111 protein-coding genes and 1 tRNA gene (2 of these 112 running past the window's edge) are annotated in these 112,677 nt (G+C 61.9%); 36 read left to right on the top strand and 76 right to left on the bottom strand.

Annotated features, from left to right (window positions below):
- On the bottom strand, positions 1-235 hold the beginning of the coding sequence (locus NHF53_RS19260; protein ID WP_252835635.1) for a class I SAM-dependent methyltransferase. Its footprint begins 515 nt before the window's first position; the window shows 235 of its 750 coding nt (coding positions 1-235); the start codon lies at positions 233-235; its stop codon lies off the left edge, out of view.
- An 83-nt stretch (positions 236-318) separates the two neighbouring features.
- Here NHF53_RS19260 and gloB point away from each other — a divergent pair, with 83 nt between their 5' ends.
- Positions 319-1,089, top strand: coding sequence for a hydroxyacylglutathione hydrolase (gene gloB / locus NHF53_RS19265; RefSeq protein ID WP_252835636.1), 771 nt, complete (start codon positions 319-321; stop codon positions 1,087-1,089).
- Positions 1,089-1,514: a cupin domain-containing protein gene (locus tag NHF53_RS19270; protein WP_252835637.1), complete on the top strand. Its 426-nt coding sequence runs from the start codon at positions 1,089-1,091 to the stop codon at positions 1,512-1,514. Before gloB ends, NHF53_RS19270 begins: the two co-directional genes overlap by 1 nt.
- Here the strand turns inward: NHF53_RS19270 and NHF53_RS19275 are convergent.
- From NHF53_RS19275 to NHF53_RS19285, 3 genes are read right to left on the bottom strand one after another with little or no spacing between them, the layout of a single operon-like run.
- The gene (locus tag NHF53_RS19275) at positions 1,511-2,167 is read right to left on the bottom strand and encodes a lysoplasmalogenase (RefSeq protein WP_252835638.1); all 657 of its coding nucleotides are present in this window, start codon (positions 2,165-2,167) and stop codon (positions 1,511-1,513) included. The genes NHF53_RS19270 and NHF53_RS19275 overlap by 4 nt on opposite strands.
- Positions 2,168-2,183: 16 nt before the next feature.
- A complete protein-coding gene (locus tag NHF53_RS19280) occupies positions 2,184-3,065 on the bottom strand; it encodes a DMT family transporter (RefSeq protein WP_252835639.1) in 882 nt (293 codons plus the stop codon).
- A gap of 40 nt (positions 3,066-3,105) precedes the next feature.
- Positions 3,106-3,882 (bottom strand): DUF3108 domain-containing protein, encoded by a 777-nt coding sequence (locus tag NHF53_RS19285; protein ID WP_252835640.1) that lies wholly within the window; start codon positions 3,880-3,882, stop codon positions 3,106-3,108.
- A 242-nt stretch (positions 3,883-4,124) separates the two neighbouring features.
- Between NHF53_RS19285 and rpmB the strand changes: the two genes are divergently transcribed.
- Positions 4,125-4,415: a 50S ribosomal protein L28 gene (gene rpmB / locus NHF53_RS19290; protein ID WP_112686577.1), complete on the top strand. Its 291-nt coding sequence runs from the start codon at positions 4,125-4,127 to the stop codon at positions 4,413-4,415.
- 110 nt (positions 4,416-4,525) lie between these two features.
- Positions 4,526-5,161 (top strand): queuosine precursor transporter, encoded by a 636-nt coding sequence (locus NHF53_RS19295; RefSeq protein ID WP_252835641.1) that lies wholly within the window; start codon positions 4,526-4,528, stop codon positions 5,159-5,161.
- 52 nt (positions 5,162-5,213) lie between these two features.
- Here NHF53_RS19295 and NHF53_RS19300 read toward each other — a convergent pair whose 3' ends face one another.
- The 4 genes from NHF53_RS19300 to NHF53_RS19315 all read right to left on the bottom strand — a co-directional run bounded on the left by NHF53_RS19300 (position 5,214) and on the right by NHF53_RS19315 (position 9,818).
- Positions 5,214-6,167 carry an esterase-like activity of phytase family protein gene (locus NHF53_RS19300; protein WP_374591279.1) on the bottom strand — a complete coding sequence of 318 codons (954 nt, stop codon included), beginning with the start codon at positions 6,165-6,167 and terminating at the stop codon, positions 5,214-5,216.
- A 52-nt stretch (positions 6,168-6,219) separates the two neighbouring features.
- Positions 6,220-8,118 (bottom strand): cobaltochelatase subunit CobT, encoded by a 1,899-nt coding sequence (gene cobT, locus NHF53_RS19305; RefSeq protein ID WP_252835643.1) that lies wholly within the window; start codon positions 8,116-8,118, stop codon positions 6,220-6,222.
- Between the two features lie 15 nt (positions 8,119-8,133).
- The gene (gene cobS / locus NHF53_RS19310; protein WP_112686745.1) at positions 8,134-9,126 is read right to left on the bottom strand and encodes a cobaltochelatase subunit CobS; all 993 of its coding nucleotides are present in this window, start codon (positions 9,124-9,126) and stop codon (positions 8,134-8,136) included.
- Positions 9,127-9,191: 65 nt separating this feature from the next.
- Positions 9,192-9,818 (bottom strand): DnaJ domain-containing protein, encoded by a 627-nt coding sequence (locus NHF53_RS19315; protein ID WP_112686743.1) that lies wholly within the window; start codon positions 9,816-9,818, stop codon positions 9,192-9,194.
- 108 nt (positions 9,819-9,926) lie between these two features.
- Here NHF53_RS19315 and NHF53_RS19320 point away from each other — a divergent pair, with 108 nt between their 5' ends.
- Positions 9,927-10,208: a BolA family transcriptional regulator gene (locus tag NHF53_RS19320; RefSeq protein WP_252835644.1), complete on the top strand. Its 282-nt coding sequence runs from the start codon at positions 9,927-9,929 to the stop codon at positions 10,206-10,208.
- 121 nt (positions 10,209-10,329) lie between these two features.
- Here NHF53_RS19320 and aroB read toward each other — a convergent pair whose 3' ends face one another.
- Positions 10,330-11,457, bottom strand: a complete 1,128-nt coding sequence (gene aroB, locus NHF53_RS19325) for a 3-dehydroquinate synthase (protein WP_254007979.1) — start codon at positions 11,455-11,457, stop codon at positions 10,330-10,332.
- Positions 11,450-12,043 (bottom strand): shikimate kinase, encoded by a 594-nt coding sequence (locus NHF53_RS19330; RefSeq protein ID WP_252835645.1) that lies wholly within the window; start codon positions 12,041-12,043, stop codon positions 11,450-11,452. Before NHF53_RS19330 ends, aroB begins: the two co-directional genes overlap by 8 nt.
- 150 nt (positions 12,044-12,193) lie before the next feature.
- Between NHF53_RS19330 and NHF53_RS24195 the strand changes: the two genes are divergently transcribed.
- The 5 genes from NHF53_RS24195 to NHF53_RS19355 all read left to right on the top strand — a co-directional run bounded on the left by NHF53_RS24195 (position 12,194) and on the right by NHF53_RS19355 (position 15,935).
- On the top strand, positions 12,194-12,346 hold the full coding sequence (locus NHF53_RS24195; protein ID WP_114362927.1) for a hypothetical protein: 153 nt from the start codon (positions 12,194-12,196) through the stop codon (positions 12,344-12,346).
- 29 nt (positions 12,347-12,375) lie between these two features.
- Positions 12,376-13,323, top strand: coding sequence for a site-specific tyrosine recombinase XerD (gene xerD / locus NHF53_RS19340; RefSeq protein ID WP_114362926.1), 948 nt, complete (start codon positions 12,376-12,378; stop codon positions 13,321-13,323).
- Positions 13,324-13,384: 61 nt separating this feature from the next.
- On the top strand, positions 13,385-14,338 hold the full coding sequence (locus NHF53_RS19345; RefSeq protein WP_114362925.1) for an acetyl-CoA carboxylase carboxyltransferase subunit alpha: 954 nt from the start codon (positions 13,385-13,387) through the stop codon (positions 14,336-14,338).
- 161 nt (positions 14,339-14,499) lie between these two features.
- Positions 14,500-15,708, top strand: a complete 1,209-nt coding sequence (locus NHF53_RS19350; protein WP_252835646.1) for a murein L,D-transpeptidase family protein — start codon at positions 14,500-14,502, stop codon at positions 15,706-15,708.
- Positions 15,705-15,935, top strand: coding sequence for a sulfurtransferase TusA family protein (locus NHF53_RS19355; protein WP_114362923.1), 231 nt, complete (start codon positions 15,705-15,707; stop codon positions 15,933-15,935). The genes NHF53_RS19350 and NHF53_RS19355 overlap by 4 nt, the downstream gene beginning before the upstream one ends.
- A 7-nt stretch (positions 15,936-15,942) precedes the next feature.
- Here NHF53_RS19355 and NHF53_RS19360 read toward each other — a convergent pair whose 3' ends face one another.
- On the bottom strand, positions 15,943-17,094 hold the full coding sequence (locus NHF53_RS19360) for a GTP-binding protein (protein WP_252835647.1): 1,152 nt from the start codon (positions 17,092-17,094) through the stop codon (positions 15,943-15,945).
- A gap of 17 nt (positions 17,095-17,111) precedes the next feature.
- Complete coding sequence (locus NHF53_RS19365; RefSeq protein ID WP_252836010.1) at positions 17,112-18,164, bottom strand: D-alanyl-D-alanine carboxypeptidase family protein; 1,053 nt, start codon at positions 18,162-18,164, stop codon at positions 17,112-17,114.
- 214 nt (positions 18,165-18,378) lie between these two features.
- Here NHF53_RS19365 and NHF53_RS19370 point away from each other — a divergent pair, with 214 nt between their 5' ends.
- From NHF53_RS19370 to NHF53_RS19380, 3 genes are all read left to right on the top strand, one after another.
- Positions 18,379-19,539: a M20 aminoacylase family protein gene (locus tag NHF53_RS19370; RefSeq protein ID WP_252835648.1), complete on the top strand. Its 1,161-nt coding sequence runs from the start codon at positions 18,379-18,381 to the stop codon at positions 19,537-19,539.
- Positions 19,540-19,614: 75 nt separating this feature from the next.
- Positions 19,615-19,691: transfer RNA gene (locus NHF53_RS19375), tRNA-Arg, on the top strand.
- Positions 19,692-19,815: 124 nt separating this feature from the next.
- Positions 19,816-20,019 (top strand): hypothetical protein, encoded by a 204-nt coding sequence (locus NHF53_RS19380; RefSeq protein ID WP_252835649.1) that lies wholly within the window; start codon positions 19,816-19,818, stop codon positions 20,017-20,019.
- 310 nt (positions 20,020-20,329) lie between these two features.
- On the opposite strand, the gene NHF53_RS19385 is transcribed toward NHF53_RS19380, so the two are convergent.
- The 10 genes from NHF53_RS19385 to NHF53_RS19430 form a co-directional block, all read right to left on the bottom strand.
- Positions 20,330-21,196 (bottom strand): hypothetical protein, encoded by an 867-nt coding sequence (locus NHF53_RS19385; protein WP_252835650.1) that lies wholly within the window; start codon positions 21,194-21,196, stop codon positions 20,330-20,332.
- Positions 21,197-21,207: 11 nt separating this feature from the next.
- The gene (locus NHF53_RS19390) at positions 21,208-22,827 is read right to left on the bottom strand and encodes a hypothetical protein (RefSeq protein ID WP_252835651.1); all 1,620 of its coding nucleotides are present in this window, start codon (positions 22,825-22,827) and stop codon (positions 21,208-21,210) included.
- A 127-nt stretch (positions 22,828-22,954) separates the two neighbouring features.
- Entirely contained in the window at positions 22,955-23,290 is a 336-nt protein-coding gene (locus NHF53_RS19395) for a hypothetical protein (protein ID WP_252835652.1), read from the bottom strand.
- 27 nt (positions 23,291-23,317) lie between these two features.
- On the bottom strand, positions 23,318-24,544 hold the full coding sequence (locus tag NHF53_RS19400) for a phage major capsid protein (RefSeq protein WP_252835653.1): 1,227 nt from the start codon (positions 24,542-24,544) through the stop codon (positions 23,318-23,320).
- A 5-nt stretch (positions 24,545-24,549) separates the two neighbouring features.
- A complete protein-coding gene (locus NHF53_RS19405) occupies positions 24,550-25,230 on the bottom strand; it encodes an HK97 family phage prohead protease (RefSeq protein WP_252835654.1) in 681 nt (226 codons plus the stop codon).
- Between the two features lie 304 nt (positions 25,231-25,534).
- Complete coding sequence (locus NHF53_RS19410; protein ID WP_252835655.1) at positions 25,535-25,861, bottom strand: DUF6074 family protein; 327 nt, start codon at positions 25,859-25,861, stop codon at positions 25,535-25,537.
- Complete coding sequence (locus NHF53_RS19415) at positions 25,851-26,720, bottom strand: helix-turn-helix domain-containing protein (RefSeq protein ID WP_252835656.1); 870 nt, start codon at positions 26,718-26,720, stop codon at positions 25,851-25,853. The genes NHF53_RS19410 and NHF53_RS19415 overlap by 11 nt, the downstream gene beginning before the upstream one ends.
- 95 nt (positions 26,721-26,815) lie before the next feature.
- On the bottom strand, positions 26,816-27,358 hold the full coding sequence (locus NHF53_RS19420) for a hypothetical protein (RefSeq protein ID WP_252835657.1): 543 nt from the start codon (positions 27,356-27,358) through the stop codon (positions 26,816-26,818).
- Positions 27,355-27,648: a hypothetical protein gene (locus NHF53_RS19425; RefSeq protein ID WP_252835658.1), complete on the bottom strand. Its 294-nt coding sequence runs from the start codon at positions 27,646-27,648 to the stop codon at positions 27,355-27,357. Before NHF53_RS19425 ends, NHF53_RS19420 begins: the two co-directional genes overlap by 4 nt.
- The gene (locus tag NHF53_RS19430; RefSeq protein WP_252835659.1) at positions 27,645-27,836 is read right to left on the bottom strand and encodes a DNA-binding protein; all 192 of its coding nucleotides are present in this window, start codon (positions 27,834-27,836) and stop codon (positions 27,645-27,647) included. The genes NHF53_RS19425 and NHF53_RS19430 overlap by 4 nt, the downstream gene beginning before the upstream one ends.
- 121 nt (positions 27,837-27,957) lie before the next feature.
- Here NHF53_RS19430 and NHF53_RS19435 point away from each other — a divergent pair, with 121 nt between their 5' ends.
- The 3 genes from NHF53_RS19435 to NHF53_RS19445 all read left to right on the top strand — a co-directional run bounded on the left by NHF53_RS19435 (position 27,958) and on the right by NHF53_RS19445 (position 30,131).
- Positions 27,958-28,326, top strand: coding sequence for an Arc family DNA-binding protein (locus tag NHF53_RS19435; RefSeq protein ID WP_252835660.1), 369 nt, complete (start codon positions 27,958-27,960; stop codon positions 28,324-28,326).
- Positions 28,323-29,558: a site-specific integrase gene (locus tag NHF53_RS19440; protein WP_252835661.1), complete on the top strand. Its 1,236-nt coding sequence runs from the start codon at positions 28,323-28,325 to the stop codon at positions 29,556-29,558. Before NHF53_RS19435 ends, NHF53_RS19440 begins: the two co-directional genes overlap by 4 nt.
- Before the next feature lie 402 nt (positions 29,559-29,960).
- A complete protein-coding gene (locus NHF53_RS19445; protein ID WP_252835662.1) occupies positions 29,961-30,131 on the top strand; it encodes a DUF1508 domain-containing protein in 171 nt (56 codons plus the stop codon).
- Positions 30,132-31,117: 986 nt separating this feature from the next.
- Here the strand turns inward: NHF53_RS19445 and NHF53_RS19450 are convergent.
- Entirely contained in the window at positions 31,118-32,965 is a 1,848-nt protein-coding gene (locus NHF53_RS19450) for a heavy metal translocating P-type ATPase (protein ID WP_252835663.1), read from the bottom strand.
- A 115-nt stretch (positions 32,966-33,080) separates the two neighbouring features.
- Here NHF53_RS19450 and dxr point away from each other — a divergent pair, with 115 nt between their 5' ends.
- Positions 33,081-34,271, top strand: coding sequence for a 1-deoxy-D-xylulose-5-phosphate reductoisomerase (gene dxr, locus NHF53_RS19455; protein ID WP_252835664.1), 1,191 nt, complete (start codon positions 33,081-33,083; stop codon positions 34,269-34,271).
- A 17-nt stretch (positions 34,272-34,288) separates the two neighbouring features.
- On the opposite strand, the gene NHF53_RS19460 is transcribed toward dxr, so the two are convergent.
- The 5 genes from NHF53_RS19460 to NHF53_RS19480 form a co-directional block, all read right to left on the bottom strand.
- Entirely contained in the window at positions 34,289-35,410 is a 1,122-nt protein-coding gene (locus NHF53_RS19460) for a serine hydrolase (protein WP_252835665.1), read from the bottom strand.
- A 75-nt stretch (positions 35,411-35,485) separates the two neighbouring features.
- Entirely contained in the window at positions 35,486-36,700 is a 1,215-nt protein-coding gene (hemA, locus tag NHF53_RS19465) for a 5-aminolevulinate synthase (RefSeq protein ID WP_252835666.1), read from the bottom strand.
- A gap of 218 nt (positions 36,701-36,918) precedes the next feature.
- Positions 36,919-37,713, bottom strand: coding sequence for a xanthine dehydrogenase family protein subunit M (locus tag NHF53_RS19470; RefSeq protein WP_252835667.1), 795 nt, complete (start codon positions 37,711-37,713; stop codon positions 36,919-36,921).
- Positions 37,714-37,728: 15 nt separating this feature from the next.
- Entirely contained in the window at positions 37,729-40,077 is a 2,349-nt protein-coding gene (locus NHF53_RS19475) for a xanthine dehydrogenase family protein molybdopterin-binding subunit (RefSeq protein ID WP_252835668.1), read from the bottom strand.
- Positions 40,078-40,156: 79 nt separating this feature from the next.
- On the bottom strand, positions 40,157-40,645 hold the full coding sequence (locus NHF53_RS19480; protein WP_252835669.1) for a (2Fe-2S)-binding protein: 489 nt from the start codon (positions 40,643-40,645) through the stop codon (positions 40,157-40,159).
- 311 nt (positions 40,646-40,956) lie between these two features.
- Between NHF53_RS19480 and NHF53_RS19485 the strand changes: the two genes are divergently transcribed.
- From NHF53_RS19485 to NHF53_RS19495, 3 genes are all read left to right on the top strand, one after another.
- Positions 40,957-41,208, top strand: coding sequence for a YMGG-like glycine zipper-containing protein (locus tag NHF53_RS19485; protein ID WP_252835670.1), 252 nt, complete (start codon positions 40,957-40,959; stop codon positions 41,206-41,208).
- 235 nt (positions 41,209-41,443) lie between these two features.
- The gene (locus NHF53_RS19490) at positions 41,444-43,309 is read left to right on the top strand and encodes an autotransporter assembly complex family protein (protein WP_252835671.1); all 1,866 of its coding nucleotides are present in this window, start codon (positions 41,444-41,446) and stop codon (positions 43,307-43,309) included.
- 42 nt (positions 43,310-43,351) lie between these two features.
- Positions 43,352-47,515 (top strand): translocation/assembly module TamB domain-containing protein, encoded by a 4,164-nt coding sequence (locus tag NHF53_RS19495; RefSeq protein WP_252835672.1) that lies wholly within the window; start codon positions 43,352-43,354, stop codon positions 47,513-47,515.
- A gap of 53 nt (positions 47,516-47,568) precedes the next feature.
- Here NHF53_RS19495 and NHF53_RS19500 read toward each other — a convergent pair whose 3' ends face one another.
- Positions 47,569-47,997: an Lrp/AsnC family transcriptional regulator gene (locus tag NHF53_RS19500; RefSeq protein WP_112686517.1), complete on the bottom strand. Its 429-nt coding sequence runs from the start codon at positions 47,995-47,997 to the stop codon at positions 47,569-47,571.
- 123 nt (positions 47,998-48,120) lie between these two features.
- Between NHF53_RS19500 and rocF the strand changes: the two genes are divergently transcribed.
- The 4 genes from rocF to NHF53_RS19520 all read left to right on the top strand — a co-directional run bounded on the left by rocF (position 48,121) and on the right by NHF53_RS19520 (position 51,977).
- A complete protein-coding gene (gene rocF, locus NHF53_RS19505; RefSeq protein ID WP_252835673.1) occupies positions 48,121-49,056 on the top strand; it encodes an arginase in 936 nt (311 codons plus the stop codon).
- Positions 49,057-49,074: 18 nt separating this feature from the next.
- A complete protein-coding gene (gene rocD / locus NHF53_RS19510) occupies positions 49,075-50,283 on the top strand; it encodes an ornithine--oxo-acid transaminase (RefSeq protein WP_252835674.1) in 1,209 nt (402 codons plus the stop codon).
- 215 nt (positions 50,284-50,498) lie between these two features.
- On the top strand, positions 50,499-50,978 hold the full coding sequence (locus NHF53_RS19515) for a chemotaxis protein CheW (protein WP_112686511.1): 480 nt from the start codon (positions 50,499-50,501) through the stop codon (positions 50,976-50,978).
- Between the two features lie 153 nt (positions 50,979-51,131).
- The gene (locus tag NHF53_RS19520; RefSeq protein ID WP_252835675.1) at positions 51,132-51,977 is read left to right on the top strand and encodes an asparaginase domain-containing protein; all 846 of its coding nucleotides are present in this window, start codon (positions 51,132-51,134) and stop codon (positions 51,975-51,977) included.
- Positions 51,978-52,042: 65 nt separating this feature from the next.
- Here NHF53_RS19520 and NHF53_RS19525 read toward each other — a convergent pair whose 3' ends face one another.
- From NHF53_RS19525 to NHF53_RS19620, 20 genes are all read right to left on the bottom strand, one after another.
- Positions 52,043-53,695, bottom strand: a complete 1,653-nt coding sequence (locus tag NHF53_RS19525; protein WP_252835676.1) for an OFA family MFS transporter — start codon at positions 53,693-53,695, stop codon at positions 52,043-52,045.
- A gap of 297 nt (positions 53,696-53,992) precedes the next feature.
- Positions 53,993-56,017, bottom strand: coding sequence for a HAMP domain-containing sensor histidine kinase (locus NHF53_RS19530; protein WP_252835677.1), 2,025 nt, complete (start codon positions 56,015-56,017; stop codon positions 53,993-53,995).
- Positions 56,010-57,398, bottom strand: a complete 1,389-nt coding sequence (locus NHF53_RS19535) for a sigma-54 dependent transcriptional regulator (RefSeq protein WP_252835678.1) — start codon at positions 57,396-57,398, stop codon at positions 56,010-56,012. Before NHF53_RS19535 ends, NHF53_RS19530 begins: the two co-directional genes overlap by 8 nt.
- Before the next feature lie 97 nt (positions 57,399-57,495).
- Complete coding sequence (locus tag NHF53_RS19540) at positions 57,496-57,729, bottom strand: formate dehydrogenase subunit delta (protein WP_252835679.1); 234 nt, start codon at positions 57,727-57,729, stop codon at positions 57,496-57,498.
- Positions 57,719-58,552: a formate dehydrogenase accessory sulfurtransferase FdhD gene (gene fdhD / locus NHF53_RS19545; protein WP_252835680.1), complete on the bottom strand. Its 834-nt coding sequence runs from the start codon at positions 58,550-58,552 to the stop codon at positions 57,719-57,721. Before fdhD ends, NHF53_RS19540 begins: the two co-directional genes overlap by 11 nt.
- Positions 58,549-61,431 (bottom strand): formate dehydrogenase subunit alpha, encoded by a 2,883-nt coding sequence (gene fdhF / locus NHF53_RS19550; protein WP_252835681.1) that lies wholly within the window; start codon positions 61,429-61,431, stop codon positions 58,549-58,551. The genes fdhD and fdhF overlap by 4 nt, the downstream gene beginning before the upstream one ends.
- Before the next feature lie 60 nt (positions 61,432-61,491).
- A complete protein-coding gene (locus NHF53_RS19555) occupies positions 61,492-63,048 on the bottom strand; it encodes an NADH-quinone oxidoreductase subunit NuoF (protein WP_252835682.1) in 1,557 nt (518 codons plus the stop codon).
- Positions 63,045-63,524, bottom strand: a complete 480-nt coding sequence (locus NHF53_RS19560; protein WP_252835683.1) for a formate dehydrogenase subunit gamma — start codon at positions 63,522-63,524, stop codon at positions 63,045-63,047. The genes NHF53_RS19555 and NHF53_RS19560 overlap by 4 nt, the downstream gene beginning before the upstream one ends.
- A gap of 203 nt (positions 63,525-63,727) precedes the next feature.
- Positions 63,728-64,621, bottom strand: a complete 894-nt coding sequence (locus NHF53_RS19565) for a LysR family transcriptional regulator (protein WP_252835684.1) — start codon at positions 64,619-64,621, stop codon at positions 63,728-63,730.
- Between the two features lie 66 nt (positions 64,622-64,687).
- Positions 64,688-65,062: a helix-turn-helix transcriptional regulator gene (locus tag NHF53_RS19570; RefSeq protein ID WP_252835685.1), complete on the bottom strand. Its 375-nt coding sequence runs from the start codon at positions 65,060-65,062 to the stop codon at positions 64,688-64,690.
- Positions 65,063-65,131: 69 nt separating this feature from the next.
- Positions 65,132-66,064 carry an L-lactate dehydrogenase gene (locus tag NHF53_RS19575; RefSeq protein WP_252835686.1) on the bottom strand — a complete coding sequence of 311 codons (933 nt, stop codon included), beginning with the start codon at positions 66,062-66,064 and terminating at the stop codon, positions 65,132-65,134.
- Between the two features lie 68 nt (positions 66,065-66,132).
- Positions 66,133-66,270 carry a hypothetical protein gene (locus NHF53_RS19580; RefSeq protein WP_252835687.1) on the bottom strand — a complete coding sequence of 46 codons (138 nt, stop codon included), beginning with the start codon at positions 66,268-66,270 and terminating at the stop codon, positions 66,133-66,135.
- A gap of 251 nt (positions 66,271-66,521) precedes the next feature.
- Positions 66,522-66,929, bottom strand: coding sequence for a F0F1 ATP synthase subunit epsilon (locus tag NHF53_RS19585; RefSeq protein WP_252835688.1), 408 nt, complete (start codon positions 66,927-66,929; stop codon positions 66,522-66,524).
- A 62-nt stretch (positions 66,930-66,991) separates the two neighbouring features.
- Positions 66,992-68,455, bottom strand: a complete 1,464-nt coding sequence (gene atpD, locus NHF53_RS19590) for a F0F1 ATP synthase subunit beta (RefSeq protein WP_252835689.1) — start codon at positions 68,453-68,455, stop codon at positions 66,992-66,994.
- A 24-nt stretch (positions 68,456-68,479) separates the two neighbouring features.
- Positions 68,480-69,358: a F0F1 ATP synthase subunit gamma gene (locus tag NHF53_RS19595; protein ID WP_114362894.1), complete on the bottom strand. Its 879-nt coding sequence runs from the start codon at positions 69,356-69,358 to the stop codon at positions 68,480-68,482.
- A gap of 29 nt (positions 69,359-69,387) precedes the next feature.
- On the bottom strand, positions 69,388-70,917 hold the full coding sequence (atpA, locus tag NHF53_RS19600; protein WP_252835690.1) for a F0F1 ATP synthase subunit alpha: 1,530 nt from the start codon (positions 70,915-70,917) through the stop codon (positions 69,388-69,390).
- Complete coding sequence (locus NHF53_RS19605) at positions 70,917-71,483, bottom strand: F0F1 ATP synthase subunit delta (RefSeq protein ID WP_252835691.1); 567 nt, start codon at positions 71,481-71,483, stop codon at positions 70,917-70,919. The genes atpA and NHF53_RS19605 overlap by 1 nt, the downstream gene beginning before the upstream one ends.
- 259 nt (positions 71,484-71,742) lie before the next feature.
- Positions 71,743-72,126, bottom strand: coding sequence for a DUF4345 domain-containing protein (locus NHF53_RS19610; RefSeq protein ID WP_114362892.1), 384 nt, complete (start codon positions 72,124-72,126; stop codon positions 71,743-71,745).
- A gap of 111 nt (positions 72,127-72,237) precedes the next feature.
- Positions 72,238-74,439 carry a primosomal protein N' gene (locus NHF53_RS19615; protein WP_252835692.1) on the bottom strand — a complete coding sequence of 734 codons (2,202 nt, stop codon included), beginning with the start codon at positions 74,437-74,439 and terminating at the stop codon, positions 72,238-72,240.
- 74 nt (positions 74,440-74,513) lie between these two features.
- The gene (locus NHF53_RS19620) at positions 74,514-75,413 is read right to left on the bottom strand and encodes a GNAT family N-acetyltransferase (RefSeq protein ID WP_252835693.1); all 900 of its coding nucleotides are present in this window, start codon (positions 75,411-75,413) and stop codon (positions 74,514-74,516) included.
- Positions 75,414-75,550: 137 nt separating this feature from the next.
- On the opposite strand from NHF53_RS19620, the gene NHF53_RS19625 reads away from it, so the two are divergent.
- Both NHF53_RS19625 and NHF53_RS19630 read left to right on the top strand, forming a co-directional pair.
- Positions 75,551-76,486, top strand: a complete 936-nt coding sequence (locus tag NHF53_RS19625) for a tyrosine recombinase XerC (RefSeq protein ID WP_252835694.1) — start codon at positions 75,551-75,553, stop codon at positions 76,484-76,486.
- 81 nt (positions 76,487-76,567) lie between these two features.
- On the top strand, positions 76,568-77,662 hold the full coding sequence (locus tag NHF53_RS19630; RefSeq protein WP_252835695.1) for a TraB/GumN family protein: 1,095 nt from the start codon (positions 76,568-76,570) through the stop codon (positions 77,660-77,662).
- On the opposite strand, the gene NHF53_RS19635 is transcribed toward NHF53_RS19630, so the two are convergent.
- The 17 genes from NHF53_RS19635 to sdhC all read right to left on the bottom strand — a co-directional run bounded on the left by NHF53_RS19635 (position 77,652) and on the right by sdhC (position 95,424).
- Positions 77,652-78,143 (bottom strand): DUF2867 domain-containing protein, encoded by a 492-nt coding sequence (locus tag NHF53_RS19635; protein ID WP_252835696.1) that lies wholly within the window; start codon positions 78,141-78,143, stop codon positions 77,652-77,654. The two genes, NHF53_RS19630 and NHF53_RS19635, sit on opposite strands and share 11 nt — an antisense overlap.
- Before the next feature lie 44 nt (positions 78,144-78,187).
- A complete protein-coding gene (locus NHF53_RS19640; RefSeq protein ID WP_252835697.1) occupies positions 78,188-78,688 on the bottom strand; it encodes a cytochrome b in 501 nt (166 codons plus the stop codon).
- Positions 78,689-78,802: 114 nt separating this feature from the next.
- Positions 78,803-80,209, bottom strand: coding sequence for a dihydrolipoyl dehydrogenase (lpdA, locus tag NHF53_RS19645; protein WP_252835698.1), 1,407 nt, complete (start codon positions 80,207-80,209; stop codon positions 78,803-78,805).
- A 24-nt stretch (positions 80,210-80,233) separates the two neighbouring features.
- Positions 80,234-80,986, bottom strand: coding sequence for an SDR family oxidoreductase (locus NHF53_RS19650; RefSeq protein ID WP_252835699.1), 753 nt, complete (start codon positions 80,984-80,986; stop codon positions 80,234-80,236).
- Positions 80,983-81,477, bottom strand: coding sequence for a hypothetical protein (locus NHF53_RS19655; RefSeq protein ID WP_252835700.1), 495 nt, complete (start codon positions 81,475-81,477; stop codon positions 80,983-80,985). Before NHF53_RS19655 ends, NHF53_RS19650 begins: the two co-directional genes overlap by 4 nt.
- A gap of 1 nt (position 81,478) precedes the next feature.
- Entirely contained in the window at positions 81,479-82,120 is a 642-nt protein-coding gene (locus NHF53_RS19660) for a LysE family transporter (RefSeq protein WP_114363008.1), read from the bottom strand.
- A 210-nt stretch (positions 82,121-82,330) separates the two neighbouring features.
- Positions 82,331-83,545, bottom strand: coding sequence for a 2-oxoglutarate dehydrogenase complex dihydrolipoyllysine-residue succinyltransferase (odhB, locus tag NHF53_RS19665; protein ID WP_252835701.1), 1,215 nt, complete (start codon positions 83,543-83,545; stop codon positions 82,331-82,333).
- 62 nt (positions 83,546-83,607) lie between these two features.
- The gene (locus tag NHF53_RS19670; RefSeq protein WP_252835702.1) at positions 83,608-86,592 is read right to left on the bottom strand and encodes a 2-oxoglutarate dehydrogenase E1 component; all 2,985 of its coding nucleotides are present in this window, start codon (positions 86,590-86,592) and stop codon (positions 83,608-83,610) included.
- Positions 86,593-86,759: 167 nt separating this feature from the next.
- Positions 86,760-87,662, bottom strand: coding sequence for a succinate--CoA ligase subunit alpha (gene sucD / locus NHF53_RS19675; RefSeq protein ID WP_252835703.1), 903 nt, complete (start codon positions 87,660-87,662; stop codon positions 86,760-86,762).
- Between the two features lie 17 nt (positions 87,663-87,679).
- Positions 87,680-88,873 (bottom strand): ADP-forming succinate--CoA ligase subunit beta, encoded by a 1,194-nt coding sequence (gene sucC, locus NHF53_RS19680; protein ID WP_114362880.1) that lies wholly within the window; start codon positions 88,871-88,873, stop codon positions 87,680-87,682.
- 31 nt (positions 88,874-88,904) lie between these two features.
- Complete coding sequence (gene mdh / locus NHF53_RS19685) at positions 88,905-89,867, bottom strand: malate dehydrogenase (protein WP_252835704.1); 963 nt, start codon at positions 89,865-89,867, stop codon at positions 88,905-88,907.
- Between the two features lie 178 nt (positions 89,868-90,045).
- Positions 90,046-91,209: a cell division protein ZapE gene (gene zapE / locus NHF53_RS19690; protein WP_252835705.1), complete on the bottom strand. Its 1,164-nt coding sequence runs from the start codon at positions 91,207-91,209 to the stop codon at positions 90,046-90,048.
- A gap of 51 nt (positions 91,210-91,260) precedes the next feature.
- Positions 91,261-91,785 carry a protease inhibitor Inh/omp19 family protein gene (locus NHF53_RS19695; protein WP_252835706.1) on the bottom strand — a complete coding sequence of 175 codons (525 nt, stop codon included), beginning with the start codon at positions 91,783-91,785 and terminating at the stop codon, positions 91,261-91,263.
- A gap of 204 nt (positions 91,786-91,989) precedes the next feature.
- Entirely contained in the window at positions 91,990-92,769 is a 780-nt protein-coding gene (locus tag NHF53_RS19700) for a succinate dehydrogenase iron-sulfur subunit (RefSeq protein WP_114362876.1), read from the bottom strand.
- Positions 92,770-92,786: 17 nt separating this feature from the next.
- Positions 92,787-94,631 (bottom strand): succinate dehydrogenase flavoprotein subunit, encoded by a 1,845-nt coding sequence (gene sdhA, locus NHF53_RS19705; protein WP_252835707.1) that lies wholly within the window; start codon positions 94,629-94,631, stop codon positions 92,787-92,789.
- 6 nt (positions 94,632-94,637) lie between these two features.
- Complete coding sequence (sdhD, locus tag NHF53_RS19710) at positions 94,638-95,018, bottom strand: succinate dehydrogenase, hydrophobic membrane anchor protein (protein ID WP_252835708.1); 381 nt, start codon at positions 95,016-95,018, stop codon at positions 94,638-94,640.
- Between the two features lie 10 nt (positions 95,019-95,028).
- Positions 95,029-95,424 (bottom strand): succinate dehydrogenase, cytochrome b556 subunit, encoded by a 396-nt coding sequence (gene sdhC, locus NHF53_RS19715; RefSeq protein WP_252835709.1) that lies wholly within the window; start codon positions 95,422-95,424, stop codon positions 95,029-95,031.
- Between the two features lie 298 nt (positions 95,425-95,722).
- Here sdhC and NHF53_RS19720 point away from each other — a divergent pair, with 298 nt between their 5' ends.
- On the top strand, positions 95,723-96,076 hold the full coding sequence (locus tag NHF53_RS19720; protein WP_252835710.1) for a hypothetical protein: 354 nt from the start codon (positions 95,723-95,725) through the stop codon (positions 96,074-96,076).
- A 4-nt stretch (positions 96,077-96,080) separates the two neighbouring features.
- Here the strand turns inward: NHF53_RS19720 and NHF53_RS19725 are convergent, their stop codons facing one another.
- From NHF53_RS19725 to tsaD, 5 genes are read right to left on the bottom strand one after another with little or no spacing between them, the layout of a single operon-like run.
- Entirely contained in the window at positions 96,081-96,740 is a 660-nt protein-coding gene (locus NHF53_RS19725; protein WP_252835711.1) for a methyltransferase, read from the bottom strand.
- An 8-nt stretch (positions 96,741-96,748) separates the two neighbouring features.
- Positions 96,749-97,180, bottom strand: coding sequence for an EVE domain-containing protein (locus NHF53_RS19730; RefSeq protein WP_252835712.1), 432 nt, complete (start codon positions 97,178-97,180; stop codon positions 96,749-96,751).
- A gap of 6 nt (positions 97,181-97,186) precedes the next feature.
- Positions 97,187-97,480 carry a YciI-like protein gene (locus tag NHF53_RS19735; protein WP_114362869.1) on the bottom strand — a complete coding sequence of 98 codons (294 nt, stop codon included), beginning with the start codon at positions 97,478-97,480 and terminating at the stop codon, positions 97,187-97,189.
- A 27-nt stretch (positions 97,481-97,507) separates the two neighbouring features.
- Positions 97,508-98,497: an NAD(P)H-dependent glycerol-3-phosphate dehydrogenase gene (locus NHF53_RS19740; protein WP_252835713.1), complete on the bottom strand. Its 990-nt coding sequence runs from the start codon at positions 98,495-98,497 to the stop codon at positions 97,508-97,510.
- Entirely contained in the window at positions 98,494-99,591 is a 1,098-nt protein-coding gene (gene tsaD, locus NHF53_RS19745) for a tRNA (adenosine(37)-N6)-threonylcarbamoyltransferase complex transferase subunit TsaD (RefSeq protein ID WP_252835714.1), read from the bottom strand. The genes NHF53_RS19740 and tsaD overlap by 4 nt, the downstream gene beginning before the upstream one ends.
- Before the next feature lie 72 nt (positions 99,592-99,663).
- Here tsaD and hemC point away from each other — a divergent pair, with 72 nt between their 5' ends.
- The 6 genes from hemC to NHF53_RS19775 all read left to right on the top strand — a co-directional run bounded on the left by hemC (position 99,664) and on the right by NHF53_RS19775 (position 105,446).
- Positions 99,664-100,593, top strand: a complete 930-nt coding sequence (gene hemC, locus NHF53_RS19750) for a hydroxymethylbilane synthase (protein WP_252835715.1) — start codon at positions 99,664-99,666, stop codon at positions 100,591-100,593.
- 4 nt (positions 100,594-100,597) lie between these two features.
- On the top strand, positions 100,598-101,332 hold the full coding sequence (locus NHF53_RS19755) for a uroporphyrinogen-III synthase (protein WP_252835716.1): 735 nt from the start codon (positions 100,598-100,600) through the stop codon (positions 101,330-101,332).
- Positions 101,333-101,411: 79 nt separating this feature from the next.
- Positions 101,412-102,647, top strand: a complete 1,236-nt coding sequence (locus tag NHF53_RS19760) for a COG4223 family protein (protein ID WP_252835717.1) — start codon at positions 101,412-101,414, stop codon at positions 102,645-102,647.
- Between the two features lie 10 nt (positions 102,648-102,657).
- The gene (locus tag NHF53_RS19765; RefSeq protein WP_252835718.1) at positions 102,658-104,232 is read left to right on the top strand and encodes a heme biosynthesis protein HemY; all 1,575 of its coding nucleotides are present in this window, start codon (positions 102,658-102,660) and stop codon (positions 104,230-104,232) included.
- Between the two features lie 10 nt (positions 104,233-104,242).
- Positions 104,243-104,722: a TerB family tellurite resistance protein gene (locus tag NHF53_RS19770; protein ID WP_252835719.1), complete on the top strand. Its 480-nt coding sequence runs from the start codon at positions 104,243-104,245 to the stop codon at positions 104,720-104,722.
- Entirely contained in the window at positions 104,709-105,446 is a 738-nt protein-coding gene (locus tag NHF53_RS19775) for a glutamine amidotransferase (RefSeq protein WP_252835720.1), read from the top strand. Before NHF53_RS19770 ends, NHF53_RS19775 begins: the two co-directional genes overlap by 14 nt.
- On the opposite strand, the gene NHF53_RS19780 is transcribed toward NHF53_RS19775, so the two are convergent.
- Complete coding sequence (locus NHF53_RS19780) at positions 105,431-106,678, bottom strand: MFS transporter (protein ID WP_252835721.1); 1,248 nt, start codon at positions 106,676-106,678, stop codon at positions 105,431-105,433. The two genes, NHF53_RS19775 and NHF53_RS19780, sit on opposite strands and share 16 nt — an antisense overlap.
- Before the next feature lie 117 nt (positions 106,679-106,795).
- Between NHF53_RS19780 and NHF53_RS19785 the strand changes: the two genes are divergently transcribed.
- Entirely contained in the window at positions 106,796-107,116 is a 321-nt protein-coding gene (locus tag NHF53_RS19785; protein WP_114362859.1) for a YggT family protein, read from the top strand.
- Positions 107,113-107,427 (top strand): DUF167 domain-containing protein, encoded by a 315-nt coding sequence (locus tag NHF53_RS19790; protein ID WP_114362858.1) that lies wholly within the window; start codon positions 107,113-107,115, stop codon positions 107,425-107,427. The genes NHF53_RS19785 and NHF53_RS19790 overlap by 4 nt, the downstream gene beginning before the upstream one ends.
- Before the next feature lie 6 nt (positions 107,428-107,433).
- Here the strand turns inward: NHF53_RS19790 and ppa are convergent, their stop codons facing one another.
- The gene (ppa, locus tag NHF53_RS19795; protein WP_112686408.1) at positions 107,434-107,967 is read right to left on the bottom strand and encodes an inorganic diphosphatase; all 534 of its coding nucleotides are present in this window, start codon (positions 107,965-107,967) and stop codon (positions 107,434-107,436) included.
- A gap of 229 nt (positions 107,968-108,196) precedes the next feature.
- On the opposite strand from ppa, the gene NHF53_RS19800 reads away from it, so the two are divergent.
- Positions 108,197-108,778: a hypothetical protein gene (locus NHF53_RS19800; protein WP_252835722.1), complete on the top strand. Its 582-nt coding sequence runs from the start codon at positions 108,197-108,199 to the stop codon at positions 108,776-108,778.
- Between the two features lie 19 nt (positions 108,779-108,797).
- Here NHF53_RS19800 and NHF53_RS19805 read toward each other — a convergent pair whose 3' ends face one another.
- The 3 genes from NHF53_RS19805 to NHF53_RS19815 form a co-directional block, all read right to left on the bottom strand.
- Entirely contained in the window at positions 108,798-109,304 is a 507-nt protein-coding gene (locus NHF53_RS19805) for a GNAT family N-acetyltransferase (protein ID WP_114362856.1), read from the bottom strand.
- A gap of 202 nt (positions 109,305-109,506) precedes the next feature.
- A complete protein-coding gene (typA, locus tag NHF53_RS19810) occupies positions 109,507-111,339 on the bottom strand; it encodes a translational GTPase TypA (RefSeq protein ID WP_112686404.1) in 1,833 nt (610 codons plus the stop codon).
- 189 nt (positions 111,340-111,528) lie between these two features.
- Positions 111,529-112,677, bottom strand: partial view of an alkaline phosphatase gene (locus NHF53_RS19815; RefSeq protein WP_252835723.1) — the 3' portion only. Its footprint extends 432 nt past the window's final position; only the last 1,149 of its 1,581 coding nucleotides appear in the window; its start codon lies off the right edge, out of view; its stop codon occupies positions 111,529-111,531.

Genomic DNA, 112,677 nt, shown 5'->3' on the forward strand with positions numbered 1-112,677 from the left:
AGGGCTCCCCGACGGGCCAGTTCACCGCGCCTTGTCCAGCCGGCATGAAGGCGAAGGTTCTCTCGGTATCGGTCCGGAAGCGATCCAGGAACGGAACGCAATAACCGAGCCCCACGAGCCGCTCCTGCGGTAGCCGACTCCAAAGCGACGCGAGCGCCATCGCGATCGAGTGCTCGGCCATCCGCCCGAGCCGCGAATGGTAGAACTGGCGGAGATCGACGATATCGACGTGCATGAGCAATTGATATCAGGCGCGGATTGGACTTCAAGGCCAAAGACGTTACATTCCGCGCGACGAAGCAGAGACGGACCGACCTCATGAAAGCTCTGGAACTCGAAATCTTCCTGTGCCGCAGCGACAATTTCGGAGTCCTTCTCCACTGCCACGAGAGCAATCTCACGGCCTCGATCGACGCGCCGGAATACGCTCCGATCGTTGCCATGGCGGAGCGACGGGGGTGGAATATCACCCACATCCTGACGACACATCACCACGGCGATCACGTCGAGGCCAATCTTGCCCTCAAGGATCGCTATGGCTGCGAGATCATCGGGCCTCGCAACGAGGCCGTTGCGATTCCCGGGATCGACCGGGCGGTGGGTGACGGAGATACCTTCGATTTCGGAGGCCATGTCGTTCAGGTAATCGAGACCCCCGGTCACACCGCCGGGCACGTCTGCTATCATTTCCCGGACAGCAAGCTGCTGTTCGCCGCAGACACGCTCTTCGCCCTCGGCTGCGGCCGACTGTTCGAGCGCCCGGCGGCCGACATGTGGCACTCGCTGCAGAAGCTTGCAGCCCTGCCGGACGAGACAGCAGTCTATTTCGGCCATGAATACACGCTGACGAATGCGCGCTTCGCCCTGACCATCGACCCGGACAACGAGCGCCTGAAAGTGCGCGCCGGCGAGATCGAGAGGCTGCGGGCGGAAGGCAAGTTCACGATCCCGACGACGATCGGGCTCGAGAAGGAAACCAATCCTTTCCTCCGCGCGGCCGACCCGGAAATCCGCCGGAATCTCTTGATGGAAGGCCGGACCAACGAGGAGGTCTTTGCGGAGATCCGCCGGCGCAAGGATCACTTCTGATGCGCGCCGAGGACATCGTCGCAGCCCTTGGAATGCAGCCGCATCCCGAAGGCGGTTGGTATGCGGAAACCTTTCGCGATGCGGCTGACGTAGGCCGGGGCCATTCCACCGCGATCTATTATCTGCTGACGGCCGGCCAGCGGTCGCACTGGCATCGCGTCAGGGATGCGGCGGAGGTCTGGCACTACTATGCCGGAGCGCCGCTCGCGCTCCGCCACGCCCCCGACGGAATGACCGTGGAGACGATCCGCCTCGGCCCTGCCGTGTTGACCGGAGAACGCCCTCAGGCAGTGATCCCGGCCAACTGCTGGCAAGCCGCCGAAAGTCTCGGCACCTATACGCTTGTCGGCTGCACCGTTGCACCGGGCTTTCAGTTCTCCGCCTTCGAGATGGCGCCGCCCGGATGGTCGCCGGGGCAGGGCTAGAGGCCCGCGGCGACACTTGCAAGCGCCCAGGTCAGAATACACTGGGCTGCGAAATAGCTGATCCAGACATAGTAGGAGGCTGCCCGGCGCAAGGCGCCGTCTGACTTCAGCACGAACCTGCGCCAGGCGAGCACGGCATCCGAGCTCATGAAGACGGCAGCCCCGACAAAGACGGTCGGCGCCGGAACGAGCAAGGCGAGCAGCGCCATCCCGAGGATAATGATGCCGTAGACGGATACGGCCATGCGATGCGGGCCTGCGTACCTCCTGACCAAGGGAAGAACGATTGCAATCGCCACCGCCGACACGGCGCCGGCGGGTATTCGCCAGGCTTCACTCAACACGATGGACGGAGCCGCCACGGAAACGAAGAGTGCACCATACATCAGGTGGGCGAGCAGGAAGGCGGCGAGTCCGCCGACGAAAGCCCTCTCCCCGTCGTGCGCGAGAAAGGCATCGCCTGCCGCGCTGAGCAACAGTGCGGCGAGAAGAAGCTTCGGCGCTTCGGCCGACCAGGCAAAACCTGCGAGCAACAGCACCGGCAAGGTCTTCACAACCGTTCGAAGGGTGCTTGTCGGATCGTTGAGAAGGCGGAGATAGGACAGCCCGAAGACTACCGACAACAACAGCCAGGCACCAGTCGCGATATCCACACTCCCACCCCGTCGATCAGCCGGCGACCGGAGCCGGTCGCCGCCGGAACATTTCGCGCGCGGCAAGAACAGCGCCGCCGGTAATCAGGAGGCAGGCAAGCACAATGCGCAGGTTCGGCTCTGCGAACCCGAAAAGAGCGAGGATCAGTGTCGAGAGCAGCGGTGCCGCGTAGCTCGATGCACCGAGAATCTGGATGTCGCCATTCTTGACGCCGTAGTCCCACGCATAGAAGGCTGCTCCGACAGGGAAGAGCCCCAGCCCGACCACCGCCAGCCATTCCCAAGCGTCGGTTGGCCATGCAGTGGTCTCCAGCAGCAGATGACAGACGAGGGAAAGAACCGACGTCGCGAGGCAGAACCCCGTGACCACGTCCGTCGAGACGGCATCGAAACGACGAGTCAGCAGCGAATATCCCGACCAGGTGAAGGCGCAGAGGAAGGCCGCCGAGTAGCCGAGAAGATAGGCGGGATCGAAGTCGACGCCATCCTTGCCGACGATCAGGACGGTGCCCGAAAGACCGGCAAGAGCACCGACCACATGGTACCAGCGCAACCGTTCTCCCGGCAGCAGCGCCGATCCCACGACGATCAGCAACGGCCAGAGATAGGCGATCAGTCCGGCTTCGACGACCGGCGCGTTCCGCAACGCCGTGAAGTAGAGGAAGTGATAGCCGAAGAGACCGGCGACGCCGGTCACCCAAACCTTCAGAGGCTGTCTTAGCGACCTCAGACGTTCCGGCCTGACGGCGAAGGCCACGATGCTCGGCAAGCTGCCGATGGCGAAAGCGATTGCCGACAACTGAAATGGCGGCATCTTGCCCGATGCGGCAGTAAAGAAAGCCAGGAACGACCACATGAGAATGGCCGTAAACCCGATCAGCGTTGCCCTAGTTCTCACCTTCCCCCCTTTGCGGGGCGTTGGCGATCCCGCGGTGACGTCAACCGTCGAACTTTACGGCCCTGATATAGAGCGGCCCCATGCGCGTCGGCACACGGGCGTAGACCGGAGCGTATACCTTGAGTAGTGCCGTCTTGGCAAACCAGATTTCCATGTCGGTCGCCTGACGCAGATACTCGATGTCCTTGCGCCCCTTACGGAAACCGGATTTCGGAATGTAACGAATGGCGCAGACGATCGCCTCCCCCTCGACATCACCGATCGAAAAGCGCGAGCTCCCTTTTGGTGAAAGGACAAGATCCATCCGGCTCTCGCCGTCGAAAATCGGCAGCGTCCTGCGACAAACGTCCTGACCATCCGGCACGATCATACCGCTGATCGGATCCAGCACCGACTTGAGGTCGCGGTCGGTGACCTCGATCCAGTTGCGCGGCTTTCGCTTCGGTGTCGGGGTGATCTCAGCCTTGACGACGTCTCCGTTCCGGTAGCGCACATCGTAGGTCTGAACCTTGTTGTTGGATTTGTAGACGAGCGAGTAGCGCGACGCCTGCATCCGGTCCTTCATCAGAACGCCGGAGACGCTGGTCTGAGCCGAGATTTTCGCGATGACGTCGACGATTCCGGCCGACCTCACATCGCCGGAAATGGTGTAACCGCTGCTGAGGACCTTCGTAACGAACGAGGCATGGGCGATCGGCAGGATGCCGAGCGATACGTTGTATTCGGTCTCGTATCGAATGTCGCTGTCAGCCCCGGCAGGCGCAGCAAAGGTCATCGCTGCGAGTGCGACCGTCAGAACGTCGAGATAACGCTTCATGCAGTTTGGTCCGGCCCCTAGACTGAGCTTTGAGGGTTGAATTCCCTTCCGTGCAGGCTACCTTTGAACCAGAACATGGCAAGAAAATAGCGTGTCGGCTACGCAATTGCGGGAATCTCCGCTGTCAGGCTTGACGTGCGCAGCCAGTCTGACTATAGAACCGCAACTTTCCAATCATGCCTAGTTGGATTGCGCACCGGTTTTCCGGCACCGATCCGATGGCCAAGAAGAATAGGTGTATCATGTCCCGCAGTTGCGAATTGACCGGCAAGGGCGTCCAGTCGGGCCACAATGTGAGCCACGCGAACAACAAGACCAAGCGTAGGTTCCTGCCGAACCTGTGCGACGTCACCCTGATCTCCGACGCTCTCGGCCAGCGTTTCCGGCTGCGCGTTTCGGCGGCTGCCCTGCGCTCGGTCGAGCATCGCGGGGGTCTCGACGCCTTCCTGCTGAAGGCCGACGAGAAGGAACTGAGCATGCGCGCCCGCCTACTGCGCCGCCAGATCGTCAAGAAGACCGCCGAAGCCGCGTAAGCGTCTTCGAGTCCAAAGGAATGTGAGGCTTGTGCGGCTTGCGCCGCCCAGGCCTTTTCCTTTTGCAAGAAAACAGTCCTCCAACTGGTGGCATCACCCAGGATAAAAAAATGCAGATGACGCGCTATATTCTCGTCTACAGCCTGTTGATGACGGCCGTCGTGGTCGCATCGAACATCCTCGTCCAGTATCCCCTCTCCGGCGAGCTTGCCGGCATCAAGCTCGGGGATATTCTCACCTACGGCGCATTCACCTATCCGGTGGCGTTCCTGGTCACCGACCTGACGAACCGCCAGTTCGGCCCTTCGATCGCCCGCAAGGTCGTCTTCGTCGGCTTCCTGGTCGGCGTAGGGCTCTCCTTTGCCACGTCGCAGCCTCGTATCGCGATTGCTTCCGGGTCGGCCTATCTCGTCGGCCAGTTGCTCGATATTTCCGTGTTCAACAGACTGCGCCGGATGACCTGGTGGAAGGCACCACTGTTCGGATCGATCTTCGGCTCTGTGATGGATACGGTGATTTTCTTCTCGCTGTCCTTCGCCGTGGTCTTCAGCATCATCGGCCCGAACGACGATTTCGCGATCGACTGGGCTCCGATCTTAGGCATCTTCGCCATGGAAGCCCCGCGCTGGGTTTCCTGGGCCATCGGCGATTTCGCCGTCAAGATGCTTGTCGGGCTCGTCATGTTGCTGCCCTATGGGGCGCTGATGAATACCGTCCGCCCGACGACGCCGCTGAAAAGCATCTGATCGGGATCCTCGATCAGGATATGGCCGCCGGCGCGAACCGTGCGGCCATTTTTCATTCGGGAAGGCGGAACTCCAGAAGCAACGTCCGCTGCAGGATCGAATGGTTATCGTCCGACACCACAAAGAGATGCACGGAGCCATCTTCCGCCCGAACCGCGTCCAGCCCTTCCATATTGTCGATCTGATAGCCGAGATCAGCTTCGAGAATCGTCCGTCCCTCGACGACGGCTCCCGGCCTTAGCATGTCGCCAGGGATCCTGACGATACGCATCCCGACCCCGTCGGCGAGATTGAAGCGGCGTTGAAGCAGAAGCAGATCACCGCCGGGCAGGAAGGCCCCGTCGGTAATATCGAAGTCGTCACTCGTTCTTACGCGGAAGGCGCCACGCAACGGCCCGTCGAGAATGCCGGCGATGCGATACTCATCGCGGTTGCGGCTCTTCTCGGCAACAGCGACCAGTGCGCCTCCGAGAGGGCTCGCTGCGGGCGACAGTGCAAGCGTCTCCAATCCACCATTGTTGCGCAGCTCGTCGGTCGGGAACGGCAGGGGTAGCGACTCGCCCGGCAGTGCCGTCTCAAAGCTGGAAAGCGGGGAAAAGACGGTGACACGGTGGCGCTGCTCGTAACCGACGATCACATCGTCACCGCGAAGCGCGAGACTCTCGGCGTCCACCGACCACTTGTTCTGATTGTAGCTGCCATCGACGTCCCGCATCGACGTCAGCCATACATCATCGAGACCGGAGAGACGCCCCTCGGCGTCACGCCGGATTTCGCCCTTCAGCCAGTGCCCGGTATCGAGAACGCCGATGAAATGCCGCCCATCGGGCAGGAAGCGGATCGAGGACCACGCGCCGAACGCCATCTCTGCGGAGGACAATTCCAGTCCACCGAGAAATTCGAGCGACCCGAAACGAGTGGCTTGCGAAGCGCGGTCGAAGAAATGGATCGGCGCACTTGCGACGGCGATACGCTCGGGCTCCTCGGCGACCCCGTCATGCACCATGAGGGCCGCACCGACAAAGAGGGCTGCACCGATCTGGACGAAGATGGAGGGGTTAGCCCGCACGGCGCAAGCGATCGCCCCGCGGCGCCCGTGCCTTGTCTTCGAAAAGCGCGGCGAGTTGTTCCGTCATCGCGCCCGCGAGCTCGTCTGCATCGACGATGGTGACGGCCCTGCTGTAGTAGCGGGTCACGTCGTGGCCGATGCCGATCGCGAGCAGCTCGACCGGCGAGCGGGTTTCAATCTGATCAATGACCGCGCGCAGATGCCGCTCCAGATAGTTGCCCGGGTTGACCGACAGCGTCGAGTCGTCGACGGGCGCGCCATCGGAGATCATCATGAGGATCTTTCGCTGTTCACGACGACCGAGCAAACGGCTATGCGCCCACATCAGCGCCTCGCCGTCGATATTTTCCTTGAGCAAGCCTTCGCGCATCATCAGGCCGAGATTGCGACGCGAACGGCGCCACGGGGCATCGGCCGACTTGTAGACGATGTGTCGAAGATCGTTGAGGCGGCCCGGCGTCGGCGGCTTGCCGTTGGCGAGCCATTTCTCGCGGGACTGCCCGCCCTTCCAGGCTTTGGTCGTGAAGCCGAGAATCTCGACCTTGACGCCGCAGCGTTCGAGCGTGCGCGCCAGGATATCGGCGCAGGTCGCAGCCACGGTGATGGGACGCCCGCGCATTGAACCGGAATTGTCGATGACCAGCGTCACCACCGTGTCGCGGAACTGCGTATCGCGCTCCATCTTGAAGGAAAGCGGCTGCATGGGGTCGATCACCATGCGCGTCAGGCGAGCTGTGTCGAGATAGCCCTCCTCGAGATCGAAGTCCCAGGAGCGGTTTTGCTGCGCCATGAGGCGGCGTTGCAGGCGGTTCGCAAGGCGCCCGACCGCGCCCTGCAGATGCGCGAGCTGCTTGTCGAGAAAAGCACGCAGCCGATCGAGTTCCGCCTCGTCACAAAGCTCCTCGGCCGTAATGATTTCGTCGAATTCCGTCGTGTAGATCCGGTAGTCGACCTTCTCATTGAAATCGTCGAACGGGCTCGCGGGACGACGCATTTCGCCGGGCGTTTCGGAATCGTCCTCGCCCTCGTCCATCATCTCGTCTTCGGAGATCTCGGCGCCGTCCATTTCGCCTTCTTCCATCTGCTCCTGGGAGGCTTCGCTCTCCTCCGCGGGCGCAGAGTCCTGGCCGGCTTCTTCTTCGGCGCTTTCCTGATCTTCCTCGTTGCTGCGCGGCTGGTCCTCGTCGGTCGTGTCTTCCTGTTCGCTTTCCTCGGACTCGTCGCCAAAGTCCTCGGCCATTTCCATAGCGCTCAGGATATGACGCATGACCTTCGCGAAGGCCTGTTGATCGTTGATGGCGCCGCTCAGCCCTTCGAATTCGCTCGAAGCCTTCTCCTCGATGAAGGGACGCCAGAGATCGAGAACCTTGCCTGCACTTTCCGGCGGCTTCTCACCCGTCAGCTTCTCCCGCACCAGCATGGCCATCGCTTCGGAGAGCGGGGCATCCTCCTGCCGGCTGATCCCCGAGAAGTTCGCCTTGGCGTACTTCTCGGCATTCATCGTCTGAAGGTTCGCGGCCATGCCGCGCATCCGCAAGGCGCCGATCGATTCGACCCTGGCCTGTTCGACGGCATCGAAAACCGCACGCGCATCGACACCCTGCGGAGCCATCGTCGAATGGATCTTCTGGTCATGGCAGGCGAGCCTCAGCGCCATGGAATCGCCGAGGCCACGAGTCACCGCGAGCTCCTGCGCCGTCGGACGCTTGGAGAGTTCGGGCAGACGCACGCGCTCTCCAGCGAGCCCCGGGCGCTCGTTGGCGAAGACCACCTCGACTTCGCTGTCGCCGGCCACCGAGCGGACACACCCGGTGATCGCCCGGCGCAGCGGCTCCGTATCCGCCGCCGAGCCTGACTTCGCCCTGATATTGTCTCCCGGTCCTGCCATCGTCAGAATGCTTCCTTACGCACCGAGAACGATATTCGCGGCGCTCTCCTTCAATTCGACCCCGAAGGCGCGCTGGTACTGTTCCGCGACCAGGTTACGCTCGAGTTCGTCGCACTTGTTGAGAAACGTGACGCGGAAGGCGAACGCGACGTCGCCGAAGATTTCCGCATTTTCCGCCCAGGTGATCACCGTACGCGGGCTCATGACGGTCGAAAGATCGCCGTTCATGAACGCCGAGCGGGTGAGATCGGCGAGCCGCACCATGCGCGATACGGTTTCGCGGCCTGCCTCGGTCGAGGCGAAGCTCTTCACCTTGGCAAGCACGATGTCGACTTCCTTCTCGTGCGGCAGGTAGTTCAGCGTGGTCACGATCGACCAGCGGTCCATCTGCGCCTGGTTGATCTGCTGGGTACCGTGGTAAAGACCGGTGGTGTCCCCGAGACCGACGGTGTTGGCCGTCGCAAACAGACGGAACGCAGGATGCGGACGGATGACGCGGCTCTGGTCGAGGAGCGTCAGGCGACCGGAGGATTCCAGGACTCGCTGGATCACGAACATCACGTCCGGACGACCGGCATCGTATTCGTCGAACACGAGAGCGACATTGTGCTGGTAAGCCCAGGGCAGAATGCCGTCCTTGAACTCCGTGACCTGCTTGCCGTCCTTCAGGACGATCGCATCCTTGCCGACCAGATCGATACGGCTGACGTGGCTGTCGAGGTTCACGCGGACGCAGGGCCAGTTGAGACGAGCCGCGACCTGCTCGATATGGGTCGATTTGCCTGTCCCGTGGAAGCCCGACACCATCACGCGCCGGTTGTGTGCGAAACCGGCGAGAATCGCGAGCGTGGTTTCGCGGTCGAACAGGTAGTCGGGATCGAGATCCGGCACGTAGGCGTCGCCGGTGCTGTACGCCGGGACACGGATGTCACTGTCAATTCCGAAAACCTCCCGGACCGAAATGGTCGTGTCGGGAAGATTGGACACGTCAAGGTCAATTTTGCTCATCGTCTCTCCATGCCGGGCGGCGACGACCGGCTGCATATAGAATGCGTATTTCGTAGCGTTTTCGACTAACAGAAGCCAGACTGCTTTAGCAGTTGATACGCTTGGATAACAGCGCGAAAACGGTCTTCCGAGCCCCTATCGCCGCCATTTGCATCCGGGTGATGCTTTTTCACAAGCTCCTTGTAGCGACTCTTGATCTCGCTCGCAGACGAGGTCCCCGGAAGGCCCAAGGTATCGAGCGCCTTGGCTTCGAGACTCTTGAGTTTCCGCGCCTGCGGCTGGAAGCGCGCACCCGCACCGCGCGACTGTCCGACGAAACCGAAGGGATCCTTGATGCGCGAATGTGTTCCGGCCGTACCGGAACGCAACGTCGAATGCAGCGGGCTGTTCCGCGCCGCCTTGTTGACACCCACGGTCCAGGTCGGGCGATGGCCGGTGATCGCCTCCTTCTGGTAGCGGGCGATCTCGGTGTCGGACAGCCCGGAAAAGTAATTGTAGCCCTTGTTGTATTCCTTCACATGCTCAAAGCAGAAGAGGAAAAACTGCCCCTCGGCGTTCCGTCCAACCGGTGCGCGATGGGCACCGGGCTTGTCGCAGCCGTCCCACTGGCACGTCGGCGTGGCAGGACCGGCATCCTGCTCCTTCTTGCGACGGGTGCGGATGCGATCGAAATATTTTGAGTCGAGGTTCATCATCGAATTATGGGGTTCCGGTCGTCTCACGACAAGAATTGACAAATCAGAATGTTCTTGGCTTTGTGAGGGCTTTTCGCTCCCGCAGCAAAGTCGGAGATAGCCCGCATGTCGGTCCGTTCAGCCATCGAAACCAAGCTCGTCGACGCCTTTCACCCGGAGCGCCTGGCGGTCCTCGACGAAAGCATGCAGCACGCGGGGCATCAGCCCGACATGACCGGATCCGGAGAGACGCATATGCGCATCCGTATCGTGGCCGGCGCGTTCTCCGGCATGAGCCGCGTCGCGCGGCACAGGGCGATTACCGATCTCCTCAAGCCGGAATTCGACGCCGGTCTCCATGCCCTTGCGATCGAAGCTGCGGCTCCCGGCGAAGAGACGCGCTGGTAGACCGTCCCTCCATCATCCATTGCTCCGTAGAACCGGGCCCCACGGCAGACCATCAGGCGACCGTGAAGCGGCCGCCCGACGAACACGGACGGTGCGAGAAGGCCGCAGTCGGGGGCGGCCGTCAGCCCGGACGTTTTTCCTGAAGGAAGCTGAAGACTTCCGAGGCTGCGACGTCGTCGGCGACGAACGACTGGCCGATACCATGGGTCAGGATGAAAGTGAGCTTGCCGCCCTTGACCTTTTTGTCCTGGGCGATTGCCTGCATCAATATATCGGTCGGCGGAAGCTCTCCTTCAATATCCCCCATTGTCGTCGGGAGACCGACAGCCTTGAGATGAGCCGCCACCCGCTCGGCATCGTCCGGGCTCGCGAGGTTGAGGCGCGAGGAAAACTGATGCGCCAGCACCATACCGATCGCGACACCTTCGCCGTGGACAAGACGGCTGCTGTCGTAGCCTGTGGCCGCTTCGAGTGCATGACCGAACGTATGGCCGAGATTGAGCAGCGCGCGGCGACCGAGTTCGCGCTCGTCGGCGGCCACCACCTCGGCTTTTGCCCGACAGCTTGTGGCGATTGCCTCGGCGCGAGCCTCGCCACCGGAGAAGACGTCTTTCCAGTTCCGTTCGAGCCAATCGAAGAAGTCCGGCTTGTCGATCAGGCCATACTTGACCACTTCCGCATAGCCAGCCCGGAATTCTCGCTTGCTCAGACTGTTGAGAACCGCCGTGTCCGCAAGCACGAGATCCGGCTGGTAGAACACGCCGACGAGGTTCTTGCCATGACGCGTATTGATACCCGTCTTGCCGCCGACGGAGGAATCGACCTGCGCGAGGAGAGAAGTCGGAACCTGTACGAAGCGGACACCACGGCGAACGATGCCCGCAGCGAAACCGGTCAGGTCGCCGATGACGCCGCCGCCAAGCGCGATAACCGCATCGTTGCGCTCGATGCGGGCCTCCAGGAGGAGGTCGCAAACCCGCATCAGGTGCTCGAAGCTCTTGGTCTTCTCGCCCGCCGGCAGGCTCAGCGATACGGCCTCGATGCCGTCAGTCTGGAGGCTATCCATCAACGCGTCCAGATAAAGGGGGCCGACGTGCTCATCGGTGATGATCGCAGCCTTGCGCCCCTTGATGCGGGTGGATATCTCGCCACCCGCCCGTGCGATCAGACCGCTCCCGATCAGGATGTCATACGACCGATCACCAAGCGGAACATGAACGAGGCGTTCCGAACTCTCAACTTCACTCATATTTATGGCCTTTGGTACAGAATTCGACGATCGCCTCGAGCACCTCGTCGACGATGACTTCCTTGCGCTCGTCCCGCGACTGCACGGCGATGTCGGCGAGGGAATAGATAGGGTAGCGCTGGCTCATGAGATTCTCGAGCGTCTGCTTCGGATTCTCGGTCTTGAGCAGGGGACGATGGTCGCGCTTGTTGACCCGCTCCCAAAGCACGTCCAGATCGGCTTTCAGCCACAGCGAAATCCCGCCCCGCTCGATCTGCTTGCGCGTCTTCTCGTTGATGAAGGCGCCGCCGCCGGTCGATATCACCCGCGGACCTGTTCTCAGCAGCCGCTTGATGACCCGCGTCTCAAGCTCGCGGAACTCGCCTTCGCCGTAGGCCGCGAAGAGCTCGCTGATGGTCATCCGCGATACCCGTTCGATTTCCGCATCCGTGTCAACGAAAGGCAGGCCGAGTTGCGAGGCCGTCATGCGGCCGATCGCCGACTTTCCGGCCCCCATCAGTCCGACGAAGACCAGATTTCTACGCCCGAGCGCCGCGCGGGCACGTGTACTCAGCGACGGGGCAACGGTTGGGGTCAAATCGGTCATCGGCCTGTTCGCGTCTCTTTTGAGAACGGTATTGACAAATGCGGGCCGAGCGTCAAGCCACGGGGACCGAAAGAGGCACCTTCTGCGGGCTTGCAACGGCTGCAAGCCCTCTTCATATAGGAAGAGCGCTCGCGGACGAAGGATGATCCGATGCCGACCCTGTTTCGTTTCCTGTTCTTCTGCGCGACGATCGCGGCCATGATCTACGGAACAATGTACGCGCTCGTCCTGTTCGTGGAGCCGAAGGAGCGGGAGATCACGGTCCGGATTCCCTCCGAGCGGGTCAACCCGCCCCAAGAATAGGCCGAGCCGAGGCAAGCAGGAAACTCCCCGTGTCCGATCTCAGCAAAGCACGCATCGAGGCGTTTCTGGAAATGATGAGTGCGGAACGGGGCGCCGCGGGCAACACGCTTGCCTCGTACGAACACGACCTTGAGGATCTCTGGTCTTTTCTTGCACCGCGCAAGATAAGTGTCGTGGAGGCAAAATCCGCCGACCTCGCCGCCTATCTCGCAGATCTCGCGAAGCGTGGCTTCATGGAAACCTCGCAGGCGCGCCGTCTGTCGGCGATGCGCCAGTTCTACAAATTCCTCTACGCCGAGGGCATCCGCACCGACGACCCGACGTCGATCCTCGATGCGCCGAAGAAGGCGCGCCCACTTCCGAAGACACTGTCCGTCGCAGACGTCGAAAGACTGCTGTCCCTCGCTCAGCAGGAGAGCGAAGCCGAGGGAGCCGACAAGCTCTCGAAACTGCGAATGTTGGCTCTGCTCGAACTTCTGTATGCGACGGGAATGCGGGTCAGCGAGCTTGTCGCCCTGCCGGCCAAGGTTCTCGCACAGGAGGGGCGTTTCCTCGTGATCCGCGGAAAGGGAGCCAAGGAACGGCTCGTTCCCTTATCGCGAAGCGCGATCGCCGCAGTCCGGGCCTATGGCGAGGAGCTGGCGCGCACGACCAAGGAAACGAAGGAGAAAGCCCTCTGGCTGTTTCCGGCGGCGAGCAAGGAGGGATACCTGCCGCGCCAGGTCTTCGCGCGCGACTTGAAGGGTCTCGCAGCCCGCGCCGGCCTCAGCGCCGCCGCCATCTCCCCCCACGTGCTTCGCCACGCCTTCGCCAGTCATCTTCTCGCCAACGGCGCAGACCTCCGCGTGGTGCAGGAGTTGCTCGGCCATTCGGACATTTCGACCACCCAAATCTACACGCATGTGCTCGATGAACGCCTGCAGCAGCTCGTTCAGACGCATCACCCTCTTGCCAAAGTGGCGAAAAACCACGATTAGGACCGGCAACGCCGGTGCCACGCGCCCTTGAAGCAAGCGCATAACGATCGGAAAGCGTTTCATGCACAACTATCTCGATTTCGAAAAGCCTATCTCCGACCTGGAAGGCAAGATCCACGAGCTGAAGAAACTCGCGGAAGAAGATGAGAGCATCGACACGTCGGAGGAGATCGCGCGGCTCGAGGTTCGCGTCCGTGAAGCGATGGAGGAGATCTACTCCAAGCTTAATGCCTGGCAGAAGACGCAGGTAGCCCGTCATCCGCAGCGTCCTCACTTCGTCGATTACGCAGCGAGGCTCTTCACCGAGTTCACGCCACTCGCCGGCGACCGCAAGTTCGCCGAGGATGCAGCGATCCAGGCCGGCTTTGCCCGGTTTCGCGGCGCACCCGTCGCCGTGATCGGCCAGGAGAAGGGCAACGACACCAAATCGCGCCTGAAGCACAATTTCGGCAGCGCCCGCCCGGAAGGTTATCGCAAGGCGATCCGCATCATGGAAATGGCCGACCGCTTCGGCCTGCCCGTGGTGACGCTTATCGATACCGCCGGCGCCTATCCCGGCATCGGTGCCGAAGAACGCGGTCAGGCAGAAGCGATCGCCCGTTCCACCGAAACCTGTCTCAACCTGCGGGTCCCGATCGTCTCGGTGGTGGTCGGCGAGGGCGGCTCCGGCGGCGCCATTGCCATCGCCACCGGCAATCGCGTCTATATGCTCGAGCATTCCATCTACTCGGTCATCTCTCCGGAAGGAGCTGCCTCCATTCTCTGGCGTGACTCGACCAGGGCCAAGGAAGCCGCGACGAATATGAAGATCACTGCCGAGGACCTGAAGGCCATGAGCGTGATCGACGGCATTATTCCGGAGCCGATCGGCGGCGCACACCGCGACGCGGACGCAGTCATCGACCGCACAGGCGATGTCATAGCCTCCGCGCTGACTGATCTCGGCCGCCTGTCGGGCGACCGGCTACGGCAGGAACGCCGGCAGAAATTCCTCGATATCGGCCGCTCACTTTGAGCAGATGCTCGGGCAGTCATAATCCTGCTTTGTTTGAGTGCTAGTCGCCGGCGCGGCGGGCGACGCGATGATGGTTTACAGTTTGTGAAGGTTGCGATCGTATATTAGACGAGCGCGCGACAATCGGCGACGTCACCCCTTTTTCGAGATGAGAATCCCGAATGCGTTTGAAACCAACCGCTCTTCTGATGATGGCCCTCACGATCGGGCTTGCAGGCTGCAACGATACGCTGGACAGCGTCGTCGACCCCTCCACCGTCAAGAACAAGGTCGAGTACCAGCTGCCTTCGCGCGTCCGCGACGAGATGAAGGCAAAGGGCATGGAGCGGAATTCGCCGATCGCCATGCGCATCTTCAAGGAAGAGGGTGTGCTGGAAATCTGGAAGGCGAAGACGAACAACCGTTTCGACAAGATCGCGGAATACCAGATATGCGCCTGGTCTGGGCGCCTCGGCCCGAAGGTCAAGGAAGGCGACCGCCAGGCGCCTGAGGGCTTCTATCCGCTTTCGCCTTATCACCTGAACCCGAATTCGAAGTACTTCCTTGCGATCAACACGGGATACCCGAACCGCTACGATCAGGCGAACGGCCGCAACGGCTCCAACCTGATGATTCACGGTGCGTGTTCGTCCTCGGGCTGCTACTCGATGACGGATGCGCAGATCCTTGAAATCTATGCCTTTGCCCGCGATGCATTCAAGGGTGGCCAACAGACGGTTCAATTGCAGGCTTTCCCTTTCCGCATGACCGCCGACAACATGGCGCGCCATCAGCACAGCCCGCACTACGAATTCTGGAAGATGCTGAAGGTCGGCTACGACAACTTCGAAGTCACCAAGCGTCCGCCCGAGGTCGGCGTCTGCGAAAAAAAATACGTCTTCAATCAGCAGGTCGAGGAAGGCAAGACGCTGAACGGCGCTGCCGCCTGCCCGCCGATGACGACACCCCCTGCCCTGCAGGTGGCGCTTGCATCTTACAATGCGCAGTACGAGCGCGACTTCGCGAAGGCCTCCAAGAAGTATGACGGCAAGATCTGGTACGACCCGAGCGAGGCCGAACGAAAGGCTCTCGTCGCCGAAATGCGCAAGGGTCACGATCTCGCCTATGCGCCGACGGGCTCCGCGCTCAAGGCCGGGAAGCTTCTGAAGATCGAGGAATTCGAAAAGCTCGTCGCGGAGAAGGACACCGCGGCAAAGCCGGTCGCCGCACCCGCGAAAACCGCCACGTCCGCTCAGCCTTCGGCGAAAGTGGCCGAGGTTGCGCAAACGGCGAGCGTACCGGTGCCCCAGTCAAACCCGCTTGCTCCGGCGCCTGTGACTCTGGCTGCCGAGGGGCCCAGGAAGCCGTTCTGGAAGTTCTGGCAGAAGTGAGCGGCCCCGAAGCGATCTACGACCTGAGGGGACTGAAGTGCCCTTTGCCGGTTCTGAAGACACGGCGGCGGCTTTCTACCATGGAACGCGGTGCGGAACTGTGGATCGAAACCACCGATCCGCTCGCAGCGATCGACATCCCTCACTTCTGCAGCGAAAACGGGCACGTCCTGCTCGCGAGCGAGAAGCACGAAGCCAGCCACCGCTTTCACATCCGCAAGGGCTGAGGCCATATCACAGGCGCATGCCGGGAATGGCGAGCGGATTGTCCTCCAGCGCGGCACGGTCCGGCCGGTCGACTTGCGGTTTGCCCGTGAACGCATCGAAGAGCTCCCGCACATAAGCTTCCGGCAGGTCCTTGGCGATCACGACCAGCCGCGTGCGCCGATCGTTCGGATCGGGCCAGGCGGGTAACCGGTAGGGCGGGTGGAAGATGGCTTGCACACCATGCAGCACCAACGGCCGTTCCGGGCGATCGGTCACTCGCACGATCGCCTTCATTCGCAGGAGCTTCTCGCCGTGGGTCGACCGCAGCAGATCGACAAACATCTCGAGCGACGCCGGGTCGATGGGTCCGTCATGGACGATCGAATAGGATCGGATCGCCTCGCCGTGCCGGTTCACGTCGTGATGATAAGCATCGTGGTCATGATGGTGATGGTGATCATGCCCGTGTTCATGATGGTGCCCATGCGCGTGGCCGGGTTCGGCTGTCTCGTCTCTGAGCCAGCGATCGACATCCGGAATTTTGGTCGCCGGATCATAGAGGCCGTTCGCAAAAATCGCTGCGGTTCCGACCTCGTCATGGTCGCCGTCAGCGATCGGCGCCCGTGGATTGAGCGTCGCAAGACGGACCAGCAATTCAGGCAGGCTCTCCGGGTCCGCGAGCGACGCCTTGGAGAGGACTAGCCTGTCAGCCACCGCGACCTGCCGGACGGCCTCAGGGAAGTTGTCGAGTGTCGAAAGACCGTTCACGGCGTCTACGACCGTGACCACGCCTTCGAGATCGAAGTAACTGGCGATCACGGGGTGCCCCATCACCGACTGCATGACGGGAGCGGGATCGGCCAGGCCCGTGGTCTCGATCACGACACGCGACACCTGTTTGATCTTGCCCGTCTGCATGCCGTCGACCAGGGCCGCCAAAGTGTCGACGAGCTCGCCGCGCACGGTGCAGCAGAGGCAACCGTCGGCAAGTTCTATGATCGCATCGTTCGATGACTCGACCAGCATGTGATCGATGCCGACCTCGCCGAACTCATTGATGATGACAGCCGCATCCCGCATCGCCGAATCCTTGAGAATACGGTTGAGCAGTGTCGATTTGCCCGCACCGAGAAAGCCCGTCAGGATGGAAACGGGAATGCGTTCGTTTATGGAAGGCATGTCGGGACCCCTCGGGATCAGAAATTAGGCCTCGGGATGGGGATCGGTACGTTTGCGATGGTGTTGCTCGCAGACGCCGGCTGAGCTGAGACTTCTCCGCCGGGCAGGAGGCCTGCAAACACCGCGCGCGGCGGCCGATCCATCTCCCTTATGTAGGGGGAGAAGAGTTTCATGCGACCTTCTTCATCGCGTCCCTCGCTGCGCTCCTTGCGCGCGGTCTGGGAGCAGATGTCGCCGCTGATGTCGGTCACCTGGTCACGCCCCTCACCGTACGGCGCAAGCGTCGCAAGCGTAACGCCCGCACTCGAGCGGGTTGTCAGCGCCTTCTGGAGAAGTTCGGCCGACATGTCGGCACGCGCACCGAGGCTCTCCGCACCGAGCACCACCGAGACGACCGTCCGGCCGTTCCGTGTGGCGGAGGAAACCTGATTGAAGCCCGACGCGCAGATGAAGCCCGTCTTCATGCCGTCGGCACCATCGAAGCGGCCGATGAGCAGATTGTAGTTTGGATAGGCGCGCTTGCCGGTGGTAACCCCCTCCAGCGAGAAATAGCCGGCGTATTCGGGAAACTCCCGGCGAATTGCGACGGCGAGCACGGCGAGATCTCGCGCGGTCGTGTACTGTCCCTCTCCGGGAAGCCCGTTCGGATTGATGAAATGCGAGGAGTTCATGCCGAGACGGGCGGCATCGGCGTTCATCTGGGCGACGAAATTGTCGAGCGAGCCGCCGACGGTCTCGGCGACCGCCACGGCGATGTCGTTCGCGGATTTCACCAGGAGCAGCTTCAATGCACTGTCGAGTGTCAGCTGCGCCCCCGGCTTGAAATACATCTTGCTCGCCGGCTGGTCGGCGGCCTTCTTGCTCATCGTGACGATGCTCTCGACCGAAATCCGGCCAGACTTCACCGCTCGAAACGTTGTGTAGGCGGTCATCAGCTTCGTCAGCGACGCGGGATACCACTTGCGAAAGGCGTCCTCGTGTTCGATCACGCGCCCGGAGTTGACCTCGACGACGATCCTCGGATTGGCCGCGGAGAGGGTTGGCATGGCGGTCAGGACAAGGCCCAGCATGACGGCCAGGAAGCGGCCCCGGCGCGTTTCGAACAGAAAAGACGTCTGCGTCGTCTGCACGATGAAATTCCTCGAATATCTGGAAGCTTCAGAGCCTGCGGTATTTAACCTATCTCGCCCACCAATGGCAAAGCCCATTGAATAGGTCAATCAGGAGGGGCACATTCCCCGAAACGAATCGAAAGCCACCAGCACTGCCGGACAGGGAAATCAGATGCCGATCTTGAACCGCGTCGCCGAGCTCCAACACGAAGTTAGTGAATGGCGCCGCCATCTCCACACGAATCCGGAAATTCTCTACGATGTCGAGGAGACCGCGGCTTTCGTCGAGCAGAAACTGCGGGAGTTCGGCGTCGACGAGATCGTGACCGGAATCGGACGTACCGGCGTCGTCGGCGTGATCCGCGGCCAGGGGAGCGGACGCGCAATCGGCTTGCGCGCTGATATGGACGCCTTGCCGATCCAGGAGCTCAGCGGCAAGGCCTGGTCTTCCAAGACGCCCGGAAAGATGCATGCCTGCGGCCATGACGGTCATACCGCGATGCTGCTGGGGGCAGCCAAGCACCTTGCCGAAACGCGCAATTTCCGCGGCTCGGTCATCGTGATCTTCCAGCCTGCCGAGGAAGGCGGCGCCGGCGCGCTCGCCATGGTTCAGGACGGCCTGATGGAACGTTTCGGCATCGAGGAAGTCTACGGCATGCACAACATGCCCGGTATGCCCGTCGGCACCTTCGCCATCCGCAAGGGCGGCATCATGGCGGCACCGGACAAGTTCACGATTACGGTGAAGGGCCGCGGCGGCCACGCCGCCGAGCCGCACCACACGATCGATCCGATCGCGATCGGCGCACAGATCGTAGGCAACCTTCAGCTCATAGCGTCCCGCAACGCCAATCCGCTTCGTTCTGTCGTGGTGTCGGTGACGCGCTTCCAGGCCGGGACAACCCATAACATCATTCCCGAAGAAGCGATGCTCGGAGGTACCGTGCGCTCGCTCGACGAAGCGGTCCGCGACCTTGCCGAAAATCGCATCCGCGAGGTGGCAAAAGGTGTGGCCGCCGCCCATGGCGCAGACGTCGTCGTCGATTATGAGCGAGCCTGTCCGGTGACGGTCAACCACCCCGACGAGACCATGCACGCGGCACGCGCTGCAATCGACATCGTCGGCGGCCAGAATGTCGACACGGAGGTCGACCCCTCAATGGCGGGGGAGGATTTCGCCTTCATGCTGCAGGCGCGGCCGGGTGCCTACATCATGATCGGGAACGGCAAGACCGCAGGCCTCCACCATCCCGCCTACGACTTCAACGACGAGGCGATCGCCTACGGCGTTTCCTACTGGGTACGTCTCGCCGAACAGCGCCTCACCGAGTGATTGCTGCCACGGCCACCCGTCGCCTGGAAAAACGCTTGGCTTCCCGGCACTCGTTTTGTATGGATGCAGCCCAGTGGTCCCGTAGCTCAGCAGGATAGAGCACCAGATTCCTAATCTGGGGGTCGCGCGTTCGAATCGCGCCGGGATCACCATAATTTTCAAATACTTAGTCTACAACGCCACTGATTTTCCTGCCGCGAATGCTACTTGCAAATTACGTTGATTTCCGGGATTTTCCAACGAGTAACGGCCGCTCCGTGCAACATGGAATGCAACATGGTCGATCAACCTGACAGCCCCAAAAGCAGCAAGCGCGTACGCGCCAGCGAGCGCGCGGTTTCTGCTGTTCTTCGCGCCATGGCGGCCAACGGGATTGCCGTCGGCAAGATCTGTATATCCGGTGGACAGGTCGAATTCATCCCGACAGGCGTTGAGGAAACGACCAAGCCGACGAACAATGGAGGCCTCAAGGATTGGTGAGGCACGCGAAACCTACCTCCGCCGAATTGAAGCGCATGGCCGATATCGCCAACTCGGAGAACGTGATCGTCGAACTCGAGCGCGATGGTACGATCATCAGGGTGATGCCTTTCCATCCAGCTCGGACTGCCACGGCCGCACGGCCGCTAACGCGAGACGAGCAGGCGGAAGAAGCACTAGCAAAGTGGACAGCCGAGCGAGACGTACGCTGATAACTTGCTGCCTGCCTCGCGCCTTGGCGCTGCTTCGCGTTCGAACCCCGGTCGTCAACGCGGTCTATTCGCGATGCCATGGTTCGTTTGTGATGACGTCAGGCAATCGCGTAATAGCTCTTGAGAGCTGCAATCAACATCTCGGATCGATCTTTTCCCCACGAGTCGACCGCGCCACCGGCTATGACGTACCCGCGGCCATGCGCTCCAGACCACATTTGCTCACTCGCTGTCAGGTGGCCGATGTACATTTCCATCGCGCCAGCTTCTGGCACACCCGGCGCCGTCGAGATGTTCGACGTGATCAACGGGGCGTCGAGACTATTCACATACAGCTTCACCCGCGGAAGATACGGGTAGACGATAAGCAGGTACACAAAAGGCTCGCCTGCTGCGAGCACCGTTGAGGCGTCGAGGATGTGGTTTTGACCGTTGCCGTCGCCCTGGTCGGAGTAGACAGAGAGGTAATTGATTCCGCTCACGAATTGATGCGCAATCGCCGTCTCCAGAGTACTGCGGTCTCGATACATCCCGATGAGTGTATGAAACCCTGAGGTTCCGAGCATATCCGCGTTGTAGTGAGCGACACCGAAAATTGAGAACGCATTCCTATTGTTGAGCGACTTGGGACCGACAGTGAGATCACTGTGGGTTCCGTTGCCAGCATCTCCGGTACTCGTGAGCTTGAAGACCTCACGACCGGCGTACTTCCCGCTGATCGTCTCGACTGAAACACCACTGCCCGTAAACAGCAGCGGATCCCGGTTAGGCGACGCATAATGGACGCACTTTCGGCCGGTCGGGTTTTCCGCCGTTCTGCGAACGTCGCGTGGGTCAATACGCAGAAGCAGCTTGTCGCCGAAGGCAACAGCAGCCTGGTCGACCTCGTCGTCGAGCTGCCTCACGAGCGCGTGATTTGCCGATATGGATGCACTCGTCAGAGATATTTTGGTGCGAATAGACATGACGATCCCTCTTACAGCGTGACGCGGTCGATACAGATAAAATGCTCCACCGCCCGCCCTGAGCGAGTAGTGATGCCGCTGCCGTTGGTGCGCAAGGTTGAGCGATTGCCCGACGAAGGGCCGGAGTCGGCGCCGCTCGCGGCATTCATAGCGATGTCGATTGAACCACCGGTTCCGGTTGGCACGTCCGAGAGCGTCAGGGTGATTGTGGTGTTGTTGGTGATGACGGCATTCGTCACGGAAACCGTATTGCCATCCCCGTTGTCGTGCCAGGTGAAGCCCTGATTGGCTCCGAGCCCTGTTATTGTCGTCGTGTCGAAGATGAGCGGAAGACTGAAGTGATTGTAAAGACGGAGCGTCACCGTGGATCCGACGCGCACCGGCTCGAATCCCGCGTCTTTACGCACCGCCAGCGGATGCCAGTATTCTCCTCGGAGCCATGCATTGTATGCGACCGCCTGCCGCGCTCCTTGCATTTCTTGACCGAGCGCGAGCAGATGCACTCCATCGGCCGCGTAAACCTGATCATAGGTGGGGCCGCAGCATAGGGCCGATGTTGGATCGTCAACATTGATCTGCAGCTGCGCCCATGGCACTTCACTCGCGATGAAACCATACCTCGCTCCCGAGCATGTCTGTGTAACGATGAACGGCGCCTTTCCAACAAAACCACCAGTCGACCGCAGCGAGTTCATCGACTTGGCGAGCGCCTGCCAATCGTCGCGAAACTGAGCAAGACCGGCTAGGTGGTTTGCCTTCGAACGGTTGATATTGCCTTCGCCCTGGTTATGTCGCAGGGGGCCGGCAACGAAGTGCTTCCCCTGAAGGCGCCAGAATAGGGCCGCGCGCTGGAACTTGGTTTCGAGGTTTCTCCACGGTTCGCCGATCGTGTTCTTTACGTCGGTGAGTTCCGTCGCGGCTTTCCACAGCATCTCCTGATTGGCCGATCCGACGGCGGAACACGTCGTCAGAAGCGAAACGCTAGAGGGCAGGTCAGGCCTGGAGAGGACGCCGTGAGCGAAACCAGAATTGCTGGTCTCGGCGGCATTGTCGACGGACTGTTCGTAGCCGAACGCAAAGTCGTGAATGGCATCATACACGAACTGTTGCGGCCTCGTCCTTTCCTGGCTGTGCCCGAGCGCCTGCCCGAAGGCACGTTGCCCGGCGGCATACATCAGGTATCTGTTGGAGAATGGAGAATTGGAGAGAACACTGCCAGAAGCGTTTCCGGCGGCAACTGATTGCCCATAAAGATCGCTATATTCGATCGTATCTGTGCCCGCTGCAAGCTCGGGAAAGCTGCCGGCGGTCGGCGTGGATATTCTCACATTGTCGTCACGGATGATCGAAATCCGACCACCATTGACGTTGGCGGCAATGTAGCTGTGGGTGTCATCGTCGGTAAGTTGGACGATAGACCCGAGCACGTAGGCGTATGCTTGGCCTGCTGCCACCCAAGCGTCATAATTGTCTGCCTCGACTTCCACACCGTGGACGGTTCGAGCAGCAAGCGTGGCGCCGTTGTCGGTGTAGATACCCCCCTCGGATAGGGATAGAGTCCCGTCGAACGCTCCCATCGACACAGTAGTGGGATGTGAAGAAGTCCGGGCAGTGGTTCCGAAACCGGTCATAGGTTTTGTCCTTCAGGTTGACGTAGATGCATGCCGAATCTGCCGGTCTTGGCCACCCTATGGGCTTGCGTCCAGCTCCGATCGGCTGGACTGCGACATGACATCAGCGTGCGCGGTTCAACGACCATCAGTGCACCAGCTCTTCGGCTTCGTGCCGCCGACGTTCGATCTCATCGGCAATGGCGCCACATACGTGCCTGAGAAAGAACTCCGTCCGCATGGCATGAGCTAAAACCCTTGGGTCAACCTGATCACCCGAGGCAGCTTCCTCCTCGAGTAATGCCCTGGCCTGGGACAGCGCATTGAGCATCTGAGAGCCGTATCGTATCAGGTCATGCAGCAATACGAACGGAAGTCCCTCCGGTAACCGCCGGAGGTCTTCCGTCATCTTTGCCGTCAGAAGCTCAGCCGCCAGAGCATCGTAATTCGCGACGGGATCGGCATTGTCGTTGGCAGGTTGCATCGCCCTTCTCCCGATTACGTTGGTGATTTAGGCGGTGATCTGCATGAACTTGACGGCCTCGCTGTTACGCAACCCGCCGCCGGTGCGCCGATAGGCGTACAGAAGCACGTATGGCTTCGCAGTATAGGGGTCTTGCAGAAGCTTGTAGCCGGCCTTGTCAACGATGATATATGCCTTCTTGAAGTTGCCGAAAGCGATCGGCAGCGTGCCGGCACTAATGTCGGGCATGTTCTCATCAATCTCCACCGGATAGCCCAACAATGACGGCTGAGCTCCCGACGTCATGCCGTCACGCCAGATGTAATCGCCATTCGCGTTCTTCAGCTTGTCGATCGATCCCGCCGTATTTGAGTTCATCAGCCAAGATGCACCGAGCCGATACGGCGCGCGTAGCGCCCACACCGTGCTCTTCAATCCGTCAGCCGTCACGGCCGTTGCCCCGCCGGACGGAACGCGCTGAACAGTACCCCAGGGGCGGGAGATATCATTCGCCGGATCGGTGGCATAGGTCAGCAGACCTCGCGGCTGCGCCACACCACTTCCAAGAAGGGCGGCATAGCCCTCCGAGCGGCCGAACTTGTCCGAGATCTTGCTTTCGAGCCACTGGCTGATGTTCCACGAGGAGTCGTCGAGCATCCGCTGGGATACTTTCGGCATAGCATAGATCTCATGGACGGGAACCGTCAGCACGCCCACCTGCGGGGTGCTGGTTTCAGTGCGGCTCTGGGTTTCGCCAACCCAGACCGCGTCGAGGTCATCAACGTCCACGGGCTCTTCCCAGGCATCGCCTGTCGTAATCGTCACCACGTCGGAAAGACGTCGTAGGGGTGACTGGTCGAAGATCTTCTTCGTCACGCCGGCAGAAAGGACGGGAAAGACCGTGTAGCCACCGTCCGGATCGGAGCCGACACTCATCGCCTTCTGTTCATCCTGGTCCAGATGTTGACCGGGAACGAAGTTGCGCACGCCGGACCGAAGAAAACTGCGAACGGCTTTCGCCTCGATGGTGGCGACAGCAATGTCCTCATTGCCCTGCACCGATGAACCGCCCGGAGCCCGCGGGCGGTTCTGTTTCTTCATCACGTCAGTCAGGTCCTCCTTCAGAGGAGAGATTGCGTCATCAACAATCTTACCCATCTTCTTTTCGATGCCGGCAAGAGCATCGTTGACGGATTTGGTCAGCGTGTCGATGGCGCTGTAAACGTCGTCGTTATCGTCAACAGACTTGGTTTCGAGAGCGTTGGTGCGCTTCATGTGATTTATCCTTTGCGGGAGATGGCATTGGCAGCTGCGAGCAGCTTGCGGGCGATCTCTTTGTGATCTGGCTTGGTGGATGATGCGTTGGCGGCGGTGTTGAACCCCGCTGCCGTCGCCGTCTTGGCGAATGCTCGCGAGAAGCCGATCTCGATCAGCATCCGCTCAAAATCTCGCTCGGACTTGATGCCGCGAACGTCGATGATGTCCGACTTGACCGACGTGATGCGTGCGGAGGTGTTCGCAGGCATGGACACGACCGAGATCTCCCACAGTTCGATATCCTGCAAAATCCGCGCACCGTTTGGGCCCGGCGACGAACGCCGCGTCCGATAGCCGATTGAAAGGGAAACGGCGTCATCCTTCATAAGTGCGAAGGCTTCTTCACCACGCCTCGACGCCAGCGTAAGCTTACCATGGACCTTCAGCCCGTACGCGTCCTCAGCTAGCGAGGTCCACGAACCTATCGGTTCTCTGCTGTCATGTGCCCACAGCATGGCAGGTCGAGTTCGTCTTGAAGCGTGTTCCTGCAGAGATTTTGCGAAGGCACCCGGAGCGATAACATCTCCATGGCTGTCCGGGTCGCCCCCGAACGTCGACGCGTATCCCTCGAAAACACCGAGAGCGGATGCCGCTCGCTTGAGCAACACCGGCGGCAAGAACTCTATTTTCTGGCTGGTGCTCAATGGAAAGCCCCTACAGCATTGCGGATGCGCTTAAAGCGCAGGATCACTGTCATGTGACCATTCCGCCCGACATCCCGTCGGTGCTTCCTGGGAGCTAAAGAAGACCGCCTCGACATCCCGTCGACGACGCAAATCTGAGCCGCGGCAATCATCCGCGAATTGGCCGGATTGGTCAACCCCGTTGTTCCTAGCCGAAAGGGGGGTCGTCTATTTTGCTCGCACTGCGAACGAAGGCCCCGGGCGGTCTGGCCCCCCAGAGATCCAGACATTCGACCCGCCCCCCGGCCGGAGATCGACGCGCGGATCACGCCGCGCCTCCGCGTTCATCGGGCAGAAGCCCGAGCCGATCCATGACCTTGAGCCGGTCGATCTCTCGATCGATCAGGCGATCGAAGTCGAGAGCCTGAGATAGTGCCGTATCATCATCGACGCCGCCTTCGTGCAGCATGCGAAGAAGTTCGTTGCGCATCCGAAGACGGTAGGAGGCGAGGCGCTTGGGCTCGCCTTCCAGCCGGTAGGCTGTAGCCGCATACTGGCGCGCCTTGCCAATCCTTCGGCTCTGAGGGAAGGCCAGCACGTCGCAGGATTGGCGACTGTTGAGCCAGCTAAAAAGGGGAAGATCAGTCGTCATCGTCGACCTCGTAGGCTAGCTGAAAGTTCTCACGGTCATCGGCCGACAGACTGAGGAAATGGCGTTGCTGGTGAGGGCCAAGGCTATCGAAGAACGTGAGTTGATCCGCGTCTACCTGCGAACGGACCTGATCAGGGCGCGCATCGAGCGCGCCACTGTCTTCAAGGTCCGAGACCGGGTCCGCCTCGCGCGCTACTAACGATAGATTGTTCTGAGAACTCAGGAGGGGCGAGCCGGTAGGCTCGCCCTGGTTACTAAGTATATGGTTAGTCTCGCATGGGTGAGAGGTGTCAACCTCGCACAGGTGAGAGGTCGTGGGGTCCGAAACGCCCCTTTCTCGGCCTGTTTCGCCGGAAGCGAGCTCGTCATCAGTGTTCTCGATCTCACGACCTGTCACAGGTGAGAGGTCGTGAGCCTCACTATCTCGCACCGGTGCGAGTGCTTCATCGTTGTTTTCCAAGGCATTTCTCCTGATTGTTGCGTCGGAAGGCAGTGATAGAAAATAGAGGTTATGGTGGTGCCGAGCCCGGGCCACTTTCCGCTTCTCGACGATGAGCAGCCCCGCACTGACCAACTGCTTCTGAAAGCGGTACGTGGAGGATTCGCTTACCCCTAGATCGCGGGCGATCGTGCGATGCGAGGGAAAGCTGAATCCGTCACGCTTGTTGCGGGCGATGAAGAGGCGCAGCGCGAAGGCAACGCCATTTCCCCCAAGATCAGGCGTCAAGCGGCTGATCTCCTTGAGCCAATGGAAGAGCGCGGCCTGTGAGCTGATCTTTACTGCCTCGATAGCCTGGCCTTTCGGCGTTTGGCCGGGCCACGGCCGTGCTCTGTTCTGACGTTTCAGAACGCTACTCATTCACAGTTTCCCTATTTTTCCTGCGATTTTCCGCGCTAATTCCGCAAGATTTCCGCGCCGGCTATGACAGCCGGCGCGCGAGGCGTAGCGCGAGGTCAAGGACGCACCTCCCCGTTGACTTCGGCCGCCTGGGCGCCATCGGCCGTGAACGGGTAGACGGCGGCATCGTCGAAGCAGTCGCGTAGATAGGCCGCACGCCGGCGCGTATCTGCCGACAGGAACTGGATGTTCCGAACGGTCTCCAGGTCGATCCGATGGATAACTTCGTCAGCATCATCACGTCTGGCGCGATCGAAAATCAGATTGATATGCTCATCAATGACGCTGACGGAGCGGGCGAGGTCGTGCACGTCATCCTCCAGGTCTCGCAAGTTCTCCGCAACCTCGCGGAAGTCAGCGAGACCAGGGCGAGACGAACCTCTAAATTCGCTCACGGGGATGGTGAGGTTCGGAGAGGCGATGGCGCGGAGGACGACGCCCTTTTCGTGTCCCGCGGGGTAAATCTGCAAAAACACCTGCCCCTTCTGGTCGTCTACGAGCAGCTCCGCCAACTCGTCTGCCAGCCTCTTGAGTCGGCGAGCTGCCGGCTCTCCAGTTGCGGGATCCTGCTTAAGCGTGATATTTCTGTCTTCGTTCATGCTGAAATCCTTTCCGGGGATTTGGTAGAACCCGAGCCCGACACGGTTGCCGCCGTCGTCGGGCTTTTCCTCTTGACTGAGCGGGCACTGCCGGGGATCGTCTTGAGGTTCGGTTGAAGGCTGGCGGTTGCCCGGTGGACCGGGCGGGCCTCGATCACTGCAATGACGGCGTTGAGCGCGCGATGAAACGCGCTAGCTTCTTCCGCCCGCTCTATCGGAAGATCGCCATAGATCCTGCCGGCAGCGCTCAATATGCGTATGACGACACGTTCAGCGATGGTGAGCGTCATGCCGCTTCTCCGATCAGAAATTCCAGCAGCTTCTTGCGAGAAGCCACCCATCGCCCGCCAACCTTCTTCGCCGGCAATTCTCCTGCATCGAGCATGTGGAAGGTCTGCCGATCGGTGCGGTTGATCACGCGGGCGATCGCGTTCGCACCCCAGACAAGATCGTCCGACTGCACATCTGTCGTCTCCATGTTTTTCTCCGTTCGTGAACCAAATGGTAACCACCGTGATCACCTAATACGAAATAACCACCGTGGTCCATTGATGTCAATACCACCGTGGTCCATGGTAGCCAAAACGGGAAGGTGAGAAATGAGCCGTGAGGATCCACAACTGAAGCTTCGGCTGCCGGAAGAGTTGAAGCAACGCGTCGTAGAAGCGGCGCGGCGCAACAATCGCTCCGTCAACGCAGAGATCGTGAACTTGTTGGAGGACGCCTTCATTACGGAGGTGTTCGCGGAAAAGATGGAGCGGCTATCTGTCGAGCGCGCGGATCAACGCAGTGCAGCGCAGGCCAAGTCTATCAATTCTCGACTCTCGGAAATCGAGGCCAAGCTAGACCAACTCCTCGCCTTTGAGGATCACTACCGGGAGCAAGCCGAGCATTCGAAGAGTAAACCGTCCGTCGTCGTGCGGAATGAAAAGCCGCTGTCAGCCCGGCGACAGAAGGATGAGGAATGAGCGTCCGCAAGCGCGAGTGGACGTCTCCGAAGGGTGAGGCGAAGAGCGCCTGGGTCGTCGACTACTTCGACATGGCAGGCAAGCGCCGGCTGAAGACATTTCGCCTGAAGAAGGACGCCGAGCGTTTCGCCGCTACAGCCTCGGTCGAGGTCAGGCATGGCACTCACGTCGCCGATAGTGCCAGCGCGACAGTCGAGGCAGCCGGCAAGCTGTGGCTTGCCAGCGCCCGCGCCGCCGGACTGGAGCGCGCGACCATCGACGATTACGAGCGTCACCTTCGTCTGCACCTGGTGCCGCTGATCGGCGCCGCCAAGCTCTCGTCTCTTACGATCGCCAAGGTGCGCGCTTTCGAGGACAAGCTGCGGGAGGAAGGCCGGTCGCCGGCGATGGTCAAAAAGGTGCTCGTCAGCCTCGGATCGCTGATCGCCGACGCCCAGGAGCGCGGCCTGGTGGCGCGCAATGTCGTGCGGGACATGAAGGGCCGACGCGGATCTGGCGAGAAGCGGCAGGAGAAGCGCCAGAAGGGCCGCCTGAAGATCGGCGTGGACATCCCGACCCGGGAAGAGGTCAAGGCACTCCTCGGCGCCCTGACGGGCCGCTGGCGGCCGCTGATCCTCACGGCCGCCTTCTGCGGCCTGCGAGCATCGGAGCTCCGCGGCCTACGCTGGGAAGACGTCGACTTTGACAAGGGCAGGATCCGCGTTCACCAGCGCGCCGACCGGTTCAACGACATCGGCCGGCCGAAATCGGAAACGAGCGAGCGTGCCGTGCCGGCGCCACCGATGGTCATGAACGCACTGCGGGAATGGAAGCTAGCTTGTCCGAAGCGGGACACGGGCAAGATCGACGAGCACGGCCAGAAGATCATGGCGTTCGAGCTGGTCTTTCCGAACGGCCAAGGCAAGGTGGAGCAGCTGAACAACATCCTGCGCCGTGGCCTACACCCGGCATGGATCGCGGCCGGCGTGACGATCGACACCGGCGAGGTAGACGAGAAGGGCAAACCAGTGCATGCCCCCAAGTACACTGGCATGCATTGCCTGCGGCACTTCTTCGCCTCATGGTGCATCAACCGGAAGGAGGACGGTGGACTGGGCCTGACACCCAAGATCGTCCAGGAGCGTATGGGGCACTCGACGATCGCACTCACGATGGACCGTTATAGCCACTTGTTTCCGAAGGATGATGAGGGAGATGAAATGGCCGCAGCAGAACGGACCTTTCTCTCCTGACCTCAAGCTCTCCGCCAGCCACTCGCGTAACGAAGTATCTTCTCACTTGGTGCATGCCCCCGAATCGAGGGCTCTGAGCCTCAGCGGTGGACGAGTTGCCCTGTGGATTACAGTGATAACTCGCCGAATGCGCATCGTTTAGCTGTTTGTTAACTCTCTTCGAAACGAATCGAGGTAGGTTACGAGAACCACGCGGCGATTCTCCTGATCAGCCCCGTGGGAGGAAGTCGCACTTTGGCTTTTACTTCGCCTTGGTAGCGAGCCCAGGTAAGAGATCTGATGCGTTCTTTAGCCTCTTCGGGCGACCGGGCAATTATCTCTATACCCCACTCCGAACCATCGTGCCGGTACTCAAATAGGTATCGGTTGTACCCACTGTCTGAGCTTTGAAAGGAAACAGACATGTACTTCATCCTCTATAAGGATACGGTAAATCAGTGGCGCTGGACCTTGTTCGCGTCCAATTCCAAGAAAATCGCCAATTCCGGTGAAGCATACTGGAACAAGGCTGACTGCATGGCGGCAATCAACCTTGTGAAGGGTTCCGGATCAGCGCCCGTTTACGAACGCTGATCCGATTCGGTTAATGGGTGATTAACCTCGAGGCCCCACTGCAACTGGGGCCTCTTTTCTTTTAGACCAAATCAGTTGACATAGCCATAACATATTGAATCAAAAAGGTGAATCACAGTTCGTCCACAGGTTATCAACAGATTGAAAAACAACCGAAAAAGCGTTTCCTGTTGACGCAAAATAGCTATTTTCAGTCTTGCCACTTTTCCCGGCCGCACGGTCATTGTGCGCGCAAACGTCAGTGACCTACCGAGGCGATATTCACCGATCCGAGGACTACAGCGCCCATCGATTGCAACATGACTGCAACATGGAGCTTAAGAAGCCCAACCCATAAGGCGATCGCAGCGGCTTCCTAATCTGGGGGTCGCGCGTTCGAATCGCGCCGGGATCACCATATTTCTCAGGCCTTCGTCAGCATCGGCGTTCCCCGCATTCCCGTCGCGTTCTCGACTTCATGTTGCATCTACGTTCTTGGCGGCGCGATTCTTCACACGCAGCTCGGCGCCGAGGCGGATCATTTCCAGCGTCTGCGGCTATAGTGGGTCATCGTCTGGATGCTTTTGTGGTTGGCTTGGTGCCTTCTCGCACAGCTCGACAGGGATGTTTCAAGAGCCGGACTCTATGCAGATGAGGCGCGGCTGGTCGCCTTTCTGCGGACGAGGGAGAAGGAAGGTAAATGACGAAGTACCGGACGATCTCCTCGCCCGGTCCCCGAATGTCAGGCCAGCTTCTATGCGGCCGTGTTCACTGCGCTTTCGGCGAGTTTCGTCAGCCCTCGTCGGTCTTCGCTTCCTCGGTGAACGTCTGCTCGAGCAGTCTCACCGCGTCCCTGTAGCCGAATTTCTCGGCCCGTGAACGAAGCTCCCGTACCCGCTGATCTCGTAGTTCTCAACCGCCTACACGGCCCCGCCAACAATCCCGCGTCCAGCGCCGACGCGGCCTTGAGTTTCCGGCAGCGATAAAGCGATTGTTGATCAGCCGCCTCAGGGCCGCGCAAGAGCCCGAAGAGCGTTCAAAATGACGGCAACGTCGATAACCTCCTGCAGGATCGCGCCTTCGACGGGAGGCAGGTAACCGAAGGCCGCAAAACCCATTGCCACAAACGAGAGCCCGATCCCCACGGCGACGCTTTGTAGCGCGATCATGCGGGCGCGGCGGGCGAGAGAGACTGCGATCGCCAGCGGGCCGAGATCGTCGACCAGCAGCACGACATCGGCGGCTTCGGAGGAAGCTGCTGCGCCCCGGGCGCCCATGGCGACGCCGACGTCCGCTGCAGCAAGCGCGGGCGCGTCGTTCACCCCGTCGCCGATCATCATCACGGGCGCTCGTTCGCGCTCCCTGACCACGATGTCCACCTTGTCGTTCGGCGCCAGGTCCCCGTGCGCCGTGTCGATGCCCAGCCTGGTGCCGACCGCCCGGACGACGTCCGCCCGATCGCCAGACGCCAGGACGAAACGAGAGACATCGGCGTCGCGAAATGCCGCGATCGTCTCCAAGGCATCGCCCCGCACCTGATCCGACAACAGAATGATCCCGGCTACCGCCCCGTCCATGCTGACGGCGACAACGGCCGATCCGGGCGGAATGCTCTCGCCAAGGTCGTACGGGTCCCCGGTTCTGGAGTGCTCCTTGACGAAATTGCTGCCACCGACCACCAGCCGGCGCCCGTCGACCGTGCCTGCGATGCCGCTGCCCGGCGTTTCGGTGACATCCGTCGGCTTGCTGAGTGCGAGCCCCCGCGCCTTGGCCGCGGCAACAAGACTCTCGGCACTGGCGTGATTGGATGCCTGGTCGAGCGAGGCGGCAAGCCGGAGCATTTCACTCGCCTCGACACCGTTCACGGTGCGGATATCGATGACGCCTGCCCTCCCGGTGGTCATCGTTCCGGTCTTGTCCAGGATCGCGGTTCTGACGCGAGCGAGGGTTTCCAGCGCTCCTCCGCTCTTGATCAGAACGCCGATCGAAGCGGCACGCGACATGCCTGAGATGATCGCGACGGGCACCGCAAGGATCAACGGACAGGGCGTGGCAACAACCAGGACGGAAAGCGCACGGAGCCGATCGCCGGTAAGCCACCAGGCCGCACCTGCTATGATGACAGTCGCCATCAGGAACCACAACGCATAGCGATCGGCAAGCCGCACCATCGGTGCCTTGCTTTCCTGTGCGCTCTTCACGAGCCGGACAATGCCCGCGTAGGTGCTCTCGGCAGCAGGCAGGGTGGTGATTAGGTCGAAGGCCGCACCGCAGCCGACACAGCCGCTCGGCACCTGGTCGCCCTCGAAGAACCGGACCGGCATGGATTCCCCGGTGAGCGCCGACATGTCGATATCCGCCGCGGGAGCAGCAAGAACGCCGTCGACGGGGATCACCTCCCCACGCCTGATGAGAACGCGGTCACCGGGTACGAGACGCTCGATCGGGACCTCTTCCAACCTGTCACCACAATAGCACATGGCAGTGCGAGCGACCCGGCCTAGCAGTGCCGTCATCTCACGACGTGCCCGCCCCTCTGCAAAGTTCTCGAGCTGCTGCCCACCCGCATACATGAGTGCCACAATGTTGGCGGCCAGCGGCTCGTTGAAGGCAAGTGCGGCGGACATCGAAAGCGCGGCAACCACATCGAGCCCGAACTGCCGCTGCAGAAGCGAGCGCACGATCTCCACCAGGAGCACCGCGAGAACGACCGATCCCCCGGCAAACCAGAATTGTGCCGAGAGCGAAGCGGCGCCAGACCACTGCGCGAAAGCGCCGCCGGCCAGTGTCAGCAGGGCGAGGATAGCGAGGAGAGGTCTGCCATTCTTCTCAAGAAACCGCGACAGCGCGCTCACGTCTTCCTCACTGCATCGTTGAGCGCCGACCCGTTGCACCCAAGAGCTAAAGCTTGCTGGCGCGCACATTCCCTTGTAGACGCATTTGCAAGGGAAGCAATCTCCGGAATTTGGAATGATCATGAGAACCGAGGTGCCGCGCCGTCTGACCGTTCTCGGTTCGACCGGCTCGATCGGCACAAACACGCTCGACGTCGTCCGCCAACTGGGAGGCCGCGACGCTTTCGAGATCATGGCGCTCACCGGGAATGGCAATATCGAGCTTCTGGCGGAACAGGCCCGGAAGTTCGGCGCACGTCTCGCGGTGACGGCCGACGAGAACCGTTACGCAGCCCTGAAGGACGCGCTGTCCGGCAGCGGCATCGCGGTCGCGGCCGGCGTGAGCGGCCTCGACGAGGCAGCAGGGCTCGATGCCGACTGGGTGATGGCGGCGATCGTCGGGACTGCCGGTCTTGCGCCCACTCTCCGCGCGGCTCGCCGTGGCGCCAATATCGCGCTTGCCAACAAGGAATGCCTCGTCTCCGCCGGCGAGCTCTTCCTCGATGCCGTCAGCAGTGGTGGCGGGCTGCTGATCCCCGTCGACAGCGAGCATAGCGCCATCTTCCAGTGCCTCGACAAGAGCCAGCGGCATGCGCTGGAGAGGATCATCCTGACAGCATCCGGGGGACCGTTCCGGGCTTACACCCGCGAGCAGATGGCAGGAGTCACGCTGCAGGCGGCACGCTCGCATCCGAACTGGTCGATGGGACTGAAGATCTCGGTCGGTAGTGCTTCGATGTTCAACAAGGCCTTCGAAATGATCGAGGCTAAGCACCTGTTCGGTGTCCGTCCCGACCAGATCGAGGTCGTCGTCCATCCGCAGTCCGTCATACATTCAATGGTGGGCTACGTTGACGGCTCGGTCATCGCGCAGCTCGGCACGCCGGACATGCGCACGGCCATCGGTTACGCCCTTTCCTATCCGAACCGATCTGCGCTGGATGTCGAGCGGCTCGATTTTGCGAGGCTGGCACGGCTCGACTTCGAAGCTCCGGACGAGGCACGCTTCCCGGCGCTCCGCCTCGCCCGAACGGCGCTCGAACGCGGCGGTCTTCAGGGCGCCGTACTGAACGGCGCGGAAGAGGCCGCCTTCGCGGCCTTCGTCGCCGAGCGGATCGGTTTCCTCGATATGGCGGACGTGGTCGAGGCGGTCATGGACCAGTTGGCGGGCCTTGGATCCGCCGACGAAATCGCCGACGTCGTGCAGGCCGACGCGGAAGCGAGGCGGCGTGCCCGCGACGTGGTCAGCAGAATGGCAGCGGCCTGACGTCTTCTCGAAGGACTTCACGCCTCCACGTATATGGCCCTTCTGATCCGTTCCGGGTAAAGCCCCATGCAGCCCTCGAGCGCGGTGTTCGTCAGGTTGACGACCGTGAGCTTGCGTGCCGGATCGATGAACCAGGTGCCGCCATAGACGCCGCCCCAGCGGATCGCACCGGCCGGCAGGCAGGTGCCCGCCAGTGCCGGGTCGGAGATGATCCCACCCAGGTATCCAAAACGCATTCCCGGATCGCCCGCGACATCGCCAATCTGGCTTGAAAGAGCGGCTGCCGCAGTCTCCGGTGATACGATCGGGCTGCCTCCCTGACGAAACGCCTCGAGCAGCTTCAGAATGTCGCCTGCCGTGCCGGCCATCCCCGCGCCCCCGGACTGGAACGCCTTCGGATTGAATATCCGCGCGGGGGAGAACGGTGCGCGCCACTCCGCCTCGTCTCCGGGGATCCAGGGGTCAGGCATCCTTATGGGGCGCTCCGTCCCGTCCGCATAGGCGATCGACAGGCGCTTCGGATCGGTCACATGAAAACGGGCATCGTCCATCCGCAGCGGACCGGTGACATGGTGGATGACGGCTGCCTCCAGTGTATCGCCGTGAACGGCGGCTATGAAGGCGCCGAGGATGTCGGTGGCGTGGGAATAGGCCCAGCGGGCGCCGGGCTCAAAGGCGAGCGGCACGGCGTTGCAACGGCTGAAATTTTCCTCAAGCGTCAGATCCGTATTGGAAAGACCGAGACTCACTGCGCGCTCCGGCGGAAGACTTTCCAGCGCAGGATCGTAGACGAGCCCCGAGGTGTGGGTCAGCAGATGATGGACCGTGATGCGCGGCTCGCGCCCGTCCGCAGTCCTGGGTCTGAACCAAGGGAGGATATCCGAGACAGCGTCATCCAAGCGGAACAGCCGCGCCTCGATCATCGCCAAGGCGGTCGCGGCAACGATCGGCTTGGTCACCGATGCATAGCGGAAGATGGTGTCGAGGCTGACCGGGATTTGCGCTTCGCGGTCGGCATATCCTGCAGCCTTGCGAAGAAGTGGTGCTCCATCCTGGTAGACGAGGACGACCGCGCCAACAACCTGCTCTTCCCTTATGGCCTCATCGACCGCCCGGCCGACACGCTCGGCAATACCCATAACCTGTAGCCTCCAAACGAAAAATGCGGATCATGTGACATGATCCGCATCGAAATGGAAACGGCAACTGGTCGATCAGGCGACGGCGCGGGCGAGAGCGCAGCGCGACCAGAGCTGGTGCAGGGCGCCGACGAGTTTCTCGAGATCATTGTCGGAATGCAGCGGCGTCGGGGTGATGCGCAGGCGCTCGGTCTTCTTGGGCACCGTGGGATAGTTGATCGGCTGCACATAGATGCCGAAGTTGTCGAGCAGGAGGTCAGAGATCCATTTGCACTTGGCCGCGTCACCCACGATGACCGGCACGATATGGCTCGGGTTGACCATGTGCGGGATACCGCGGGCATCAAGCATGGAACGCAGGCGCCGGACACGCTCCTGATGGGCGAAACGCTCGATCTGGCTGGTCTTCAGATGGCGGATCGATGCGACCGCGCCGGCCGCGAGCGCCGGTGGCAGCGCCGTGGTGAAAATGAAACCAGAGGCGAAGGAGCGGACGAAGTCGCAAAGTGCGGCAGACGCAGCAATGTAACCACCCATCACACCAAAAGCCTTGCCGAGCGTGCCTTCGATGACCGTCAGACGATGCATGAGGCCTTCCCGCTCAGCGATGCCGCCGCCGCGCGCGCCATACATGCCGACAGCGTGGACCTCGTCCAGATAGGTCATCGCGCCATACTTGTCGGCAATGTCACAGATCTCCTTGATGGGGGCGATGTCGCCGTCCATCGAATACACGGATTCGAAGGCAATGAGCTTGGGGGCATTCGGATCAGCCGCGGCAAGCTTCGCCTCGAGGTCCTTCACGTCATTGTGCTTCCAGATGACACGCTCGCATTTGGCATAACGGATGCCTTCGATCATCGAAGCGTGGTTGAGCGCGTCGGAAAAAATGATGAGACCAGGGATCTTTTGGCCGAGGGTGCCGAGAGTCGCCCAGTTCGAGATATAGCCGGACGTGAAGATCAGCGCCGATTCCTTGCCGTGCAGATCGGCAAGCTCGCGCTCGAGGAGGACGTGGTAGTGGTTGGTGCCGGAAATATTCCGCGTGCCTCCCGCACCCGCGCCACAGTGATCGATGGCCTCTTTCATGGCTTCGATCACCGTCGGGTTCTGTCCCATGCCGAGATAGTCGTTGGAGCACCAGACGGTGACTTCCTGCTCACCCTGCTCCGTGTAGCGGGTGGCTCGCGGGAAATTGCCCCTCTGTCTTTCAAGATCGGCAAAGATGCGGTACCGGCCTTCTTCATGCAGGCCCGCCAATTCGCTCTTGAAAAACGCTTCGAAGTCCATCGCCAAGCTCCAGTATGTCCTCATCCCTTTTGGGATCGTCGGGGCGTGCGGTCAACCCCGGCATTGTAAATTCGTTCTAAACTGCGACAAAAGGCTCCGGCCCTTACGTCCCTTCAAAACACACTGCTACGCGATCGTGGCGCCCTCAGATTTGATCTACGTCAAGCAACAAAAGGAAAGGGCGGCCACCGCCGCCCTTTCGTCGATCTATCGCCGTCTCAACACGCGGTGACTGCGCGCTTGGCCATGACACGGATAAGGTTTGCCCGGTACTCGGCGCTACAGTGCATGTCCGACATGAGGTCGTCCGTGTCGACCGCCACATTGGAGACCGCCTCCGGAGCCCAGTTGGCCGACAAGGCCGCTTCCATTCCCTCGTGACGGAAAACGCCGTTCGAGCCGGCCCCCGTCACGGCGACCCGAACGCCACCGTCCCCCTTGGAGACGAAGACGCCCGTCATCGCGAAGCGGGACGCCGGGTTGGAGAACTTCACGTAAGCGGCTTTTTCCGGTGCCCGGAAACGCACCGCGGTGATGACCTCACCGTTCTCGAGGGCGGTTTCGAACAGCCCTCGGAAGAAGTCGTCTGCGACGATTTCGCGACGGTCCGTCATGATGGTCGCACCGAGCCCCAGCATGGCGGCCGGATAGTCCGCCGCCGGATCGTTGTTGGCGATCGAACCGCCAATGGTGCCGAGGTGCCGCACATGCGGATCGCCGATCATTCCGGCCAGGTTGCAGATCGCCGGGCAGACCGATCGCAGGAGCTCGGACGAGGCGACCTCCGCATGAGTGACGCCGGCACCGATCGTCACGTTGCGACCGTCGACGCGGATGCCTTTGAGCGAGGGAATGTGGCGAAGGTCGATGAGATCACTCGGCTGCGCAAGCCTCTGTTTCATGGTGGCGACCAATGTCTGGCCACCTGCCACATACTTGCCGTCCTCTGTTGCGGCGATAAGCCTACCCGCCTCATCGACCGAGGAGGCGCGATGGTAGTTCGTTGCGTACATGGTCTCCATCCCCCTTTAGATCTGAGCCTGCATGGCGCGCCAGACAGCCTGCGGCGTGGCCGGCATGTTAAGGCGATTGTTGCCGATCGCATCGGTGATGGCGTTGATGAGCGCCGGCGGCGAACCGATAGCCCCGGCCTCCCCGCATCCCTTGATGCCGAGCGGGTTGCCCGGACAGGGCGTGCACTGATGCGAGACGTTGAAGGATGGCAGGTCGTCCGCTCGCGGCATGGCGTAGTCCATGAAGCTTGCGGTCAGCAACTGGCCCGTTGCGGGATCGTATTCGACGTTTTCGAGCAGCGCCTGACCGATGCCCTGCGCGATGCCGCCGTGTACCTGGCCTTCGACGATCATGGGATTGATGATGTTCCCGAAATCGTCGGCCGCGACGAACTGGATGATGGTCGTCTTGCCGGTCTCCGGATCGACCTCCACTTCACAGATGTAGCAGCCAGCCGGGAAGGTGAAGTTCGACGGGTCGTAGAAGGCGCTTTCCTTCAGGCCCGGCTCCATGCCGGCCGGCAGATTGTGCGCGGTGTAGGCGGCAAGCGCCACCTGGAACCAAGGTAGCGACTTGTCGGTACCAGCGACTTTCAGTTCGCCGTTCTCGACGACGATGTCGCTCTCGTCCGCCTCCATAAGGTGAGCGGCGATCTTCTTGGCCTTCGCCTCGACCTTGTCGAGCGCCTTGACGATGGCCGACATGCCGACCGCCCCCGACCGGGACCCGTATGTGCCCATACCCATCTGCACCTTGTCGGTATCGCCATGGACGATCGAAATGCTGTCGATCGATACCCCGAGGCGATCCGCAACCAGCTGGGCGAAGGTCGTTTCATGGCCCTGGCCGTGGCTGTGCGAACCCGTCAGCACCTCGATCGTGCCGACGGCATTCACCCTGACTTCCGCCGATTCCCAGAGACCGACACCGGCGCCGAGCGACCCGACGGCCTGTGACGGGGCGATACCGCACGCCTCGATATAGCAGCTCATACCGATCCCGCGCCTCATGCCTCGGCGCTCCGCCTCCGCGCGGCGCGCAGGGAAACCACTCCAGTCTGCGGCAGCCATTGCGGCCTCGAGCGAGGCCTCGTAGTCACCGGCGTCGTAGGTCATGATGACCGGCGTCTGGTAGGGGAAGCTGCGGATGAAGTTCTTCCGGCGGAGTTCCGCGGGAGAGAGACCGAGTTCCCTCGCTGCGGTCTCCACCGTCCGCTCGAGCAAGTAGGTCGCTTCAGGACGTCCGGCTCCGCGGTAGGCATCAACCGGCACCGTGTTGGTGTAGACGGTCCGGACATTGCAGTGGATGGCAGGAATTGCGTACTGACCGGAAAGCAGTGTCGCGTAGAGATAGGTCGGCACAGAGGACGAGAAGAGCGACATATAGGCGCCGAGATTGGCAATCGTGTCCACCTTCAGGCCGGTGATGTGGTTGTCCTTGTCGAAGGCCATCTTGACCTTCGACACATGGTCGCGGCCGTGGGCGTCCGTCATGAAGGCTTCCGAACGGTCGGCCGTCCACTTGACCGGAACTCCGGTCTTCTTGGAGGCCCAGAGACAGACGATTTCCTCGGGGTAGATGTAGATCTTCGATCCGAAGCCGCCACCGACATCGGGCGCAATGACCCTCAGCTTGTTCTCCGGCGCCACGTTGTAGAACGCGCTCATGACGAGGCGGGCCACGTGCGGGTTCTGGCTGGTCGTGTAGCAGGTGTAATGATCCTCGGCCGCATCATAGATTCCGAGTGCCGCGCGCGGCTCCATTGCGTTGGGAGAAAGGCGGTTGTTGCGGATCTCGATTTCCGTAACGTGAGCCGCCTCCGCGATCGCCTTGTCGGCGGCCGAGCTGTCGCCGATCTCCCAGTCGAAGATCAGGTTGCCGGGCGCTTCCGGATGAATTTGCGGTGCCCCTTCGCGGAGTGCACTGACGGCGTCCGTGACGATCGGCAGTTCCTCGTAGTCGACGACCACGGCTTCGGCGGCGTCACGTGCCTCGGCAACCGAATCTGCAATAACCACCGCAACCGCATCACCGACATAACGCACCGCGTCATGGGCGAGCGGACGCCACGCACCCATCTTCATGGGCGAGCCGTCCTTGGAATAGATCATCCAGCCACAGATCAGGTTACCGATCCCGTCAGCCAGCAACTGCTTGCCGTCGAGGACGTCGATCACCCCCGGCATTGCCTTGGCGGCGCTCGTGTCCACGCCCGTGACGCGGGCATGCGCATAGGGCGAGCGCACGAAATAGGCATACTTCATGCCCGGGACGACCATGTCGTCCGTGTAGCGCCCCTTGCCCGTCAGAAATCGCTTGTCTTCCTTGCGCGCGACGCGCGCGCCAATTCCTTCAACACCCATGATATCCTCCCGATGGCATTTCGGCGGCCCGACAGCTGCAGACGACGATCAGCGGCAAGCGGCCGGCAAGTCGACGTTTCTACTCGGCAGCCTGGCGGCCGGCATGCATCTCGGCATTGGCGGCAAGGACGGCTTTGACGATATTGTGGTACCCGGTGCAGCGACAGATGTTGCCTTCGAGTTCATGGCGAACGGTCGCCTCGTCGAGCGCGCCGCCATGGCGACTGATCATGTCGACGGCAGTCATCACCATGCCCGGCGTACAGAAGCCGCATTGCAGACCGTGATGCTCCTTGAACGCCGCCTGCACCGGATGCAGTTCGCCGCCGGCGGAGAGCCCCTCGATTGTCGTGATCTCCGAACCAGACGCCTGGACAGCAAGGATGGAGCAGCTCTTGATGGACTTGCCGTCCATATGCACCACGCACGCGCCACATTGCGTGGTGTCGCATCCGACGTGGGTGCCCGTCAGCCCCAGCTTTTCCCTGATGAATTGGACGAGAAGCGTGCGATCGTCACAATCGCCGCTGACTGTGCGGCCGTTCACCGACAGCGTTACTTTAGCCATATTGTTCCTCCTCGTGTCTCTCCAGGACACCCGAGTCATCATTTGTCTTTTTCCAGAGCGGATCAACTGGTACTTCGAGGGGGAACGGCATTTTTATTTGCCGCAACGCAGCAACCGAACAGCTTTACTGTGTCCCTGCGAACACTGCGACAACGGTACGTGATCACGGAGATTTGAATTCAATGGACTTTCCCATTTTGAAGGCTATTCTTTGTGCCGCGATCGCAAGGACGGATTGATATCTGCCGGCGGATACGCGAGTGATGCAGTGACCGGTCATCCGGAATGCGTAAAACCATTGGAGAAAAGTCATGAAAAAGGCTCTTGTGCTTGTACTGATCGGCCTTTCGGTCGCTGGTTGCACACAGACCGAGAAGGGCGCCACCATCGGCGCCGCCTCGGGCGCAATCATCGGCGGTGCGATTACGGGTGACGTCCGCGGCGCAGCCGTCGGTGCGGCCATCGGCGGCGCGTCGGGGGCAGTCATTGGCGCTGCCAGCGAGCCTGGCAAGTGCTACTACCGCGATCCTCGCACCGGCCGTCGTTACGTCGATTACTGCTGACGCGGCTACTGATCGCTTCCGCCGAGGCGGTGAAGTCCCGGCAAACAAGCCGGGACTTTTTTCTTTTCTAGGGTGTCCTGAAGCGATATCCCTTCCGCAGTCTGCATCTGAAGTTGCTGTTTAGCGAAGCGGAAACGTCTCTCGGATAGGATGACCCGACATACCAACGTTGCGTACACCGATCGGATCGACATTGCCGAATTTGAGTTCTGCGTTTCGGGGGGCCGGGGGCGCCTTGACGGTCGCAGCAACGGTTTTGTTTTGCCTTGGCTCGGCTAGTGACGCCTACGCCTTCAAGATTTTCGGAATCACGCTGTTCGGCGACGACAAGGCTGATGCCGATATCGTTGATCCACTGCGCTATAGCGTCAATCTGGACACGGACGGCTCCGACCGGGAGCTTGCACGCGCCATCGAAAGAAGCTCACTTCTCGTCAATCAGTCGGACAGCCCGGTTTCCGGCGACCTCGGACTCGTCATCAAGGCACGCGACGATCGCGACAGACTGATAGCCACACTGTACGAACGCGCCCATTACGGAGGGGTCGTCACCATCACGATCGGCGGCCGCAAGATCGACGATCTGCCACCGAACCCGAAATTCGACCGGTCAGGTCCGGTGCCGGTCACCCTTCGCGTCGACCCCGGCCCGGTTTTCACACTCGGCGACATCCGCCTCGAAGGAGATGCGGCACGTCTCGACCCCGGCCGCTACGAGCTGCGTCCCGGTGGCGATGCCGGATCGCTCGTGATCATCAAGGCCGCCCGGCTGATCGTCGACGACCTCAAGACGGAGGGGCGCCCGCTTGCGCGCCTCACGGAGCAGCAGGTCGTCGCAGATCACGAGTCGCAGACGGTCGATGTGGTGCTCGGCGCGGAAAGCGGCCCCATCGCACCGATCGGACCAGTCACCATCTCGGGCGAAAAGGCCGTCGATCCAGACTTCATCCGACGGTATTCGCGGCTCAACCAGGGAAAGCCCTATACTCCTGAGGACATCCGAAAGGCGTCGGAGCGGCTGCGCAAGCTTGGCGTCTTTTCGAGCGTGACGATCAAGGAATCGGAAACACTTGCTCCGGATGGCTCGCTGCCACTCGGCATCACCGTCTCCGAAGGCAAGCACCGCTATTTCGGCTTCGGCGCATCGATTTCCACGATCGACGGTGCCGGACTGCAGGGATACTGGGGCCACCGCAATCTGTTCGGGCAGGCAGAATCTCTGAGGATCGAGGGGTCTGTCGGTGGTCTCGGCAATTGGAACGGGATCGAGAACCTCGATTACACCGCCGGCATCTCGTTCGTGAAGCCCGGCGCCTTCGTACCTTCCGGCACACTCGACGCCAGCATCAAGGGTTCGACAATCACGACGGAATCCTATGACGCCAGATCGGTGGTTGCGCGCCTGGGCTACTCCTACGAACTCAGCGACAAGGACACTCTGTCCGCCGCGGCGACGCTGAGCTTCGACGACATCGACGACGCGTTCGGCAACAATCGCTATGTCACGTTTGCAGTGCCGGTCGACTACGTCCGCGATACCCGCGACAACACCCTCAATCCGACAGAGGGATATCGCGCCACGCTCTCCGCAGCACCGAGCTACGAGATTCTCGAAGGGACGATCTTCTCGTCTTTTGAGGGCTCGATTTCCGGCTACCGCGGCTTCGGTGCAGACGATCGTCTCGTACTTGCCGGCAAGCTCGCGGCCGGAACACTGATCGGCGGCGACGGCCTCGCCAGCATGCCGGCAACGCGCCGCTTCTATGCCGGAGGCGGCGGCTCGGTTCGCGGCTACGCGTACCAGGAAATCTCCCCGTACAACAGCAGCGGCGATGCGACCGGCGGGCGGTCCTACGTCACGGGCTCCGTCGAGGCACGCCTCAACGTCACCGATACGATCGGTATCGTGCCGTTCCTCGATTTCGGTACCGTATCCACTGAGCTCTATCCCGATTTCTCCGATGTCCGCCTCGGGGCCGGCATCGGACTACGATACAATACAGCCTTCGGGCCGATCCGGCTCGACGTCGCCCTGCCGCTCGATCGCTATGATGGCGGCAGCCGTTACGGCATCTATGCCGGGATCGGACAGAGCTTCTGACGCCGCCTACCGCCACATCGAAAGGGAAGACGAAGAACCGCGATGCAATTCCTGACCCGCCTGACGAAATGGATCCTTCGCCTTGCGGCCTACGTCGTGGGAACGACGTTGGCGCTGCTGGTCGTTGCAATTGTACTCGGCGGGTTCACCTCTTTCGGCGGGAGACTGTTGTCGGGCTGGATCGCGGAGCTCGCCTCCACGCCGGATCGCCGGATTACGATTTCCGATCCGGGGCCGTTGCTGTCCGGACGGCTTCGCGTCGGAACGGTCACGATTGCCGACACGAAGGGAACCTACGCCACTGTCCGGGATCTCGCCGTCGACTGGACTCCGTCGGCACTGCTTGCCGGACGGTTCCGCGCCGATCGCATCGCCGCAACGGCGATCGAGATCGACAGACAACCAATTGTGACGCAACCTCCTACACCGTCAGGCGCCCCCTTCCGGCCGCCGCTGGCGATCGACATTGCCTCGGTTGCGGTGGGTGACGTCTCTCTCGGGAGCGAACTGGTGGGGAAGCCAGTGACCTTTTCCCTTGCAGGTTCCGGGCTCGCCGATGCTGATCAGATCGCGGCTAAGATCGAGGCCCGACGCAGGAATGTTGCCGGTTCGGAACTCGTTGCGGACCTGCTTTACGCTCCGGCAGACGATCGCCTGCGCCTCAAGGCGACTGTCGCGGAGCCGGCCGGCGGACTCATGGCCGGCTTGTTGCGCCTTCCCGGTGAACCTGCCCTCAAGATCGCTATAGATGGAGACGGTCCGCTATCCGACTGGCGCGGCACGGTCTCAGCCGACGTCGACGGTCAACCGACGATCTCGGTCACAGCGACGCACCGCATAGTGGCGGAGAATCGCCGGCACGTGACGCTCGAGGGCGACGGCCAATTCGATCGGGTTTTGCCTCCCTCCCTGCGCAGCCTCTTCTCAGGTCGGACTCGGATCGACGTCGCGGCGGCAATCGCACCGTCCGGCGCCGTCGAAATCGAAAGCGGCGCGGTAACATCCGCGAGCCTCAAGCTCACCGCCTCGGGAACCTTCGATCCCGCGGGCCAGAACGACCTGCGGGCACGCCTCTCCGGCATCTCCGGACCGGTCGCCCTTCGCTGGGCGGGTGACAATCGCACCGTCGAGACGGAGATCGAGAGCGCGGAGTTCTCCATCAACGGACCCGCATCGGCGGCCGCGCTGGACCTCAGGGCGCAGCTGCAATCCCTCGCCACGACGGAGGGACGCCTGAACGACGTCACACTCTCTGCGAAAAGTACGGCATTCGACCTCGCCGAGCGGAAAGGCCAACTCGACACGGCAATATCGGTCAAGGCAGGTACGTTTTCGAGCCCCTCCCTGAACCGCGCCGTCCGTCCGCCGCTGACCATACATGCGCCGCTCGCCTTTTCATCCGGGAGCATCGGCTTCGACGGCTCGACCATCGAGAGCGCGTCCGTCGGCGGCAAGATCGACGGAAGCTATTCGCTGGAAGGTGGCACTTTGTCGTCCCACCTCGCCCTGTTCCTCCTGCCGGATGTTCTGCCTGCGAGCGTCGCGTCAAAGTTCAGCGGAACGATCGGCCTGGCCGGCGATCTCCAGTTCGCGCCGCCGGGCGCCGTAAGCCTCGACAACCTGAAGGTCACCTCGGACGTCCTGGAGATGTCGGGCAACGGCGCGCTCACATCCGACAATCAGATTACGGCCGACCTGCAGGGCAAGATCGCCGACATCGGCCATTTCATCGCCAATACGGAAGGCGCGGCAGACTTCACCGTTTCCGCCTCCGGCCCTCTCGACCGCCCGAAAGCGCGGGTGGCGCTGAACGCCACCAAGGCGAAAGCGGCGGGACGGACGCTGGAAGACTTGACCGTCGAGCTGGAGGGAACTGCAAGTCCCACAACTCCGACAGGCCAGCTTAGGATGTCCGGTCAATTGGACGGGCAGACCATCAGCGGCAGCGCAGATCTTGTCCCCGCGAATGGTGGGACGAACATCCCGGCGCTTTCGGTCGTCGTGGGCCCGAATCGTGCGTCTGGCTCGATGTCGTTCTCGCCGCAGTTCACCCCGAGCGGCGAACTGACCTTCGATTTTCCGGACATCGGTCTGCTTGCCGCGCTGGCCGGTCAGCAGGCCGCCGGCGATCTCAAGGGTAATGTGACGATTGGAGATGACAAGGGGCGGACGAGCCTGAAGGTCGTGGCGAGCGGCTCCACTCTAAGCCGCGACGGCGTCGTGGCGACCAGAGCCGATATGAACGTCGCGATCACCGATATCCCGACGCTGGCAGCCAATGGGTCGGTTCGCGCGCAGTCACTCAAGGTCGGCGGCCAGGTGATCGAGACCCCCCTCCTGTCCTTCACGCGTGAAGGTTCCGAAACGGGCATCAAACTCGAAGCACGCTATGACAACGCACCCGTCCTTTTCGAAGGTGACGTAGTGGAAACGACCAATGGACTGACCGTCGGTCTAAAGGAGCTTTCGGCCGCGCCGCGCGGGATACCTCTGCAACTCTCCGCTCCTACATCCGTGGACATCGTCAACGGCGACGCAACTCTGCGTTCCGCAACCCTCTCTGTGGGTGGGGGCACTGTCGCACTCAACGGAAGGGCCGGACGTACGCTCGATCTGAGTGTTGCGCTCAACAACATTCCGGCCGCATTGGCCAACAACCTGTCACCCAATCTCGGGGCAGGGGGAAGCATTTCAGGAACGATGACCGTCAACGGTCGGGTAGCGGCGCCGGTCGTCGATTACACATTAGACTGGCGGAACGCGGCTGTCGCACAGACACGCTCGGCCGCCCTCGGTGACTTGAACGTCAATGCACGCGGACGTTTCGAAGGCAGCAGGCTGACGATCGATACGCGGACAACCGGCGCCGGAGGCGCCGTGCTGACCGGCGGAGGATCGCTTGTCGTGTCCGGCAGGCAGGATGTCGACCTGCGCTTCGCCGGCGATCTGCCCTTCGCGACGCTGTCGGGCCTTCTGTCACAACAGGGCCTCGTGCTGGAAGGGACAGCAAATGTCCAGCTCACGGTGTCTGGCAATCTCCGCGGTCCCGTTGTCGGCGGCAGACTGACGACAAGCGGCGCGCGGCTCATCGACGTGCGGAGAAATCTCACCGTAGAAGCCCTGGCAGCAACGGTCACACTTGCCGAGAACCGGGCGACGATCTCTGATCTCACGGGGCGTCTGGTGAGTGGCGGCACCGTGTCCGGCTCGGGCACCATCGACATCCGTTCTCCGGGACTGCCGGCCGATGTCGAGATCAAGCTCGTCAAGGCCGTCTACGTCGATGGTATGCTCTTCCACTCGACGGTCGACGGCACGCTCGGACTGCGCGGTCCCCTTCTCTCCGGACCGGTGCTGTCCGGATCCCTGGCGCTGTCCGACACCGCAATCACCGTGCCCGAACGACTTCCCGCAAGTCTCGCCGAGCTCGACGTCAAGCACAGGAATGCTCCCCCGGCGGTGCGCGCCCAAACGGCCGCATTGCGACCGACAGAGGCGCGTGGCAGCAGTTCCAGCATCCGGCTCGACCTTGCCATATCCTCGCCTTCACGCGTTTTCGTGCGCGGCAGGGGCATCGATGCCGAACTCGGAGGCTCGCTCACCCTGAGGGGAACGGCCACCGATCCCGACGTCAGTGGCGCTTTCACGCTGCTGCGCGGGCGCCTGACCGTTTTGACCAAGCGCCTGGACTTCACCCGGGGCACGATTACCTTCGGGGGCGGCCTCATCCCCATCCTCGACATGGAAGCCACCACGACATCCGGCAGCACGACGATCACGGTGACGCTCTCGGGGTTGGCGAACAATCCGCAGGTTGCCTTCTCGTCTTCGCCGGCACTGCCGCAGGACGAGATCCTTGCGCAGCTCATCTTCGGTCAGTCGATGACCCGGCTGTCAGCGCTCCAGATCGCCCAGCTCGCAGATGCCGTGGGACAGCTTGCCGGCGGACAGACATCGCTCTTCAGCAGCCTGCGCGGCGCGATCGGCATCGACAACCTCGACATCACGACCGATGAACGCGGCCAGGCGCAGTTCCGTGCCGGAAAATACCTGAACGAGCGGACCTATATCGAACTCGACCAGGGTGCCGACGGTACGGGCCGAGCCACCATCAATCTCGATGTCGGGCGTGGCGTCAAACTGAAGGGCGAAGCCGGAGGCGACGGCTCCGGCGGTGCCGGCATCTTCTACGAAAAGGAATACTGAGCCCGGCAGAGCTTCCGGTCCTATTCCGCTTCCCCGCCAATTGAATACGGCGATCAGTAGCTCACTTTGCTGGTCTTCAGGAGAATGTTGCTCTCGGTGGTATTGATGCCTTCGATGAGGCGGATGCGCCGCAGCGTCTCGTCGAAGGACGCGAGATCGCGATCCTCGAGTTCGGCGACGAAGTCCCACCGGCCATTGGTGCTGTGGAGTGCACGCACCTCGGGCAAGCCCCGTAGTTGATGGGCGACCTTGTCTGCGAACTTGCCGACGACCTCGATCATCACGATCGCGCGGACGCCGGCCGCGCGCAGCTCACTTCCGGTTTTGATGGTGAAGCCTGCGATGGTACCATCTGCAACCATGCGATCGATCCGTGCGGAGATGGTGGCGCGCGAGGCACCGGTCATCGCCGCAAGCGATGACACAGCGATTCTGGCATTGTGGCGCAATGCGCCGAGTATCGCGTGATCGAGGTCGTCCAAGGGTCACAATCCGTCAGAATGGCCTGTCATTTTGCGAAACTTAGCTTCCTTTTCGACATTTTTCCATCTTTTTGCCGACGCGGTGCGCAGGGATAATCCTCGCCAGAAGACAGGGAGTAGCGGATGCAGGAACAGCAGAAGGCGGTGACACTGATCGGGGTGCCGATCGAGGAAGGTTCCGGCCGCGGTGGCTGCGCGATGGGACCGGCAGCCCTCAGGATTGCCGGCATTGGTCAGATGCTGCAGGAACTCGGATACCGCGTCAGCGATGCGGGTGACCTGCGCCCGGGACCGGCAGCCGACCTTCGGACGAGCCCGAAGGCGAAGAATCTTCCGATTGTCGGCGCCTTCACTCGTCTGTTGGAAAAGACCACTTTCGATGCTGCCTGCGCCGGTAGCTTGCCGGTAGCGCTCGGCGGCGATCATAGCCTGTCGATGGGCAGCGTTTCCGGCATGGCCCGCTACGCCGCACAGGTCGGCCGGCCGCTCTTCGTTCTTTGGCTCGATGCGCACGCCGACTTCAACACGCCGGAGACCTCTCCATCCGGCAACATGCATGGCATGCCGGTCGCCTTCTTCTGCGGTCAGGCCGAGTTCGCCCCTATCCTTCCAGCCGACCGGCCGTTCGTCGACCCGAAGCAGGTCTATCAGGTCGGCATCCGCTCTGTTGACGAGGAGGAGCGCGTCGCGATCGCCACAAACAAGGTCAATGTGTTCGACATGCGGGCCGTGGACGAGGACGGTGTCGGCGCAATCATGCGCAGGATTCTCGCCGAGGTCGGGCGCAACAACGGCCTCCTGCATGTGAGCCTCGATGTCGATTTCCTCGATCCGGACGTCGCTCCCGGTGTCGGCACCACGGTACCGGGCGGAGCAACCTTCAGGGAGGCCCATCTCATCATGGAGATGCTGCACGATAGCGGGCTCGTCTCCTCGCTCGACCTCGTCGAACTGAACCCCTTTCTGGACGATCGCGGCAAAAGTGCCCGCGTCCTCGTCGATCTCGCGGCGAGCCTTTTCGGCCGCCGCGTCCTCGACCGCCCCACCCGCTCCGCCTGAGTCACAAGGAACGCCACCATGTCCCGGACAGCCGAACTGATTGCCACCGAACACCGTCTCGGCGCCCATAACTACAAGCCGCTCGACGTCGTACTGACGCGAGGCCAGGGCGTGCATGTCTGGGACAGCGAGGGAAACCGCTATCTCGATTGCCTGTCGGCGTATTCCGCCGTCAACCAGGGGCACTGCCACCCGCGCATCCTGGCCGCGATGACCGAACAGGCCTCCAAGCTTACGCTGACCTCGCGCGCCTTCCGCAACGACCAGCTCGCTCTCTTCTACGAAGAGCTTGCAGCGCTGACCGGCTCCCACAAGATCCTGCCGATGAACTCGGGCGCCGAAGCCGTCGAAACGGCGATCAAGGCGGTACGCAAATGGGGCTACGAGGTGAAAGGCGTCGAGAAGAACAAGGCCGAGATCATCGTCTGTTCGGAGAATTTCCACGGCCGCACGCTGAGCATCATCAGCTTCTCGACCGATCCGGACGCCCGCGAAGGCTTCGGTCCTTACACGCCGGGCTTCACCATCGTACCTTTCGGTGATGCCGCCGCATTCGAGGCCGCCATAAGCCCGAACACCGTCGCTGCCCTCATCGAGCCGATCCAGGGCGAGGCCGGCGTCATCATTCCTCCGGCCGGCTATTTCCGCCGCGTGCGTGATCTCTGCACAGAGCACAACGTCACACTGATCCTCGACGAGATACAGACCGGGCTCGGTCGAACCGGAAAGTTGCTGGCGGAAGAGCACGAAGGGATCGAGGCGGACGTGACCTTGATCGGCAAGGCCCTCTCCGGCGGCTTCTATCCTGTCTCCGCGGTGCTTTCGAACTCAGAAGTGCTCGGAGTCCTTCAGCCTGGCCAGCACGGCTCGACTTTCGGCGGCAACCCACTCGCCTGCGCGATCGCTCGAGAGGCGCTGAAGGTACTGGTCGAAGAAGGCATGATCGAAAACGCCGAAAGGATGGGAGCCTACTTCATGGAGGGGCTTCGGTCGATCCGTTCCAACATGATCCGGGAAGTCCGCGGGCGCGGCCTGATGATGGCGGTCGAGCTCCTGCCCGAGGCAGGCGGTGCCCGCAAGTACTGCTACGCCATGAAGGACCACGGCATTCTCGCCAAGGACACCCACGTCAATACCATTCGCCTCGCGCCACCGCTGGTGATCACCAGGGACCAGGTGGATTGGGCAATCGAGAACATCGACGCCGTACTGTCGAAAGGCGCGTGAAGACGGCGGGCCTTTGGCCGGTGCGGGCTGCAGCTCTCCTGTGCCGTCTCGGGTTTAGATTTGAGCAACACTCTTCCGCTACGGTGCAAAGAGCGAGACGAGATGTAACTGCCGCAGCCCGGTCCGTCGCATCGCCGGTACGCGTTTTCACGGCATGAGCAAGGACGTTTCGGCGCCGGCGCTCTGCGAACGACAAAAGGACTGGGAACACACTGATGGCAACGACGATAAACTCCACGACCTTCGGCGGCGATACCCTCGAGATCATCGCCTTCCGTCTTCACGATCAGGAATTCTGCGTGAAGACAACGACCATTCGCGAAATCCGCGGCTGGGCGCCTTCGACCCCCATTCCGCATGCGCCGGCCGACGTGATCGGCGTCATGAATCTGCGCGGCTCGGTGATCCCGATCATCGATCTTGCCTACAAGCTCGGCATGAAGAGCACGGTCGCCAATGAGCGCAGTGCGATCGTCGTCGCCGAAGTTCACAACATGGTGATCGGCATGCTCGTCGACCGCGTCTCCGACATTCTGACGATTCCGAGCTCCCAGGTTCAGCCTGTACCGGAAATTTCGGCTTCGTTCGACAAGTCCTTCTCGGAAGGTATCATCGCCACCGAGAACGGCATGATCTGCTTCCTGAACCTGTCGAAGATGTTCAAGGGCACGGAAGCCGACGACCTCGCCGCCTGATCGCAGCCCGCGATATCTTGATCTATGGAGCCCGGCGCTATCGGTAGCGCCGGGTTTTATTGCGTGCGCGCCCCGTCCTTCGTCCGGTGAGTTGATCGCGGACAGGGCCTGACGTACGACAGGGCAGACAGAATCGTCTGAGGTTTCAACGTCATGCAACTGCTTCTCATCCACACCGGCGGCACGATCGGCATGGCGCCCGGGCCCGACGGCCTCGCTCCGGTCAAAGGCCTCGTCGAAAAGGCACTCGCGGAGCGGCTGCCGGCGGGGATCGCGCTCCACACCCACGTCTTCGACCCGCTGATCGACAGCGCCGATATGGGGCCGGATGGATGGAATGCGATCCTGTCGGCCATCCGCGCCTATCCCGACGTACCGGCCATCGTGACCCATGGCACCGACACCATGGCCTTCACCGGCGCCGCCCTTTCGCAGGCGCTTGCCGGAGAAGGCCGCAGGGTCATTCTTTGCGGTTCCATGACGCCGCTCGACATGGGTGGTGATGCCGAAGGCAATCTTGCCTTGGCGATCGAGGCGGCCATGAAGACAGGCGAAGGTGTACATTTGGCTTTTGCGGGCTCGCTGCTGCCGGCGGACGGCCTTGTGAAGCACCACAGTCACGCGGCCCTCTCCTTTCGCTCGCAGCCGCAACTGAAGCAACCGACGCCGTCAAGGCGCAGCTTCTCCGCCCGTCGCCTCGCCATCCTGACGCTTTCGCCGGGCCTGCCGGCTGAGGCGCTGGAAGCCAGCCTCGCCACGCTGGACGGCGCTGTCCTGCGGGTCTTCGGTGCCGGCACGGCGCCATCGGACCAAGCGATCCTGAATGTTCTTGCCGAGGCCGTCGCCGCGGGCAAGCGAATCCGTGCGGTGAGCCAATGCGAGGCGGGCGGCTTGACGCCCGGAACCTACGCCGCGGGTGCCGGCCTTTGGGCAACCGGCGTCGAGAACGGCGGACTGGAAACGCCGGAAGCGGCACTCATCCGCCTTTGGCTCAACTGAGGCGAATGCAAGAGAGGCGGACTTTTCAGCCCGCCTCCCCACGAAAATCTCTCTTTTAGCCAGGCTCAGCTGAAGAGCACGAAGGTCTTCTGCAGCGTGATCCAGACACCCCAGAGGATCGGGAGACCGATGACGGCCCAGGCGGCCAGCGCCTTTCCGTCGAACCCACCCTTGCCGATCCCGAAGGAGCCAGTCGGGCCGGCATTGCTTGCCTGGGTTTTGGCCTGCAGGGCCGCGACTTCGTCGTCCGACATGAACCACTTGTCGGAGAGCGGCCTGACCAGCGCATTGGCAATGAGCCCCAATGCCAGCATGCCGGCCAGGATGTACATGGTGAAATCGTACACCTGTGCGCGGGGAATACCGGCAGCGATCTGTGCCTCCCGGATGTAGTTGACGACGACCGGCCCGATGATGCCTGCCGTGGCCCATGCTGTCAGGAGGCGGCCATGGATTGCGCCCACGAACTGCGTTCCGAAAATGTCTGCAAGATAGGCGGGGATGGTTGAGAAGCCGCCGCCATACATGGAGAGAATGACGCAGAAGGCCGCCACGAAGTACACTTTGCTGCCGATGCCGGCCGCCCATGGTGCCGAGGCATAGAGCAGGATGCCGAGCAGGAAGAAGACGTAATAGGTGTTCTTGCGCCCGATCTTGTCAGAGAGTGATGCCCAGAAGAACCGTCCGCCAATGTTGAACAACGACAGCAGTCCGGTGAATCCGGCAGCGATCGCGGCGACGGCAGCCAGTTGTTCCTTGCTGAGATCGGCAAACTTCAGTTCCGGAACACCGATCAGCGAACCGGCGAAGATTTCCTGCAGCATCGGCGAGGCCATGCCGATCACCCCGATACCGGCGGAAACGTTGAGCGTCAGTACGGCCCAGATCAGCCAGAATTGCGGCGTCTTGTGCGCGTCACGCAGATGGACATGGCCGTGCGTAATCATCGCATTGCCGGTAACTTTCGGCTGCCAGCCTTCAGGGCGCCAACCGGCGGGCGGAATGCGATAGCCGAAAGCACCGCCCATCATGAAGACGAAATAGATCGCGGCGATGACGATGAAGGTTTGCCACACGCCGACCGAGGTATCGCTCTTGAAGGTGTTCATCAGCATGTTGGCCAATGGTGCTCCGATCATCGCACCGCCGCCGAAGCCCATGATTGCCATGCCGGTAGCCATGCCGCGGCGGTCCGGGAACCACTTGATCAGTGTCGAGACCGGCGAGATGTAACCGAGCCCGAGGCCGATACCTCCGATGACGCCCGCACCAATCCACATCAGCCAGAGCTGGTGGAAGATGACACCGATCGCAGCGAGGACAATCCCGCCGCACCAGCAGCAGGCCGCTACGAAGCCCGCCTTGCGCGGGCCAGCACGCTCAAGCCAGCCACCCCATATGGCCGCCGAGCTGCCGAGAAGCACGAAAAACAGGGTATACATCCAGCCGAGATCGCTGACGCGCCAGTCGCAGCTGGTCGTGAAGAGCGCCGAGGCCAGGGTCATATCCGGACAGGCGACAGGCGCCGTAATCCCGATCGACTTTGTGAGCGGCAGCCAAAACACCGAGAAGCCGTAGGCCATGCCGATGCAGAGATGAATGGCAAGTGCCGCTGGCGGCACCAGCCAGCGATTGAAGCCCGGCTTCGCGATGATGCGCTCGCGGTCGAGCAGACCCGCGCCATAACCGCCGGTTAGTGTTTCCGTACTAACAGACATTTCTATTCTCCTCCCTTCCCCCGGTCGAAGCCGGCGGATCCATCTGCTTGCAGACAGACATCAGTTCCGATCCATGGAACCGATGCACGTACTGCCTCCCCAGCGATGTCGCGCAAGCGAGTCGCTCTCCCGCGTCCGGTGGCTCGATGTCAGACAGCGCGCCGGAAGCAAAGGTTACGTTGCAACCCGTGTGCCAGGAGACGACTTGACGTTTTTCAATGTGTTAGGCCGCGCCTACTCGGAAATTTGGACATTTTGTCCGGGTTGTGTGCGACATTTTGTCCGGGCAGAATGTCTTCAATCCGCTTCTGGAAGCCAGATCGTAAAGGTGGTTCCTGCTCCCGGATGGCTCTCGGCGGTCAGGCTGCCGCCCTGTCGCGTAACCAGCGTTTGACTGATCGACAGGCCAAGACCGGTTCCGCCCTGCCGTTTGGTAGTAAAGAAAGGATCGAAGATGCGGTGCAGTACCTCGGGTGTCATCCCGACGCCGGTATCCGTCACCTCAATGGCAACACCCCGCCGTCCCTCGCGATTCTCGTCTCGACTCTTCAGCGTCAGCGTCCCGCCGTCCGGCATCGCGTGGATGGCGTTGACGATGAGGTTCACCAGCACTTGCTGCAGCTCCGTGCGGTTCATCAGTATCCGGCGCGTGGCCGCATCCTCCCGCGAGACCCCGATAGCACCCTTGTTCAGCAGGTGCTGCACGAGCGGCAGACAATCAGAAACCACATCGGCCACCGCGTGCCGCTCGACATAGCCGGCATATTCCTCGGGCTTCGCGAACTGCAGGAGTTTCGTCACGATCTGGCTGATCCGGTGAATCTGTTCATCGATGAGACGAAACTCGGTCGCGACGCCCTCGCTCTCGGCAGCAAGAACGCTGCGAACCACATCGAGATTGCCCTGCATGACCGCTATGGGATTGTTGATCTCGTGGGCGACCCCGGCCGTGATTTCACCGATGGCAGCAAGCTTCTCGGACATGATCAGTTGCTTCGTGGTCGCCTCGAGCTGCCTGTTGGCGATTTCGAGTTCATGCGTCCTGGCCGCCACCCGGGCATTGAGTTCATCGTTCCAGGCCCGGAGTTCGCGATCACGTTGCTGGACCTGATCTAGCAGCGTATCGAGATGGTGTGCGACGCGGCCGATCTCGTCGTCGGCACGTGCAAGGCCGGTACGTGCACCGAGATCCCCCTCCTCCACCCTGCCGATGGTGGCCGTCATGCGCTCGAGCGGCTTGAAGATTCCTCGTGCCCAGCGCAGAAAGATCGGAACACTGGCGCCGGTCACGGCAAGGAATGCAAGACCGATACCGATCAGAGTCTCCGTTTTGGCGCGTGCAAACGGCGCTTCCAGGAAGCCGACATAGAGCATGCCGACCCGCTTGCCGTAGCTGTCGCTGATCGGCTCGTAGGCGGAAACATACCAATCGTTGACGACAAAGGCGCTGTCGAGCCAGACACGACCTTGGTCGAGCACCGCCTCGCGGACCGCCTTAGATACCCGTGTGCCGAGCGCCCGTTTGTCCTCGAAGAGCCGGACATTCGTACTGATGCGAACGTCGTCGAGAAACAGCGTCGCCGTTCCGCGGCTGCCAGTCGGAAGGCTGGCTTCGCGGTAGACCAGATCGTTGATCGTGTCGATGAACACGAGGTTCTGGTTGAGCAGGATTCCGCCGACCAGCGCGACGGTTCCCTGGCCCGGCACGAAAGCGGGGCTCGCGGAATGGACGACCATGCCCCGACTTTCGGAGGACCGGTCGGTCGGAAGCGCGTTCGGCGTCGGCACAAGCTCCAACCGCGCTTGGGACGCCAGGTTGGAGGAGATCGCCGCCAGTTCTTCGTTGGTGAAGATGTCGATCGCCGTGCTGGCACGACCAGAGAGCGCCGCCTGCACGACCGGCCAGTCGCTGCGGATCGGCGCGACGGTTCCCAGCGGTGGAGAGGCGGCGAATGGCCCTTCGTCACCTGCGACCATCAGGAAATCCAGCCCGAGCCGCTTTCGGTTTTCTTCGAGAAATGCCGGCAGTGCGGCAGCCCCGTCACGGGCGACGATGTCGCGGAAACCGGCCGAGTCCGTGAGTGCCTTCAGGTGCTCGCCGGTGTTTTCGAGAATCCGGGACAGATACTGGTGCGCGATCGTGAGATCGCCGTTCACCTTGGAGGTCAGGAGCGCATCGAACTTGGCTTCCCATCGCGCCATGGTGACGGCAAGCAGCACGGGCAGTATGACAAGTGTCGGCAACAGCGCGATTGCAAGCAGGCGAAAGCGGATCGAGGAGCCGCCCACGCCGGGCGTGACAGGTGTCGCGGGCTCAGACATTCCAGGCCGCGCATTTGCGATCGATCGTCTTGCGCGAGATTCCCAGCCGCCGCGCTGCCTCGTCGCGATTGCCGCCAACCTCATGAAGAACGGCAAGGATGTGTCGCCGTTCGACATCCTCGAGTGTCAAAGCGGCGAAAGCCGCCGGGGAACGATGACCTCGGAAGTCCTCGGGGAAGGCACCGAGGATCAGCGACCGCTCGATGAGATTCCGTAACTCGCGAACATTTCCGGGCCAGCGATAGTGCAGGAGCGCGGCCGTCACGTCGGCATCGATGGTCACCGGCGGCATGCCTAGCTGCAGCGACAACTTGTCCATGAACAGCCGAGCGAGTTCGAGCACATCACCGTCTCTCTCTCTGAGAGGCGGGAGAAAGAGCTGCATCACATTGATCCGGTAGAACAAATCCGCGCGGAAGTTACCCTGTTTGACCTGCGCTTCTAGGTCCGCATTGGTCGCGAATATGAGGCGGAGATCGACCGGAACCTCACGCTCGGCTCCAACCGGACGTATGCGCCTGTCTTCGATCGCCCGCAACAGCTTGCTTTGGGTCGCGAGCGGCATCTCGCCGATCTCATCCAGAAAGAGCGTCCCGCCCTGAGCATGCATGAACAGGCCCTCGCGGCTCGTCTCCGCACCCGTGAAGGCTCCCTTGAGATGGCCGAAAAGCTCGGACTCGATCATGTCCGGCGGAATCGCCGCACAGTTGACCGGCACGAACGGTTTCGAGGCGCGATCCGACAGCGCATGGATCGAACGGGCAGCGACCTCCTTGCCCGTGCCCGATTCACCACTCAGCAGCACGGTCGTCGGCAGGGGCGCCACCTTTGCAATCGTCTCGCGAACCCCGCGGATCGCTGGCGACTCGCCGATCAGCTTGTCCCGCAGGAGGATGTGCTCGGAGGTCGCACGCAGCTCGTAGCGCAGAACGAAATTCTCGCGCTGCAGCCGCATGCGATCGAGACAACGGGCGACGGCGTTGAGGATCTGGTTGGAGCGGAAGGGCTTCAACACAAAGTCGACCGCACCGGCACGTAGCGCCTGGATCGCCGTCTCGAGGTCCGCATAGGCGGTCATCAGGATGGCATCGGCATAGAAGCCTATGGCCCTTTGCTCGACCAGCCAGTCCACGCCGTTCTTGCCCGGCATGATGTTGTCGAGAATGACCACGTCGAAATGGTATCGATCGAGCTTGCGATTGGCTTCATCGGTATCGGCTGCCTCCTCGATCCGCTTGCAGCGCGGCCCGAGGGTACGGACGAGGAAATTACGCATCCCGGGCTCGTCGTCGACGACGAGAATGCACGCCTGCGCAAGCCACGGCCCGAATTCGGGCGTGCGTTCGGCCGCGGCCGCTTTCCGTACCGTCTCTGCCCGCACGCGCCTCTCCCATCCCGTCGATCAGATTGCCGTCATGAATAGCAGAGAAGGCGAAGTCACAAAAGCCACGGGATACGGTTGCGGATGAACGGCAATGCTACGCCGGCTCGGGCCGATTGATCAGTTTGGCGGCGTCGAGGACCAGCGGGTCGAGGCCGTCCCCGCCTGCGTCGAGGATCTCGAACAGCTGCCGACGCATGCGGGGCTCCCAGAACCTGTTGATGTGCGTGGCAACACCATCGACCCGCGTTGCCTCGGGCTGGGATGCAAAGAAGGACGCGATCTGGTTCGCCATCCGGACCAGCTTTTCGGCGGTGTGCTCATGCGACATCGGCAACGGCTCCTGGAGACAATATGCGGTCAGCGTGGGTGAATATCTCGAAATCCTCGCCACGGACGACCGCGACGAGGGTCATGCCGGCCTTCTCGGCCGTTTCGATGGCGAGGAGCGTCGGCGCTGAGACGGCGAGCAGAAACGAACTGCCGAGGCTTGCTGCCTTTTGAACCATTTCGACGGAGAGTCGGCTGGTGACGGCGACCACCCCATCCTCACCTCGATAGCCGGTTTTCACGACGGCTCCGCAGAGCTTGTCGAGCGCATTATGGCGTCCGACGTCTTCGCGGATCGCCACCAGCCCCTTTCCCGGAACGTAGAAACCGGCGCCGTGCACGGCATGCGTCACGCGGTTGATGCTCTGCGCGTCTCCCAGTGTTCGTACAGCCTCTGCGACCTCCCGCGAGCGCAAGCGCAGACCGCCGCCCCTCACGGACCGCACTGGCCTCAGCGCCTGATCGATCGACTCGATCCCACAGAGACCGCAGCCGACGGGTCCCGCCATGTGGCGTCGGCGCGCACGAAGAGCGTCGGCGACCGGATCGGCGAGCGTCACCTGCACGTCGATGCCACGCCCCTCGTCCACGACCTCGATGCCGACGATCTCCGCCGGGTCGGCGATGACGCCTTCGGTGAGGCTGAACCCGACGGCAAAATCCTCGAGGTCCGCTGGCGTCGCCATCATGACGGCATGGGTGGTGCCGCCATAGCTGAAAGCAATCGGAACCTCCTCGGGGACCATGCGCTCGCCGCTCCGCACGGCACCCGCCCGAAGCACGAGCTCCGGCACAGGTTTCGCGGCGAGGCGCGCTGGCGTCATTCGGCCGCCTCCAGCTTTCCGGCGATACGACGAGACTTCCGCGAGAGGTCCTCGTAGTCTCGCTGCCAGTCCGATGGACCATTGGAAGGCGAAACCTGGACCGCCGTCACCTTGTATTCCGGACAGTTGGTCGCCCAGTCCGAATAGTCGGTGGTGATCACATTCGCCTGCGTTTCCGGATGGTGGAAGGTCGTATAGACCACACCGGGCGCGACGCGATCGGTGATCAGCGCCCGCAGCGTCGTGTCGCCCGAACGGCTGGCAAGCTTGACCCAGTCGCCATCCTTGATACCCCGCTGTTCGGCATCGTGCGGATGGATCTCCAGTCGGTCCTCTTCGTGCCAGACCACATTCTCGGTGCGGCGCGTCTGCGCGCCGACATTGTACTGCGACAGGATGCGGCCGGTGGTCAGAAGCAGTGGGAAGCGCGGGCCGGTGCGTTCGTCGGTCGCGACATATTCCGTGCGGATGAACTTGCCCTTGCCGCGCACGAAGCCGTTGACGTGCATGATCGGCGAGCCTTCCGGGAACTTCTCGTTGCAGGGCCACTGCACCGAGCCCATCTTTTCCAGGTAGTCGTAGGTGACACCGGCAAAGCTCGGTGTCGTGGCAGCGATTTCGCCCATGATCTCGGACGGGTGGCCGTAATTCCAGGCGAGCCCCATGGCCTGTGCGAGCTTCTGCGTCACTTCCCAGTCGGCGTAACCGTTCTTCGGGCTCATCACCTTGCGGACGCGATTGATGCGGCGCTCGGCATTGGTGAAGGTGCCCTCCTTTTCGAGGAAGGTCGAGCCCGGAAGGAAGACGTGGGCGTAATTGGCCGTCTCGTTGAGGAAGAGATCGTGCACCACCACGCATTCCATCGCCGCGAGGCCGGCGGACACGTGCTTGGTGTCGGGATCGGACTGCAGGATGTCCTCACCCTGGATGTAGAGGCCCTTGAAGGAGCCTTCGACAGCCGCATCCAGCATGTTCGGGATGCGCAGGCCCGGTTCGTTGTTAAGCGTCACGCCCCACATCTTCTCGAAGGTCTCGCGCGTCGCGTCGTCAGAGATATGTCGATAGCCCGGAAGTTCGTGCGGGAAAGAACCCATGTCGCAGGAGCCCTGCACATTGTTCTGGCCACGCAACGGATTCACCCCGACGCCCGGCCGTCCGATATTGCCGGTTGCCATGGCGAGGTTGGCGATCGCCATGACCGTCGTGGAGCCCTGGCTGTGTTCGGTGACGCCGAGACCGTAGTAGATCGCGCCATTGCCACCCGTCGCATAAAGGCGGGCCGCGCCGCGGACAAGCTCTGCCGGCACCCCGGTGAACTTCTCCGTCTCCTCCGGCGAATGCTGCGGCTCAGCGACGAACGCCGCCCAGTCCTCGAATTCCGACCAGTCACAGCGTTCACGAATGAAGGCTTCTGCGAACAGGCCTTCGGTTACGATCACGTGAGCAAGCGCCGTCAGAACGGCAACGTTGGTGCCCGGCTTCAGCGGCAGGTGATAGGCCGCCTCGACATGAGGCGTGCGCACCAGATCGATCCGGCGCGGATCGATGACGATCAGTTTGGCGCCCTGACGCAATCTCTTCTTCAGGCGTGAGCCGAAGACCGGATGGCCGTCGGTCGGGTTGGCACCGATGACCAGCACGACATCGGAGTGTTCGACCGAATCGAAATCCTGCGTGCCGGCGGAAGTACCGAATGCCTGGCCGAGACCGTATCCCGTCGGCGAATGGCAGACGCGCGCGCAGGTGTCGACATTGTTGTTGCCGAACCCGGCACGCACCAGCTTCTGCACGAGGAAGGTTTCCTCATTCGTGCAGCGGGACGAGGTGATGCCGCCGATCGAGTCGCGCCCGTATTGGTACTGGATCCGGCGAAACTCGGAGGCGACGTGCGCAAGCGCTTCCTCCCAGGTCACTTCGCGCCAGGGATCTGTGATCTTTTCACGGATCATAGGGTTCAGAATGCGATCCCTATGCGTCGCATATCCCCAGGCGAAACGCCCCTTGACGCAGGAATGGCCACGGTTCGCCTTGCCGTCCTTCCACGGCACCATGCGGACGAGCTCTTCGCCACGCATCTCCGCCTTGAAGGAACAGCCGACACCACAATAGGCGCAGGTGGTGACGACGGAATGCTCCGGCTGCCCGATCTCGATGACGGACTTCTCGGTGAGCGTCGCCGTCGGACATGCCTGCACGCAGGCGCCGCAAGACACGCATTCCGACGCCAGGAAGTTCTCGTGCATCCCTGGGGAAACGCGAGACTCGAAGCCCCGGCCCTCGATCGTCAGCGCGAAGGTACCCTGCACTTCTTCGCAGGCCCGCACACAGCGCGAGCAGACGATGCACTTCGACGGATCGTAGGTGAAGTAGGGATTGCTCTCGTCTTTCGGCATCCAGCGCGCATTCGCCGCGCCGGTTCCGGACCTCGCCTTCACGTGATTGTCGCCGTCGTAGCCATACCGGACATCGCGCAGGCCGACGGCGCCTGCCATATCCTGCAACTCGCAGTCACCGTTCGCCGCGCAGGTGAGGCAGTCGAGCGGATGGTCGGAGATGTAGAGCTCCATTACGCCCTTGCGGATCTGCTTCAGCCGGTCGGTCTGGGTGTGGACCACCATGCCCTCGGCCGCCGGCGTGGTGCAGGAGGCCGGCGTGCCGGCCCGTCCGTCGATCTCCACGAGACAGAGACGGCACGAACCAAAGGCATCGACCATGTCGGTCGCGCAGAGTTTCGGAACCTGGATGCCAGCCTCCATAGAGGCGCGCATGATCGAGGTGCCGGCAGGAACGGTGATGCGCTTCCCGTCGACGGTCAGCGTGACGGTGTTCTCCGATCTGGACGCCGGAGTACCGTAATCGATTTCAGGAACGAGGGGCATGGCGAGCCTCCTGGTTGAAAGCAAGGGATAAAGTCCGGCGAAGAGCGACGATCGTCGTTGTCATTCCGCAGCCTCCTTTATGGGAGCCGGAGCGAAATCCTCCGGGAAGTGCTTCAGAGCGCTCATGACGGGATAGGGGGTGAAGCCACCGAGCGCGCAGAGCGAGCCGAACTTCATCGTGTTGCAGAGATCGGCAAGCAGCGCCTTGTTCTGCTCCGGCTCGACACCGGCGGCGATCCGGTCGACCGTTTCGACGCCGCGGGTAGAGCCAATCCTGCAGGGCGTGCACTTGCCGCAGCTCTCGATCGCGCAGAATTCCATCGCGAAACGTGTCTGCTTCAGCATATCGACGGTGTCGTCGAAAACGACGATGCCCGCGTGCCCGATGAGACCGTCGCGGGCGGCAAATGCCTCGTAGTCGAAGATCGTATCGAAGAGCGAGGGCGGGAAGTAGGCCCCGAGCGGGCCGCCGACCTGGACGGCCTTGACTGGTCGACCGCTCAAGGTGCCGCCACCGATGTCGTTGACGATCTCTCCGAGTGAAAGGCCGAATGCCGTCTCATAGAGGCCGCCGTGCTTGACGTTGCCGGCGAGCTGAATCGGAATCGTGCCATGGGAACGGCCGACGCCGAAGTCCCGATAGAAGGCCGGGCCACGATCGAGAATAACGGGAACGGACGCGAGCGAAATCACGTTGTTTACCACCGTCGGACAGCCGAAGAGCCCTTGCAGAGCCGGTAGCGGCGGCTTTGCCCTGACGATGCCGCGCTTGCCTTCCAGGCTGTTCAGCAGAGATGTCTCCTCGCCGCAGACATAGGCGCCTGCGCCTTCGCGGACTTCCATGTCGAAGGCGCGGCCGGACCCGAGGATGGAGGGACCGAGAAGATTCGCTTCCCTCGCGATCGTGATCGCCCGCCGCATCGTCTCGATGGCGTGGGGATATTCGGACCGGGTATAGACGTAACCCTTCGTCGCGCCCGTTGCCATTCCGGCGATAATCATGCCTTCGATCAGCATGAACGGATCGCCTTCCATGACCATGCGGTCCGAGAACGTGCCGGAGTCGCCTTCGTCGGCATTGCAGACGATGTACTTCGTCGCGCCCGGTGCATCGAGCACGGTCTTCCACTTGATGCCGGTCGGGAACCCCGCGCCGCCACGGCCGCGCAGGCCACTCTCGGTGACCGCGGCAACGATCTCGCCGGGAGACATCGTCAACGCCTTTTCGAGCCCCTTGAGGCCGCTATAGGCGCGGAAGTCATCGAGAGAGAGAGGATCGGTGACACCGCAACGGGCAAAGGTGAGGCGCGTCTGGTTGCGCAGGAACGGGATGTCCCTGGTCCGCCCGTGGCAGAGCGGATGCGCCCCTCCCTCCAGGAAACCGGCTGCGAACAACCCCGGCACATCGCCCGGACTGACCGGACCGTAGGCAATGCGGCCGTGTTCGGTCCTGACTTCCACCATGGGTTCGAGCCAGAGTAGCCCACGCGAACCGTTGCGGACGACACGGGCGTCGATACCGCGCATCTCGATCTCGCGAGAGATCGCCGCGGCAACCCTGTCGGCACCGACTGCGAGCGCGGCAGCATCGCGGGGGACGAAGATGGTGGTGGTCATCGGCGCACCTCCGCGATCAGCGCATTGCAGCTTTCGTTGTCCAGACGACCGTATACCTCGCCGTCGAGCATGGCCGATGGCGCACAGGCACACAAACCGAGACAGAACACCGGCTCCACGGTGACGGCACCGTCCGCCGTCGTGCCGCCCCACTCCACGTCGAGCAGGCCTTTCAACTCCTCCGCAAGCCGGTCTGCACCCATCGACTGGCACGCCTCCCCGCGACAGAGCTTCAGTACATGGCGGCCGGAAGGTTCGGAACGAAAATCGTGATAAAAAGAGACGACACCATGCACCTCTGCGCGCGAAAGATTGAGAGCACTCGCGACGAGAGGCTTTGAATCTTCCGGAATAAAGCCGAACGCTTCCTGCACCGCATGCAGGATCGGAAGCAATGGCCCGTCCGAAAGCCTGTGCTCTTCGATGATCGCACGCGTGCGAGACAAGACGTCATCCACCGATGACCGTATATTCATGATCAGTCCTCCCAAACCGACACGAAATGGCTTCAGCGGATCGTGTTGAACCGTTTGGGCGTGCCGGCCTTCTGTTCAGTAGCTGTGCTGCTCAGTGCGCGAGACCGGAAACCTTCGCTGTCCGCCGATTATAGCAGCAAGGATGGCCGAGTTGGAGCACGAGGGTCAATAATGGTGTTCCGTCGCTTGATAGATAAAACCTATCAAAACGCCTCGACCTCCGCGAGCCTGCGGCCTTCGTGCAGCAACGCGGAAACAAGAGGTGTAAACGGCTCGCGGTGCTGAGCAACGAGGCCGACGACATGTTCCGCCTCCGGCTCGACAAGAGGGATCATCCGGATACCGGCGGAAAAGCCGAAGGATTCCGCAACGTTCTTCGGCATAATCGAGGCCCATCGACCGGTGCGGATATGCGAAAAGAGCACGATCATCGAGTTCGATTCGAGCGTCGGCTTCGGCACGACGCCAGCCTCTGCCATAAGCTGGTTGATGATGCGGCGGTTCTGCATGTCCGCCGTCAATAGACAAAGCCGAAGGTCGGCGACTTCTCGCCAGGTCACAGTTTCGCGATCGGCCAGTGGCGAGTCCGAGGCGGTGATGAGGTGGTAGCGCTCCGCATAAAGCGGCACCATGCTGACACGGCCGAGCGGCTCGTTGTCGAGATAGGTGATGCCGACGTCGACCTCGAAGTTCTCGAGCTGGCTCAGGACCTGCAGCGATGTCCGCGAGATCACCGAGAAAGTCACGTCCGGATGCTTGACCTGGAAGGGTTCCGTGATCCTCGGGACGATGGTGAGGGCAGTCGGGATGGCCGCTATCCGGACGTGCCCGGCCAATCCGTGTCGGGCGGCCCGCATCTCCTCGCGCATCGTGCGGGTGTCGCCGACGATGCGACGCGCCCATTCGAGCACACGCTGCCCCTCCGGCGTCAATCCCTGGAAACGGGAGCCACGCTGGACCAAAACCACCCCGAGCTGGTCCTCGAGCTGACGAATGGCCGCCGAAAGCGTCGGCTGCGAAATCCCGCACTCCTCGGCAGCCCGCCCGAAGTGTCGCTCACGCGCCAGGGCGATAAAGAATTCCAGCTTGTCGATCATCGCCACTCCCTCGCGCCAGAGATAACACAGCTCTGCCGGGTGCAGGAAGCGGCAACAGGGATGGCGTCAGGCGCGGGTATTGCTTTCCGGCTCGCAATACATCCGGTAAAGGACCGCGAGGAGATCGCTGAGGCTGGGATTGGCGATGCTGTAATAGATCTGCCGGCCCTCGCGGCGCGTCTTGACCAGCTCTTCGATCCGCAGGCGCGCGAGATGCTGCGAAACCACCGCCTGCTGAATGCCGAGGATCGCCTCGATCTCGCTAACCGTCCGCTCCCCGTTCACAAGGATGCAGAGAATGAGCAGGCGCGATTCGTGGGAAAGCGCCTTCAGCAGTTCACTTGCGGCCGCTGCTTTCGACATGAAATCGTCGAGACGGCTTTTATCGCTCACATTGTCCAGCAAGGCCAGTACCACCACAGTTTCGGTCAAGACACGCATATGCGTAATTCACGAAATGTCATAGTGCATATGTCCTGCAAAACCAAGCCGCCTCGTTCCTGTCTGTCCCTAGAGACCAAGCGAAACCGTCGCCTGTTTGATCAACATTGCACTCTTGCGCAGCGCCGCCTGTTCCTCCCGGTCAAGCTCGGGGAAGAGATCGGCGAGCACACCGGCCGCACCGACAACGCGTGGCACGGAGAGCGGAACTTCGGCCACATCCTCCACCATCGCGGTGACGATCGACACGGACAGCACATCGCGTTGGTCACGGGTGATCGCTTTCACAATGCGGGCAAGGCCCGCCCCGATACCGTAATAGGTAGCACCCTTGCCACTGATGATTCGATAGGCCGCATTGCGGACACCGTCATCGATGGTCTGCCGAACGGCAGCGTCCAGGCGCTTGCCCACCTGGTCGGCGAAGGTTTCCAGCGCAATCGATCCCGCGCGCGCATTGGACCAGGCGAGGACCTCGCTGTCCCCGTGCTCGCCGAGCACATAGGCGTGTACCGATTGGGGCGAGATGCCGAGATGGCGACCGATCAGGCTACGAAAGCGGGCCGTGTCCAGGATCGTTCCAGAGCCGATTACCCGCTGGGGCGGCAACCCCGAGAGTTTGGTCGCAACAGCCGTCATGACGTCGACGGGATTGGTAGCGACGAGCAGAATCGCTTCGGGCGCGGCAGTTCCGACGGCTCCAACAACCTCCCGAAAGACCTCGGCATTGCGCTCGAGCAGTGCAAGCCGTGTCTCGCCCGGCTTCTGGCTGACGCCCGCGGCGAGGATAACGATGCCGGCGTCGACGAGATCGGCATAGTCGCCTGACCTCACGGTGGTAGCTGACACGAACGGTACGGCGTGGGAAATATCTTCCGCCTGCGCGCGGGCCAGAGCGTCATTCCGGTCGACAAGGACGATCTCGCTGGCGCTGTCCGTCATGGCCAAGGCGTAGCCGGCCGAGCTTCCGACCATACCAGCACCGACGATACCGATCTTCATGCTCACCTGCCAAGGTCGCCCGATGCCCTTCGCACCGCCATTCAGGTTCGCTGATGGCGACGGACGCGTCAAGCTGCGGCGAGCGGTTCGCCGGCGATCCCACAGGCATCATTAGAGAAGCTTGCCGAGAGCGCCTCGGGAAGCACACAGATGTCGAAGGAGGATTTCGATATGTCGATGCCGATAAAATGGTTAGTATAGGCCATGAGGCTGCTGTCTCCCTTATACGCGAGCGCGAAGCTCTCTCAACGGTTCGACAAAGCCTCGAAATGCGCAAAGGGTTATGCTTTCTTACGAACGTAAGTTCAGGCCGCCTAGGGCCAACCGCTTTGCGCATCGTCATCGCGGTGTTGCAATCACCCAATGACAAACGAGGCCGGTGCATCATAACAAATGCACCGGCCTCGCAATGTATAAGGCGGCCTTTCGACCGCCTGTCTCTAATTCCCTGGCTCGATCAGGCCGGAATGATGGCACCGTTGAGATGCGTCAGCTCGGCAAGATACTGCTCGAGCTTGGTCTTGTGCTCCGCGCTGTCGACCTTCTCAAGTTCGGCCTTTGCGGCCTCGATCCGCTTCACCAGCGTCTCGCGGTTCAGTTCGCTCATCTCGACGGCGGACTCCGCAAGAAGCGTGCAGCCAGTCGGAAGGATATCTGCGAAGCCGCCGAAGACGACGTACCGGCTCGTCTGCCCGGAGGCAAACTTTACCGAAACGACACCAGGCTTGATCGTCGTCATGGTCGGCGCATGATTGGCCATGACGGTCATCTCGCCTTCGGTCGCCGGAATGACAACTTCGCTCACCTTTTCGGAAAGCAGCAGACGCTCGGGCGAAACGAGTTCAAAATTGAAATTGTCGGCCATGACTCTTCACTTTTTAAATGGAGGAGCAGAGGCGCGCGTCAGAACGCGCGCCCGTTGCATGATCAGGCAGCTTCGGCCGCCAGCTTCTTCGCCTTCTCGATGGCTTCCTCGATCGAGCCAACCATGTAGAAGGCTGCTTCCGGCAGGTGGTCGTACTCGCCGTTGACCAGGCCCTTGAAGCCCTTGATCGTGTCTTCGAGAGCAACCAGCTTGCCCGGCGAACCGGTGAAGACTTCAGCGACGAAGAACGGCTGGGACAGGAAGCGCTCGATCTTGCGGGCGCGGGCAACCGCGATGCGGTCGTCTTCCGACAGTTCGTCCATGCCGAGAATGGCGATGATGTCCTGGAGAGCCTTGTAGCGCTGCAGGGTCGACTGAACCTTACGAGCGACTTCGTAGTGCTCTTCGCCGACGACCAGCGGGTCGAGCATGCGCGAGGTGGAGTCGAGCGGGTCGACGGCCGGGTAGATGCCCTTTTCGGCGATCGAACGCGACAGAACGGTCGTTGCGTCCAGGTGGGCGAACGAGGTTGCCGGCGCCGGGTCGGTCAAGTCGTCGGCGGGAACGTAAATGGCCTGAACCGAGGTGATCGAACCCTTGGTCGTGGTGGTGATGCGTTCCTGCATTGCACCCATGTCGGTGGCCAGCGTCGGCTGATAACCAACGGCCGACGGGATACGGCCGAGAAGTGCGGAAACTTCCGAACCAGCCTGGGTGAAGCGGAAGATGTTGTCGACGAAGAACAGAACGTCCTGACCCTTGTCGCGGAAATCTTCAGCGATCGTCAGACCGGTCAGAGCGACGCGAGCGCGGGCGCCCGGCGGTTCGTTCATCTGGCCGTAAACGAGGGCGGCCTTGGAGCCTTCGCCACCGCCGTGCTTGTTGACACCCGACTCGATCATTTCGTGATAGAGGTCGTTGCCTTCGCGGGTACGTTCGCCAACGCCGGCGAATACCGAGTAACCGCCGTGCGCCTTGGCGACGTTGTTGATCAGTTCCATGATGAGAACCGTCTTGCCGACGCCGGCGCCGCCGAACAGGCCGATCTTGCCGCCCTTGGCGTAAGGAGCGAGAAGGTCGACGACCTTGATGCCGGTGACGAGGATCTGGGCTTCAGTCGACTGCTCGATGTAGGCCGGAGCTTCCTGGTGGATGGCGCGCTTGCCGGAGGTGACCAGCGGGCCAGCTTCATCGACGGGCTCGCCGATGACGTTCATGATGCGGCCGAGCGTCTCGGGACCGACCGGAACGGTGATCGGAGCGCCGCTATCGATAACCGGCTGGCCGCGAACCAGACCTTCGGTCGAGTCCATCGCGATCGTGCGAACCTGGTTTTCGCCGAGGTGCTGAGCAACTTCGAGAACGAGGCGATTGCCGCCGTTGTCGGTCTCCAGCGCGTTCAGGATCGCAGGCAGCTCGCCGTCGAACGCAACGTCAACAACAGCACCGATGACCTGGGTAACCCGGCCTGCGGAGCCGGTTGCGGCCTTCGCCGCGGTAGATTTCGGGGTAGCTGCCTTAGCCATGTTTCTTACCCTCTTTCCTTAACCTCAGAGCGCTTCCGCGCCCGAAATGATTTCAATGAGTTCCTTGGTGATCTGGGCTTGGCGCTGTCTGTTGTACGAGAGCGTCAGCTTGTTGATCATCTCGCCGGCATTGCGCGTCGCATTGTCCATTGCGCTCATCTTGGCGCCCATTTCACCGGCGACGTTTTCGAGCAGAGCCCGGAAGACCTGCACCGAGATGTTGCGCGGAATGAGATCGCTGAGGATCGCACCGGCATCGGGCTCATATTCATAGACGGCGGACGCACCCGTTGCGGCGACCGCTTCCGGAACAGCAGCCGGGATCAGCTGCTGTGCGGTCGGAACCTGGCTGATAACGGACTTGAATTCCGAATAGAACAAGGTCGCAACGTCGAACTCGCCCTTGTCGAACATCGAGATGACCTTGCGGCCAATCGTGTCGGCATTTTCAAAGCTAATGCGCTTGACTTCGCGAAGGTCTGTACGCTCGACGATGCTGGCGGCAAACTCGCGACGCAGACTGTCGTAGCCCTTCTTGCCGACGCAGAAGATCTTGACGGTCTTGCCGGCGGCGAGAAGCCTGCGCGCATGGTCGCGGGCAAAGCGGGCGATCTGCGAATTGAAACCGCCGCAAAGGCCGCGCTCGGCGGTGCAGACGATGAGCAGATGCACATCGTCCTTGCCGGTCCCGGTCATCAGCCGCGGTGCGCTGTCATCGCTGCCGACCGCCTGGGCGATATTGGCAAGGACGGCACCCATGCGCTGCGAATAGGGACGAGCGGCCTCGGCCGCCTCCTGCGCACGACGCAGCTTCGCCGCGGCGACCATCTTCATCGCCTTGGTGATTTTCTGCGTCGCCTTGACGGAGGCGATCCGGTTTTTCAGATCCTTAAGTGAAGGCATCCGTTATCCGTCCTTGGCTTGAGCCCCGATTACGAGAACGACTTGGCGAACGAATCCAGAGCAGCCTTGAGCTTGCCCTTGGTGTCGTCGCTGATCGCTTTCTCCGTACGGATGGCGTCGAGAATGGCCTTGCCTTCCGAGCGAAGGTAGGAGAGGAGGCCCTGCTCGAACTTGCCGACCTGGTTGACGCCGATCTTGTCGAGGTAACCGTTGACGCCAGCGAAGATCACGGCCACCTGTTCTTCCGTCTTCAGCGGCGAGAACTGCGGCTGCTTCAGAAGTTCGGTCAGGCGCGCACCGCGGTTCAGCAGGCGCTGCGTCGCAGCATCCAGGTCCGAACCAAACTGGGCGAAGGCGGCCATTTCACGATACTGGGCGAGCTCGCCCTTGATCGAGCCGGCAACCTGCTTCATCGCCTTGATCTGCGCCGAAGAACCCACGCGAGAAACCGAGAGGCCGACGTTAACGGCCGGACGGATGCCCTGGTAGAACAGGTCGGTTTCAAGGAAGATCTGGCCGTCGGTGATCGAGATCACGTTGGTCGGAATGAAGGCCGAAACGTCATTGCCCTGGGTTTCGATGACCGGCAGAGCGGTCAGCGAGCCGGCGCCACGCTCGTCGGAGAGCTTTGCGGCGCGCTCCAGCAGACGGGAGTGCAGGTAGAAAACGTCGCCCGGATAAGCTTCGCGGCCCGGCGGACGGCGCAGCAGCAGCGACATCTGACGATAGGCAACGGCCTGCTTCGACAGGTCGTCGTAGCCGATCAGGGCGTGCTGGCCGTTGTCGCGGAAGTATTCGCCCATCGCGCAACCCGCGAACGGAGCGAGATACTGCATCGGAGCCGGGTCGGACGCGGTCGCAGCAACGATGATCGAGTACTTCAGCGCGCCACGCTCTTCCAGAACCTTCACGAACTGGGCAACGGTCGAGCGCTTCTGGCCGATGGCCACATAGACGCAGAACAGCTTGTCCCCGTCCGGGCCATTGTCGTGAATGGCCTTCTGGTTGAGGATCGTATCGAGAATGATGGCGGTCTTGCCGGTCTGACGGTCGCCGATGACGAGCTCGCGCTGGCCACGACCGACCGGGATCAGGGCGTCGATGGCCTTGAGGCCCGTCGACATCGGTTCATGAACCGACTTGCGCGGAATGATGCCCGGAGCCTTGACGTCGACGCGGGCGCGACGGGTAGCATTGATCGGGCCCTTGCCGTCGATCGGATTGCCGAGGGCGTCGACGACGCGGCCGAGCAGTTCCGGACCGACAGGAACGTCGACGATGGCACCGGTACGCTTGACGGTATCGCCTTCCTTGATGTCGCGGTCGTTACCGAAGATAACGACGCCGACGTTGTCGGCTTCGAGGTTGAGCGCCATGCCGCGGATGCCGCCCGGGAATTCGACCATTTCGCCGGCCTGGACGTTGTCGAGGCCGTAGACGCGGGCGATACCGTCACCGACGGAAAGCACCTGGCCGACTTCCGAGACCTCAGCCTCTTTGCCGAAATTTTTGATTTGATCTTTAAGAATTGCGGAAATTTCCGCGGCGCGGATATCCATCAGCCAACCTCTTTCAGTGCAAGCTTAAGGGTGGAAAGTTTGGTGCGAAGAGACGTGTCGATCTGGCGGGAGCCGACCTTGACGATCAGGCCGCCGAGAATGGAAGGATCCACGGTTACGGAGACCGCCACATCCTTTCCGGTCACGCCCTTCAGCGCCGCCTTCAGTTCGTTTTCCTGTCCGCCGCTCAGCGCGTGGGCGGAGGTAACCTCCGCCGTGATCTCGCCACGGTGACGAGCAGCGATACGGCGGAACGCCGTAATCATTCCAGCAATGGCAAAAAGACGACGATTGCCGGCGACGACCTTGAGGAAGTTGCCGACCAGACCACCGATGCCTGCCTTCTCGCAAAGCGCCGCGACGGCCTTGACCTGATCCTCTGCAGAGAAGACCGGACTCTGAACGAGGCGCTTCAGATCAGCGCTGACATCGATCATCGCCTGGAAACGATCAAGATCGGCACCCACGGTATCGACGGCGCCGGCTTCGAGCGCAAGCTCGAAAAGCGAGGAAGCATAGCGCTCCGCCACACCTGAGATAAGCTGGGATGTGTCTGCCACGGGCAAAAATTCCCTGATTTTGACCCAACACCGCCGCCACTTCCGCATGGAAGCGCTACAGTTTTGAAATCGTTACGTTTTCCCCAGAAACACAAGCCAGAGAGACTTGCTTTCTCCGAATTTCGCGGTCCGTCTAGCATACGAAGTCTAGACTCGCAACACGCGTATTGCCCGATTACGCCTTTAGCACAAGCCCAAAGCGGCAATTTTGTATCCGGCCACGCCGAATTGGACAAAGACCTCGGTCAAGCTGGCCTGATAGAGCTTAAGTCAGTCCGAAGACATAGGCTATCGGCAGTGAGGCAAGCACTGCAGCAACAACCAAAAGTAGAATTCCGCGCAGAGAACTGCCGCCGTCCGACATGACCGAGAGTACCCGTCCGAAGACGGACATCGCAAGCGCAGCGCCGAAGGCGAGATAGACCATCGGCTGAGCAAGCAGCAATGCACCGGCCGCGAAGCCGAACAGCATGCCGCCATGGGAACGAGCAGCTGCGAAACCTTCCGCCATTCCTTCACGCGGTTGGAGCCCGCAAAACCTGAGCGTCAGGCCCGGGGCGAACATTACGACAAGACCGATCAATGCCGTGATGACCGCCGATACGAAGGCCAGTTGCTCGCCAAATTCCGTCGGAAAATAGAATTCCATGTTGCCCCTCTCATGCGCCGGCCGGCCTTCGTCTCGCCGGAGTTCGTCGGCTTTCCGCTTCTCTCCCTAGTGGAATCGCGGGCCATTTTCCAGAGTGCCTGCGCGGCCGGCTCAGAGAAAGCTCTGCGGATCGACGTCCACCTGCACATGGACGGAGCGCCTCTCTTTCGGTCCACGTTCGAGCATGGTGCGAACAAAGGCCTGCATGTCGCTGCTGCGCCGACCGTGGACCAGCAGACGGAAACGGTGCCGGCCGCGGATCAGGGCGAGAGGCGCCTCGGCAGGTCCCAGGATCGCGACCCCGTCCATAGCGGGTGCCGAATTCCGCAGTTGCCGCGCATGCGCTTCCGCCTCCCCGCGCGTATCGGCGGAGACGATGATCGAAACGAGCCGACCAAAAGGCGGAAGCCCCGCCCGCTCCCGTTCGGCAATCTCGCGCTCGTAGAACGCCGCCGCGTCACCCGAAACGAGCGCCTGCATCACCGGATGCTGAGGCTGGAACGTCTGGATGAGACCGTGGCTCTTTCGTCCGGTGCGTCCGGCACGACCGGTGACCTGCGAGAGCAGCTGGAACGTCCGTTCGGCTGCGCGCGGGTCACCATTCGCAAGGCCGATATCGGCATCGACAATGCCGACGAGAGTCATCAAGGGAAAGTTGTGTCCCTTCGCGACAAGCTGCGTGCCGATCACGATGTCTGCTTCGCCGTTGGCGATCGCCTCCAGTTCGAGCCGGAGGCGCTTGACGCCACCGAGATCCGAGGAAAGCACCAGCGTTCTCGCATCCGGGAAGTGCCGCTCAACCTCCTCGGCGATGCGCTCCACACCGGGGCCACAAGCCACCAGATGATCCAGCGTCCCGCATTCGGGACAGGCTTGCGGCGTCGGCTCGGCGTAACCGCACTGATGGCACTGGATCTGGCCACGGAAGCGGTGTTCCACCAGCCAGCTCGAACATTGCGGACACTGGAAGCGGTGACCGCAGACCCGGCAAAGCGTCAGGGGCGCATAGCCGCGACGATTGAGGAAGAGCAGTGCTTGCTCGCCACGCTCCACGGTCTTGCCGACGGCTTTGAGCAAAACGGGGGAAAGGAAGCCGCCACGTTCCGGCGGATGTCGCCGCATGTCGATGAGATGAAGGTCCGGTAGCGCAGCACCGGCGAACCGCGTCGGCAGATGGATGCGCCTGTAGCGCCCGGCAAGGCAATTGACCTGGCTTTCCACGGAAGGCGTGGCGGAGACAAGAACGACCGGAAAGTCCCCGATCCTGGCACGCACCACCGCCATGTCGCGGGCATTGTAGAAAACCCGATCCTCCTGCTTGAACGCCGGGTCGTGCTCCTCATCAACAATAATCAGGCCGAGATCTTCGAACGGAAGGAAGAGAGCCGATCGCGCACCGGCGACGACGCGGACCTCGCCGGTCGCGGCCTGCCGCCAGACCTTTTCGCGTGTGCGGGTGGCGAGATCGGAATGCCATTCCGCCGGTTTTGATCCGAAGCGATCATGGAAACGCTCCAGGAAATTCGCCGTGAGGGCAATTTCCGGCAGCAAGATCAATACCTGCCGGCCCTGCCGGATGGTCTCCGCAATCGCCTCGAAATAGACCTCTGTCTTGCCGGAGCCCGTAACACCATCGATCAAGGCGACCGAAAACCCGCTGCTCCGGATACCTTCGAGGATATCCGCCGCCGCTTCCTTCTGCGGACCCTCGAGGCGTGCCGGCGCGTAGTCCGCGTCCGGAGTCGCGACCAGGGGCGGCGGTGGCAGGAAAACGGTTTCGAACACGCCCTGGGCGGCAAGCCCGTCGATCACGCTCGCCGACACGCCGCTCGCATGGGCAAGGCCGCTCTTCGTCCAGGACAGTCCATCACCCGCAAGGTCGAGCACCTTGCGCCGTGCAGATGTCATGCGCTCCGGTACAATGCCGGAAAAGCGCAATCCTTCAACCATCGGGTCTGGATCGAAAGCCGCGGGCGCCCGAAGCGCCATTCGGGCGACGAGTCCCGGTGGAGACAGGGTGTAGCTGGCGACCCAGTTGAGAAAGCTGCGCATGTTCGTGTCGATCGGCGGACAATCGAAGACCTTCTCGATCGGACGGAGCTTGCGCGGGTCGACCTCTCCCCCCTCTGGTCCATCCCAGACAACACCGATTACCTGACGGGGACCGAGCGGCACCTGCACGATGGAACCCGGTTCGACCGCCATACCCTCCGGCACCGCATAGGAATAGGGAACCGGCGCAGGCATGGGAACCAGAACCGGGACCACGCGAGCTTTCGGAGCGGCGAAGAGTTCGGGCGAATCGTCTTTCATCGGTGTGCAAATTGAACCGCGTGCGCCCGAAAAGAAACCGGAAAAGCGACACGGACGCTACGAGTGCGTGTCGTTCACCGCGAGAACAACGCGTCCCCGTCCGCCGCAAGCCGGTGAACTGTGTGCCGTTCGAGCGCGGCGGTCACCTCGACGGCATCGCCTTCGAGCTGCTCCGGCGGGATCATCTGCCCGATGGTGAATTCGAAGCGATCACCCTTCTTGTTGAGGAGCTCATAGAAGACCGTCATGTCACGGAGCTCCGTCGACCACTTGGCGAACCAGTAGAAGAGCCCCGAATTGCGCGCCTTCATGTGAATCGGCAGTATCGGCAGGTTGTACTTGCGGGCGAGACCGACGGCCGAGGTCTTCCACGGGCGCTCATTGAGGCGCCCATTAGCCCAGTACGCGATGCGCCCGGAGGGAAAGAGGATCGTCGCCTTCTGCTCTGCCACGGCACGGTTGGTGAGTTGCAGCGTTTCTCGCGCCTTGAGCTTGCTCTTGTATTCCTCCCGCCATTCAACGGGGATCACCATCTCGGCCAACCGCGGGTTCACGCGCACGGCGTCGCGGTTGGCGAAGAACATCATGTCCGGCCGCCGCTCCTTCAGAAGGTCGAAGACGGCCACCCCGTCGGCGATACCCGTCGGGTGGTTGCTGACCATGATGAAGCCGCCCGAGGAAGGAATACGGTCGAGATTGCGCACCTGAATATCGAGCTGCAGCACATTGCTCAGATATTCGAACGCCTGAAAGCCGGGCATGTTGGCAACATCGTCAGCGAATTCGATCGCCTTGGCATAGCGCAGCAGCGTATAGAGGAATGGCCGCATCACCGGCCAGAGCGGGTGCTTGACGATCTTTTCGCCGCGCTCCGCGATCAGCGTATCGACGATATGTCCGGGTTGACCTTGCGATACCAGGGCGACGGCCTCTGCAAACTGTCCCAACATCGTCGTCGAATCACGGCGAGCCATGGAATACCCCGGTTCTGTCGATCAGCTTCCATCGCAGCTCAATGTGATGGAAGCATGACGAATCTACATGTTAGCTCTTCACTAACACATGCCGGGCATGTTGGTTCAGCAGGCTCTCAAAGTAAAGGTTCGTACCCTTGAACGTGCTGCTCCTCATCGCCGCACCAGATCTCATGAAGGAACGCCAACAGTGGCTGGAAAGCCTCGCGGGCGAGAGACGGCTCGCCGACAACACGCTCGAAGCCTATGAACGGGATACGCGCCAGTTCCTCACCTTTCTCACCACACATCTCGGCGCTCCGCCCGGCGTGAACGATATCGCCGAGCTCAGGCCGGCGGACTTGCGCGCCTTCCTTGCCGCCCGCAGACGGGAAGGTTCAGGTGCACGTTCGCTCGGACGGCATCTTGCCGGACTTCGCTCATTTCTCCGTCACATGGAGAGGAAAGGGCTCGTCAACGCCGCGGGTGCGGGCGCCATTCGATCGCCGAAACAACCGAAGTCCCTACCGAAGCCGCTGACGGGACACCAGGCGATATCCGTGGTGCAGGCAGACTCCCAGCTGAGCGACGAGCCCTGGATCGCGGCACGCAACGCCGCCGTCCTGACCCTTCTCTACGGCTGCGGGCTGCGTATTTCCGAAGCGCTCGATTTGACACCGAAGGCCTTTGACGGCGACGGCAGCACGTTGCGTGTCACCGGCAAAGGCCGCAAGACTCGAATCGTACCCCTGCTGCCGGTCGTCAGGGAGGCCGTCGAGAGCTACGTGCGGCTTTGCCCCTACCATCTGGAGGCGGACGGTCCGCTGTTCCGTGGCGTACGCGGTGGCAGGTTGCAGCCGGCGATCATCCAGCGGGAGATGCAGCGCCTGCGCTCCGCGCTCGGACTGCCCGACTCCGCCACACCCCATGCACTCCGCCACTCCTTTGCCACCCACCTCTTGAGCGGCGGCGGCGATCTGCGCACGATCCAGGAACTGCTGGGACATGCGAGCCTCTCGACGACGCAGGTCTACACCGCAGTCGACGCAGCGAGGCTCCTCGACGTCTACGAGAAGGCACATCCTCGCGCCTGACTTCCCGCGTTAACCAATCACATTAAAGAAACGTGAGGAGCGGCGGGCGTAGTCTGCCGCGATCGCAACCGGAGCGCTTCCATGTTCGCCAGCCTCTTCAACCGAAACGGATCGCATCATTCCCTCGCACGTATGGGCGATCTGGTCCTCTGGTTCTTGGCCGCGCTCCATGTGGCGCTCGCCTTGTCGCTTCTCCTTGTCCTGACCTCCCTCTCCCCCGCTCGCGCGGAAAGCAATAGCGCGTGCCCGGGTATCGATCTTCTTTCGGACTTGAAGCAGAAGGATTCCGGCGCCTACGAGGCAATTCTCCGGGAGGCGGCAAAGACCCCGAACGGCAAGGGCATTTTCTGGAAAATAGAAAAGGATGGCCTCGCACCGTCCTACCTGCTCGGCACCATGCACGTGACCGATCCGCGCGTCCTCAGGATGCCGAAAGGGGCACCGGAGGCTCTCGCCGTCTCATCGACGATCGTCGTCGAGTCCGACGAGATCCTCGACGACAAGAAGGCGGCCGCGGCAATTCTGCTCCGGCCAGATCTCACGATGTTCACCGATGGCACGTCGATTACCGACCACCTCTCGGCCGAAGATGCGACCCGTCTGGAGGCAGGACTGCAGCAGCGCGGAATCCCGCTCGCGACAGTCCTGCGCATGAAGCCTTGGATCATCTCGAGCTTCGTCGCACTGCCCGGATGCGAGGTCGCACGCAAGGCAAAAGGCGCTTCCTTTCTCGACAAACATATTGCCGAGGAGGCGGTAAAGGCCGGCAAGCCGGTGGTCGGCCTCGAGACCTTTGCCGAGCAATTGGAGGCAGTGTCTTCTCTGCCCGTCGACTTTCATCTCCAGGCTTTGATCGAAACTGTAGCCTTAGGCGACCGGATGAACGACGTCGTCGAGACGATGGTCAGGCTCTACACGACAGGCGAGATCGGCATGACTATGCCGATGCTGCAGAAGGTCGCGCCGGGCAAGACGGGTGACAGTGACAGCGGTTACGCCGCTTTCGAACGTCGAATCGTTCTCGACCGCAACAAGACAATGGCTGAGCGGGCGATGCCGCTCCTCGCAAAGGGTGGCGTCTTCATTGCAGTCGGAGCCCTGCACCTTCCGGGCAACGAAGGTTTGGTCGAGCTGCTACGCAAACAGGGGTATAGCGTAACGGCAGTCAACGGCTGACGACCACCGGACCCGCAAGACGGCCAAGCGTGGTTCTCACGATCAGCCTGTGAAAAGGCGTAACCGCAAGAATGTAGAGCCGGCCGAGAGTATTGTGCCTCTTGACCAGCGTCGTGACGGAGACCTTGCTGCCGACAGTCCCAGCAGAAGCCACTTCAATCACGATGCGGAAATCCAGATGCCTGTCGTCGAAGCCCAGGACGACCTGATCGTCTCGCTCGCTGACGATCGCAAAGGCGCCGACAGAACCCGCCTCCCCAGGCTTCGAATCCGCAGCCTTTAGGCCAAACGGCGCGACAACGCGATTGCGAATGTCGAGCAGACGGCGCACCCAGACAGGCGGCTGACCAAGCGCCAATTGAGCCGCACGAATCGCCGGCATCGCCTGTCCCGGACTAATCACCACATATCGATCGGCCCAGTCTGCCTCTATCAAGGCGAGATGCGGAAGCGCCGGGCTCTCAGGAAAAACATCGAGCATGGCGCTTCCTGTTCTTGTCTTATGTCACAGCTGAAAGCCGTAGTTCAGCCTTTGATCATCCGTTGCGCCACGGGCGTCTTCCAGACGAACTGGTGGACGAGAACCGCACCGACGTGGAGGACAATCAGCGCCCACATCAACAGCTTCAGCAGCTCTGCGTGGAGAGAACCGGCCGCCTCGATGTCGAAGTAGTAAGCGGCAATGCCGGCGATCGGCATCACGAAGAATAGCAGATAGAAGGTCGCGTGGGTGACTTTCGAGGCCATCTGCGCCAGCGGTGTCTCATCGGCGGGGGCCGCCGGCACGCCCTGCGTGAAGCGCAGGATCAGCCGGATGACGGCAAGACAGAGCACTACAATACCGACATAGGCGTGAATGTTGGCGGACGCAATCATGTCAGGTGTCACCGCCTGACCTTCTTCCGCGGCCTCCGTGAGCTCCTCCATGCCTTCGGTGAACAGGAGGTTGAACAAAATCAGCGCGGCCATGATCCAGTGGATCAGCCGCTGGGATAGGGAGTAGGAGATTACGGGGGAGGATGTCATCTTCTTGCCTTTTGTCAAAAAGTTTCAGGGCGATTACGGCCGGATGATAGAAGCCGCGGCCCGTTTGGCAAGCCGCGGCTTCTACCATTAAGAAGATTTAGTCCGGCATGCGTATCACATGTGGATCGGCTTGAAGAAGGTCGCGAGCGCTGCCTCCTTAACCGCTTCCGACATCGTCGGATGCGCGTGGCAGGTCCGGCCGAGATCCTCCGACGAGCCGCCGAACTCCATCAGAACAGCCGCCTCGTGAATCATCTCGCCGGCGCCGAAGCCCACGATGTGGACGCCGAGTACTCGGTCGGTTTGCTTGTCCGCGAGAACCTTGACGAAGCCGTCGGTCGCAAGCATCGCACGCGCACGGCCGTTGGCGCTGAACGGGAACTTGCCGACCTTGTAGGCGACACCGGCGGCCTTCAGTTCCTCCTCGGTCTTGCCGACGGAGGCAACTTCCGGCTGCGTGTAGACGACGCCGGGGATGACGTCATAGTTCACGTGGCCGTGCTGGCCGGCAAGGATTTCCGCCAGCGCCACACCCTCGTCCTCGGCCTTGTGGGCGAGCATCGGACCACGGACGACATCGCCGATCGCATAGATACCCGCGACGTTGGTGCGGAAGTGACTGTCGATCTCCACACGTCCGCGATTGTCGAGCGCAACGCCGGCCTCTTCCAACCCGAGACCCGCCGTGTAGGGCTTGCGACCGGTGGCGACCAGCACAATGTCGGCTTCGAGCGTCTGAGCCTCGCCGCCCTTGACGGGCTCGAAGGTGACCTTTGCGCCCTTGTCCGTCTTCTCGACGCCCGTGACCTTGGCGCCGAGATTGAACTCCATGCCCTGCTTGGCAAGCATGCGCTGGAACTGCTTCGACACTTCGCCGTCCATACCGCCGAGGATGTTGTCGAGATACTCGACCACGGTAACCTTGGCGCCGAGACGCGACCAGACTGAACCGAGTTCGAGCCCGATCACGCCGCCGCCGACGACGATCATCTTGGCGGGCACCTTGTCGAGGGCGATGCCACCCGTGGAGGAAACGATCACCTTCTCGTCGATGTCGACCTGAACACCCGGAATGCCGGCGACCTCGGATCCGGTCGCAATGATGATATTCTTGGCCTCGAGAACCTGCGTCTCACCCTTGTCATTGGTGACTTCGACCTTGCCGGACGCGAGAATCTTGCCCGTACCCTGGATACCGTCGACCTTGTTCTTCTTGAAGAGGAACGAGACGCCCTCGACATTCGACTTCACGGTCGCATCCTTGTGAGCCATCATCTTTGCGAGGTTGAGCTTGGGAGCTGCAAGCTCGACGCCGAGCGCGTCCATGCCATGAGCGGCGTGGTGATACATTTCCGACGCGTGCAGAAGCGCTTTTGACGGGATGCAGCCGACGTTCAGGCAGGTGCCGCCGTAGGTCGCGCGCTTCTCGACGACGGCGACCTTCAGGCCCAGCTGTGCCGCCTTGATCGCGCACACGTAACCGCCGGGGCCGGATCCGATAATGATGACATCATAAGACATGACTGCTTCCTTCGTATTCGGCGACTATCGTCCGCCGCTGACATTCAAGATGGAGCCAGTCACATAAGATGCCTGGCTGGAGAGGAGATAAAGGATCGCATCGGCGACCTCGTCCGGTTTGCCGGGACGCTGCATGGGAATCGTCGAAGCAAGTGCACTGGCCCGATCCGGAATGCCCCCGGATGCATGGATGTCGGTGTCGATGATGCCCGGCCGGACGGCGTTGACGCGTATCCCTTCGTCGGCCACTTCGCGAGCGAGGCCGACGGTGAAGGTGTCGATGGCGCCTTTCGATGCGGCATAGTCGACATACTGACCCGCACTGCCGAGAACCGCCGCCATCGACGACACGTTGACGATGGCACCGCCTCGTCCGCCATTGTTCGTGGACATGCGCTTCACCGCCTCGGCGGCGCAACGAATCTTGCCGATCACGTTGATGGCGAACATGCGGTCTAGCCTCTCACGGCTGAAGTACTCGACGCGGGCGGACACGTCGACGATACCGGCATTGTTGACCAGTCCGTCGAGGCGGCCAAAGCGTGCATCAAGTCTCGCGTAGATCGCCGCAATGCCGTCTTCAGTGCCGGTATCGCCCTGGACGACATCGGCAACGCCGCCTAGGGCCGCAATCTCGGCAGCAAGTGCCGTCGCGGCGCCCTCCTGCGAAACGTAGTTGATCAACACCTGCCAGCCGAACCCGGCGGCCTTGCGGGCGACCGCCGCTCCGATGCCGCGGCTCGCACCCGTGATCAGAAGAACCGGTCCGTCACTCATTGATCGCATCCTTCCAGAGAGAAGACATCCCATGGCGTCGTGTCGGTAGACTTGCCCACGGATGACGCCACCCATGCCGGCCCGAAACCGGGCAACACGATCGCCGGTGCCGCTGCCTCTCCTTCGGACGGCAGCAGGCCGATGCCGCCTTTCCGTTCGTCGCTCGCATAAATTATGCCGCGCCAGACGGTGCATGCGGCAATGTCGGCGCCCGTAACGTCTCCTTCGGGGCAGTTGTTGAGGACCATGGCAACCGGCCGTTCGATTTCGGGATCGTACATCACGTGCCCATCGAAGTGCTTGCCGCCGAGGATCAGGGCGAAGCGATGACTGAGCGGCGAATTCTCCCCGTCCGTGCGTGCAAACCGCAACTCGGCGCGCGCCTCCGGTTCGACGTAGATCGCCTTTTCGATCGGGCATTCGGCAGCCGCGAGCGACCGCACTCCCAACAGGGAGAAGGCGACGATTGCGACAGACCTCACGCCCGGCATCTCAGCTCGCCTTTGCTGCCGCAAGCTTCAGCCCGAAGGCGATGAAGACGAGCCCGGAGGCCCGATTGATCCACTTGCTCGCCCGGGAAAATGCCGCGCGCATCCGCGGAGTGGTCATGAAGAAGGAGACGCCTACGAACCAGGCGATCAGGCAGGCTGCCATGACAAAGCCGTAGCCGAGCTTCACCAGCCCCGGCGTCTCGTGGCTGACAACCGCCGAGAAGATCGAAAGAAAGAAGAAAACGGCCTTCGGATTAAGCGCGTTCGCCATGAAGCCGAGGCCGAACGCCTTGATCCCCGACTGTCGCCTTTCTGCGTCCGCCTCGGTTGCCTCCGCTGGGCCGACACTCGCCTCGCCGGCGCGCAGGGCCTGTACGCCGATATAGACGAGATAGGCGACACCACACCACTTGATGACGTTGAAGAGCAGAATGGACTTGGAAATGATCAGACCGAGGCCGAGGATCGTATAAGTGACGTGGAACATCAGCGATACGCCAATGCCAAAGCTGGTGATGATTGCGGCCCGCCGGCCATGCACCAGCGACTGGCGGATGACCATGGCGAGGTCAGCACCCGGAGAAACGATAGCGAAGGAGAAGATCGCCATCAGCGAGAGGAGTTCTAGAACGTAGTGCTGCATCATCGAAAGGAACTCCGCATCTGAAGACGTCGCTGCGACTCTAGCAACAAGCGATCCGCTGCGACACCCCGGCAGAAGGCCGTTGCGCGCTCCGACGAGCCCGCTGCAACACAAGACCGTGAAATTGAGCGCCGCTCTGTCGACTGAATGGCAGGTTGGCACGCCCTCCCACGGAGACATCGGGGCGCCAGAGGCGCCCCGTCGCTGTCCTTAAAGATCGAGAACGAGACGCTCCGGATCTTCGAGGCTCTCCTTGAGGCGGACGAGGAAGGTCACGGCTTCCTTGCCGTCGACGATGCGGTGGTCATAGGAAAGCGCCAGATACATCATCGGGCGGATGACGACCTGACCGCCGATGGCGACCGGACGTTCCTGGATCTTGTGCATGCCGAGGATACCCGACTGTGGCGCATTCAGGATCGGCGACGACATCAGCGAGCCGTAGACACCGCCGTTCGAGATGGTGAACGTACCGCCCTGCATGTCAGCCATCGAGAGCGCGCCGTCGCGCGCGGCCTTGCCGAGGCGACCGATTTCCTTCTCGATCTCAGCGATCGACATCTGGTCCGCATCGCGTACAACCGGAACGACGAGGCCCTTGTCGGTGCCGACGGCGACGCCGACATGGCAGTAGTTCTTGTAGATGATGTCGGTGCCGTCGATTTCGGCGTTGACCGCCGGCAGTTCCTTGAGCGCATGCGTGACGGCCTTGGTGAAGAAGCCCATGAAGCCGAGCTTCACGCCATGCTTCTTCTCGAAGATGTCCTTGTAGCGGTTGCGCAGGTCCATGACCGCCTTCATGTCCACCTCGTTGTAGGTGGTAAGCATTGCGGCGGTATTCTGCGCGTCCTTCAGGCGCTTGGCGATCGTCTGGCGCAGGCGGGTCATCTTCACGCGCTCTTCACGAGAAGCATCGTCGACCGAAGAAGCCGGGCGTGGAGCAGCCGGTGCGGCAGCCGGAGCCGGGGCCGCGGGACCCTTGGCGATTGCGGCGAGAACGTCGCCCTTCAGCACCTGGCCGCGCTTGCCGGAGCCTTCGACGTCCGAGGTCGAGATGTTGTTGTCGGCAGCGAGCTTGGCAGCGGCCGGGGCAGCCGGCATGGCCGAGGGAGCAGCAGGAGCAGCGGCGACAGCAGGGGCTGGAGTCGCGGCAGGTGCGGGAGCAGCAGCGCCTGCAGAGCCGGCGGCGCCTTCGGCGATCTGACCGAGAAGGGCGCCCAGACCAACGGTCTCGCCGTTCGCAGCGACGATCTCCGTGAGGACGCCCGAGGCCGGAGCCGGGACTTCGACGGTCACCTTGTCGGTTTCGAGTTCGACGAGAGGCTCGTCGGCCTTCACGGTATCGCCAACCTTCTTGAACCAGGTGCCGACCGTGGCTTCACTGACGGATTCGCCCAGGGTGGGGACTCGGATTTCTGTGGCCATGATTTAATTCCGTTGATCAGTTATCGGTTTCTGTCGAATGGGTCGGTTGTGCGAGGGGAGCGTCAGCCCCCCAACGCATCCTCGAGGAATGCTTCGAGCTGTGCCAGGTGCTTCGACATCAGGCCCGTCGCCGGCGACGCCGCCGCAGGGCGCCCGGTGTAGCGGACACGCTGGTACTTGGCATCGATGTGGGCAAGTACCCATTCGAGATACGGATCGATGAACGACCACGCACCCATGTTCTTCGGCTCTTCTTGGCACCAGACCATCTCGGCATTCCGGAACCGCGACAGCTCATTGATGAGTGCCTTGGCCGGAAACGGATAGAGCTGCTCGATGCGCAGGAGGTAGATGTCGTCGATGCCACGCTTTTCGCGCTCCTCGAGCAGGTCGTAGTAGACCTTGCCCGTGCACATGACGACGCGGCGGATCTTGTTGTCTTTCTGCAGCTTGATCGGGCCGTCCTTCACGACTTCGGCATCGTCCCACAGCAGACGGTGGAACGACGACTCGCCGGCCATCTCCGACAGCGACGAAACCGCACGCTTGTGGCGCAGCAACGACTTCGGCGTCATCAGGATGAGCGGCTTGCGGAAGTCGCGCTTCATCTGCCGGCGCAGGATATGGAAGTAGTTGGCCGGGGTCGTGCAGTTGGCGACCTGCATGTTGTCTTCCGCGCAGAGCTGCAGGAAGCGTTCCAGACGAGCGGACGAATGTTCAGGCCCCTGCCCTTCGTAGCCGTGCGGCAGCAGGCAGACCAGACCGGACATGCGGAGCCACTTGCGTTCACCCGACGAGATGAACTGGTCGAACACGACCTGCGCACCATTGGCGAAGTCGCCGAACTGCGCTTCCCAGAGGGTCAGTGCATTCGGACGGGCAAGCGAGTAGCCGTATTCGAAGCCGAGCACCGCCTCTTCCGAAAGCATCGAGTTGATGACTTCGTAGCGCGCCTGGGTCGGCGACAGATTGGCGAGCGGAATGTAGCGTTCCTCGGTCTCCTGATCGTAGAGCACCGAATGGCGCTGCGAGAACGTGCCGCGTTCACAATCCTGGCCCGAAAGTCGGATCTTGTGCCCGTCGAGGCAGAGCGATCCGAAGGCGAGCGCTTCGGCCATCGCCCAATCGATCCCTTCGCCGGTCTCGACCATCTGCGCCCGGTTGTCCATGAAGCGCTGAATGGTGCGATGCGCCTTGAAGTCTTCCGGGATCGTCGAAAGCTTGCGCCCGATCTCCTTCAGCGTCTTCATCGGCACCGAGGTCTTGCCGCGGCGCTGTTCGTCAGCATTGTCCGCGGCCCTGAGCCCCGACCAGACGCCATCCAGCCAGTCGGCCTTGTTCGGCTTGTAGGCCTGGCCCGCCTCGAACTCCTGCTCGAGATGGGCACGCCAGTCGGCCTTCATCTTCTCGAAGTCGCCTTCGGTGATCAGTCCCTCCGCGATCAGGCGCTCTGCATAGAGCTGCACGACCGTCTTGTGGCTGCGGATCGCCTTGTACATCTTCGGCTGGGTGAACGCCGGCTCATCGCCTTCGTTGTGACCGAAGCGGCGATAGCAGAACATGTCGACCACGACCGGCTTGTGGAACTTCATGCGGAACTCGGTCGCAACCTTCGCCGCGTAGACCACCGCTTCCGGATCGTCGCCGTTCACATGGAAGATCGGCGCCTCGATCATCTTCGCGACGTCGGACGGATAGGGCGACGAGCGCGAGAAGGCCGGGTTCGTGGTAAAGCCGATCTGGTTGTTGATGATGAAGTGCATGGTGCCGGCGACCCGGTGACCACGCAGGCCGGAAAGGCCGAGGATTTCCGCGACGACGCCCTGGCCGGCGAAGGCCGCATCGCCATGCAGCAGCAGCGGAAGGACCTTTGATCGCTCCTTGAGCGGGATGATGTCGCCTTCCCAGACCTTGGCGAGCTGGTCCTGCTTGGCGCGGGCCTTGCCCATGACGACCGGGTTGACGATTTCGAGATGCGACGGGTTCGCCGTCAGCGAGAGGTGCACCTTGTTACCGTCGAATTCGCGGTCGGAGGAAGCGCCGAGGTGGTACTTGACGTCACCGGAGCCTTCGACTTCGTCGGGCTTGAAGGAACCACCCTTGAATTCGTGGAACACAGCGCGATGCGGCTTGGCCATCACGTTTGTGAGTACGTTCAGGCGCCCGCGATGCGCCATGCCGAGAACGATTTCCTCGAGGCCCTCCTGACCACCACGCTTGATGATCTGTTCCAGCGCCGGGATCAGCGATTCACCACCGTCGAGACCGAAACGCTTCGTGCCCTTGTACTTGACGTCGATGAACTGCTCGAAGCCTTCCGCCTCGATGAGCTTGGACAGAATGGCCTTCTTGCCGTTTGCCGTGAACTCGACGCCCTTGTTCGGGCCTTCGATGCGCTCCTGGATCCATGCCTTCTCTTCCGGGTTGGAGATGTGCATGAACTCGACACCGAGCGTCGAGCAATAGGTGCGCTTCAGAATATCGAGCATTTCCGGGATCGTGGCGTATTCCAGACCCAGGACGTTGTCGATGAAGATCTTGCGGCTGTAGTCGGCCTCCGTGAAGCCGTACGCTGCGGGCGAGAGTTCGTTGTAATCGTCAACCGGAGCAGCAAGGCCGAGCGGATCGAGACTGGCATGCAGGTGGCCGCGCATGCGATAGGCACGGATCATCATGATGGCGCGGACGGAATCCCGCGTCGCCTGCACGATTTCGGCTTCACTGAGCGGGGTTCCTGCCGCGACAGCTTTCGCCTTGACCTTGGTTTCGATGGCCTTCTCGGCCAAGCCCCAGTTTCCGTCGAGTGCGGACACGAGCTCGCCGTTGGCCGAGATCGGCCAGTTCTTGCGTTGCCAGGATGCTCCGGCTGCCGCCTTCTTCACGTCTTCGGGCTTGTCGTCCAGCGCCTTGAAGAAGGACTGCCACTCGGTCGGCACGGAGGCCGGATCATCCTCGTAACGCGCATAAAGCTGCTCGATATAAGCTGCGTTCGATCCGTCGAGGAACGACGTGATCAGGAACTGCTCGTTGGCTTCTTGCCTTGCCATACTGTTCGCGGGCCTTTCACGCCCGCCTCCCACTTGTGGTGATGGCCGAAGACCGGCCCGCCGCTTTGCCACTCTCGATGCGATCCGCGTTCGCAGTGGCTGAAATGCCAGATCCGGGCAAAGGGATTCCTAACCCTCCCTTTGCCCGGCCTTTTGTCTTAGATAGGTCAGCCCTTCAGGACTTCGACCAGCGTCTTGCCGAGACGTGCCGGCGAAGGCGATACCTTGATGCCGGCCGCTTCCATCGCGGAGATCTTGGATTCCGCATCGCCCTTGCCGCCGGAAACGACGGCGCCGGCGTGACCCATGGTGCGACCCTTCGGCGCCGTGCGACCGGCGATGAAGCCGGCCATCGGCTTCTTGCGACCCTTCTTGGCTTCGTCGATCAGGAACTGGGCGGCATCCTCTTCGGCGGAGCCGCCGATTTCACCGATCATGATGATCGAGGTCGTGGCCTCATCCGCGAGGAACATCTCCAGCACGTCGATGAATTCCGTACCCTTGACCGGGTCGCCGCCGATGCCGACAGCCGTCGTCTGGCCGAGGCCCTCGTTCGAGGTCTGGAACACGGCTTCATAGGTCAGCGTGCCGGAGCGCGAAACGATACCGACCGAACCCTTGCGGAAGATCGAGCCCGGCATGATGCCGATCTTGCACTCTTCCGGGGTCAGGATGCCGGGGCAGTTCGGTCCGAGCAGGCGCGACTTCGACTTGTCGAGCTTGGCCTTGACCCGCACCATGTCCATGACCGGGATACCCTCGGTGATGCAGGTGATGAACGGGATCTCGGCTTCGATCGCCTCGATGATCGCGTCAGCGGCGCCTGCCGGCGGAACGTAGATCACGGTCGCGTCAGCGCCGGTCTTTTCCTTGCCTTCGGCAACAGTCGCGAAGATCGGCAGGGCTTCACCCTTGGAACCGGTCCAGGTTTCGCCACCCTTCTTCGGATGGATACCGCCGACCATCTGCGTGCCGTAATAGGCGAGCGCCTGTTCGGTGTGGAAGGTGCCGGTCTTGCCGGTGAGGCCCTGTACGAGGACCTTGGTGTTCTTGTTTACGAGAATGGACATGTGTTCCGGTCCTTCAATTAGCCGTTGATCGCCGCGACGATCTTCTTGGCAGCGTCGTCGAGATCGTCGGCCGCGGTGATCGCGAGGCCCGATTCATTCAGGAGCTTCTTGCCAAGTTCGACATTGGTGCCTTCGAGGCGCACGACGAGCGGAACCTTCAGGCCGACTTCCTTCACCGCGGCGATCACGCCTTCGGCAATGACGTCGCACTTCATGATGCCGCCGAAGATGTTGACGAGGATGCCCTCGACCTTCGGGTCGGCCGTGATGATCTTGAAGGCTGCAGCCACCTTCTCCTTGCCGGCACCGCCGCCGACGTCGCAGAAGTTGGCCGGCTCGGCGCCGTAGAGCTTGATGATGTCCATCGTCGCCATGGCGAGACCGGCACCGTTGACCATGCAGCCGATGTTGCCGTCGAGCGCGACGTAAGCGAGGTCCCACTTGGAAGCCTCGATTTCCTTGGCGTCTTCCTCGGTTTCGTCGCGCAGGGCACGGACGTCGTCATGACGGAACAGCGCGTTGCCGTCGAAGGAAACCTTGGCGTCGAGGACGCGCAGATGGCCATTCTTCATGACGATCAGCGGGTTGATCTCGAGAAGCGACATATCCTTCTCGTCGAAGGCCTTGTAAAGCGCCGGGAACAGCGACTTCGCGTCTTCGACCGCAGCCCCTTCGAGCTCGAGCGCCTTTGAGATCTTTGCGATATCCGAAGCGGTGACGCCGGCTTCCGGGTCGATCGCGATCGTGTGGATCTTTTCCGGCGTGTCATGCGCGACCGCCTCGATGTCCATGCCGCCTTCGGTCGAAACGACGAAGGCAACGCGACCGACCGAACGGTCGACCAGCAGCGAGCAATAGAGTTCGCGGGCGATGTCGGCGCCGTCCTCGATATAGAGGCGGTTGACCTGCTTGCCGGCCTCGCCGGTCTGCGCCGTCACCAGCGTGTTGCCGAGCATTTCCTTGGCATGCGCGACGACTTCGTCGATCGACTTGGCGAGGCGGACGCCGCCCTTGGCGTCGGGGCCGAGTTCCTTGAACTTGCCCTTGCCACGGCCACCGGCGTGGATCTGGCTCTTGACCACGTAGAGCGGGCCGGGAAGCTTCTTTGCGGCAGCTTCGGCTTCTTCCACCTTGAGGATGGCCACGCCTTCGGCAACCGGTGCGCCGTAGCCCTTCAGGAGAGCCTTGGCCTGGTATTCGTGAATGTTCATCGTCTTGTCCCTGTTTGATGGGTCGGGGCGGTTACTTCAGCGCCGGGGCGATATTGATGCAGGCTTCGCAGAGGCCGGCGACGGCGCCGACGGACTTCTGGAAGGCTTCCTCTTCCGCCTTGTTGAGGTCGATCTCGATGATGCGCTCGACGCCACCGGCACCGATGACGGTCGGCACGCCGACATACATGTCCTTGACGCCGTACTGGCCGGAAAGATGGGCTGCGCAAGGCAGGACGCGCTTCTTGTCCTTGAGGTAGGATTCGGCCATTTCGATCGCCGAAGCGGCCGGCGCATAATAGGCAGAACCGGTCTTCAGCAGGCCAACGATTTCGGCGCCGCCGTCGCGGGTGCGCTGGATAATTTCCTCGAGGCGTTCCTTGGTGACCCAGCCCATCTTGATGAGGTCGGTGAGCGGAATGCCGGCAACGGTCGAGTAGCGGGCGAGCGGCACCATGGTATCACCGTGGCCACCCAGAACGAATGCGGTGACGTCCTGGACCGAAACGTTGAATTCTTCGGAAAGGAAGTGGCGGAAACGCGCACTGTCGAGCACGCCGGCCATGCCGACGACCATGTTCTTCGGCAGGCCCGAGAACTTCTGGAGTGCCCAGACCATGGCGTCGAGCGGGTTGGTGATGCAGATGACGAAGGCGTTCGGCGCATACTTCTTGATGCCCGCACCGACCTGCTCCATGACCTTCAGGTTGATGCCGAGCAGATCGTCGCGGCTCATGCCCGGCTTGCGGGCGACGCCGGCGGTCACGATGCAGACATCGGCACCTTCGATGGCGGCATAGTCGCTCGCGCCGGTCAGCTTGGCATTGAAGCCTTCGACTGGCGAGGATTCGGCAATGTCGAGCCCCTTGCCCTGCGGAATGCCGTCGGCGATATCGAACAGGACGATGTCGCCCAATTCCTTGAGGCCGGCGAGATGCGCCAGCGTGCCACCGATCATTCCAGAACCGATAAGTGCGATCTTTTTGCGCGCCATTGAAGAGCTTCCTTCTAGATCCAAAACCCGGGCAGACATTGGCTTTATGCCGACCGTTGCGTCAGATCGCATAGACAAAACCAAGAAAAACCGCAACCGATTCTTTTGGCGATAGGATTTTCAATCGGTTAGATCATTATTTTCTTACGTAAACGTAAAAATTTATGACCCGAGATCGTCACATTTGCTGACGTTGGCGCTTGTGCAGGGCAAGATAGTCGGCGCTCCGCATCTCGAAAAGGCGTGAAACGGTGCGGTCGAATTCAAAGCCCTCGGTTCCCTTTCGCACCGTCAAAAGATCCTCTGGCGCTGCCGCGGCGGAAACGAACAGCCGCACCGAGTGGTCGTAGAGAGCGTCGACCAATATGATGAACCGCTTCGTCTCGTTTCTCTTTTCAGGGCCGAGACACGGGACATGTTCGAGGAAGACCGTATCGAACCTCCTAGCGATTTCGAGATAGTCCGACGCGCCGAGCGGCTTTTCGCAAAGGTCTGCAAAGGTGAACCGTGCCATTCTCCCGGCGGCGCAAGGGACATGTACCGACCGGCCACCCCTCTCGATCTCCAGCGAGGCCTCGGGTCTGCCCGCAACGAGGCTGTGCCAGGCCGCATTCATCGCCAGATCGGCACGCTCGTCGAGCGGCGTCACATAGACCGGCAGGTGCTGGTTCTTCTCCATCCGGTAGTCGGTCGGTGAGTCCAGGCTGATGACGTCGACGTGCCGTTTCAGAAGTGCGACGAAGGGAAGGAAGAGGCCACGGTTGAGCCCGTCCCGGTAGAGATTGTCCGGTTCCACGTTCGAAGTGGCGACAAGAATGCAGCCCCGCGAGAAGAGCTCCGTGAATAGCCGCGACAGGATCATCGCATCGGCGATATCGGTGACGGTGAACTCGTCGAAGCAGAGCAATTCCGCTTCCTCGCGCAATGCGGCCGCCACTGGAGGAACCGGGTCGGCCTGCCGCGTCTCGCCGTTCTTCAGCTTCACGCGATGGGCGTGGATACGTGCGTGGACGTCTGCCATGAACTCATGGAAATGTGCACGACGCTTCTTCTCCACCGGGGCGAACTTGAAGAAGACGTCCATGAGCATCGTCTTGCCGCGCCCGACACTCCCATGGACGTAGAGGCCACGTCGTGTACCGACGGGCTTCTTCTTGCGGGCGAACATCCAGCCGAGTGCGCTCGACTTTGCCGCAGGGCGCTGCTGCCTCAGATCAAACAGAATGTTGTCGAGAGACTGCGCCACCTCCATCTGGGCGGAGTCGGCCTGCAACAGGCCGGCGGCGGCCTGCAAGCGCAAGTGCTCGCATACGCTATGCGCATAATCGGGGATGGGTTGCATCGGATGCTCCGAGCGGGAACGAGGAAGGTTGGGCCCGCTCCAGAATTGGGACTAACGGCTGAGGCTGACCGGCTGGCCGTTATTGGTCGTTCCGTCGAAGCGAGCGTCCGCGGTCTTGTAGAGGCGGCCGATCACATTGCCGTTACGGTCCTTGAGCACGACCTGCTTGCCCTCGACCTCCCACGATCCCATCGTGGTCAGCGGGCCGGCACAGCCGCGGGTGCCACCGCGCGAACCGGCGCCGAGATTGGTGAGCGTCAGGAACATATCGCAAGAGGCGCCGGCATTCGTGACACGCCAGTTGCCGACCATCGATTCCTTGGTGACGTCGAGAGCCGTCGCGGGCGCCGCAGTAGCAACCGAAGTCGGCGCGCCGGCGGGGGCCGCCGGGAACTGCGAAGGATCAGTAACGCCGCCGGGCGGCGGAAGCTGGCCGGACTGTACCGACGGCACGGGTTGAGCCTGCAACGGCGGCAGCGATGACGACGAGTTATCGAGACCGCTGTAAGATGTCCGCTGGCAGCCAGCAAGCGAAAGCACGACAGCAACACCCGTCGCGGCATATTTGAATTTCATATCGATACTCCCGTTCATCCGCTTCATTGGGTCAATCGCGCAGGAACACGGCGGAATTATCGCCAACGACCCTTTCAAATCAAGTTGACACTCAAATATTACGATCCATTCGCTTCTGCAACCGGGCGTCGACTGATGCCGCATACGTGAACGGGTCACATCCTTTCGGATGCAACCCGTTCAGCACGCGTATATCGGTACCGATCAGACGCGGCGCTCGACCATCATCTTCTTGATTTCGGCGATCGCCTTCGCCGGATTGAGCCCCTTCGGGCAGGTCTGCGCGCAATTCATGATCGTGTGGCAACGATAGAGCCGGAAGGGATCCTCGAGATTGTCGAGGCGCTCGCCGGTCGCTTCGTCGCGGCTGTCAATGAGCCAGCGATACGCCTGCAGCAGGACGGCCGGTCCGAGATAGCGGTCGCCGTTCCACCAGTAGCTCGGACAGGAGGTCGAGCAACAGGCGCAGAGAATGCACTCGTAGAGGCCGTCGAGCTTCAGACGGTCCTGATGGCTCTGCTTCCATTCCTTCGCCGGCGCAGGCGAGACGGTCTTCAGCCACGGCTCGATCGAACGGTGCTGGGCATAGAAGTTGGTGAGATCCGGTACGAGGTCCTTGACCACCGGCATATGCGGCAACGGATAAACTTTCACCGTTCCGCCGATCTCATCCATACCCTTCGTGCAGGCAAGCGTGTTGGTGCCGTCGATGTTCATCGCGCACGAGCCGCAGATGCCCTCGCGGCAAGAGCGGCGGAGCGTCAGCGTCGGGTCGATGTTGTTCTTGATGTAAAGCAACCCATCAAGCACCATCGGACCGCAATTGTCGACATCGATGTAATAGGTATCGATGCGCGGGTTCTGTCCGTCGTCCGGGTTCCACCGGTAGATGCGGTATTCCCGCAGGTTCTTGGCACCTTCCGGCTTCGGCCAGACCTTGCCTTCGGTGATCTGCGAGTTCTTGGGAAGAGCGAGTTCAACCATGTCCTGTTCCTCTCAGATCAGTAGACGCGCGCCTTCGGCGCGATCTTCTGCGGATCGATGCCGTCGGCGATGAGGTCGGTGTGGACCGGACGGTAGTCCAGCTTGACTTCGCCCGCTTCGCTCACCCAAGCCAGCGTATGCTTGCGCCAGTTGACGTCGTCACGTCCGCCGAGCGGACCGGTCGCATAGTCCTCGCGCGCGTGCGAACCACGGCTCTCCTTGCGCGCTTCGGCGCCATAGACGGTCGTGATCGCGTTGGCCATCAGGTTGTGGAGTTCCAGCGTCTCAACCAGATCGGAGTTCCAGACCATGGAGCGGTCGGTGACCTTGATGTCCTGCAACTCGCCCTTCCAGATCGCCGAAATACGGCGGCAGCCGGATTCCAGCGCTTCCTGCGTGCGGAACACGGCGGCGTCTTCCTGCATGGCGCGCTGCATCTTGTCGCGGGCGACCGCCGTCGGCGTTGCGCCGGAGGCGAAGCGAACGCGGTCGAAGCGATCCATAATCCTGTCGCAGGCAGCAGTATTGAGCGCCGGGACCGGCTCCGACTTGTCGATGACCTGACCAGCGCGGATTGCGGCCGCTCGGCCGAAGACCACGAGGTCGATCAGCGAGTTCGAGCCGAGACGATTGGCGCCATGCACGGAGGCACAGCCCGCTTCGCCGACGGCCATCAGGCCGGGCGCGATGCGTTCCGGATTCTGGCTGTCAGCGTTCAGCACCTCACCCCAGTAATTGGTCGGAACGCCGCCCATGTTGTAGTGAACGGTCGGCAGAACCGGGATCGGTTCGCGGGTAACGTCGACACCGGCGAAGATCTTCGCGCTTTCCGAAATGCCCGGCAGACGCTCATGCAAAACGGCCGGATCGAGATGGTCGAGATGCAGGTAGATGTGGTCCTTGTTCTTGCCCACACCGCGGCCTTCGCGGATTTCCAGCGTCATGCAGCGGGATACGACGTCGCGGGAGGCGAGGTCCTTCGCAGACGGTGCGTAACGCTCCATGAAGCGTTCGCCCTCGGAGTTGACGAGATAGCCGCCTTCGCCGCGTGCACCCTCGGTGATCAGGCAGCCGGCGCCATAGATACCGGTCGGGTGGAACTGCACGAACTCCATGTCTTGGAGCGGCAGGCCCGCACGTGCGATCATCCCGCCGCCGTCACCGGTGCAGGTATGAGCCGAGGTCGCCGAGAAGTAGGCGCGGCCGTAGCCGCCGGTCGCGAGCACGACCATCTTGGCAGCGAAGCGATGGATGGTTCCGTCGTCGAGGTTCCAGGCGACGACGCCCGTGCAACGGCCATCATCCGACATGATGAGGTCGAGCGCGAAATACTCGATGAAGAATTCCGCATTGTTGCGAAGCGACTGGCCGTAGAGCGTATGCAGGATCGCGTGACCGGTTCGGTCAGCAGCCGCGCAGGTACGCTGCACCGGCGGGCCTTCACCGTAGTTCTGCATGTGGCCGCCGAACGGGCGCTGGTAGATCTTGCCTTCCTCGTTGCGCGAGAAGGGAACACCGTAGTGCTCCAGCTCGTAGACGGCCTTCGGCGCCTCCATGGCGAGATACTGCATGGCGTCGACGTCGCCGAGCCAGTCGGAGCCCTTGACCGTGTCGTAGAGGTGCCACTGCCAGCAGTCGGGCGTCATGTTCTGCAGCGAAGCGGCGATGCCGCCCTGGGCCGCGACCGTGTGCGACCGGGTCGGGAAGACCTTGGTGATGCAAGCGGTCCTGAAGCCCTGCTCGGCCATGCCGAGCGTCGCGCGGAGACCGGCACCGCCGGCGCCGACGACGATCACGTCATAGGAATGGTCGACGTACTTGTATGCCTTGCCGCCTTGGGCGGGAGAACTGTTCGGTGCCATGATGAATTATCCTACGAATGCGATCTTCAAGATGGCGAAAAGACAGAGACCGCCGACGAAAACCGCAAAGAACGTGTTGAGCATCAGAAGGACGATCTTCATGCCTTCGACATGGACATAGTCCTCGATGATCACCTGCATGCCGAGCCGCATGTGGATGAGGCTGTTGATCACCGTCAAAGCCATGATCACCGCGACCACGGGGTTCGACAGTGCGCCGACGACTTCGGCATAAGGAGCACCGTTGTAGGCGACGAGGAAGACGATGAAGAAGATCAGGAGCGGGATGCCGGCTACCGACGTCAGGCGCTGACGCCAGAAGTGCGTGGTGCCGTCCTTGGCAGACCCGAGGCCCCGAACCTTGCTGAGTGGAGTGCGCATATCCATGTCATTCACCTCAGAAACGGACCATGTAGCCGACGATCCAGATCACCAGGGTGAGAAGGATCGAGCCGATGAGATTGGCCTTGGCAAGCTTGGTCGAAAAGCTCTTCTCGAAGCCGCAGCCCATATCCCAGAGAAGGTGGCGCAGCCCGCCGAGCATGTGATGAACGAGCGCCCAAGTGTAGCCGAACAGGATCAGCCGTCCGAGAAGAGTGCCCATGAACCAGCTCACCCACTCGAAGTAGGTGGCGCCGGAAGAAGCCGCGATCAGCCACCACGCGACCAGCAAGGTACCGAAGTAAAGTGCACCTCCGGTAACGCGATGCATGATCGACATCACCATGGTCGGGATCAGCTTGTAGATTTGCAGATGCGGCGACAATGGCCGCTTGTTTGTCACATTCGCCATCTGAACCTCGCGGCGTTTCAATGCGGTCCTGATCAGGACTGTCCCCAGCGCGATGCAACCGCCTGCTGCAGTGCATCGCGTCAGGGCGACGTTTACTCACCAGAAGGCGGCACGACAAGCATAATCGCGGCCCGCGCGGATTTTAATCGATTCGGCCTGACCGAGACTTAGACGTTGGTCGAAGCGGTTTCGACGCAAACTTCCTGCAGACAAAGAATGGGATGGAGTGACTTTGGTGTCATTTTACGTCATGGTGCCGTTAAGTACTTCTTAACACTTCCATTGGCCGGAGGAAGCCATGATGTTCAAGCGTGTGGGCGCCGTGATCGCCGCAACGGCGGCATTCGCCGTTTTCGCGACGGGCGAGCTTCAGGCCCGCCACCGCCACGAGCCGAACCCTGGCGTAGTGGCCGGCTCCGGCCTTCCTTCGGTTTTGCCGGGCATTGGTACCTATGCGGGGTCGATTTCCGCTCTGCGCATTCGAGGAACCGGCATCTATTTCATGGTGGAGCACTCGACCTATAAGCCGGCGCTGGCCCGCCCTGCGCCAAGGGCCCGCATCATCGACGTGAATGCTGAGGTCAACGCGGACAAGGCAGACATGAAGAGCGCCTGCCGTTACGAAGCCGGCGTTTGCGTCATCAGACCCTGAGTGGTCAGACGTCGACCTGCGGGGCAAATCGCCAGACTGTCGTTTTCTTGATTTCGCTGTCTTCGAGCGCTCTCGTTACCGGCACCTGGTAGGAGGCGAGCGCCGTCAGCCGTTCCTTTGGCAGATAGCTTCTGCCGGGGTCGCCGACCAAGACGTCTATGCCCGTCGCGGCAAGGCGATCGAACCAGGGGATGAGAGCGTCCGCGAAGCCGCGGTCGTAGAAAACATCGCCTGCAAGAACGACGTCCGCCTCCAGCGTCTCGCCGATCAGGTTCCTGCCGGTGAAGTCGACTGCGACGCCATTTGTCTCCGCATTCAGGCGGATCGCCGTTTCCGCCCAGGGATCGATATCGGCTGCAACGACACGGCCAGCGCCGGCCAACCTGGCCGCGATCGCCACAAGGCCGGAGCCACTTGCAAAATCGACCACACGCTTGCCGGCGGTGACTTCCGGATGATCCAGCACGTAGCGGGCAAGTCCCTGCCCTCCTGCCCAGGCAAAGGCCCAAAAAGGCGGCGGCAAGCCGATCTCTTCGAGTTCATCCTCGGTCTTGAGCCAAAGGTCGTGGACCTCGCTCGCGAGATGCAACCGGATCTCGGACACATGCGGCGGCGCCATCAGGCTGGTGTTGGCGCGGATGAAGCGCTCCGGGTCAGTTTTCAACGAAAGCCTCAACGCGGCGGGTCGTCGAGTTCGCCCATCCGGCAGACTTCGAGGTATTCCTCCTCGGTTACGGGCTGGACGGAAAGACGCATCGACGTCACCAGCGACATCTTGGAGAGCTTTTCGTTCGCCTTGATGTCCTTCAGCGAAACCGGCTTGGGCATGTCGGTGACGGCACGGATGTCGACGCAATCCCAGCGAAGATCGCCTTCGGCTGTCGAATCGGGGTGCGACAACGCGCAAACCTCGACGATGCCGACGACCTCGAGCCCCTCGTTCGAGTGGTAGAAGAACCCTTTGTCGCCGATCTTCATCGCACGCATGTTGTTGCGTGCCAGATAGTTGCGCACACCGGTCCATTCTTCGCCGACGTCACCCTTGGCCTTCTGCATTTCCCACGACCACTTGAAGGGCTCGGACTTGAAGAGCCAGTAAGCCATCCGCTGTCATGCCTCCGGATTGTTGAAGACCCAATTGTAGGCCTTGATCTCCACGGTTTCGAAGAGACCGGCCGCAGCATAGGGGTCTTGCGCGGCAATCGCTTTCGCACTCGCCATATCGTCCGCCGCGATCAGCAGCATGGAACCGCACGGCTTGCCATTGTCATCGAGGAACGGCCCGGCAATTTTCAGAACGCCATCGGCATTCAGGCCGTTCAGCCATTCGAGATGCGCGGGGCGTGTTTCCATGCGGACATTGAGGTGGTCGGCCTTGTCGCGGCAAAGGACGGCAAAAAGCATCGGCTACTCCTTCAAAAGAGACGTGATCTATTCGGTGGTGATCGGACGCGTCATCAACTGCTCGATCGCGGTCGGAATGTCGAGCTTGCCATCAATGATTTCGGCAACGGCTTCCGTGATCGGCATGCTGACGCCGTGCCCCTCGGCAAGTCGGGCTGCCACAGCCGCCGCAAACGCGCCCTCGACGAGGTCGCCGCGCCCGAAATTCGCGGGCTCTCCCTTGCCCAGGGAAATGCCGAAACGCAGGTTTCGCGACTGATGACTGGTGGCAGTCAGCACGAGATCGCCCAAGCCCGAGAGACCTTGGACAGTGCTGCCGCGCCCGCCGAGCGCCTCGACCAGCCGCGACATCTCGGCCAGCCCGCGTGCAATCAGTGCCGCACGCGCGGAATCACCGAGCCCCATGCCTTCGACGATGCCACATGCGATAGCCAGCACGTTCTTGAGCGCTCCGCCGAGCTGAACACCCGTGCGGTCGGTGGAAGCATAGAGCCGGAAGGTACGTCCCGAAATAGCATGCGCCAGACGCTCCGCATCAGAAAGTTCAGCGGCGGCGATCGCCATTGCCGTCGGCAGCCCGCGGGCGATGTCCGTCGCAAAACCGGGCCCCGAGAGCACCGCGACCGGATGATGCGGCAACTGACTTTCGAGGACGTCCGTGAGCAGGCGTGACGTGCCGCGGTCAATACCCTTGGCACAGGTGACCACGGTCGAGCCGGTGGCGAGATACGGGCCGAATTGCGCCGCGGCGTCGGCCTGTGCCTGCGACGGCATCGCGAAGAGCACGGTTTCAGCGCCGACGAGAATCTCCGGTTCTGCCGAGTATTGGAGTGCATCCGGGAGATGGATACCCGGGAGCGCTGCGGTGTGCATCCCGTCGGTACGCAGGTCCGCCATCAGCGACGGATCGCGTCCGAGCAGCGTGACCTCGGATTTTCCTTCGAGCGCGATGACTGCAGCGAGTGCAGTTCCGAACGCTCCCGCCCCGACGACGGCGATCCGGTGCCTCTCGCTCATGCCTTTGCCCCGCGCTTTCCGTGACCTATCCGCACCTCTGCGCTGCTGTCGAGTGGCCAGCGCGACCGCGGCTGCACGTCGAGGGAGTCGGCGGCAAAGCCTGCCGCCATCCGTTCGAGCCCGGCCCAGGCGATCATGGCGGCATTGTCGGTGCAAAGCCGAAGCGGCGGCGCCACGAAGCGAAAGCCGTGCCGCTCGCAAAGGGTCTGCAAAGTTCGGCGCAGTTCCTGGTTTGCGGCGACACCGCCTGCGACAACCAAGGCAGGAGGGTGGGCAAGCTTCGGAAACTCGGCGGAAAAGCGTGCGAGCCCGCGGCCGATGCGGTCGTCGAGCGTGCGCGAAATGGCCCGCTGGAACGAGGCACAGATATCCGAGATGTCTTGCTCGGTGACGGGTGCGATTGTCTCCGCAGCCTGGCGCACGGCCGTCTTCAGGCCGGAAAAGGAGAAATCGAGTCGCGCCTCACCGATCAGCGGTCGGGGGAAATCGAACCGTCGCGGGTCGCCGTCCACCGCGGCGCGTTCGACGGCTGGCCCGCCGGGATAGGGAAGGCCAAGCAGCTTCGCCGTCTTGTCGAAGGCTTCGCCCAATGCATCGTCGATCGTGGTACCCCACCGTTCATACTGCCCGACGCCGCGCACCAGGACGAGCTGGGTATGCCCTCCCGATACCAGCAGCATCAGATAGGGAAAGGAAAGCCCGTCGGTCAGCCTCGCGGTCAGCGCATGGCCTTCGAGATGATTGATGGCATAGAGCGGCTTCGAGAGCGCCCTTGCGATCGCCTTGCCGGTCATCAGACCGACGATCAGGCCGCCGATAAGGCCGGGGCCGGCGGTCGCCGCCACGGCGTCAATATCGCCGAGAGAGGTGCCGGTGCGCGCCAGAGCCTCTTCAATCAACGTGTCGAGTGCCTCTACATGGGCACGGGCGGCGATCTCCGGCACGACACCGCCATAGGCACTGTGCTCGTCGAGCTGGCTGAGCACCACGTCAGCGGCAATCTCTCCGCGCCCGTCGCTATGGCGCAGAACGATCGATGCTGCTGTTTCATCACAGCTGGTCTCGATGCCGAGGATGCGAAGAAAGGAACCCATGGAACTGATCGTTGATTGCGGTGGCCGGGAAACCCGTTTACGAGGAACGTCGGTAACAACGGATGAAATCGGATGCAAACAAAACCTTTCCGAATCGGAACCCGGGGTAGTCCGCTTGCGCTTGCGCAGGCCTATGAGACACGCGACCGGCTCGTGGCCGCTCACGGCCTTTCTCCAGACATGTTCGAGATCGTCGTCCTTTCGACCAAGGGTGACCGGATCACCGATCGGCCGCTCGCAGAGGTGGGCGGGAAAGGCCTGTTTACCGAAGAACTTGAGGAAAAGCTGCTCTCGGGCGACCTCGATTTTGCCGTCCACTCATCCAAGGACATGCCGACTGTGTTGCCCGACGGGCTGTTCCTCTCGGCCTTTCTCCCGCGCGAGGACGTACGCGACGCTTTCATCGGCGCCGCTGCTCCCCGCCTTCTCGATCTCCCGCAGGGCGCGACCGTCGGCTCCTCATCCTTGCGCCGGCAGGCCCTGATCCGCAGACTTCGCCCAGACATCAAGGTGATTACTTTCCGCGGCCTCGTTGATACGCGGCTGCGTAAACTCGCGGAGGGTGAGGTCGATGCGACCCTGCTCGCCTTCGCCGGCTTGAAACGGCTCGGCAAGGAAAGCGTCCCGACCGAAGTCCTCGATCTCGAAACCTTCCCGCCGGCACCCGCTCAAGGCGCGATCTGCGTTGAAAGCCGTGTCGGCGACGATAAGGTAAATGCACTGCTGGCTGCGATCAACGACGGTCCGACCTTCGACGCAGTGACCTGCGAACGCGCCTACCTTGCGGCCCTCGACGGCTCATGCCGCACGCCGATCGCCGGCTACGCCACGTCCCTCGGCGGCCACATCCGTTTCTCGGGCATGATCCTGACGCCGGACGGGAGCCAGTCGCACAGCGTCGAAATCGAAGGCAGTGCCGACGATGCAGCCCGCCTCGGGCGAACCGCCGGAGCAGTGATCCGCGAAAAGGCGGGCAGCGGCTTTTTCGCCGACTGGACCTGACGCGATGCGCGTTCTCGTGACCCGGCCCTCGGAGGCGGGAGAAAAGACGGCCGCGAAACTGCGGACGCTTGGTCACGAGCCCGTTCTCCAGCCCCTGAGTGCGCCAATCCGCCATCCGGAGGCGGCGCTTTCAGCGCTTGCCCTTCCGCATGCCGCAATCGCCATCACCAGCGCGGAGGCGATCCGGACACTCTCGGAGGTCGCAGATCGCCTAATACCCTTCCTCGCCGAGCCGATTTTCGCCGTCGGCGAGGCTTCTGCCGATGCCGCGCGGAGGTTGGGCTTCACAAACGTCGCCGCCGCAGGCGGAAACGGGGCTGCTCTCGCCGCCCGCGTCAGCGCTCACCTCAGGGAAGCTGGGCAAAGCGGCGTGCTCCTCTATCTCGCCGGCACACCGCGGGCACCCGGCTTCGAAGCTCGCCTCGCTGAGGACGGCATCCAGGTCACCGTCGCCGAATGCTACGAGATGAAGCCCGTGGATGACGCACTTGCGGCACTCCGGCACATCCTCGCGGGTGAGCGGATCGATGCCGTGCTTCTCTATTCCGCGGAGACCGCGAAGCGGTTTTTTGCCGCAGTAAAGACCACCGCCGCTGACGAGATGCTCCGAGACATCCGCTTTTGCTGCCTGAGCAGCAATGTACTCCATGCCATTCCCGCCGAGTTCCGTGAAAAGGCATCAGTGGCGGTATCGCCAGACGAAACGGCGCTTCTGGCGTTGCTGGAACCCCTTCCTTAGGCGCAAAATGGACATGAGCCCTTTCCTTAGAGGCCGTCACTGACTAACTTCAAAGCACTGCATGGAAGAAGAGGTACCCATGGTTTCCGGAAAGCCGCCACGTCGCACCAAGTCCTCGAACGAACCGGTCACCATCGACCTGCAGGCAGAGGAAACCACAGCTGCCGCCGAGACACCCGCCTCCGCGGCGGAAAGCCCGGAAGAGCGCGAGGTAGGCCCGGAAGCCGAAACAGCGCCGGCGCATGCCGAAACGGAGACAGTCGCTCGCGCAGAGGCCGAGGCAACGCCTACCGCGGAGGCTGCCGAACCAGAGGTCAGGGAGCCTGAATACCGGTCGGCGGAAGCGCCTCGTGAACGCAAGGGAACGCCGACATTTGCAGCCGTCGCGGCTGCGGGCATCGTCGGTGGCCTCGTCGCTCTCGCCGGCGCCGGCAGCATGCAGTACGCCGGCTATCTGCCGGCCCTGTCCCCCGCTTCGGAGCGCCTCGCCGCCGACCAGACGGCCGAGCTCGCCGCTCTCAGGAACGAGGTCGACGGCCTTCGATCCGCTGTTTCGCAAGGCGCGGACACAAAGCAGATCGAGGAGCGCTTGGCAGCTCTTGAAAGCACGGCAAACCAGCCGCTTCCGGCCATCGATACCACGGCGCTCGACCAGCTGCGCGAGCAGCTTTCAGGTTTGCAGAGCACGCTGGCGACCCTTCGGACGAGCGGGGATGCGGCAACTTCCAGACTGTCGGAGCTCGAGACGCGCCTCGACGGGCGCATAGCCGACATCGAGAAGAAGCTCGATGAGCCACGGGACGACGTCGAGGTTGCCCGCGCGATCGCGGTGGCCGGATTGAAAGCCGCTGTTGATCGGGGCGGCACCTTCCTGACCGAACTCGACACCCTCGCCGGCATCACACCCGAAGACCCCGCCATCACGGCGCTCAGAGACTATGCGCGCGCCGGAATTCCCTCGCGTGCAGAGCTTGTGCGTCAGTTCCAGGATACCGCAAGCGCCATTCTCGCAGCGGTTCACCAGCCGGATCCGAACCAGGGGCTTGCCGAACGGCTGCTCTCGAGTGCGCTTTCGGTCGTCAAGGTGCGGCCGGTCGGCAATGTCGAAGGCGACACGCCGGAAGCGATCGTCGCACGAATGGAGGACAAGCTGCGAAACGGCGACCTTCAGGGTGCATCGCTCGAGTGGGAGACCCTGCCGGAGACCGGCAAGGCCGCATCGGCCGACTTTGCAAAGGCCCTGAAATCCCGGATCGAGGTCGAGAAGCTGGTCGGCACCGCCATGACCAGTGCGGTCGGCGGCAACCGGGGTTGAGGAGCAAGCAATGATCCGGACACTGTTCTTCGTTCTCGCTGTTCTCATCCTCGGATTCGGCTTTGCCTGGCTCGCCGACCGACCGGGCTCCCTCTCGATCCTCTGGCAGGGTCAGTTGATCGAAATGAGTCTCACCGTCGCCGCGACGGTTGCCCTCGCGGTCATCGCTGCGGTTATGCTGATCTGGTGGCTCGTCCGCCTGCTGTGGACGTCGCCGCACTCCGCACGCCGATTCTTCCGCGCACGCAAGCGGGATCGCGGCTATCAGGCACTCTCGACCGGCCTGATCGCCGCGGGCGCTGGAAATGCATTGCTCGCCCACAAGATGAGCGCGCGAGCACGCGGCCTCTTGCGGGCGGAACAGGAGCCGCTGATCCTCGTGCTCGAGGCGCAAGCGGCTGTGATCGAAGGCAGGCATGACGAAGCACGCCGTCTTTACCAGCAGATGTCGGAGGATCCCGAAACCAGAGAGCTCGGCCTGCACGGCCTCTATCGGGAGGCAAGCCGGCTCGGAGCCCACGAGGCGGCGCGACAGTACGCGGAAACAGCCGCCGAACAGGCGCCTTATCTCCCCTGGGCCGCCAAGGCGACGCTCGAATACCGTTGCCAGTCCGGCCAGTGGGAGGACGCGATCCGCCTGCTCGACCAGCAGCGCGTGGCCCATGTTCTCAGTCGGCCGGAGGCTGACCGCCTGAAGGCGGTCCTGCTGACGGCCAGGGCCGAGGAACAGCTCGAAGGTGATCCTGCCGGCGCCCGCGACAGCGCCGTGCATGCCCTGAAACTCGCGAAAGATCTCGTTCCGGCGGCTGTCGTCGCGGCTAAGGCCTATTTGCGCGAAGACAATGTGCGGAAGGCGTCGTCGATCCTCGAGCAGACGTGGAAGGTCGCTCCGCATCCGGACATCGCCAAGACTTACGTCCGGGCCCGGGGTGGAGACAGCGCTGTCGACCGGCTGAAGCGTGCCGAGAGGCTGGATTCGTTGCGGCCCAACAACGTCGAAGGGCTCCTGATCGTCGCAGAAGCGGCGCTCGACGCCCAGGATTTTGCCAAGGCCCGTGCCAAGGCGGAAGAGGCGGCACGCATGGACGCCCGCGAGCGGGTCTATCTCTTGCTGGCCGATATCGAAGAAGCGGAAACCGGCGACCAGGGGCGTGCGCGCTACTGGATGGCCCAGGCGCTGCGCGCCCCGCGTGATCCCGTCTGGATCGCCGACGGTCACATTTCGGAGAAATGGCTGCCCCTGTCGCCCGTGACGGGTCGCCTCGATGCCTTCGAGTGGAAGGTTCCCTTCGACCAATTGGAAGGTCCGGTCGAGGAGGGCGTCGTCTCCCGAGGGGACGCCGCGATCAATGCGCTTCCGCCAGTCAAGAACGCTCAGTCGTCAACGGAGGCAGAGCAACGCGCGACAGTCGAAAAGGCCGAGAAGGCAGACATTTCGGCATCACCCAAAACGCCCGCGGAGCCGGTCCGCAAGCCGGAGCAAGCCGAAACGGCCACCCCCTTCTTCGGCCATCCGCCAGACGATCCGGGCGTGCGCGAAGGCCGGCGGCCGGCCGACGACAAGAACCGTCTACGCCTTTTCTGAAGGAAGAGAGATGCTCGAACGCCTCCAGGCCTTTTTCCAGAACCTGACACAGGCTCGCGGAAACGACACCATATCTCCCGACGACCCGCGGGTCGCAGTCGCGGCCCTCTGTTTCCAGGTGATGGAAGCGGACGGCGTTGTCCACGACAAAGAGCGCGAGAAGCTCGAACAATTGCTGAAGGAGGAATACCGGCTGAACAACGAGGAGCTCCAGGCACTGCTGAAGGCGGGCCAGAGGGCCGAGAGCGAAGCCGTCGACTATTATCGCTTCACGTCCGACATCAAGCGCCATCTGGACGAAGAACAGCGGCTTCAGCTTCTCGGTATCCTCTGGGACATCGTCTACGCCGACGGCAGCCGAAGCGAGATGGAGGATCACGTCGTGTGGCGGATCGCCGACCTGCTCGGCGTCTCCGATCGCGACCGCGTGAGCCAGCGCCGCGAAGCGGTGATGCGGTCGGCTCAAGGGACCAAGGATGCTTCATCGTAATGAGCCTCTGAAATCGCGGCAGAAGGCGCCGGTCCTGCTCGTCCTTCATCAGGAGCGGTCGAGCCCCGGAAGGGTCGGCCAGATGCTGCTGGAGAAAGGCTACCCACTCGACATTCGCAGGCCGCCGCTCGGCGACGCGCTTCCCGAGACGCTGGCCGGACACTCCGGCGCGGTCATCTTCGGTGGTCCGATGAGCGCGAACGACCCCGATCAATTCATCCACGATGAAATCGAGTGGATCAGCATTCCGCTCAAGGAGAAGAAGCCGTTTCTGGGCATCTGTCTCGGCGCACAGATGATGGTCCGCAATCTGGGCGGAAAGGTTTCCTCCGACCGGAACAGTCTGGTCGAGATCGGTTGGTATCCGATCCGTCCAACCGAGCATGGCCGCCTGCTCATGCGTTGGCCACAAATGGTCTATCACTTCCATCGGGAGGGCTTCGACCTGCCGCACGGATGCGAACTGCTCGCCGAGGGCGACATCTACCGCAATCAGGCGATCCGTTACGGCGAAAACGCCTGGGGCCTGCAGTTTCACGCCGAACTCACCCGTGCCATGATGCAGCGTTGGGTCGTCCACGGAGCCCATCGCTTCATCATGCCGAATGCGCAGCCGGGCCGCGACCATCTCGAAGGCCGGATGATCTTCGATGCGCCCCTCAGGGCTTGGCTTTCGGAGTTCCTCGATCTCGTCTTCGAACCAAAGGCTCACTGCGTGTCCTGACGCATGGGCGCGTCGAGGCTATCGATGCGCCGCAGTTGCGGAAAGCCGGCGGCCCACAGGATGGCGACCGCAAGCGTTCCCACGCCTCCGATCACGACCGCGGGTACCGCTCCGACCAGCGACGCCATCGTGCCGGCTCGAAACTCGCCGAGCTCGTTGGAGGCGCCGACGAAGACCATGTTGACCGCGTTCACCCGGCCACGCACGTCATCCGGCGTCCAGAGCGCGATAAGCGTCTCACGAACGTAGACCGACGCCATATCGGCCGCGCCCATCAGCATGAGCGCCACAATGGAGATCCAGGCTGTATCCGAGAAGCCGAAGATGATCGTGCCGGCACCGAACAATGCGACGCCGGCAAACATGAACAGGCCGGCATTGTGGCGAACCGGGAAGCCGGCGAGAACGATCGCGACGAGAATGGCGCCGATACCGGGAGCCGCGCGCAACAGACCAAGCCCCCAGGGACCGAGCACGAGGATGTCACGCGCGAAAATCGGCATGAGGGCTACGGCCCCTCCGAGCAGTACCGCGAAGAGATCGAGGGATATCGCGCCGAGAACGACCTTCTCGCTCCAGATGAAACGGAATCCCGCGAGTACCGTCGCCCAAGTCACCGCCTTGTTGGAGATCCTCTGCGCCGGCCGTTCTACCAGGAAGACCAGAAGCGCCGCGACAGAAAAGAAAGCCAGAGCAACCGAATAGGCAACGACGGGACTCACACCATAAAGCAGGCCGCCTGCGACCGGACCCAGGATCGAAGCGGTTTGCCAGGAGGTGGAGTTCCACGCCACGGCGTTCGGCAAATCTTCCTCCGGGACGAGATTGGGAGCAAGCGACTGGGTCGCCGGCGCATTGAACGCTCGCTCGATCCCGAAGACGACGAGGATCGAAAACACGAGAACCGGTGAAAACGCGTCGGCGAGCGTGAGCGCGAGAAAGGACGCGCCGCAAAGAGCGCTGACGATCATGCAGGTCGCGACGATCGCTCGCCGGTTGTAGCGGTCCGCGACCGAACCGGTCACGAGGATGAGGAGCAACGCCGGCAGAAACTGAAAGAGGCCGATCAGCCCTAGATAGAAGGCACTTTTCGTCTCGTCATACATCTGCCAGCCGACGGAGACGCTGAGGATCTGCGTGGCGAAGGCCGCGAGGAACCGCGAGAGGAAGAAGCGGAGGTAGGAGGCATGCCTGAAGGCTGCGAAACGGTCGCCGGACAGATGTGCGGACATGGTCGGAAAGCAATCCTCTCGGAAGGGTGGGACTCGGCCGAAATCCGGGGGGACCATTAAGCATGATTCCCCCTGTGCCCGCCTGCAGCACTTGCCCGATAAGCTGCCAATGTCTACATGTCTGTCAACCTTGAAATGGAGACGATTATGCTGGCGTTGTTTCAAACGATCGATTTGGCTCTCAGCCTTTACACCTGGGTCCTGATCGGGAGTGCCATTTTCTCCTGGCTCTACGCGTTCAACGTCATCAACGCGAGCAACCGCTTCGTCAATTCGCTCGGAACTTTCTTCTACAACGTCACCGAGCCGGCGCTCCGACCGATCCGCCGGGTGCTGCCGGATCTCGGGGGCATCGACATTTCCCCGATCATCGTCCTGCTGATCATCTTCTTCGTCCGGTCCCTGATGTGGACGAGCATCTATCCGATCTTCGCTTGAAGCCGCCATACAGCATCCACGGCGACCACTTGCGACTGTCCGTACGGCTGACGCCGAATGCCGGGCGTGACCAGGTGGACGGCGTCGAGGTCAACGCCAACGACGAAGCGCATCTGAAGGCGAAGGTGACAGCCGTCCCTGAGAAGGGAAAGGCCAACAAAGCCCTCATCGCGCTCCTCTCGAAGGCGATCGGTGTGCCGAAGTCCTCGATTTCGGTGATATCCGGCGATACCGCCAGACAAAAAATCCTCCGGATCGACGGAGATCCGGAGGACTTGGCAAAAAAGGTCGAGGCGCTTCTGGCGCGCTGAAGCGCCTTACTTGGAAGCCTTGGCGCGCTGCACGGCTTCGAGGATGAGCTGCTTGGCGACGCTGACGTCCTGCCAGCCGCCGATCTTCACCCACTTGCCCGGCTCCAGATCCTTGTAGTGCTCGAAGAAGTGCTCGATCTGCTTCAGCGTAATTTCCGGCAGATCGGTGTAGTTCTCAATCTTGTCGTAACGCTGCGTCAGCTTGTGGGACGGCACCGCGATGATCTTCTCGTCCTTGCCGGAATTATCTTCCATGATCATCACGCCGATCGGACGGACATTGATCACGCAGCCAGGCAGCAGCGGGCGGGTATTGCAGATCAGGACATCGATCGGGTCGCCGTCGTCCGACAGGGTATGCGGCACGAAGCCGTAGTTACCCGGGTAGGTCATCGGGGTATAGAGGAAGCGGTCAACGATGAGCGCGCCGGCGTCCTTGTCCATTTCATACTTGATCGGATGACCGCCGACCGGAACTTCGACGATGACGTTGATGTCGTCGGGCGGGTTCTTGCCAACGGCAATTGCATCGATGCGCATGTCTAACCCCATGGGTATGTTGAAATCCCGGCTGTCCTAATGGGAATCATTGCGCAATGCAACACGGCTTTGGGAGAAGGTCGCATCCGTCGGAAGGAGACATGGTGCGGCACGCGCCGCAGTTTTTTGCATCAGTGCCTCGCTGCATGCGCCACCCGGCTGCTATAACGCCACAAACGGGGGACGCACGATGAAACCACCTATTTCTAGATTTCTGGCGGCGCTGCTGATGTGGCCGGTGATCACCCACGCGGCATGGGCCAACGACAGCACCTACACGGACCTCGATCTCAACAAGTGCCGCACGGTCGCCGAGGAGGAGATGGGCGTGAGCCTGCTGTGCCGCGGGTTCGGCGAATACGACGTGCACTTCGCCGAGAGCGATCTCCGCCAAAGCATCCTCTACGGTCCGCTCGACAAGGCGCTGGAAAACGAGGTGTTCGAATCCTTCGAGGCCTTCAACCACGTGGGAAGCAAGATCGAATGGAGGCTCGACACCTCACGCAAACCAGTGGCGACAATCCTGCGCTGGTTCATCGAGAACGTCGACGACAAGGCGGGGATGCCGACGAAGGAGAGCACCGGACAGGTTCTCGTCATTTCACGCGTCGCCCAGCCGGAGGACGGGCGCGGCTGCGTCGTCGGCTATGTTGATGCGCTGTCCAATCCTGAGGCCAACGAACTCGCCCGCCGAGTGGCCGACGAACAGGTGCCAGGATTTGCCTGTGGCAGGGACAGAAGCGCGTGGTTCGGGCAACGCGGTGAAAAGAGCGGTGAACCAACGCACGTGTGGCCAGAGACTGCGCGGTAGGCTGCGGCGAACAGCAGATCTAGTGCCAGATGAAACCCAGCTTCTTCAGCTGCGCCTCGCCGAAATCCTCCATGCCCTCGACGGCGTCTACACCTCCGTTCGAGCGGAAGAACTGTGAGGCGTGGGCGCTCTCCTCGAGGCACCAGACGACGAGACCGGAGCAGCCGAGCGATTTCAGAAGACGACGCGCCTCACCGAAAAGCAGATAGCCGAGGCCGATCCCCTGGTATTCCGGGCGGATATAGATCTCGTAGATCTCGCCTTCCTGCGGCAACGCACGGGAACGGTTGAGGCCGACCGTCGCATATCCTGCGATTGTGCCCGCAACATCGACGACGAGAATCGTCGCAGGACCTCGGGTAGCCTTCCGCCACCAGGTCTCCCCTCGCCGTTCGATCATCTTTGTCAGCGCGTGGTGCGGAATGAGGCCGGCATAGGCGTGCTGCCACGAGAGGCGATGCGCCTCCGCGATGGCTGCAGCGTCCTGCGGTTCCGCAGGCCGAACATCAATCGACAACGTCTTCATAACGCCACTCTCGTCCCGTCGGGGCCATTTCGCCATTCGCCCTCTGCGCGAACGGGACATTGCCCACAGACTTTTCATCCGGACCATAGGCGAAATTTTAACGCTTTTTTAAACGGTCCGACAAGACCGGAGGATTCGTAACCACAAATAAAAACCCCGGTTTCTCGAACCGGGGTTAATGATTGATATTAGCATTATCTCATTAAGCCTGAGCGGCGCGGGCCTTGTCGAACCGCTTGCGGTCGTTGGCGTCGAGATACATCTTACGCAGGCGGATCGACTTCGGGGTGACTTCCATCAGTTCGTCGTCCTGGATCCAGGACAGCGCGCGGTCGAGCGTCATGCGGATCGGCGGGGTCAGCTTGACCGCTTCATCCTTGCCGGCGGCGCGGATGTTGGTGAGCTGCTTGCCCTTCAGAACGTTGACTTCGAGGTCGTTGTCGCGAGTGTGGATACCGATGATCATGCCCGCATAGACCTTCTCGCCCGGCTCGATCATCATCGGACCGCGGTCCTCGAGATTGAACATGGCATAGGCGACAGCCTCGCCGGCGCCGTTCGACAGCAGCACACCGTTGGTGCGGCCAGTGATCGGGCCCTTGTAGGGCTGATAGTCGTGGAACAGGCGGTTCATGATGGCCGTGCCGCGGGTATCGGTCAGCAGTTCCGACTGGTAGCCGATGAGGCCGCGGGTCGGCGCAAAGAACACCAGACGGACGCGATTGCCACCGGAAGGCCGAAGCTCGGCCATTTCGGCCTTACGCTCGGACATCTTCTGCACGACGATACCGGAATGCTCCTCGTCCACGTCGATGACGACTTCCTCGATTGGCTCCATGAGCTGACCGGTCGTCTCGTCATTGTGCATGACGACGCGCGGGCGCGAAACGGCAAGCTCGAAGCCTTCGCGGCGCATGGTCTCGATCAGCACAGCCAGCTGCAATTCGCCACGACCGGACACGAAGAAGGAGTCCTTGCCTTCGGCTTCTTCGATCTTCAGCGCGACGTTGCCTTCAGCTTCCTTGAACAGGCGGTCGCGGATGACGCGGCTGGTGACCTTGTCGCCTTCGGTGCCGGCCAGCGGGCTGTCGTTGACGAGGAAGGACATGGTAACCGTCGGCGGGTCGATCGGCTGAGCGGTGAGCGGCTCGGTCACGGACGGATCGCAAAACGTGTCGGCAACCGTGCCCTTGGAAAGGCCGGCAATCGCGACGATGTCACCCGCATGGGCTTCGTCGATGGCGGTGCGCTCGATGCCGCGGAAGGCGAGAATCTTGGAAATGCGGCCGTTTTCGATCAGCTTACCGTCCTGGCCGATAACCTTGACGGCCTGGTTCGGCTTGATCGAACCCGAATGGACACGACCGGTGATGATACGGCCGAGGAAGGGGTTGGCCTCGAGGATCGTGCCGATCATGCGGAACGCGCCGTCCTCATCGCCGACGCTCGGCTCCGGAACATGCTCAAGCACGAGGTCGAGCAGCGGTGCAAGGCCCTGGTCCTTCGGGCCTTCCGGATTGACGTTCATCCAGCCGTCGCGACCCGAACCGTAGAGGATCGGGAAGTCGAGCTGTTCGTCGGTTGCGTCGAGATTGGCGAACAGGTCGAAAACTTCGTTGATGACTTCTTCGTGGCGGCCGTCCGGACGGTCGATCTTGTTGATCGCGACGATCGGACGAAGACCGACCTTCAGCGCCTTGCCGACAACGAACTTGGTCTGTGGCATCGGGCCTTCCGAAGCATCGACCAGAACGATCGCGCCGTCCACCATAGACAGGATGCGCTCGACTTCGCCGCCGAAGTCGGCGTGGCCGGGGGTGTCGACGATATTGATGCGCGTGTTCTTCCATTCGACCGACGTCGCCTTGGCGAGAATGGTGATACCGCGTTCCTTTTCCAGATCGTTCGAGTCCATCACGCGTTCTGCAACGCGCTGGTTTTCGCGGAACGAACCGGACTGCTTCAGGAGCTCGTCCACAAGGGTCGTTTTCCCATGGTCGACGTGCGCAATGATGGCGATATTGCGAAGTTTCATATTAGGTATCTCTGGGGCTGGGCGCGAAACGGAGGGGCGCCTTGTTTGTTTGGCGCGCTCATACCGTGTTTTTTGCGTTTGCGAAAGAAAAAAAGGCAAAAGCCCCGGCCACAGCCTTTTCCGAGGACCTCTGCCGCCGGTACACATTTTCGGGAGGCAGGGCCGGAAAGCCGACCCTGCCTCGAAGTCTCAGGCGCTACGCACCGGATCAAGGGTGACCTTGTAGAGCTCGTTGTCGTCGCGGTCCATGAGCCGGACCGTCAGCTGCTCGCTCTGCCCGTCGATGTCGACGAGGCCGAAGAACTGCAGCCCCATCGAGGGCGGCAGGTTTTGCCCCTGTTCGGCGGTCGGCCCCTTCACGAACTTGAGTTCCGGCCCGAAAGTCATGTCGAGATCATTGGGCCCGAACGTGCCGGCGTGGAGCGGACCGGAGACGAACTCCCAGAACGGTTCGAAATCCTGGAACTGCGCCTTGTCGGGATTGTAGTAGTGTGCGGCTGTGTAATGCACGTCGGCGGTCAACCACACGGTGTTCGTGATGCCGGCCGTCTTTATGTAGCGCAGAAGGTCGGCGATCTCGAGCTCGCGTCCCTTCGCGGGGCCGTTGTCCCCTTGCGCGATCGCTTCGGCGCCCTTGCGATTCTTGAAGTCGTCCCAGACGATGAGCCCGATCGGCATGTCGCAGGCGATCACCTTCCAGGTTGCCTTCGATGCCGCAAGTTCGCGCTTCAGCCAGTTGACCTGCTCGAGCCCCATGATCCGGGCCTCGGGCGAAAGCTCCGTTTCCATGCTGTCGTGATTGGCACCACGGTAAGAGCGCAGGTCGATGAAGAAGACGTCGACGAGTGGGCCGTAGGCGATCTTGCGATAGACCCTACCCGGCTCGGCAGGTGTGTAGCGGATCGGCGTCATCTCGTGGAAGGCGCGTGCCGCACGGGCCGTCAGGAGGGAGACGGACTTTTCCGTGTACCGGTCATCGCTCGTCAGATCCTTCGATGCAGACCAGTTGTTGACGACCTCGTGGTCGTCCCACTGGAAGAACGTCGGACAGACGGCGTTGAAGTCGCGGACATGGCTGTCCAGCATGTTGTACTTCCACTGCCCGCGATACTCGGCGAGCGTCTCGGCCACCTTGCGCTTCTCGTCGATCAGCACCTTATTCTTCCACACGCTGCCATCGGAAAGAGCGACCTCATCCTTCATTGCGCCGTCGGCATAGATGGTGTCGCCCGAATGGATGAAGAAATCGGGCCGATGCTTGGCCATGGTCGAGTAGGTCTTCATGCCGGTTTCGTCGATGCCCCAGCCCTGTCCGGCGGTATCACCCGACCAGGCGAA

This window comes from Ciceribacter sp. RN22 (assembly GCF_024054295.1).
Lineage (GTDB): Bacteria > Pseudomonadota > Alphaproteobacteria > Rhizobiales > Rhizobiaceae > Allorhizobium > Allorhizobium lividum.

Excerpts from the sequence above, each read along its gene's own strand:
- gloB (WP_252835636.1), top strand. The coding sequence starts at position 319 with ATGAAAGCTCTGGAACTCGAAATCTTCCTGTGCCGCAGCGACAATTTC.
- NHF53_RS19270 (WP_252835637.1), top strand. The coding sequence starts at position 1,089 with ATGCGCGCCGAGGACATCGTCGCAGCCCTTGGAATGCAGCCGCATCCC.
- NHF53_RS19285 (WP_252835640.1), bottom strand. The coding sequence starts at position 3,882 with ATGAAGCGTTATCTCGACGTTCTGACGGTCGCACTCGCAGCGATGACC.
- rpmB (WP_112686577.1), top strand. The coding sequence starts at position 4,125 with ATGTCCCGCAGTTGCGAATTGACCGGCAAGGGCGTCCAGTCGGGCCAC.
- NHF53_RS19295 (WP_252835641.1), top strand. The coding sequence starts at position 4,526 with ATGCAGATGACGCGCTATATTCTCGTCTACAGCCTGTTGATGACGGCC.
- NHF53_RS19300 (WP_374591279.1), bottom strand. The coding sequence starts at position 6,167 with ATGGTGCATGACGGGGTCGCCGAGGAGCCCGAGCGTATCGCCGTCGCA.
- cobT (WP_252835643.1), bottom strand. The coding sequence starts at position 8,118 with ATGGCAGGACCGGGAGACAATATCAGGGCGAAGTCAGGCTCGGCGGCG.
- cobS (WP_112686745.1), bottom strand. The coding sequence starts at position 9,126 with ATGAGCAAAATTGACCTTGACGTGTCCAATCTTCCCGACACGACCATT.
- NHF53_RS19315 (WP_112686743.1), bottom strand. The coding sequence starts at position 9,818 with ATGAACCTCGACTCAAAATATTTCGATCGCATCCGCACCCGTCGCAAG.
- NHF53_RS19320 (WP_252835644.1), top strand. The coding sequence starts at position 9,927 with ATGTCGGTCCGTTCAGCCATCGAAACCAAGCTCGTCGACGCCTTTCAC.
- aroB (WP_254007979.1), bottom strand. The coding sequence starts at position 11,457 with ATGAGTGAAGTTGAGAGTTCGGAACGCCTCGTTCATGTTCCGCTTGGT.
- NHF53_RS19330 (WP_252835645.1), bottom strand. The coding sequence starts at position 12,043 with ATGACCGATTTGACCCCAACCGTTGCCCCGTCGCTGAGTACACGTGCC.
- NHF53_RS24195 (WP_114362927.1), top strand. The coding sequence starts at position 12,194 with ATGCCGACCCTGTTTCGTTTCCTGTTCTTCTGCGCGACGATCGCGGCC.
- NHF53_RS19345 (WP_114362925.1), top strand. The coding sequence starts at position 13,385 with ATGCACAACTATCTCGATTTCGAAAAGCCTATCTCCGACCTGGAAGGC.
- NHF53_RS19350 (WP_252835646.1), top strand. The coding sequence starts at position 14,500 with ATGCGTTTGAAACCAACCGCTCTTCTGATGATGGCCCTCACGATCGGG.
- NHF53_RS19360 (WP_252835647.1), bottom strand. The coding sequence starts at position 17,094 with ATGCCTTCCATAAACGAACGCATTCCCGTTTCCATCCTGACGGGCTTT.
- NHF53_RS19365 (WP_252836010.1), bottom strand. The coding sequence starts at position 18,164 with ATGCTGGGCCTTGTCCTGACCGCCATGCCAACCCTCTCCGCGGCCAAT.
- NHF53_RS19370 (WP_252835648.1), top strand. The coding sequence starts at position 18,379 with ATGCCGATCTTGAACCGCGTCGCCGAGCTCCAACACGAAGTTAGTGAA.
- NHF53_RS19380 (WP_252835649.1), top strand. The coding sequence starts at position 19,816 with ATGGTCGATCAACCTGACAGCCCCAAAAGCAGCAAGCGCGTACGCGCC.
- NHF53_RS19385 (WP_252835650.1), bottom strand. The coding sequence starts at position 21,196 with ATGTCTATTCGCACCAAAATATCTCTGACGAGTGCATCCATATCGGCA.
- NHF53_RS19390 (WP_252835651.1), bottom strand. The coding sequence starts at position 22,827 with ATGACCGGTTTCGGAACCACTGCCCGGACTTCTTCACATCCCACTACT.
- NHF53_RS19395 (WP_252835652.1), bottom strand. The coding sequence starts at position 23,290 with ATGCAACCTGCCAACGACAATGCCGATCCCGTCGCGAATTACGATGCT.
- NHF53_RS19400 (WP_252835653.1), bottom strand. The coding sequence starts at position 24,544 with ATGAAGCGCACCAACGCTCTCGAAACCAAGTCTGTTGACGATAACGAC.
- NHF53_RS19410 (WP_252835655.1), bottom strand. The coding sequence starts at position 25,861 with ATGACGACTGATCTTCCCCTTTTTAGCTGGCTCAACAGTCGCCAATCC.
- NHF53_RS19415 (WP_252835656.1), bottom strand. The coding sequence starts at position 26,720 with ATGAGTAGCGTTCTGAAACGTCAGAACAGAGCACGGCCGTGGCCCGGC.
- NHF53_RS19420 (WP_252835657.1), bottom strand. The coding sequence starts at position 27,358 with ATGAACGAAGACAGAAATATCACGCTTAAGCAGGATCCCGCAACTGGA.
- NHF53_RS19425 (WP_252835658.1), bottom strand. The coding sequence starts at position 27,648 with ATGACGCTCACCATCGCTGAACGTGTCGTCATACGCATATTGAGCGCT.
- NHF53_RS19430 (WP_252835659.1), bottom strand. The coding sequence starts at position 27,836 with ATGGAGACGACAGATGTGCAGTCGGACGATCTTGTCTGGGGTGCGAAC.
- NHF53_RS19435 (WP_252835660.1), top strand. The coding sequence starts at position 27,958 with ATGAGCCGTGAGGATCCACAACTGAAGCTTCGGCTGCCGGAAGAGTTG.
- NHF53_RS19440 (WP_252835661.1), top strand. The coding sequence starts at position 28,323 with ATGAGCGTCCGCAAGCGCGAGTGGACGTCTCCGAAGGGTGAGGCGAAG.
- NHF53_RS19445 (WP_252835662.1), top strand. The coding sequence starts at position 29,961 with ATGTACTTCATCCTCTATAAGGATACGGTAAATCAGTGGCGCTGGACC.
- dxr (WP_252835664.1), top strand. The coding sequence starts at position 33,081 with ATGATCATGAGAACCGAGGTGCCGCGCCGTCTGACCGTTCTCGGTTCG.
- NHF53_RS19460 (WP_252835665.1), bottom strand. The coding sequence starts at position 35,410 with ATGGGTATTGCCGAGCGTGTCGGCCGGGCGGTCGATGAGGCCATAAGG.
- hemA (WP_252835666.1), bottom strand. The coding sequence starts at position 36,700 with ATGGACTTCGAAGCGTTTTTCAAGAGCGAATTGGCGGGCCTGCATGAA.
- NHF53_RS19470 (WP_252835667.1), bottom strand. The coding sequence starts at position 37,713 with ATGTACGCAACGAACTACCATCGCGCCTCCTCGGTCGATGAGGCGGGT.
- NHF53_RS19475 (WP_252835668.1), bottom strand. The coding sequence starts at position 40,077 with ATGGGTGTTGAAGGAATTGGCGCGCGCGTCGCGCGCAAGGAAGACAAG.
- NHF53_RS19480 (WP_252835669.1), bottom strand. The coding sequence starts at position 40,645 with ATGGCTAAAGTAACGCTGTCGGTGAACGGCCGCACAGTCAGCGGCGAT.
- NHF53_RS19485 (WP_252835670.1), top strand. The coding sequence starts at position 40,957 with ATGAAAAAGGCTCTTGTGCTTGTACTGATCGGCCTTTCGGTCGCTGGT.
- NHF53_RS19495 (WP_252835672.1), top strand. The coding sequence starts at position 43,352 with ATGCAATTCCTGACCCGCCTGACGAAATGGATCCTTCGCCTTGCGGCC.
- rocF (WP_252835673.1), top strand. The coding sequence starts at position 48,121 with ATGCAGGAACAGCAGAAGGCGGTGACACTGATCGGGGTGCCGATCGAG.
- rocD (WP_252835674.1), top strand. The coding sequence starts at position 49,075 with ATGTCCCGGACAGCCGAACTGATTGCCACCGAACACCGTCTCGGCGCC.
- NHF53_RS19515 (WP_112686511.1), top strand. The coding sequence starts at position 50,499 with ATGGCAACGACGATAAACTCCACGACCTTCGGCGGCGATACCCTCGAG.
- NHF53_RS19520 (WP_252835675.1), top strand. The coding sequence starts at position 51,132 with ATGCAACTGCTTCTCATCCACACCGGCGGCACGATCGGCATGGCGCCC.
- NHF53_RS19525 (WP_252835676.1), bottom strand. The coding sequence starts at position 53,695 with ATGTCTGTTAGTACGGAAACACTAACCGGCGGTTATGGCGCGGGTCTG.
- NHF53_RS19530 (WP_252835677.1), bottom strand. The coding sequence starts at position 56,017 with ATGTCTGAGCCCGCGACACCTGTCACGCCCGGCGTGGGCGGCTCCTCG.
- NHF53_RS19540 (WP_252835679.1), bottom strand. The coding sequence starts at position 57,729 with ATGTCGCATGAGCACACCGCCGAAAAGCTGGTCCGGATGGCGAACCAG.
- fdhD (WP_252835680.1), bottom strand. The coding sequence starts at position 58,552 with ATGACGCCAGCGCGCCTCGCCGCGAAACCTGTGCCGGAGCTCGTGCTT.
- fdhF (WP_252835681.1), bottom strand. The coding sequence starts at position 61,431 with ATGCCCCTCGTTCCTGAAATCGATTACGGTACTCCGGCGTCCAGATCG.
- NHF53_RS19555 (WP_252835682.1), bottom strand. The coding sequence starts at position 63,048 with ATGACCACCACCATCTTCGTCCCCCGCGATGCTGCCGCGCTCGCAGTC.
- NHF53_RS19560 (WP_252835683.1), bottom strand. The coding sequence starts at position 63,524 with ATGAATATACGGTCATCGGTGGATGACGTCTTGTCTCGCACGCGTGCG.
- NHF53_RS19565 (WP_252835684.1), bottom strand. The coding sequence starts at position 64,621 with ATGATCGACAAGCTGGAATTCTTTATCGCCCTGGCGCGTGAGCGACAC.
- NHF53_RS19570 (WP_252835685.1), bottom strand. The coding sequence starts at position 65,062 with ATGCGTGTCTTGACCGAAACTGTGGTGGTACTGGCCTTGCTGGACAAT.
- NHF53_RS19575 (WP_252835686.1), bottom strand. The coding sequence starts at position 66,064 with ATGAAGATCGGTATCGTCGGTGCTGGTATGGTCGGAAGCTCGGCCGGC.
- NHF53_RS19580 (WP_252835687.1), bottom strand. The coding sequence starts at position 66,270 with ATGGCCTATACTAACCATTTTATCGGCATCGACATATCGAAATCCTCC.
- NHF53_RS19585 (WP_252835688.1), bottom strand. The coding sequence starts at position 66,929 with ATGGCCGACAATTTCAATTTTGAACTCGTTTCGCCCGAGCGTCTGCTG.
- atpD (WP_252835689.1), bottom strand. The coding sequence starts at position 68,455 with ATGGCTAAGGCAGCTACCCCGAAATCTACCGCGGCGAAGGCCGCAACC.
- NHF53_RS19595 (WP_114362894.1), bottom strand. The coding sequence starts at position 69,358 with ATGCCTTCACTTAAGGATCTGAAAAACCGGATCGCCTCCGTCAAGGCG.
- atpA (WP_252835690.1), bottom strand. The coding sequence starts at position 70,917 with ATGGATATCCGCGCCGCGGAAATTTCCGCAATTCTTAAAGATCAAATC.
- NHF53_RS19610 (WP_114362892.1), bottom strand. The coding sequence starts at position 72,126 with ATGGAATTCTATTTTCCGACGGAATTTGGCGAGCAACTGGCCTTCGTA.
- NHF53_RS19615 (WP_252835692.1), bottom strand. The coding sequence starts at position 74,439 with ATGAAAGACGATTCGCCCGAACTCTTCGCCGCTCCGAAAGCTCGCGTG.
- NHF53_RS19620 (WP_252835693.1), bottom strand. The coding sequence starts at position 75,413 with ATGGCTCGCCGTGATTCGACGACGATGTTGGGACAGTTTGCAGAGGCC.
- NHF53_RS19630 (WP_252835695.1), top strand. The coding sequence starts at position 76,568 with ATGTTCGCCAGCCTCTTCAACCGAAACGGATCGCATCATTCCCTCGCA.
- NHF53_RS19635 (WP_252835696.1), bottom strand. The coding sequence starts at position 78,143 with ATGCTCGATGTTTTTCCTGAGAGCCCGGCGCTTCCGCATCTCGCCTTG.
- NHF53_RS19640 (WP_252835697.1), bottom strand. The coding sequence starts at position 78,688 with ATGACATCCTCCCCCGTAATCTCCTACTCCCTATCCCAGCGGCTGATC.
- lpdA (WP_252835698.1), bottom strand. The coding sequence starts at position 80,209 with ATGTCTTATGATGTCATCATTATCGGATCCGGCCCCGGCGGTTACGTG.
- NHF53_RS19650 (WP_252835699.1), bottom strand. The coding sequence starts at position 80,986 with ATGAGTGACGGACCGGTTCTTCTGATCACGGGTGCGAGCCGCGGCATC.
- NHF53_RS19655 (WP_252835700.1), bottom strand. The coding sequence starts at position 81,477 with ATGCCGGGCGTGAGGTCTGTCGCAATCGTCGCCTTCTCCCTGTTGGGA.
- NHF53_RS19660 (WP_114363008.1), bottom strand. The coding sequence starts at position 82,120 with ATGCAGCACTACGTTCTAGAACTCCTCTCGCTGATGGCGATCTTCTCC.
- odhB (WP_252835701.1), bottom strand. The coding sequence starts at position 83,545 with ATGGCCACAGAAATCCGAGTCCCCACCCTGGGCGAATCCGTCAGTGAA.
- NHF53_RS19670 (WP_252835702.1), bottom strand. The coding sequence starts at position 86,592 with ATGGCAAGGCAAGAAGCCAACGAGCAGTTCCTGATCACGTCGTTCCTC.
- sucD (WP_252835703.1), bottom strand. The coding sequence starts at position 87,662 with ATGTCCATTCTCGTAAACAAGAACACCAAGGTCCTCGTACAGGGCCTC.
- sucC (WP_114362880.1), bottom strand. The coding sequence starts at position 88,873 with ATGAACATTCACGAATACCAGGCCAAGGCTCTCCTGAAGGGCTACGGC.
- mdh (WP_252835704.1), bottom strand. The coding sequence starts at position 89,867 with ATGGCGCGCAAAAAGATCGCACTTATCGGTTCTGGAATGATCGGTGGC.
- zapE (WP_252835705.1), bottom strand. The coding sequence starts at position 91,209 with ATGCAACCCATCCCCGATTATGCGCATAGCGTATGCGAGCACTTGCGC.
- NHF53_RS19695 (WP_252835706.1), bottom strand. The coding sequence starts at position 91,785 with ATGAAATTCAAATATGCCGCGACGGGTGTTGCTGTCGTGCTTTCGCTT.
- NHF53_RS19700 (WP_114362876.1), bottom strand. The coding sequence starts at position 92,769 with ATGGTTGAACTCGCTCTTCCCAAGAACTCGCAGATCACCGAAGGCAAG.
- sdhA (WP_252835707.1), bottom strand. The coding sequence starts at position 94,631 with ATGGCACCGAACAGTTCTCCCGCCCAAGGCGGCAAGGCATACAAGTAC.
- sdhD (WP_252835708.1), bottom strand. The coding sequence starts at position 95,018 with ATGGATATGCGCACTCCACTCAGCAAGGTTCGGGGCCTCGGGTCTGCC.
- sdhC (WP_252835709.1), bottom strand. The coding sequence starts at position 95,424 with ATGGCGAATGTGACAAACAAGCGGCCATTGTCGCCGCATCTGCAAATC.
- NHF53_RS19720 (WP_252835710.1), top strand. The coding sequence starts at position 95,723 with ATGATGTTCAAGCGTGTGGGCGCCGTGATCGCCGCAACGGCGGCATTC.
- NHF53_RS19730 (WP_252835712.1), bottom strand. The coding sequence starts at position 97,180 with ATGGCTTACTGGCTCTTCAAGTCCGAGCCCTTCAAGTGGTCGTGGGAA.
- NHF53_RS19735 (WP_114362869.1), bottom strand. The coding sequence starts at position 97,480 with ATGCTTTTTGCCGTCCTTTGCCGCGACAAGGCCGACCACCTCAATGTC.
- NHF53_RS19740 (WP_252835713.1), bottom strand. The coding sequence starts at position 98,497 with ATGAGCGAGAGGCACCGGATCGCCGTCGTCGGGGCGGGAGCGTTCGGA.
- tsaD (WP_252835714.1), bottom strand. The coding sequence starts at position 99,591 with ATGGGTTCCTTTCTTCGCATCCTCGGCATCGAGACCAGCTGTGATGAA.
- hemC (WP_252835715.1), top strand. The coding sequence starts at position 99,664 with ATGCAAACAAAACCTTTCCGAATCGGAACCCGGGGTAGTCCGCTTGCG.
- NHF53_RS19755 (WP_252835716.1), top strand. The coding sequence starts at position 100,598 with ATGCGCGTTCTCGTGACCCGGCCCTCGGAGGCGGGAGAAAAGACGGCC.
- NHF53_RS19760 (WP_252835717.1), top strand. The coding sequence starts at position 101,412 with ATGGTTTCCGGAAAGCCGCCACGTCGCACCAAGTCCTCGAACGAACCG.
- NHF53_RS19765 (WP_252835718.1), top strand. The coding sequence starts at position 102,658 with ATGATCCGGACACTGTTCTTCGTTCTCGCTGTTCTCATCCTCGGATTC.
- NHF53_RS19770 (WP_252835719.1), top strand. The coding sequence starts at position 104,243 with ATGCTCGAACGCCTCCAGGCCTTTTTCCAGAACCTGACACAGGCTCGC.
- NHF53_RS19775 (WP_252835720.1), top strand. The coding sequence starts at position 104,709 with ATGCTTCATCGTAATGAGCCTCTGAAATCGCGGCAGAAGGCGCCGGTC.
- NHF53_RS19780 (WP_252835721.1), bottom strand. The coding sequence starts at position 106,678 with ATGTCCGCACATCTGTCCGGCGACCGTTTCGCAGCCTTCAGGCATGCC.
- NHF53_RS19785 (WP_114362859.1), top strand. The coding sequence starts at position 106,796 with ATGTCTGTCAACCTTGAAATGGAGACGATTATGCTGGCGTTGTTTCAA.
- ppa (WP_112686408.1), bottom strand. The coding sequence starts at position 107,967 with ATGCGCATCGATGCAATTGCCGTTGGCAAGAACCCGCCCGACGACATC.
- NHF53_RS19800 (WP_252835722.1), top strand. The coding sequence starts at position 108,197 with ATGTGGCCGGTGATCACCCACGCGGCATGGGCCAACGACAGCACCTAC.
- NHF53_RS19805 (WP_114362856.1), bottom strand. The coding sequence starts at position 109,304 with ATGAAGACGTTGTCGATTGATGTTCGGCCTGCGGAACCGCAGGACGCT.
- typA (WP_112686404.1), bottom strand. The coding sequence starts at position 111,339 with ATGAAACTTCGCAATATCGCCATCATTGCGCACGTCGACCATGGGAAA.